General features: G+C 73.9%; 110 protein-coding genes and 1 riboswitch (2 of these 111 running past the window's edge). Of the genes, 59 read left to right on the forward strand and 51 right to left on the reverse strand.

Annotation, left to right across the window (positions count from 1 at the left end; genetic code table 11):
- Nucleotides 1-153: the end of an amidohydrolase family protein gene (locus IE245_RS22385; RefSeq protein ID WP_189950363.1), read on the forward strand. The gene continues 927 nt to the left of window position 1, outside the view; 153 of the gene's 1,080 nt are visible here — the last part of the coding sequence; the start codon falls outside the window, past its left edge; its stop codon occupies nt 151-153.
- 7 nt (nt 154-160) lie between these two features.
- On the opposite strand, the gene IE245_RS22390 is transcribed toward IE245_RS22385, so the two are convergent.
- The 3 genes from IE245_RS22390 to IE245_RS22400 all read right to left on the reverse strand — a co-directional run bounded on the left by IE245_RS22390 (nt 161) and on the right by IE245_RS22400 (nt 2,991).
- Nucleotides 161-1,129, reverse strand: coding sequence for a COX15/CtaA family protein (locus tag IE245_RS22390; RefSeq protein ID WP_229851446.1), 969 nt, complete (start codon nt 1,127-1,129; stop codon nt 161-163).
- 73 nt (nt 1,130-1,202) lie between these two features.
- Nucleotides 1,203-1,967: an ABC transporter permease gene (locus IE245_RS22395; RefSeq protein WP_189950368.1), complete on the reverse strand. Its 765-nt coding sequence runs from the start codon at nt 1,965-1,967 to the stop codon at nt 1,203-1,205.
- Nucleotides 1,968-2,055: 88 nt separating this feature from the next.
- A complete protein-coding gene (locus tag IE245_RS22400; RefSeq protein ID WP_189950370.1) occupies nt 2,056-2,991 on the reverse strand; it encodes an ABC transporter ATP-binding protein in 936 nt (311 codons plus the stop codon).
- Between the two features lie 463 nt (nt 2,992-3,454).
- On the opposite strand from IE245_RS22400, the gene IE245_RS22405 reads away from it, so the two are divergent.
- The 8 genes from IE245_RS22405 to IE245_RS22440 all read left to right on the forward strand — a co-directional run bounded on the left by IE245_RS22405 (nt 3,455) and on the right by IE245_RS22440 (nt 10,003).
- Nucleotides 3,455-4,180: a helix-turn-helix transcriptional regulator gene (locus tag IE245_RS22405; RefSeq protein ID WP_189950372.1), complete on the forward strand. Its 726-nt coding sequence runs from the start codon at nt 3,455-3,457 to the stop codon at nt 4,178-4,180.
- Nucleotides 4,177-5,592 (forward strand): Fe-S cluster assembly protein SufB, encoded by a 1,416-nt coding sequence (gene sufB, locus IE245_RS22410; RefSeq protein ID WP_189950374.1) that lies wholly within the window; start codon nt 4,177-4,179, stop codon nt 5,590-5,592. Before IE245_RS22405 ends, sufB begins: the two co-directional genes overlap by 4 nt.
- Before the next feature lie 68 nt (nt 5,593-5,660).
- On the forward strand, nt 5,661-6,842 hold the full coding sequence (gene sufD, locus IE245_RS22415) for a Fe-S cluster assembly protein SufD (RefSeq protein WP_189950376.1): 1,182 nt from the start codon (nt 5,661-5,663) through the stop codon (nt 6,840-6,842).
- Nucleotides 6,842-7,159: a bifunctional 3-phenylpropionate/cinnamic acid dioxygenase ferredoxin subunit gene (locus tag IE245_RS22420; protein WP_030322524.1), complete on the forward strand. Its 318-nt coding sequence runs from the start codon at nt 6,842-6,844 to the stop codon at nt 7,157-7,159. Before sufD ends, IE245_RS22420 begins: the two co-directional genes overlap by 1 nt.
- Before the next feature lie 7 nt (nt 7,160-7,166).
- Entirely contained in the window at nt 7,167-7,931 is a 765-nt protein-coding gene (sufC, locus tag IE245_RS22425) for a Fe-S cluster assembly ATPase SufC (protein ID WP_189950378.1), read from the forward strand.
- Nucleotides 7,928-9,196, forward strand: a complete 1,269-nt coding sequence (locus IE245_RS22430; RefSeq protein ID WP_189950380.1) for a cysteine desulfurase — start codon at nt 7,928-7,930, stop codon at nt 9,194-9,196. The genes sufC and IE245_RS22430 overlap by 4 nt, the downstream gene beginning before the upstream one ends.
- Before the next feature lie 10 nt (nt 9,197-9,206).
- Nucleotides 9,207-9,668: a Fe-S cluster assembly sulfur transfer protein SufU gene (gene sufU / locus IE245_RS22435; RefSeq protein WP_189950383.1), complete on the forward strand. Its 462-nt coding sequence runs from the start codon at nt 9,207-9,209 to the stop codon at nt 9,666-9,668.
- On the forward strand, nt 9,665-10,003 hold the full coding sequence (locus tag IE245_RS22440; RefSeq protein WP_189950384.1) for a metal-sulfur cluster assembly factor: 339 nt from the start codon (nt 9,665-9,667) through the stop codon (nt 10,001-10,003). The genes sufU and IE245_RS22440 overlap by 4 nt, the downstream gene beginning before the upstream one ends.
- A 63-nt stretch (nt 10,004-10,066) precedes the next feature.
- Here the strand turns inward: IE245_RS22440 and IE245_RS22445 are convergent, their stop codons facing one another.
- The gene (locus IE245_RS22445; RefSeq protein ID WP_189950386.1) at nt 10,067-11,131 is read right to left on the reverse strand and encodes a DUF7847 domain-containing protein; all 1,065 of its coding nucleotides are present in this window, start codon (nt 11,129-11,131) and stop codon (nt 10,067-10,069) included.
- 63 nt (nt 11,132-11,194) lie between these two features.
- Between IE245_RS22445 and IE245_RS22450 the strand changes: the two genes are divergently transcribed.
- The 4 genes from IE245_RS22450 (at nt 11,195) to IE245_RS22465 (ending at nt 13,430) form a co-directional block, all read left to right on the forward strand.
- Nucleotides 11,195-11,515 (forward strand): DMT family transporter, encoded by a 321-nt coding sequence (locus tag IE245_RS22450; RefSeq protein ID WP_189950388.1) that lies wholly within the window; start codon nt 11,195-11,197, stop codon nt 11,513-11,515.
- Complete coding sequence (locus tag IE245_RS22455; RefSeq protein ID WP_189950390.1) at nt 11,515-12,111, forward strand: TetR/AcrR family transcriptional regulator; 597 nt, start codon at nt 11,515-11,517, stop codon at nt 12,109-12,111. Before IE245_RS22450 ends, IE245_RS22455 begins: the two co-directional genes overlap by 1 nt.
- 44 nt (nt 12,112-12,155) lie before the next feature.
- Nucleotides 12,156-13,142 (forward strand): 2,3,4,5-tetrahydropyridine-2,6-dicarboxylate N-succinyltransferase, encoded by a 987-nt coding sequence (dapD, locus tag IE245_RS22460; protein ID WP_189950392.1) that lies wholly within the window; start codon nt 12,156-12,158, stop codon nt 13,140-13,142.
- 63 nt (nt 13,143-13,205) lie between these two features.
- Nucleotides 13,206-13,430 carry a hypothetical protein gene (locus tag IE245_RS22465; RefSeq protein WP_189950394.1) on the forward strand — a complete coding sequence of 75 codons (225 nt, stop codon included), beginning with the start codon at nt 13,206-13,208 and terminating at the stop codon, nt 13,428-13,430.
- Nucleotides 13,431-13,451: 21 nt separating this feature from the next.
- Here IE245_RS22465 and dapA read toward each other — a convergent pair whose 3' ends face one another.
- Nucleotides 13,452-14,324, reverse strand: a complete 873-nt coding sequence (gene dapA / locus IE245_RS22470) for a 4-hydroxy-tetrahydrodipicolinate synthase (RefSeq protein ID WP_189950395.1) — start codon at nt 14,322-14,324, stop codon at nt 13,452-13,454.
- A gap of 85 nt (nt 14,325-14,409) precedes the next feature.
- Nucleotides 14,410-14,853, reverse strand: coding sequence for a GNAT family N-acetyltransferase (locus tag IE245_RS22475; protein ID WP_189950397.1), 444 nt, complete (start codon nt 14,851-14,853; stop codon nt 14,410-14,412).
- Between the two features lie 91 nt (nt 14,854-14,944).
- Between IE245_RS22475 and IE245_RS22480 the strand changes: the two genes are divergently transcribed.
- The gene (locus IE245_RS22480) at nt 14,945-15,658 is read left to right on the forward strand and encodes an antibiotic biosynthesis monooxygenase (RefSeq protein WP_189950400.1); all 714 of its coding nucleotides are present in this window, start codon (nt 14,945-14,947) and stop codon (nt 15,656-15,658) included.
- Nucleotides 15,659-15,682: 24 nt separating this feature from the next.
- Here IE245_RS22480 and IE245_RS22485 read toward each other — a convergent pair whose 3' ends face one another.
- Entirely contained in the window at nt 15,683-17,521 is a 1,839-nt protein-coding gene (locus IE245_RS22485; protein ID WP_189950403.1) for a DUF8508 domain-containing protein, read from the reverse strand.
- A gap of 239 nt (nt 17,522-17,760) precedes the next feature.
- On the opposite strand from IE245_RS22485, the gene IE245_RS22490 reads away from it, so the two are divergent.
- The 4 genes from IE245_RS22490 to IE245_RS22505 all read left to right on the forward strand — a co-directional run bounded on the left by IE245_RS22490 (nt 17,761) and on the right by IE245_RS22505 (nt 22,782).
- Nucleotides 17,761-19,209, forward strand: coding sequence for a hypothetical protein (locus IE245_RS22490; RefSeq protein WP_189950405.1), 1,449 nt, complete (start codon nt 17,761-17,763; stop codon nt 19,207-19,209).
- A gap of 201 nt (nt 19,210-19,410) precedes the next feature.
- Complete coding sequence (locus IE245_RS22495; protein WP_189950407.1) at nt 19,411-20,847, forward strand: alkaline phosphatase PhoX; 1,437 nt, start codon at nt 19,411-19,413, stop codon at nt 20,845-20,847.
- A gap of 115 nt (nt 20,848-20,962) precedes the next feature.
- Nucleotides 20,963-21,652, forward strand: a complete 690-nt coding sequence (locus tag IE245_RS22500; protein WP_189950408.1) for a GntR family transcriptional regulator — start codon at nt 20,963-20,965, stop codon at nt 21,650-21,652.
- Nucleotides 21,653-21,765: 113 nt separating this feature from the next.
- Entirely contained in the window at nt 21,766-22,782 is a 1,017-nt protein-coding gene (locus tag IE245_RS22505) for a 1-aminocyclopropane-1-carboxylate deaminase (RefSeq protein ID WP_189950410.1), read from the forward strand.
- Between the two features lie 15 nt (nt 22,783-22,797).
- On the opposite strand, the gene IE245_RS22510 is transcribed toward IE245_RS22505, so the two are convergent.
- Nucleotides 22,798-24,042, reverse strand: a complete 1,245-nt coding sequence (locus IE245_RS22510) for a TerD family protein (protein ID WP_189950561.1) — start codon at nt 24,040-24,042, stop codon at nt 22,798-22,800.
- A 45-nt stretch (nt 24,043-24,087) separates the two neighbouring features.
- On the reverse strand, nt 24,088-24,327 hold the full coding sequence (locus IE245_RS22515; protein ID WP_189950412.1) for a hypothetical protein: 240 nt from the start codon (nt 24,325-24,327) through the stop codon (nt 24,088-24,090).
- A 64-nt stretch (nt 24,328-24,391) separates the two neighbouring features.
- On the opposite strand from IE245_RS22515, the gene IE245_RS22520 reads away from it, so the two are divergent.
- Together IE245_RS22520 and IE245_RS22525 are read left to right on the forward strand one after the other, a co-directional pair.
- On the forward strand, nt 24,392-25,357 hold the full coding sequence (locus tag IE245_RS22520) for an AraC family transcriptional regulator (protein WP_229851445.1): 966 nt from the start codon (nt 24,392-24,394) through the stop codon (nt 25,355-25,357).
- A gap of 269 nt (nt 25,358-25,626) precedes the next feature.
- Complete coding sequence (locus IE245_RS22525) at nt 25,627-26,007, forward strand: DUF3052 family protein (RefSeq protein ID WP_189950414.1); 381 nt, start codon at nt 25,627-25,629, stop codon at nt 26,005-26,007.
- 20 nt (nt 26,008-26,027) lie between these two features.
- On the opposite strand, the gene IE245_RS22530 is transcribed toward IE245_RS22525, so the two are convergent.
- Nucleotides 26,028-26,810 (reverse strand): NAD-dependent epimerase/dehydratase family protein, encoded by a 783-nt coding sequence (locus IE245_RS22530; RefSeq protein WP_189950416.1) that lies wholly within the window; start codon nt 26,808-26,810, stop codon nt 26,028-26,030.
- Nucleotides 26,811-27,005: 195 nt separating this feature from the next.
- Here IE245_RS22530 and IE245_RS22535 point away from each other — a divergent pair, with 195 nt between their 5' ends.
- Nucleotides 27,006-28,157, forward strand: coding sequence for a hypothetical protein (locus IE245_RS22535; protein ID WP_189950418.1), 1,152 nt, complete (start codon nt 27,006-27,008; stop codon nt 28,155-28,157).
- Here IE245_RS22535 and IE245_RS22540 read toward each other — a convergent pair.
- The 7 genes from IE245_RS22540 to IE245_RS22570 all read right to left on the reverse strand — a co-directional run bounded on the left by IE245_RS22540 (nt 28,154) and on the right by IE245_RS22570 (nt 38,822).
- A complete protein-coding gene (locus IE245_RS22540; protein WP_189950420.1) occupies nt 28,154-29,359 on the reverse strand; it encodes an amidohydrolase in 1,206 nt (401 codons plus the stop codon). The two genes, IE245_RS22535 and IE245_RS22540, sit on opposite strands and share 4 nt — an antisense overlap.
- Before the next feature lie 100 nt (nt 29,360-29,459).
- Complete coding sequence (locus tag IE245_RS22545; protein WP_189950422.1) at nt 29,460-32,246, reverse strand: SpoIIE family protein phosphatase; 2,787 nt, start codon at nt 32,244-32,246, stop codon at nt 29,460-29,462.
- Nucleotides 32,243-34,255: a SpoIIE family protein phosphatase gene (locus IE245_RS22550; RefSeq protein WP_373305381.1), complete on the reverse strand. Its 2,013-nt coding sequence runs from the start codon at nt 34,253-34,255 to the stop codon at nt 32,243-32,245. Before IE245_RS22550 ends, IE245_RS22545 begins: the two co-directional genes overlap by 4 nt.
- A 146-nt stretch (nt 34,256-34,401) precedes the next feature.
- Nucleotides 34,402-35,628: an MFS transporter gene (locus tag IE245_RS22555; RefSeq protein WP_189950425.1), complete on the reverse strand. Its 1,227-nt coding sequence runs from the start codon at nt 35,626-35,628 to the stop codon at nt 34,402-34,404.
- Between the two features lie 302 nt (nt 35,629-35,930).
- Nucleotides 35,931-36,335 (reverse strand): hypothetical protein, encoded by a 405-nt coding sequence (locus IE245_RS22560; RefSeq protein WP_189950564.1) that lies wholly within the window; start codon nt 36,333-36,335, stop codon nt 35,931-35,933.
- Nucleotides 36,336-36,489: 154 nt separating this feature from the next.
- Nucleotides 36,490-37,938, reverse strand: a complete 1,449-nt coding sequence (locus IE245_RS22565; protein ID WP_189950427.1) for a peptidoglycan D,D-transpeptidase FtsI family protein — start codon at nt 37,936-37,938, stop codon at nt 36,490-36,492.
- A 113-nt stretch (nt 37,939-38,051) separates the two neighbouring features.
- On the reverse strand, nt 38,052-38,822 hold the full coding sequence (locus IE245_RS22570; RefSeq protein ID WP_189950429.1) for an IclR family transcriptional regulator: 771 nt from the start codon (nt 38,820-38,822) through the stop codon (nt 38,052-38,054).
- Between the two features lie 142 nt (nt 38,823-38,964).
- On the opposite strand from IE245_RS22570, the gene IE245_RS22575 reads away from it, so the two are divergent.
- The 3 genes from IE245_RS22575 (at nt 38,965) to IE245_RS22585 (ending at nt 42,779) form a co-directional block, all read left to right on the forward strand.
- Entirely contained in the window at nt 38,965-40,458 is a 1,494-nt protein-coding gene (locus tag IE245_RS22575; protein ID WP_189950431.1) for an aldehyde dehydrogenase (NADP(+)), read from the forward strand.
- Between the two features lie 451 nt (nt 40,459-40,909).
- Nucleotides 40,910-41,620: a DsbA family oxidoreductase gene (locus tag IE245_RS22580; protein WP_189950433.1), complete on the forward strand. Its 711-nt coding sequence runs from the start codon at nt 40,910-40,912 to the stop codon at nt 41,618-41,620.
- 100 nt (nt 41,621-41,720) lie between these two features.
- Nucleotides 41,721-42,779: an aminotransferase class V-fold PLP-dependent enzyme gene (locus IE245_RS22585; RefSeq protein ID WP_189950435.1), complete on the forward strand. Its 1,059-nt coding sequence runs from the start codon at nt 41,721-41,723 to the stop codon at nt 42,777-42,779.
- A 55-nt stretch (nt 42,780-42,834) separates the two neighbouring features.
- Here IE245_RS22585 and IE245_RS22590 read toward each other — a convergent pair whose 3' ends face one another.
- Nucleotides 42,835-43,338: a MarR family winged helix-turn-helix transcriptional regulator gene (locus IE245_RS22590; RefSeq protein ID WP_189950436.1), complete on the reverse strand. Its 504-nt coding sequence runs from the start codon at nt 43,336-43,338 to the stop codon at nt 42,835-42,837.
- 132 nt (nt 43,339-43,470) lie between these two features.
- Here IE245_RS22590 and IE245_RS22595 point away from each other — a divergent pair, with 132 nt between their 5' ends.
- Nucleotides 43,471-44,541 carry an alkene reductase gene (locus IE245_RS22595; protein ID WP_189950438.1) on the forward strand — a complete coding sequence of 357 codons (1,071 nt, stop codon included), beginning with the start codon at nt 43,471-43,473 and terminating at the stop codon, nt 44,539-44,541.
- 67 nt (nt 44,542-44,608) lie between these two features.
- Here the strand turns inward: IE245_RS22595 and IE245_RS22600 are convergent, their stop codons facing one another.
- The gene (locus IE245_RS22600; protein WP_189950566.1) at nt 44,609-45,706 is read right to left on the reverse strand and encodes a pyridoxal-phosphate-dependent aminotransferase family protein; all 1,098 of its coding nucleotides are present in this window, start codon (nt 45,704-45,706) and stop codon (nt 44,609-44,611) included.
- 101 nt (nt 45,707-45,807) lie between these two features.
- Here IE245_RS22600 and IE245_RS22605 point away from each other — a divergent pair, with 101 nt between their 5' ends.
- A complete protein-coding gene (locus IE245_RS22605) occupies nt 45,808-46,893 on the forward strand; it encodes an amidohydrolase family protein (protein ID WP_189950440.1) in 1,086 nt (361 codons plus the stop codon).
- A gap of 63 nt (nt 46,894-46,956) precedes the next feature.
- Here the strand turns inward: IE245_RS22605 and IE245_RS22610 are convergent, their stop codons facing one another.
- A complete protein-coding gene (locus IE245_RS22610) occupies nt 46,957-47,526 on the reverse strand; it encodes a GNAT family N-acetyltransferase (RefSeq protein WP_189950442.1) in 570 nt (189 codons plus the stop codon).
- On the reverse strand, nt 47,523-49,628 hold the full coding sequence (locus IE245_RS22615) for a penicillin acylase family protein (RefSeq protein WP_189950444.1): 2,106 nt from the start codon (nt 49,626-49,628) through the stop codon (nt 47,523-47,525). The genes IE245_RS22610 and IE245_RS22615 overlap by 4 nt, the downstream gene beginning before the upstream one ends.
- A 102-nt stretch (nt 49,629-49,730) precedes the next feature.
- Between IE245_RS22615 and IE245_RS22620 the strand changes: the two genes are divergently transcribed.
- Nucleotides 49,731-50,450, forward strand: a complete 720-nt coding sequence (locus tag IE245_RS22620; RefSeq protein ID WP_189950446.1) for a siderophore-interacting protein — start codon at nt 49,731-49,733, stop codon at nt 50,448-50,450.
- Nucleotides 50,451-50,727: 277 nt separating this feature from the next.
- Nucleotides 50,728-51,756: an SCO1860 family LAETG-anchored protein gene (locus IE245_RS22625; protein ID WP_189950448.1), complete on the forward strand. Its 1,029-nt coding sequence runs from the start codon at nt 50,728-50,730 to the stop codon at nt 51,754-51,756.
- A gap of 170 nt (nt 51,757-51,926) precedes the next feature.
- Here the strand turns inward: IE245_RS22625 and cobC are convergent, their stop codons facing one another.
- Nucleotides 51,927-53,522 carry an Rv2231c family histidinol phosphate aminotransferase CobC gene (cobC, locus tag IE245_RS22630; RefSeq protein ID WP_189950568.1) on the reverse strand — a complete coding sequence of 532 codons (1,596 nt, stop codon included), beginning with the start codon at nt 53,520-53,522 and terminating at the stop codon, nt 51,927-51,929.
- Between the two features lie 36 nt (nt 53,523-53,558).
- Between cobC and IE245_RS22635 the strand changes: the two genes are divergently transcribed.
- A complete protein-coding gene (locus tag IE245_RS22635) occupies nt 53,559-54,323 on the forward strand; it encodes a ZIP family metal transporter (RefSeq protein WP_189950450.1) in 765 nt (254 codons plus the stop codon).
- A gap of 2 nt (nt 54,324-54,325) precedes the next feature.
- On the opposite strand, the gene IE245_RS22640 is transcribed toward IE245_RS22635, so the two are convergent.
- From IE245_RS22640 to IE245_RS22670, 7 genes are all read right to left on the reverse strand, one after another.
- Nucleotides 54,326-55,666: a cobyrinic acid a,c-diamide synthase CobB gene (locus tag IE245_RS22640; protein WP_189950453.1), complete on the reverse strand. Its 1,341-nt coding sequence runs from the start codon at nt 55,664-55,666 to the stop codon at nt 54,326-54,328.
- The gene (gene cobO, locus IE245_RS22645; protein ID WP_189950455.1) at nt 55,660-56,268 is read right to left on the reverse strand and encodes a cob(I)yrinic acid a,c-diamide adenosyltransferase; all 609 of its coding nucleotides are present in this window, start codon (nt 56,266-56,268) and stop codon (nt 55,660-55,662) included. Before cobO ends, IE245_RS22640 begins: the two co-directional genes overlap by 7 nt.
- Complete coding sequence (locus tag IE245_RS22650; RefSeq protein ID WP_189950457.1) at nt 56,268-58,307, reverse strand: putative cobaltochelatase; 2,040 nt, start codon at nt 58,305-58,307, stop codon at nt 56,268-56,270. Before IE245_RS22650 ends, cobO begins: the two co-directional genes overlap by 1 nt.
- Before the next feature lie 412 nt (nt 58,308-58,719).
- Nucleotides 58,720-60,228 carry a cobyric acid synthase gene (locus IE245_RS22655; protein ID WP_189950459.1) on the reverse strand — a complete coding sequence of 503 codons (1,509 nt, stop codon included), beginning with the start codon at nt 60,226-60,228 and terminating at the stop codon, nt 58,720-58,722.
- A complete protein-coding gene (locus IE245_RS22660) occupies nt 60,225-61,199 on the reverse strand; it encodes a cobalamin biosynthesis protein (protein ID WP_189950461.1) in 975 nt (324 codons plus the stop codon). Before IE245_RS22660 ends, IE245_RS22655 begins: the two co-directional genes overlap by 4 nt.
- A gap of 54 nt (nt 61,200-61,253) precedes the next feature.
- A riboswitch (cobalamin riboswitch) is annotated at nt 61,254-61,335 on the reverse strand.
- A 159-nt stretch (nt 61,336-61,494) separates the two neighbouring features.
- Nucleotides 61,495-61,716, reverse strand: coding sequence for a hypothetical protein (locus IE245_RS22665; RefSeq protein WP_189950463.1), 222 nt, complete (start codon nt 61,714-61,716; stop codon nt 61,495-61,497).
- A gap of 28 nt (nt 61,717-61,744) precedes the next feature.
- Entirely contained in the window at nt 61,745-63,025 is a 1,281-nt protein-coding gene (locus IE245_RS22670) for an inorganic phosphate transporter (RefSeq protein ID WP_189950465.1), read from the reverse strand.
- Between the two features lie 364 nt (nt 63,026-63,389).
- On the opposite strand from IE245_RS22670, the gene IE245_RS22675 reads away from it, so the two are divergent.
- Nucleotides 63,390-64,499 (forward strand): alpha/beta hydrolase, encoded by a 1,110-nt coding sequence (locus tag IE245_RS22675; protein WP_189950467.1) that lies wholly within the window; start codon nt 63,390-63,392, stop codon nt 64,497-64,499.
- Between the two features lie 97 nt (nt 64,500-64,596).
- A complete protein-coding gene (locus IE245_RS22680; RefSeq protein ID WP_373305379.1) occupies nt 64,597-66,048 on the forward strand; it encodes a hypothetical protein in 1,452 nt (483 codons plus the stop codon).
- A gap of 54 nt (nt 66,049-66,102) precedes the next feature.
- Here the strand turns inward: IE245_RS22680 and IE245_RS22685 are convergent, their stop codons facing one another.
- Both IE245_RS22685 and ypfJ read right to left on the reverse strand, forming a co-directional pair.
- Entirely contained in the window at nt 66,103-66,504 is a 402-nt protein-coding gene (locus IE245_RS22685; protein ID WP_189950469.1) for a VOC family protein, read from the reverse strand.
- Between the two features lie 76 nt (nt 66,505-66,580).
- Nucleotides 66,581-67,474, reverse strand: coding sequence for a KPN_02809 family neutral zinc metallopeptidase (gene ypfJ / locus IE245_RS22690; RefSeq protein WP_189950471.1), 894 nt, complete (start codon nt 67,472-67,474; stop codon nt 66,581-66,583).
- Between the two features lie 276 nt (nt 67,475-67,750).
- On the opposite strand from ypfJ, the gene IE245_RS22695 reads away from it, so the two are divergent.
- From IE245_RS22695 to IE245_RS22705, 3 genes are all read left to right on the forward strand, one after another.
- Nucleotides 67,751-69,349, forward strand: a complete 1,599-nt coding sequence (locus tag IE245_RS22695; protein WP_189950473.1) for an ABC-F family ATP-binding cassette domain-containing protein — start codon at nt 67,751-67,753, stop codon at nt 69,347-69,349.
- Between the two features lie 321 nt (nt 69,350-69,670).
- The gene (locus tag IE245_RS22700; RefSeq protein ID WP_006123601.1) at nt 69,671-69,892 is read left to right on the forward strand and encodes a helix-turn-helix domain-containing protein; all 222 of its coding nucleotides are present in this window, start codon (nt 69,671-69,673) and stop codon (nt 69,890-69,892) included.
- A 132-nt stretch (nt 69,893-70,024) separates the two neighbouring features.
- Nucleotides 70,025-70,825, forward strand: a complete 801-nt coding sequence (locus IE245_RS22705) for an enoyl-CoA hydratase/isomerase family protein (RefSeq protein WP_189950475.1) — start codon at nt 70,025-70,027, stop codon at nt 70,823-70,825.
- Nucleotides 70,826-70,837: 12 nt separating this feature from the next.
- Here the strand turns inward: IE245_RS22705 and IE245_RS22710 are convergent, their stop codons facing one another.
- Complete coding sequence (locus IE245_RS22710; protein WP_189950477.1) at nt 70,838-71,509, reverse strand: hypothetical protein; 672 nt, start codon at nt 71,507-71,509, stop codon at nt 70,838-70,840.
- A gap of 91 nt (nt 71,510-71,600) precedes the next feature.
- Between IE245_RS22710 and IE245_RS22715 the strand changes: the two genes are divergently transcribed.
- The 5 genes from IE245_RS22715 to amaP are packed head-to-tail and all read left to right on the forward strand — an operon-like array spanning nt 71,601 to nt 73,913.
- On the forward strand, nt 71,601-72,056 hold the full coding sequence (locus IE245_RS22715) for an Asp23/Gls24 family envelope stress response protein (protein WP_189950479.1): 456 nt from the start codon (nt 71,601-71,603) through the stop codon (nt 72,054-72,056).
- Nucleotides 72,057-72,104: 48 nt separating this feature from the next.
- Complete coding sequence (locus IE245_RS22720) at nt 72,105-72,296, forward strand: hypothetical protein (protein ID WP_169086037.1); 192 nt, start codon at nt 72,105-72,107, stop codon at nt 72,294-72,296.
- 5 nt (nt 72,297-72,301) lie between these two features.
- Entirely contained in the window at nt 72,302-72,661 is a 360-nt protein-coding gene (locus IE245_RS22725) for an Asp23/Gls24 family envelope stress response protein (protein ID WP_189950481.1), read from the forward strand.
- Nucleotides 72,658-73,308, forward strand: coding sequence for a DUF6286 domain-containing protein (locus tag IE245_RS22730; RefSeq protein ID WP_189950483.1), 651 nt, complete (start codon nt 72,658-72,660; stop codon nt 73,306-73,308). The genes IE245_RS22725 and IE245_RS22730 overlap by 4 nt, the downstream gene beginning before the upstream one ends.
- Before the next feature lie 5 nt (nt 73,309-73,313).
- Nucleotides 73,314-73,913, forward strand: a complete 600-nt coding sequence (amaP, locus tag IE245_RS22735) for an alkaline shock response membrane anchor protein AmaP (protein ID WP_189950485.1) — start codon at nt 73,314-73,316, stop codon at nt 73,911-73,913.
- A gap of 7 nt (nt 73,914-73,920) precedes the next feature.
- On the opposite strand, the gene IE245_RS22740 is transcribed toward amaP, so the two are convergent.
- The 5 genes from IE245_RS22740 to IE245_RS22760 all read right to left on the reverse strand — a co-directional run bounded on the left by IE245_RS22740 (nt 73,921) and on the right by IE245_RS22760 (nt 78,715).
- A complete protein-coding gene (locus tag IE245_RS22740; protein ID WP_189950487.1) occupies nt 73,921-74,676 on the reverse strand; it encodes an SDR family oxidoreductase in 756 nt (251 codons plus the stop codon).
- Nucleotides 74,677-74,680: 4 nt separating this feature from the next.
- The gene (locus tag IE245_RS22745) at nt 74,681-76,465 is read right to left on the reverse strand and encodes a glycoside hydrolase family 15 protein (RefSeq protein ID WP_189950489.1); all 1,785 of its coding nucleotides are present in this window, start codon (nt 76,463-76,465) and stop codon (nt 74,681-74,683) included.
- Nucleotides 76,466-76,498: 33 nt separating this feature from the next.
- Complete coding sequence (locus IE245_RS22750; RefSeq protein WP_189950490.1) at nt 76,499-77,344, reverse strand: SURF1 family cytochrome oxidase biogenesis protein; 846 nt, start codon at nt 77,342-77,344, stop codon at nt 76,499-76,501.
- Between the two features lie 98 nt (nt 77,345-77,442).
- Nucleotides 77,443-77,676, reverse strand: a complete 234-nt coding sequence (locus IE245_RS22755; RefSeq protein ID WP_169086049.1) for a metallothionein — start codon at nt 77,674-77,676, stop codon at nt 77,443-77,445.
- 64 nt (nt 77,677-77,740) lie between these two features.
- Entirely contained in the window at nt 77,741-78,715 is a 975-nt protein-coding gene (locus IE245_RS22760) for a DEDDh family exonuclease (RefSeq protein WP_189950492.1), read from the reverse strand.
- Nucleotides 78,716-79,058: 343 nt separating this feature from the next.
- Here IE245_RS22760 and IE245_RS22765 point away from each other — a divergent pair, with 343 nt between their 5' ends.
- A complete protein-coding gene (locus IE245_RS22765) occupies nt 79,059-80,102 on the forward strand; it encodes a zinc-dependent alcohol dehydrogenase family protein (protein WP_189950494.1) in 1,044 nt (347 codons plus the stop codon).
- Here the strand turns inward: IE245_RS22765 and IE245_RS22770 are convergent.
- Nucleotides 80,092-81,390, reverse strand: coding sequence for a CoA transferase (locus IE245_RS22770; protein ID WP_189950496.1), 1,299 nt, complete (start codon nt 81,388-81,390; stop codon nt 80,092-80,094). The genes IE245_RS22765 and IE245_RS22770 overlap by 11 nt on opposite strands.
- Before the next feature lie 89 nt (nt 81,391-81,479).
- Nucleotides 81,480-83,024 carry a S8 family peptidase gene (locus IE245_RS22775; protein ID WP_189950498.1) on the reverse strand — a complete coding sequence of 515 codons (1,545 nt, stop codon included), beginning with the start codon at nt 83,022-83,024 and terminating at the stop codon, nt 81,480-81,482.
- A gap of 274 nt (nt 83,025-83,298) precedes the next feature.
- Between IE245_RS22775 and IE245_RS22780 the strand changes: the two genes are divergently transcribed.
- From IE245_RS22780 to moaA, 3 genes are all read left to right on the forward strand, one after another.
- Entirely contained in the window at nt 83,299-83,673 is a 375-nt protein-coding gene (locus tag IE245_RS22780; protein WP_189950501.1) for a DUF485 domain-containing protein, read from the forward strand.
- Nucleotides 83,670-85,322 carry a monocarboxylic acid transporter gene (locus IE245_RS22785; protein WP_189950503.1) on the forward strand — a complete coding sequence of 551 codons (1,653 nt, stop codon included), beginning with the start codon at nt 83,670-83,672 and terminating at the stop codon, nt 85,320-85,322. Before IE245_RS22780 ends, IE245_RS22785 begins: the two co-directional genes overlap by 4 nt.
- 181 nt (nt 85,323-85,503) lie before the next feature.
- Complete coding sequence (gene moaA, locus IE245_RS22790; protein ID WP_189950506.1) at nt 85,504-86,493, forward strand: GTP 3',8-cyclase MoaA; 990 nt, start codon at nt 85,504-85,506, stop codon at nt 86,491-86,493.
- Here the strand turns inward: moaA and IE245_RS22795 are convergent.
- Both IE245_RS22795 and IE245_RS22800 read right to left on the reverse strand, forming a co-directional pair.
- Nucleotides 86,476-86,715, reverse strand: a complete 240-nt coding sequence (locus tag IE245_RS22795) for a hypothetical protein (RefSeq protein WP_189950508.1) — start codon at nt 86,713-86,715, stop codon at nt 86,476-86,478. The genes moaA and IE245_RS22795 overlap by 18 nt on opposite strands.
- Before the next feature lie 213 nt (nt 86,716-86,928).
- Nucleotides 86,929-87,273: a DUF3099 domain-containing protein gene (locus tag IE245_RS22800; RefSeq protein ID WP_189950510.1), complete on the reverse strand. Its 345-nt coding sequence runs from the start codon at nt 87,271-87,273 to the stop codon at nt 86,929-86,931.
- Nucleotides 87,274-87,442: 169 nt separating this feature from the next.
- On the opposite strand from IE245_RS22800, the gene IE245_RS22805 reads away from it, so the two are divergent.
- Entirely contained in the window at nt 87,443-87,718 is a 276-nt protein-coding gene (locus IE245_RS22805) for a GlsB/YeaQ/YmgE family stress response membrane protein (RefSeq protein ID WP_189950513.1), read from the forward strand.
- A 76-nt stretch (nt 87,719-87,794) separates the two neighbouring features.
- Here IE245_RS22805 and tyrS read toward each other — a convergent pair whose 3' ends face one another.
- The 3 genes from tyrS to IE245_RS22820 form a co-directional block, all read right to left on the reverse strand.
- Nucleotides 87,795-89,060: a tyrosine--tRNA ligase gene (gene tyrS, locus IE245_RS22810; protein ID WP_189950515.1), complete on the reverse strand. Its 1,266-nt coding sequence runs from the start codon at nt 89,058-89,060 to the stop codon at nt 87,795-87,797.
- Nucleotides 89,061-89,111: 51 nt separating this feature from the next.
- Nucleotides 89,112-90,503, reverse strand: coding sequence for a metallopeptidase TldD-related protein (locus IE245_RS22815; protein ID WP_189950517.1), 1,392 nt, complete (start codon nt 90,501-90,503; stop codon nt 89,112-89,114).
- Nucleotides 90,504-90,594: 91 nt separating this feature from the next.
- Entirely contained in the window at nt 90,595-92,118 is a 1,524-nt protein-coding gene (locus IE245_RS22820) for a TldD/PmbA family protein (RefSeq protein WP_189950519.1), read from the reverse strand.
- 253 nt (nt 92,119-92,371) lie between these two features.
- On the opposite strand from IE245_RS22820, the gene fabG reads away from it, so the two are divergent.
- The 3 genes from fabG (at nt 92,372) to IE245_RS22835 (ending at nt 94,451) form a co-directional block, all read left to right on the forward strand.
- On the forward strand, nt 92,372-93,091 hold the full coding sequence (gene fabG, locus IE245_RS22825; protein WP_169086091.1) for a 3-oxoacyl-[acyl-carrier-protein] reductase: 720 nt from the start codon (nt 92,372-92,374) through the stop codon (nt 93,089-93,091).
- 5 nt (nt 93,092-93,096) lie between these two features.
- On the forward strand, nt 93,097-93,873 hold the full coding sequence (fabI, locus tag IE245_RS22830) for an enoyl-ACP reductase FabI (protein ID WP_189950522.1): 777 nt from the start codon (nt 93,097-93,099) through the stop codon (nt 93,871-93,873).
- A gap of 155 nt (nt 93,874-94,028) precedes the next feature.
- A complete protein-coding gene (locus tag IE245_RS22835) occupies nt 94,029-94,451 on the forward strand; it encodes a hypothetical protein (protein WP_189950524.1) in 423 nt (140 codons plus the stop codon).
- Here the strand turns inward: IE245_RS22835 and IE245_RS22840 are convergent.
- Complete coding sequence (locus IE245_RS22840; RefSeq protein WP_189950571.1) at nt 94,384-95,100, reverse strand: FadR/GntR family transcriptional regulator; 717 nt, start codon at nt 95,098-95,100, stop codon at nt 94,384-94,386. The genes IE245_RS22835 and IE245_RS22840 overlap by 68 nt on opposite strands.
- 94 nt (nt 95,101-95,194) lie before the next feature.
- Here IE245_RS22840 and IE245_RS22845 point away from each other — a divergent pair, with 94 nt between their 5' ends.
- The 4 genes from IE245_RS22845 (at nt 95,195) to IE245_RS22855 (ending at nt 97,624) form a co-directional block, all read left to right on the forward strand.
- A complete protein-coding gene (locus IE245_RS22845) occupies nt 95,195-96,517 on the forward strand; it encodes a CynX/NimT family MFS transporter (RefSeq protein WP_189950526.1) in 1,323 nt (440 codons plus the stop codon).
- A 17-nt stretch (nt 96,518-96,534) separates the two neighbouring features.
- Nucleotides 96,535-96,651, forward strand: a complete 117-nt coding sequence (locus tag IE245_RS37765) for an SGM_5486 family transporter-associated protein (protein ID WP_268254990.1) — start codon at nt 96,535-96,537, stop codon at nt 96,649-96,651.
- A 215-nt stretch (nt 96,652-96,866) separates the two neighbouring features.
- Nucleotides 96,867-97,070 carry a hypothetical protein gene (locus tag IE245_RS22850; protein ID WP_189950527.1) on the forward strand — a complete coding sequence of 68 codons (204 nt, stop codon included), beginning with the start codon at nt 96,867-96,869 and terminating at the stop codon, nt 97,068-97,070.
- 35 nt (nt 97,071-97,105) lie between these two features.
- Entirely contained in the window at nt 97,106-97,624 is a 519-nt protein-coding gene (locus IE245_RS22855) for a SixA phosphatase family protein (RefSeq protein ID WP_189950529.1), read from the forward strand.
- Nucleotides 97,625-97,788: 164 nt separating this feature from the next.
- Here IE245_RS22855 and serB read toward each other — a convergent pair whose 3' ends face one another.
- Nucleotides 97,789-99,027, reverse strand: coding sequence for a phosphoserine phosphatase SerB (gene serB / locus IE245_RS22860; protein ID WP_189950531.1), 1,239 nt, complete (start codon nt 99,025-99,027; stop codon nt 97,789-97,791).
- A gap of 218 nt (nt 99,028-99,245) precedes the next feature.
- Here serB and IE245_RS22865 point away from each other — a divergent pair, with 218 nt between their 5' ends.
- Nucleotides 99,246-101,837: an ABC transporter ATP-binding protein/permease gene (locus tag IE245_RS22865; RefSeq protein WP_189950533.1), complete on the forward strand. Its 2,592-nt coding sequence runs from the start codon at nt 99,246-99,248 to the stop codon at nt 101,835-101,837.
- 91 nt (nt 101,838-101,928) lie between these two features.
- On the opposite strand, the gene IE245_RS22870 is transcribed toward IE245_RS22865, so the two are convergent.
- Nucleotides 101,929-102,711 carry a transglycosylase SLT domain-containing protein gene (locus tag IE245_RS22870; protein WP_189950535.1) on the reverse strand — a complete coding sequence of 261 codons (783 nt, stop codon included), beginning with the start codon at nt 102,709-102,711 and terminating at the stop codon, nt 101,929-101,931.
- A gap of 602 nt (nt 102,712-103,313) precedes the next feature.
- Here IE245_RS22870 and IE245_RS22875 point away from each other — a divergent pair.
- The 3 genes from IE245_RS22875 (at nt 103,314) to IE245_RS22885 (ending at nt 105,496) form a co-directional block, all read left to right on the forward strand.
- A complete protein-coding gene (locus tag IE245_RS22875) occupies nt 103,314-104,462 on the forward strand; it encodes a GAF domain-containing sensor histidine kinase (protein ID WP_189950537.1) in 1,149 nt (382 codons plus the stop codon).
- On the forward strand, nt 104,455-105,099 hold the full coding sequence (locus IE245_RS22880) for a response regulator (protein WP_189950539.1): 645 nt from the start codon (nt 104,455-104,457) through the stop codon (nt 105,097-105,099). The genes IE245_RS22875 and IE245_RS22880 overlap by 8 nt, the downstream gene beginning before the upstream one ends.
- Nucleotides 105,100-105,253: 154 nt before the next feature.
- Entirely contained in the window at nt 105,254-105,496 is a 243-nt protein-coding gene (locus IE245_RS22885; RefSeq protein ID WP_189950542.1) for a chaplin, read from the forward strand.
- A 189-nt stretch (nt 105,497-105,685) separates the two neighbouring features.
- On the opposite strand, the gene IE245_RS22890 is transcribed toward IE245_RS22885, so the two are convergent.
- Complete coding sequence (locus IE245_RS22890) at nt 105,686-106,471, reverse strand: Rv1486c family protein (protein ID WP_189950544.1); 786 nt, start codon at nt 106,469-106,471, stop codon at nt 105,686-105,688.
- A 144-nt stretch (nt 106,472-106,615) separates the two neighbouring features.
- On the opposite strand from IE245_RS22890, the gene IE245_RS22895 reads away from it, so the two are divergent.
- The 4 genes from IE245_RS22895 to IE245_RS22910 all read left to right on the forward strand — a co-directional run bounded on the left by IE245_RS22895 (nt 106,616) and on the right by IE245_RS22910 (nt 109,857).
- A complete protein-coding gene (locus tag IE245_RS22895) occupies nt 106,616-107,407 on the forward strand; it encodes an ABC transporter ATP-binding protein (protein WP_189950546.1) in 792 nt (263 codons plus the stop codon).
- A gap of 92 nt (nt 107,408-107,499) precedes the next feature.
- Nucleotides 107,500-107,928: an NfeD family protein gene (locus IE245_RS22900; protein ID WP_189950547.1), complete on the forward strand. Its 429-nt coding sequence runs from the start codon at nt 107,500-107,502 to the stop codon at nt 107,926-107,928.
- A gap of 97 nt (nt 107,929-108,025) precedes the next feature.
- Nucleotides 108,026-108,967 (forward strand): SPFH domain-containing protein, encoded by a 942-nt coding sequence (locus IE245_RS22905; protein ID WP_189950549.1) that lies wholly within the window; start codon nt 108,026-108,028, stop codon nt 108,965-108,967.
- A 122-nt stretch (nt 108,968-109,089) separates the two neighbouring features.
- Nucleotides 109,090-109,857 (forward strand): sulfite exporter TauE/SafE family protein, encoded by a 768-nt coding sequence (locus IE245_RS22910; RefSeq protein WP_189950551.1) that lies wholly within the window; start codon nt 109,090-109,092, stop codon nt 109,855-109,857.
- A gap of 52 nt (nt 109,858-109,909) precedes the next feature.
- On the opposite strand, the gene IE245_RS22915 is transcribed toward IE245_RS22910, so the two are convergent.
- From IE245_RS22915 to IE245_RS22925, 3 genes are all read right to left on the reverse strand, one after another.
- Nucleotides 109,910-110,416, reverse strand: coding sequence for an HNH endonuclease (locus IE245_RS22915; protein WP_031015619.1), 507 nt, complete (start codon nt 110,414-110,416; stop codon nt 109,910-109,912).
- Nucleotides 110,417-110,572: 156 nt separating this feature from the next.
- Nucleotides 110,573-111,112: a YbhB/YbcL family Raf kinase inhibitor-like protein gene (locus IE245_RS22920; protein ID WP_189950553.1), complete on the reverse strand. Its 540-nt coding sequence runs from the start codon at nt 111,110-111,112 to the stop codon at nt 110,573-110,575.
- 25 nt (nt 111,113-111,137) lie between these two features.
- Nucleotides 111,138-111,514, reverse strand: the 3' end of a protein-coding gene (locus tag IE245_RS22925; RefSeq protein WP_189950555.1) for a sporulation protein. Its footprint extends 406 nt past the window's final position; 377 of the gene's 783 nt are visible here — the last part of the coding sequence; its start codon lies off the right edge, out of view — the gene reads right to left on this strand; its stop codon occupies nt 111,138-111,140.

Raw genomic sequence — 111,514 nt, forward strand, 5'->3', positions numbered from 1 at the left:
CTGCACGTGGTCGCCGCCAGTGCCTTCCGCACCGCCCTCGGCCGGGTCCTCGGCGCCTGGGTCCAGGACGGCGCCTGGTCCCGCACCGACGCCCAGCGGGTCGCGGCGATGATCGCGGCGGAGAACGCGACGCGGGTCTACCGGCTGGCCTGAGCCGGGCTCACGCCTTCGCGAGCTCCGGGTCCGCCTGGGCCGGGATCTCCGGCGTGGCCGCCGGGCGCTCGCGCAGGCTCAGGGTCAGGCGCACCACCGCGATCCACATCAGCGAGGAGCCGAGCATGTGGGCGGCGACCAGGAGCTCGGGGACGCCGGTGAAGTACTGGACGTAGCCGATGCCGCCCTGGAGGAACAGCACGATCAGCAGGTCGCGGGCGCGGGCGCGGGTGTCGTCCGGGGCGTCGACCACGCGCAGCACCAGCCACATCGCGACGGCGAGGGCGCAGACGACCCAGGCGGCGATGGCGTGGACGTGGGCGGCGTTCGTCCAGTCCCACGGCATGCGGGGCACGTCGCTGCTGTCGCCCGCGTGCTTGCCGGCGCCGGTCACCGTGGTGCCGAGGGCGATCAGCAGGGCCGAGACGATCGCGATCGCCCAGGACAGCTTCCGTACCGGACCGGGCACGCGCGGGCGGGGGGCCGTGTCGCCCTCGCCGGCCCGGTGCCAGGTGATCACGGCGACGGTGAGCAGGGCGTTGGCGGCGAGGAAGTGGCCGGCCACCGTCCACGGGTTGAGGCCCATCCAGACGGTGATGCCGCCGAGCACGGCGTTGCTCATCACGATCCAGAACTGAGCCCAGCCCCAGCGGGTGAGGTTCCGCCGCCACGGCTTGGTCGAACGGGCGGCGATGATCGCCCAGCCGACGGCCGCCGACAGGACGTACGTCAGCATCCGGTTGCCGAACTCGATGGCTCCGTGGAGGCCCTGCTCGGGCGTGGCGAAGAGGCTGTCGTCCGTGCACTTCGGCCAGGTGTCGCAGCCGAGACCGGAACCGGTCAGCCGGACCGCGCCACCCGTGACGATGATGAGCACGCTCATCACGACGGCGGAGAGCGCGGCGCGCCGGAGGATCCGGGGGGACGGCGTCCAGCGCTGGGCGATGAAGGCGAGGGGGGTCTGCACGGGCCCTATCGTAGGCGGGGGCTTGTGCACGCTTTCACGAGGGGTGCCTTGTCGGGAAACGTCACCCTCTGAGTGCCCTTCGCTACTCCCAGCGGAAGAACCGGGCCGCCGCGCCGAGTCCCAGGACCGCCCAGGCGGCGAGGACCGCCGCGCCGGCCCACGGCATCCCCGCGCCGTCCCGGAGGACGTCCCTGAGGCCGTCGGAGAGGGCGGAGATGGGCAGCAGCGCCAGCACGTCGCCGGCCGCGCCGAACTTCTCCAGCGGGACGATCACCCCGCCGCCGACGAGCAGCAGCAGGAAGACCAGGTTGGCGGCGGCGAGGGTCGCCTCGGCCTTGAGCGTGCCGGCCATCAGCAGGCCGAGCCCGGAGAAGGCGGCGGTGCCGAGGACGAGGAGGAGCAGCACGGCGAGCGGGTTGCCGTGCGGGGACCAGCCGAGGCCGAACGCGATCGCGGTCAGGAGCACGATCTGCAGGACCTCGGTGACCAGGACGGCCAGCGTCTTGGCGGTCATCAGGGCCCAGCGGGGCAGCGGGGAGGCGCCGAGCCGCTTGAGGACGCCGTAGCGGCGCTCGAAGCCGGTGGCGATGGCCTGGCCCGTGAAGGCGGTGGACATCACGGCGAGCGCGAGGACGCCGGGGGCGAGGAAGTCCACGGCCTCGCCGTCGCCCGTGTCGACGACGTCGACGGTCGAGAAGAGCACGAGCAGCAGGGACGGGATGATCACCGTGAGGAGGAGCTGCTCGCCGTTGCGGAGCAGCATCCGGGTCTCCAGGGCCGTCTGGGCCGCGATCATCCGTACGACGGGGGCGGCCCCCGGCTTCGGCGCGTACGTACCGGCGCTCATGCGCGCAGCTCCTTGCCGGTCGGTTCCGGGCTGTGCTTTCCCGGGGGGCGGCCCCCGGGTCCCCGGCGGATCTCGGGCTTGCCCGCCTTCATGACCTCAGCTCCTTGCCGGTGAGCTCCAGGAAAACGTCTTCGAGGGTGTGGCGTTCGACCGAGATGCGGTCGGGCATCACGCCGTGCTGGGCGCACCAGGTGGTGACGGTGGCGAGCAGCTGGGGGTCGACGGTGCCGGTGATCCGGTAGGTGCCGGGGAGCGGCTCGGCGGCCTCGGTGCCGTCGGGGAGGGCCTTCAGCAGGGAGCCGAGGTCGAGGCCGGGGCGGCCGGTGAAGCGGAGGGTGTTCTCGGCGCCGCCGCGGCAGAGCTGCTCGGGGCTGCCCTGGGCGGCGACCCGGCCGGCGTCGACGATGGCGACGTCGTCGGCGAGCTCCTCGGCCTCCTGCATGAAGTGGGTGGTGAGGACCACGGTGACGCCGTCGGCGCGCAGCTCGCGGACGAGGTCCCAGGTGGCGCGGCGGGCCTGCGGGTCGAGGCCGGCGGTGGGCTCGTCGAGGAAGACGAGCTCGGGGCGGCCGACGACGGCCATGGCGAGGGCCAGCCGCTGCTGCTGGCCGCCGGAGAGCCGTCGGTAGGTCGTACGGCCGCAGGAGCCGAGGCCGAGGCGTTCGATCAGCGCGTCGACGTCGAGCGGGTGGGCGTGCAGCTTCGCCATGTGGCGGAGCATCTCGTCGGCGCGGGCGCCGGAGTAGACGCCGCCGGACTGGAGCATCACGCCGACGCGGGGGCGCAGGGCGGCGGCGTCGGCGAGCGGGTCGAGGCCGAGGACGCGGACGGTGCCGGCGTCCGGCCTGCGGTAGCCCTCGCAGGTCTCGATGGTGGTGGTCTTGCCGGCGCCGTTGGGGCCGAGGACGGCGGTGACGGTGCCGGTCCGCACGTCGAGGTCGAGGCCGTCGACGGCGGTCTTGGTGCCGTACCGCTTGACCAGGCCGCGGACGCGGACGGCGGTGCCGACGGACTCGTTCTGCATGCCGGGAAGTCTAAGGACCCGCCGGGGCGGGCCGGGCCGTGGCCCCGGTGGGGAGGGGCCGGGGCGCTCGGGGACCGGCTGGGGCCGGTGCTGTTCCGGTTCCCGCCGGCGCTGCGGGCCGGCCCGGGGCGCTCGACGCGGTCCTCGTCCGTTTCCCCGCCGGGGTGCGGGTGGGGCGGTTCGTCCAGGGCCGGCCGGAGGGGCGGACGCGCGCGTCTCCTTCGGCGACGACCCGGGGGTCGAGGCGCCCCGTGAGGCGGCCGTCCTCGGGACCCGGTGGGCGCGGCGGGGCGGCCGGCGGCGGCCCCCGACGAGGGGGGACCGGCCGGCGGGGACGGCCTCGATTCATCCCACCAATGATCGTTTCCGCAGGTCAGGTAAGCCTTACCTGAGTGATGCACGCCATCGCGGTGACTTTCGGTGTCGCTTGTCACTGCCCGATTAATTACGCAACAATGGCGTTGTGAAAAACCTTGGCGCGGCTCCTGTGGAGGAACTCGCGACCCGAGAGCGGTCGACCCGCAACCGGGTCGCGCGGTCCATCCTGGACCACGGCCCCTCGACGGTCGCCGACCTCGCGGAACGGCTCGGCCTCACCCAGGCCGCCGTCCGCCGGCACCTCGACGCGCTCGTCGCCGAGCGGGTCGTCGAGGCCCGCGAGAAGCGCGTCTACGGCGCCCGTACCCGCGGCCGCCCCGCGAAGGTCTTCGCCCTCACCGACGGCGGCCGGGACGCCTTCGACCAGTCGTACGACTCCCTCGCCGTCGAGGCGCTCCGCTGGATCGAGCGCAACGCCGGGGGAGAGGCCGCCGTGGCGGCCTTCGCCCGCGACCGGATCGAGGCCCAGGCCGAGAGCTACCGCGAGGCCGTCGAGTCGGTGGAGCCCGAGCACCGGGCCGAGGCTCTGGCCAAGGCCCTGACGGCGGACGGGTACGCTGCCACTGCGCGCAACGCGCCGGTCGGCGAGCAGCTCTGTCAGCACCACTGCCCGGTCGCCCACGTCGCCGAGCAGTACCCCCAGCTGTGCGAGGCGGAGACGGAGATCTTCTCCCGCCTCCTCGGAACGCACGTCCAACGCCTGGCCACCATTGCCCACGGCGACGGCGTCTGCACCACGTTCATCCCGCACAGCACCCCACAGACCACCGAATCAGCATCCGCAAGCACGGCCGGGAGGAACCCCGCATGACCACCGAGATCAGCCACCCCGAGCTCGAGGGCCTGGGTCGGTACGAATACGGCTGGGCCGACTCCGACACGGCCGGCGCCACGGCCAAGCGCGGTCTGAACGAGGACGTCGTCCGCGACATCTCCGCGAAGAAGAACGAGCCCGAGTGGATGCTGAAGCTGCGTCTCAAGGGTCTGCGCCTCTTCGACAAGAAGCCCATGCCCACCTGGGGTTCCGACCTCGGCGGCATCGACTTCGACAACATCAAGTACTTCGTGCGGTCCACCGAGAAGCAGGCTGCCTCCTGGGAGGAGCTGCCGGAGGACATCAAGAACACGTACGACAAGCTCGGCATCCCGGAGGCGGAGAAGCAGCGCCTCGTCGCCGGTGTCGCGGCCCAGTACGAGTCCGAGGTCGTCTACCACCAGATCCGCGAGGACCTGGAGGAGCAGGGCGTCATCTTCGTCGACACCGACACCGCGCTGAAGGAGCACGAGGAGCTCTTCAAGGAGTACTTCGGCACCGTCATCCCGGTCGGCGACAACAAGTTCGCCTCGCTGAACACGGCCGTCTGGTCCGGCGGCTCGTTCATCTACGTGCCGAAGGGCGTGCACGTCGAGATCCCGCTCCAGGCCTACTTCCGCATCAACACGGAGAACATGGGCCAGTTCGAGCGGACGCTGATCATCGTCGACGAGGACGCCTACGTCCACTACGTCGAGGGCTGCACCGCCCCGATCTACTCCTCCGACTCGCTGCACTCCGCGGTCGTCGAGATCATCGTGAAGAAGGGCGGCCGCTGCCGCTACACGACGATCCAGAACTGGTCGAACAACGTCTACAACCTGGTGACCAAGCGCGCCGTCGCCTACGAGGGCGCCACCATGGAGTGGGTCGACGGCAACATCGGCTCCAAGGTCACCATGAAGTACCCGGCCGTCTACCTCATGGGCGAGCACGCCAAGGGCGAGACGCTCTCCATCGCCTTCGCGGGCGAGGGCCAGCACCAGGACGCCGGCGCCAAGATGGTCCACCTGGCCCCGAACACCTCCTCGTCCATCGTCTCCAAGTCGGTGGCGCGCGGCGGCGGCCGCACCTCCTACCGCGGCCTCATCGAGATCGGCGAGGGCGCCCCCGGCGCCAAGTCCAACGTCCTCTGCGACGCCCTGCTCGTCGACACCATCTCCCGCTCCGACACGTACCCGTACGTGGACGTGCGCGAGGACGACGTCACCATGGGCCACGAGGCCACCGTCTCCAAGGTCTCCGAGGACCAGCTCTTCTACCTGATGCAGCGCGGCCTCACCGAGCAGGAGGCCATGGCGATGATCGTCCGCGGCTTCGTCGAGCCGATCGCCAAGGAGCTGCCGATGGAGTACGCGCTGGAGCTGAACCGGCTGATCGAGCTGCAGATGGAAGGCGCGGTCGGCTAGTACCGCCACCGCCCCGCCCGTACCGCAGCGACCGATTCTTTACGCAGGAAGAGAGCAACACGACAGCCATGGCTGACGCCCAGAACATCCCGGCGGGCTCCACGACCGCCGGCTCGATCGCGGTGGCCGCCGAGTCCACCGTCGCCACCCGCATGAGCGCCCCGCCGTCCTTCGACGTCGCGGACTTCCCCGTCCCGCACGGCCGCGAGGAGGAGTGGCGCTTCACCCCGCTCGCCCGCCTCCGCGGTCTGCACGACGGCACCGCCGTCGCCACCGGCGAGGGCGTCCGGGTCGAGATCGAGGCCCCCGAGGGCGTCACCGTGGAGACCGTCGGCCGCGACGACGAGCGCCTGCGCAAGGCCGGCAAGCCCGTCGACCGCGTCGCCGCCCAGGCGTACTCCTCCTTCGAGAAGGCGTCGGTCGTCACCGTCGCCAAGGAGGCCGTCCTCAGCGAGCCGATCCGCGTCGCCGTGCACGGCCAGGGCGGCGTCGCCTTCGGCCACCAGGTGATCGAGCTCGGCGCCTTCGCCGAGGCCGTCGTCGTCATCGACCACACCGGTGACGCGGTGCTCGCCGCCAACGTGGACTTCGTCCTCGGCGACGGCGCCAAGCTCACCGTCGTCTCCGTGCAGGACTGGGACAAGGACGCCGTCCACGTCGCCCAGCACAACGCGCTGCTCGGCCGGGACGCCTCCTTCAAGTCGGTCGTCGTCACCTTCGGCGGTGACGTCGTCCGCCTCCACCCGCGCGTCAGCTACTCGGCCCCCGGCGGCTCCGCCGAGCTCTTCGGCCTGTACTTCACCGACGCCGGCCAGCACCAGGAGCACCGCCTCCTCGTCGACCACAACACCCCGCACTGCACCTCGAACGTCGCCTACAAGGGCGCGCTCCAGGGCCAGGACGCGCACGCGGTCTGGATCGGCGACGTCCTCATCCAGGCCGCCGCCGAGGGCACCGACACCTACGAGCTCAACCGGAACCTCGTCCTCACCGACGGCGCCCGGGTGGACTCGGTGCCGAACCTGGAGATCGAGACCGGCGAGATCGCCGGCGCCGGCCACGCCTCCGCCACCGGCCGCTTCGACGACGAGCAGCTCTTCTACCTGATGGCCCGCGGCATCCCGGAGACCGAGGCCCGCCGCCTCGTCGTCCGCGGCTTCTTCGCCGAGCTGGTCCAGCAGATCGGTCTGCCGGACGTCGAGGAGCGCCTGATCGCCAAGGTCGAGGCCGAGCTGGAGGCCTCCGTCTGATGGCCTTCGTCCGCGTCTGCGCGCTCAGCGAGCTGGAGGCCGACACCCCGAAGCGGGTCGAGGTCGACGGCACGCCGGTGTCGGTCGTCCACACCGAGGGCGAGGTGTTCGCGATCAACGACATCTGCTCGCACGCCAACGTCTCCCTCTCGGAGGGCGAGGTCGAGGACTGCGCCATCGAGTGCTGGCTGCACGGTTCCAGCTTCGACCTCCGCACCGGCAAGCCGTCCGGTCTTCCCGCGACGCGCCCCGTCCCCGTGTACCCCGTAAAGATCGAAGGGGACGATGTGCTCGTCTCCGTCACCCAGGAGTCCTGAGTCACCCATGGCAACGCTCGAAATCCACGACCTGCACGTCTCCGTCGAGGCGGAGAACGGCCCCCGCGAGATCCTCAAGGGCGTCGACCTGACCATCAAGCAGGGTGAGACCCACGCGGTCATGGGCCCCAACGGCTCCGGCAAGTCGACCCTGGCGTACTCCCTGGCGGGTCACCCCAAGTACACGGTCACCGGCGGCACCGTCACCCTCGACGGCGAGGACGTCCTGGAGATGTCCGTCGACGAGCGCGCCCGCGCCGGCGTCTTCCTCGCCATGCAGTACCCGGTCGAGGTCCCCGGCGTCTCGGTCTCCAACTTCCTGCGCACCTCCGCCACCGCCATCCGCGGCGAGGCCCCCAAGCTGCGCACCTGGGTCAAGGAGGTCAAGGAGGCCATGGAGAAGCTCTCCATGGACCCGGCCTTCGCCGAGCGCAACGTCAACGAGGGCTTCTCCGGCGGTGAGAAGAAGCGCCACGAGATCCTCCAGCTGGAGCTCCTCAAGCCGAAGATCGCGATCCTCGACGAGACCGACTCCGGCCTCGACGTCGACGCCCTGCGCATCGTCTCCGAGGGCGTCAACCGCGTCCGCGAGACCGGTGAGGTCGGCACCCTGCTGATCACCCACTACACGCGCATCCTGCGCTACATCAAGCCCGACTTCGTGCACGTCTTCGCGAACGGCCGCATCGTCGAGTCCGGCGGCGCCGAGCTCGCCGACCAGCTGGAGAACGAGGGCTACGACAAGTACGTGAAGGGTGGCGCATCCGCGTGACTTCCGCCCATCAGGGGCTGACCGGCCTCCTCGACACCGAGGCGATCCGCAAGGACTTCCCGCTCCTGGATCGCACGGTCCACGACGGCAAGAAGATCGTGTACCTGGACTCCGCGGCCACCTCGCAGAAGCCGCGCCAGGTCCTCGACGCGCTCAACGCCTACTACGAGCGGCACAACGCCAACGTCCACCGGGGCGTCTACACGGTCGCCGAGGAGGCCACCGCGCTGTACGAGGGCGCCCGCGACAAGGTCGCCGCCTTCGTCAACGCGCCGAGCCGCAACGAGGTGATCTTCACCAAGAACGCCTCCGAGTCGCTCAACCTCGTGGCCAACATGCTGGGCTGGGCCGACGAGCCCTACCGCGTGGACCACGAGACCGAGATCGCCATCACGGAGATGGAGCACCACTCCAACATCGTCCCGTGGCAGCTGCTCTCGCAGCGCACCGGCGCGAAGCTGAAGTGGTTCGGCCTCACCGACGACGGCCGTCTCGACCTGTCGAACATCGAAGAGGTCATCACGGAGAAGACGAAGATCGTCTCCTTCACGCTGGTCTCCAACCTGCTCGGCACCCAGAACCCGGTCGAGACCATCGTCCGGCGCGCCCAGGAGGTCGGTGCGCTCGTCTGCATCGACGCCTCGCAGGCGGCCCCGCACCAGGTCCTGGACGTGCAGGCGCTCCAGGCCGACTTCGTGGCCTTCACCGGCCACAAGATGTGCGGCCCGACCGGCATCGGCGTGCTGTGGGGACGGCAGGAGCTCCTGGAGGACCTGCCGCCCTTCCTCGGCGGCGGCGAGATGATCGAGACCGTCTCGATGCACTCCTCCACCTACGCCCCGGCCCCGCACAAGTTCGAGGCGGGCACGCCCCCGATCGCCCAGGCCGTCGGCCTCGGCGCGGCCGTGGACTACCTGTCGGCGATCGGCATGGAGAACATCGCGCGCCACGAGCACGCGATCACCGAGTACGCCGTCCGCCGCCTCCAGGAGGTCCCGGACCTGCGGATCATCGGCCCCACCACGGCCGAGGACCGCGGCGCGGCGATCTCCTTCACGCTCGGGGACATCCACCCGCACGACGTGGGCCAGGTCCTCGACGAGCAGGGCATCGCGGTCCGGGTCGGCCACCACTGCGCGCGGCCGGTCTGCCTGCGGTACGGAATTCCTGCGACCACGCGGGCGTCGTTCTATCTGTACTCCACCCCGGCCGAGGTCGACGCCCTGGTCGAGGGGCTGGAGCACGTCCGGAACTTCTTCGGCTAGGGGACGCGCTGTGAAGCTGGATTCGATGTACCAGGACGTCATCCTGGACCACTACAAGCACCCGCACGGGCGGGGCTTGCGGGACGGTGACGCCGAGGTGCACCACGTCAACCCGACGTGCGGCGACGAGATCACGCTCCGCGTGAAGTACGACGGCGAGCGCGTCGCGGACGTCTCGTACGAGGGCCAGGGCTGCTCCATCAGCCAGGCCTCGGCCTCCGTCCTCAACGAGCTGCTCGTCGGCAAGGAGCTGACCGAGGCGCGGAAGATCCAGGAGACCTTCCTGGAGCTCATGCAGTCCAAGGGCCAGGTCGAGCCCGACGACGCCATGGAGGAGGTGCTGGAGGACGCCGTCGCGTTCGCCGGCGTCTCCAAGTACCCGGCCCGGGTCAAGTGCGCGCTGCTCAGCTGGATGGCGTGGAAGGACGCGACCGCCCAGGCCCTGGGCGACGCGGAGAGGAAGTCGGCATGACTGAGAACACCGAGGCCACGATCAAGCCGGCCTCCGAGGAAGAGATCCGCGAGGCGCTGTACGACGTCGTCGACCCCGAGCTGGGCATCGACGTGGTCAACCTCGGCCTGATCTACGGGATCCACATCGACGACTCCAACGTCGCGACGCTGGACATGACGCTGACCTCGGCGGCCTGTCCGCTGACCGACGTCATCGAGGACCAGGCCCGATCCGCCACCGACGGCATCGTCAGCGACCTGCGGATCAACTGGGTCTGGATGCCCCCGTGGGGCCCGGACAAGATCACCGACGACGGTCGCGAGCAGCTCCGCGCGCTCGGCTTCAACGTCTGAGACGCGACCTGACGGACGTGGGGAGGGGCCCCCGGCACTGCCGGGGGCCCCTCCCCACGTCCGTCAGGTCCGTGCCGTCGCGGCCAGGACCGGAGCCAGGTTCTCCTTGCGGATGCGCTGGTCGACGTAGAGGAGGCCGGAGGTCAGCGGCAGCAGGGGGCCGAGGACGAGCTGGGTCAGGAACTGGAGGAGTCCGCCCGTGATCGCCATGGTGGCGACGGACGCGAAGACGGTCCCGGGGGTGGCGTGCTGGGCGAGCGGGGCGCCGAAGACCGAGGCCTGCGTCGCCACGGAGATCACCATCTGCACGGCGAACGCGACGCCGCCGACGATCAGCAGCATCACCAGCGTGTAGCCGAAGACCCGCCACCAGGAGCCGCGGACCAGCTGCGCCGAGCGGCGCATGGCGGTCAGGGCGCCGGCCGACTCGACGACCGCGGCGGTCGGGGCGAGGCTGAACTTCACCCAGATCCAGAGGGCGACCGGCATCGTCGCCGTGCTCAGGAGCAGGACGAGCAGACCGGTGACCGCGAGCCCGGCGCCGTCATGGTCGCCCCCGCCGGAGTCGATGCTCGCGATCATCGCGCCCAGCATCAGGCAGAGTCCGAAGAGGAAGAGCAGCATCGGCACGAGGGCGGCCAGGGCCGGCAGGACGACCGTGCCGAGCACCGGGCCGAGCCGCGACCAGGCCCGGCGCCACACCGTCCCGAAGCCGACCCGGCGGCCGAGCACCGCCTCCTGGACCACGACCGCGACGGCCCCGTGCAGCAGGCCCGTCGCGACCAGCAGCCCCAGGGCGAAGACCAGCCAGAGCCCGGCGACGCCGACGAAGAGCGGCGTCAGGTTCGAGAGGTCGGAGTCCCCGGTGGAGGACGTGTCCCCCATGGCCTCCCACGGGCCGGAGAGGGCGGTCCAGCCGGCCGCGCCGAGGCCGACGACCACCACGGCGGCCAGCGCGTAGGAGGCCAGCGCCATGCCGAACAGCGCCTTCCAGTGCCGGCGGTAGGCGCCGAACGCCCCTGACAGCACGTGGTTCAGGTCGAGCGGCGCCAGGGGTATCACGCCGGGCTTCGGCGGCGGCGGGGCGAACGGGTGGCCGTACCCGTACGGCCCAGGGGCATAAGTCATGCGCCATACGGTAACGGCAGCCGTTGTGTACACCCGTACACAACGGTGGGTAGCCTCCCGCGCATGGGATACGGACTGCTCGCCGGGGCCATCGCGGCCGAGATCATCGCCACCACCTCCATGAAGTACAGCGAGGGCTTCAGCAGGCTCTGGCCCTCGCTGATCACCGCGGCCGGCTACCTCATCGCCTTCGCGCTCCTCGCCCAGGCCCTCAAGACCCTCCAGGTCGGCACCGCCTACGCGATCTGGTCCGGGGTCGGCACGGCGGCCGTCGCCGGCATCGGGATCCTCTTCCTCGGGGAGACCCTGAGCCTCGCCAAGGTCGCCGGCATCGTCCTCATCGTCGCCGGGGTCGCCGTGCTCAACCTCGGCGGGGCGCACTGATGCCGCGCCCCCGGCGGTACGACCCCGAGCGCCGGGAGCGGCTGGTGGCCGCCGCCCTGCGGGTGGTGCGGCGGGACGGCATCGCCGGGCTGAGCCACCGCGCGGTCGCCGCCGAGGCCGATGTGCCGCTCGGCTCCACCACGTACCACTTCTCCTCCCTCGACGAGCTCCTCGTCGCCGCCCTGCGCCGGGTCGACGCGGGCTTCGCCGAACGGCTGCGGAGCGGCGCCGTCCGCGCCGGGGACGACCTCGCCGGCGACCTCGCCCGGCTCCTGGGCGAGCGGCTCGGCGCCGGACGGAGCCAGGCGGAGCTGGAGTACGAGCTCTACCTCGCCGCCCTGCGCCGCCCCGCGCTGCGGCCCGTCGCCGCCGCATGGGCCGAGGAGGCCACCGCCGCCCTCGCCCCCCGCGCCGGACGGGCCGCCGCCCGCGACCTGGTCGCCCTCGCCGACGGCATCGTCCTCCGGGCCCTGCTCACCGGCGCGCCGTACGACGAGGCCCACGCCCGCGAGATGATCGCGCGGATCCTGCACGAAGGACCGAAGACGCAGGCCGGGGGCTCGTCGGATGCTCCGGCACGCCCGCCCGGCACCTGAGACCGGTTGGCCCGGGCGGGGGCCCGACCGTTAGGTTTTCCGTCATGACCACCACTGCTCCCCGTACCACCGGCGCCGTCGCCGCCGGCCTCGCCACCCTCGCCGGCGACGGCACCGTTCTCGACACCTGGTTCCCCGCCCCCGAGCTCACCGAAGAGCCCGGCGAGGCCGGCACCACGCGACTCTCCCCCGACGAGGCGGTGAACGCCCTCGGCGAGGGCGCCGCCAAGGCCCTCGGCGTGGACGCCCGTCGCGGCGTCGAGGTGGTCGCCGTCCGCACCGTCATCGCCTCCCTGGACGAGAAGCCGCTCGACGCCCACGACACGTACCTCCGCCTGCACCTGCTCAGCCACCGTCTGGTGAAGCCGCACGGCCAGAGCCTGGACGGCATCTTCGGCCTGCTCGCCAACGTCGCCTGGACCTCGCTCGGCCCGGTCGCCGTCGACGACGTGGAGAAGGTGCGGCTCAACGCCCGCGCCGAGGGCCTCCACCTCGCCGTCACGAGCGTCGACAAGTTCCCCCGCATGACCGACTACGTCGTGCCCGCCGGCGTCCGCATCGCCGACGCCGACCGGGTCCGCCTCGGCGCCCACCTGGCCGCCGGCACCACCGTCATGCACGAGGGCTTCGTCAACTTCAACGCCGGCACCCTCGGCACCTCCATGGTCGAGGGCCGCATCTCCGCCGGCGTCGTCGTCGGCGACGGCTCCGACATCGGCGGCGGCGCCTCCACCATGGGCACCCTCTCCGGCGGCGGCAACGTCGTCATCTCCATCGGCGAGCGCTGCCTGGTCGGCGCCGAGGCGGGCGTCGGCATCGCGCTCGGCGACGAGTGCGTCGTCGAGGCCGGCCTGTACGTCACCGCCGGCACCCGGGTCACCATGCCCGACGGCGAGATCGTCAAGGCCCGCGACCTCTCCGGCCGCTCGAACATCCTCTTCCGCCGCAACTCGGTCACCGGCGCCGTCGAGGCCCGCCCGAACAACGCGGTCTGGAGCGGCCTCAACGAGATCCTGCACAGCCACAACTGAACCCGGTGACTCCGCGTTGACCGGGTGCGGAGTCACCGCACCCGGTCAAGGCGAGGAGTCGGCATGAGGACGAGGACGAGGAACGTGGTCGCGGGAGTGCTCACGGTGGTGGCGGTCCTGCTGGCGGCCGGGACGGCCGCCGCGGACGAGACGCACACGCACAACGGCCCGACGGTGACCAACGGTCCCGCCCTCACCCTGCACACCGGGCAGATCGACGATCCGCTGGAGGACGTCCTGGAGCACGCGGCGATCCTCGGACGGACGAACACCACCGACTCCGCCTGAGCCGGCTCCGTCCGGGCCGCTTCAGGCCCGGAGCAGCTCTTCGAGGAGCACCCGCAGCCCGTCGGCCGTCTCCCGGCCGGCGGGCCGCAGCGGTTCCCGGACCGGGCCGCCGAGCAGCGCCTTCACGGTGACCGTCCCCGGCAGGCCGCCGGCCGTCATCCGCTCGACCAGCGGCAGCGTCCGGGCGTGCAGCCGGGCGGCCAGGGCGGTGTCGCCGGAGTCGTACGCGTCGAGGACGGCCGCGAACGGACGCGGCGCGACGTTGGCGACCGTGCCGACGTAGCCGGCGCCGCCGACCGCGTACAGCGGGAGGTTCAGCTCCTCGCTGCCGGAGTAGTACGCGAGCCCGGTCTCGGCGATCAGCCGGGCCGCGGCCAGCAGGTCGTACGAGCAGTCCTTCACGGCCGTGATGCGCGGGTGCGCGGCGAGCCGGCGCAGGGTGTCGGGCTCGACGCGGGTGCCGGTGCGGCCGGGGATGTCGTAGACCATCAGCGGCAGGCCGGTGGCGTCCGCGACCTTCAGGAAGTGGGCGGCGACCGCGTCCTGCGGCGGGCGGCTGTAGTACGGGGTGACGACGAGGAGCCCGTCGGCGCCGGCCGCCTCGGCCTGGCGCGCGAGCTCCACGGTGTGCCGGGTGTCCGCCGTGCCGACGCCCGCGACGAGCGGGGCCGCCGGGCCGACCGCCTCCCGCACGGCCCGGATCAGCGCCGCCTTCTCGGCGTCCGTGGTGGTCGGGGACTCCCCGGTGGTGCCGTTGAGGACCAGACCGTCGCAGCCGTTCCCGAGCAGCCGGGCGGCCAGCTTCCCGGCGGCGTCGAGATCGAGGGCGCCGGAGTCGGTGAACGGGGTGACCATCGCGCACAGGGCGCGGCCGAAGGGCCGGTGAGTGCTCATGCGAGAAGTCTGGGCGCCGACGACCGTGAAGGTCCACTTAGATCTGCTTGGCCGGAATCTTCAGTCAGCCTGAAGGGATGCCCGGTCAGAGGGCCAGCTTGAAGCCCTCGTGGCTGCGGGCGTAGCCGAGCGAGGCGTAGAAGCGGTGGGCGTCGGCGCGCGCCTTGCCGCTGGTCAGCTGGACGAGGGCGCAGCCGCGCCCGCGGGCCCGGTCCGCCGCCAGCTCCATCAGCCGGCGCCCCAGCCCGCCGCCGCGCCGGTCGGCCCGGATCCGGACCGCCTCGATCAGGGCCCGCTCGGCGCCGCCCTTGCCGAGCCCCGGGATGTACGTGGCCTGGAGGCAGCCGAGGACGAGGCCGTCCTCCACCAGGACCAGCATCTCGTTGCGCGCGTCGGCCTCGATGGCGGCGAAGGCCCGCTCGTACGCCTCGGTGACCCGGACCGTCGCCGGGTCGACGACCCGCTCCTCGTCGGCGAGGAGGGCGAGGACGGCGGGGAGTTCGGCGCGGGTGGCGGGGCGAAGGATCATGGCCGGAAGTCTCTCATCTCGGCCCCTTGACCTCGACCAAGGTTGAGGGAGGAGGGTCGAACCGTCCGCACCGAGCAGGAGGAGACACTCCATGAACGCCGTCGCACGCCCCGATGCCCGTCCCGACCTCGACCGTCCCGGGGTCGGCGCCGTCCTCGTCAGCACCTGGCGGGTCGGCACCCCCGAGCGTCAGCGCGCCGTCGTCGAGGCGATCCGGAAGGCCTGGGAGAGCCGTGCGTGGCCGGACCTGGGCCTGCTCTCGTACAGCGTCCTCGCCGGGACCGACGGGGAGACGCTGCTGCACTACTCGCAGTGGACGGAGCAGCGGGCGTACGACGACTTCGTCCGCACCCACCGCGACGACCGGAACGCCGAGATCGACGCCGCCGTGCCCGGCAGCGAGCGGGTGGAGCTCCGCCGCTACGGGGCGGTCCACCGCTCCACCCCCCGCCGCGCGACGGGCACGGGGGAGCTGCCCGGGGTCGTCGTCATCGTCGAGGCCGACTTCGAGCCGTCCGGCGCGGGCGTCCGGGAGGAGTGGGTGGACCGCGTGTTCGACGCCCTGGACGAGGACGCGGTGACGCGGCCCGTGTCCGGCGGGATCAGCGGCCGGTTCCACCTCTCCGCCGACGGCTGCCGGGTCCTCGACTACGCCGAGTGGGAGAGCGAGCGGGCCCATGAGAAGTGGCTGGCGGACGACGCCCCGCTGAGCGAGGCGTGGGCCAGGGTGCACCACCACCCGGCGCTCGTCGGCGGCCGGGTGCGCAGGTACGCGCCCGCGCTCAGCCTGAGCGCGGGCGCGTAGCGGGGGCCCGGAGGGCCCGGCGGGTCAGGGGCGGAAGCGCAGGACCTGCGGGTCGTGGTCGCTGTTCTGGTCCGCGAACTCGGCGTTGATGTGCACGCTGTCGTACTCGAAGCGGTGCACGCCGGGGCTGGTCAGGATCTGGTCGAGGACCTGGCTGTTGCCCTGGTAGACGTACGAGTAGCGCTCCGGGCGGGGCAGCGACTCCACGGCCGGGTAGAGGGCGCCGCCGTCGGTCAGCGCCTCGGTCGTGGCGGAGAACTCGAAGTCGTTGATGTCGCCGACGACGAGGACGTCCGCCTGCTTGTCGACCGCGACGATCTCCTTCACGAAGGCGTTGACTGACTGCGCCTGGAGGAGGCGCTGGGCCTCGGAGGAACGGTTCGGCGGCTGGTGGTGGGAGACGAGCGACTCGTCGCCGCCCTTCGAGCCGAAGTGGTTGGCGATGACGAAGACCGTCCGGCCGCGGAAGGCGAACTCGCCCGCGAGCGGCTTGCGGCTGGACTCCCAGGCGGTGTTCGCCGGGTCGATCCGGCCGGGGGAGAGGGTGAGGGCGGCGCGGCCCTTCGTCCCGGTGACGCCGGTCGCGGTGGTCGCGTCGCCGCCCGCGCGGTCCACGAAGGAGACCCGCTCGGGGTTGAAGAGGAAGACCTGACGGATGTTGCCGCCGGGCTGACCGCCGTCCTTGTTGTTCTCCGGGTCGATCGAGCGCCACTCGTACGCCGGGCCGCCGGCCGCCACGATCGCGTCCGTGAACTTCTTCAGGGTCTGGCCGGCCGAAACCGTGCCGTCGTTCTTGGCGCCGTTGTCGTCCTGGATCTCCTCCAGGGCCAGGACGTCCGGCGCGGCGAGGTTCTCGACGACCGCCTTCGCGAGCGCGTCGAACTTCTCCTGCGGGTCGCTCGGGTCGAGGTTCTCCACGTTGTACGTGGCCACGGCCAGCTCGTTCTTGTGCTGCTTCTCGGTGACCTCGCGCTCCAGGCCCATGTCCTGGAGGGTGCCGATCGTGCGGGCGGTCAGCGTGTAGCCGCCGAACTGGTTGAAGTCGAGCGGGCCCTCGGTCGAACCGGTCAGCCAGTCGCCGACGTTCGCCTTCGGGAAGGGCTGCTGCGCGAGCGGGATCAGCGACTGGATCTGGAGCCGGCCGGTGTTCTGGGACTCGTACGAGCCGTAGACCGTGCCGCCGCGCTCGTTGTCGTTCTCCCAGGGCTTCACCGTGACCCACAGCTCGGAGTACGGGTCGGTGGCGCCGACCACCCGGGAGGAGCCCACGCGGACGTTGGTGCCCTCCAGGGACTCGTAGTAGTCCAGGGCGTACGTCTCGGGGGCCAGCTCCAGGCCGTTGACGGAGCCGCCGTTCGCGGGGTCGCCCGCGGGCGCGTAGGCGTCCGGGACCGACCAGGGGGCGATGGTGACCGGGGCGGGCAGCGCGTTGCCCTTCGAGACCACGGTGACCTTCGGGCGGGAGAGCTGGGTCAGCGACTGGTTGCCGGAGTTCAGGCCGCCGGGGACGTACTCGGTGACCGTTCCGTCCACGCTCACCGCGTCGCCGACCGCCACCGTCGGGTTGGAGCCCGTGAAGACGAACAGGCCCTCGCTGGTGGCCGGGTTCCCGTCGCCCTGCGGGTCCTGCATCCAGAAGCCGCGCGAGGAGCCGTAGGTCCGGACGCCGGTGACGACGCCCGCCACCCCGGTGACCTGCTTGCCGACCAGCGGCGAGATCCGCGTCGTGCCCTGGACGTCGTGGATGCGGACCGCGGCGGCGTCCTCGGCCGCGGCGGTCTGCGAGCCGGCGAGCAGCCCGGCCGCGAGGGCGGCCGCGACCACCGCGGAGACGGCGGCGGTTCTCGGTATGGAGGAAGACATGAGGGTGCTCCGAGGGTGCTTGGAGGAACGGCAGGATCTACGCGCGTCAATCTCTTGTGAGAGCCCACCACTTGTCAAGGGTCGACGGGTGTACGAAGGCTGACGGGCCCGTGAACCGACGGGAGGCCCCCCGGATGCGTCTACGCTGAGGACGCCGGCCCCACCGGTACCGGACCGGTTCCCGCCGGTCCCCATCGCGTACCCCAACAAGTCCACGCACGCGTCGAGGAGTCCCCCACATGGCTGCGGAGCACCCCACCCTTCCCCCCGTCCGGCTGCCCTCGGACGCGGAGCTGGCTCGGGACGCCCTGGCCGCCCCCCTCCTCGCCCACGCCGTGCGCCTCGCCCGCTGGGCCGGGCCCGGCACCCGGGTCGGCGCGGGCGGCGAACTCGTCGACGAGCAGCTGCCGGACGCCGCCGGCGTCCTCGGCCTCGGCGACGACGAGGACGCGGAGTACTGGGCGGGCGACGCCTGGCGGCTCGCCGTCGACACCGGCCTCGTCGACGTCGAGGACGGCGCCGACGACGACACCCCCGGCACCGCCGCCCCCGGCGAGAACCTCGCCGTCGTCACCGGCGGCGCGCCCAAGGACGTGCTCGCGCTCTGGCTCGACGCCTTCGAGGCCGTCTTCGCCGACGCCGTCGCCCCCGTCCTCGACGACCTGGAGCCGCTGCTCGACGAGGACGGCGGCCTGGACCTCGACACCCTCGACTGGGACCCGGAGGCGGAGGCCGAGTTCCTGGAGGGCGTCCTCGGCAACCTCTACCTGCTGACCGTCAGCGAGGCCGGCCCCGGCGACGGGCCGGTGCCGCTGCCCGCGCTCGCCGCCTCCATGGTCGTCCCCGACGACATGGGCGAGCCCACCGACGACGTCCTGGAGCAGGTCTCCGACGCGATGATGCGGCTCGACGAGCAGTTCCGGCTCCTGGAGCCGATCGGCCTCGTCGAGTACCAGCCCGTCGACGAGGCCCTGATGGCCGAGGAGGGCGAGGAGCCCGCCCCGCCCGTCGACGACGAGGACGTCTCCCGCTACGGCATGGTCCGGCTCACCCCGCTCGGCCTCTACGGCGTCCGCGCCCGCATGGTCGAGGCCGGCGTCGAAGCCCCCGCCGTCGGCGACCTCGCGGAGCGGGACGCCGAGGCCCTCCTCGCCGGACTCACCGGCTACCCGGAGGCCGCCGTCCGCGCCGAGACCGAGGCCTGGCTCGCCGTCCGCGAGCCGGTGCCCGCCGCCGCCGAACTCCTCGCCGCCGCCCGCGGCTCCGACCCCGCCTCCCCGCTCCGCCGCCTCCACTGCCAGCAGGCCCTCGCCCTCGTCGGCCCCGAGGCGGAGCCGGTCGTCCGCGCGGTCCTCGACGACCCCGAGCTCGGCGGCCTCGCCCGCGTCTGGCTCGCCGAGCGCGGCGCGGCGGACGTGCCCGCCCCGCCGGAGTCCATGATCTTCTGGCTCGCCGTGGACACCATCGCCGCCCAGCTCGACGCCGGCGGCGACCTGGAGGAACTCCAGGAGCTCGTCGAGGGCCTGACGAGCCGCCACACGGGCTTCCTGGAGACCGCCTGGCGGGTGGAGCACCCGTACACGGCCGAGGTCCTCGACGCGATGGGCCGGCTCCACCCGGACAGGACGGCCGCCAAGGAGGCCCGCAAGGCCGCCTTCAAGGCCCGCTCCCGCACCGGCGCGGCCTGACCCTCCCCCGCTCCCGCACCGGTGCGGACCGGCCTCCGCCCGGACCGCCCGTCCGGCCCCGCGGCCGTGGCGGGCGGCGCCTTCTCCCGGGACGGGGAAGGCGCTCCGCGGGCGTTCCCGTGCCGTTCAGCCGTTGTTCCCGCGGGCGCGCGAGGGTGTGCGCGACATACCGGCCAGCAGCAGGGGAGAGAACCGCACACCATGGCCCTCAACCGCAGAGAGTTCACCCAGAGGTCCGCCGTCGCCGGCCTCGCGCTCACCGGCGCCGTCGGCGTCCTCGCCACCGCCCCCGAGGCCCTCGCGGGCGACGACCACGACGGCGACCACGGCCAGGGCGACGGCCGCGGCCGCGGCCACGGCCACGACCGTCTCGGCTACGGCCCGCTCGTCGCCGACCCCGGCGGCCTCCTCGCGCTGCCCGAGGGCTTCACCTACCGCGTGATCACCCGCACCGGCGTCACCCGGCTGGAGAGCGGCGAGTTCACCCCGGCCAAGCACGACGGCACCGCCGCCTTCGCCGGCCCGCGCGGCACCACGTACCTCGTGAACAACCACGAGATCAAGGGCGACCGGGCCAAGGTGGAGTTCCCCGTCCCGCTCGCCGAGGGCCTCGTCTACGACCCGAAGGCGGCCGGCGGCTGCACCGTCGTCGAGGTGCACCGCGACGGCACCGTCGCCGAGTGGGTCGGCATCGCCGGCACCTCCACCAACTGCGCCGGCGGCCGCACCGACTGGGGCACCTGGCTGACCTGCGAGGAGAACTCCGACCTCGCCGGCAAGAACGGCATGACCAAGGACCACGGGTACGTCTTCGAGGTCGACCCGCGCGACCGCCGGGCCAACCTCGACCCCAAGCCGCTCAAGTTCTTCGGCCGCTACGACCACGAGGCCGTCGTCATCGACCCCAAGCGCGGCCACGCCTACCTCACCGAGGACGCCTCGGGCCCCAACGGCCTCCTCTTCCGCTGGGTGCCGCCGCAGGGCTTCGAGCACGGCCGGGGCCGGCTGCGCGGCCTCGCGGACGACGCCGGCGTGCTCCAGGCGGCCCGGTGCATCGACTCCGCCGGGCGGTTCGTCGACGACCTCTCCCGCGCCACCCGGATCGGCACCGTCTACGGCGTCGACTGGGTCGACGTCCCCGACCGCGACGCCCGCACCACGCCCGTCCGCAAGCAGTTCACGGACGACCAGGTCACCCGGGGCCGGAAGCTGGAGGGCATGTGGTGGGCCGACGGCGGCGCGTACGTCGTCTCCTCGTACGCCCGTGAGGAGAGCCCCGGCGAGGACCACGACGGCCAGGTCTGGTTCTACGACCCCAAGCGCCGCACCCTCACCCTCAAGGTGCTGTTCGGCGTGAACCCCGCGCCCGAGCAGGACGGCGCGTACGACTCCCCGGACAACATCACCGTCTCCCCGTACGGCGGCCTCGTCATCGCCGAGGACGGCGAGGGCGTCCAGCACCTCGTCGGCGCCACCGACTCGGGCCGCACCTACCCGATCGCGCGCAACGACCTCAACGACAGCGAGTTCGCCGGCGTCGTCTTCTCGCCCGACGGCGACACCCTGTACGCCTCCATCCAGAACCCGGGCATCATGGTCGCGATCACCGGCCCCTGGCGCCGCCAGCCCCGCCGCTGACGTACCGTCGGACCGGTCGGCACCTGCGGGGAAGCCGTGAGGGTTCCCGTCGGGTTCCCGCCGGATTCCCCGAGCCCCTGTCGCCTCCGTGGACTGACATCTAACCTGTCAGTCCATGGACGACGCTCTGCGGCCCGTGGGCCGGACCCTGCTGCGCGACCGGGCCTACGAGTCGCTGCGCGAGGCGATCGTGCGCGGCGAACTCGCCCCCGGCGCCCTGCTCAAGGACTGCGACCTCGCCGACCGTCTCGGGCTCTCCCGCGCCCCCGTCCGCGACGCCCTCGCCCGGCTCACCGTCGAGGGCCTCGTGGAGACGAAGCCGCAGAGCTACACCCGGGTCACCCGGCCGGTGAGCCGGATCGTCCGGGACGCCGCCTCCGTGGTGCGGGTGATGCACGAACTCGCCGTCCGCACCGCCGTGCCGCTCCTCGGCCCCGGGGCCATCCGCGCCATGCGCGAGGCCAACGAGCGCTTCGCCGCCGCCGTCCGCGCCTCCGACGTCGAGGCCGCCCTCGCCGCCGACGACGAGCTGCACCAGGTCCTCGTCGGCGCCAGCGGCAACCACGCGGCCGCCGCCACCATCGACCGCTACACCCCCCTGATCCGCCGGGTCGAGCGCCGGCTCTTCGGGGACTCCGGCAGCTGTGGCTCCGTCGACCTCCACGCCCGTCTCATCGACGCCTGCGCCGCCGGTGACGCGGAGGCGGCCGTCCGCATCACCAGCGAGATCTGGGCCGCTCTCGAACAACTGGCCGACGACGCCATCGAGGTGGCCGAGGTCACCGGCATCCCCGCCCCGGTGTGACCCGGCCGCGCCCGCGGAGCCGTGCGCCCCGCGGCCGCGGAGCGGGGGCCGTGCCGCCCGCCGCGCCTCCGTCCCCCTCGTCGTTCCGTCCGCCACTCCAGGGAGAGCCCGCCGTGCCGATCACCGACTTCGACCGTTACCCGCTCCTCTTCGGGCCCTCGCCGGTGCATCCGCTGGAGCGGCTCGCGCACCACCTCGGCGGGGCCGCGCTGTGGGCCAAGCGCGAGGACTGCAACTCCGGCGTCGCGTACGGCGGGAACAAGACGCGCAAGCTGGAGTACCTGGTCGCCGACGCGCTCGCGCAGGGCTGCGACACCCTCGTCTCCATCGGCGGCGTGCAGTCCAACCACACCCGCCAGGTCGCCGCCGTCGCCGCCCGCGCCGGGCTCCGGTGCGTGCTGGTGCAGGAGAGCTGGGTCGAGTGGCCCGACGCCGTCTACGACAAGGTCGGCAACATCCTGATCAGCCGGCTCGCCGGCGCCGACGTGCGGCTGGTGCGGGCCGGCTTCGGGATCGGCTTCAAGGAGAGCTGGGAGCAGGCGCTGCGCGAGGTCGAGGAGGGTGGCGGGAAGCCGTACGCCATCCCGGCCGGCGCCTCCGACCACCCGCTCGGCGGCCTCGGCTTCGCCAACTGGGCCTACGAGGTGGCCGAGCAGGAGCGGGAGCTCGGCGTCTTCTTCGACACGGTCGTCGTCTGCTCGGTGACCGGCTCCACCCAGGCCGGCATGGTCGCCGGCTTCGCCGCGCTCGCCGAGGAGGGCGGCCGGCCGCGCCGGATCATCGGGATCGACGCGTCCGCGAAGCCCGCCGAGACCCACGGGCAGATCACCAGGATCGCCCGTTCCACCGCCGAGCTCATCGGCGTCGAGCGCGGACTCACCGGCGCCGACGTGGAGCTGGACGAGCGCTACCACGCCGGCGTCTACGGCGTCCCGGACGAGGCCACCCTCGACGCGATGCGGCTCGCCGCCCGCACCGAGGGCATGGTCACCGACCCCGTCTACGAGGGGAAGTCGATGGCCGGGCTGATCGACCTGGTGGACCGGGGCGAGATCGGCCGGGACTCGACCGTGCTCTACGCCCACCTCGGCGGCCAGCCCGCGCTCAACGCCTACAGCGCGCTGTTCTGAGGCCCTTCCGGCCGCTCAGAGCGCCTGGGCGGCCGGCTTCACCATGCCCCGGACCGTCCGGGACTTCACGAACTCGCCCATCGCGGTCATCTCCCACTCGCCGGTGAACTGCTTGATCAGCTTGGCCATCATCACGCCGGTCTGCGGCTCGGCGGTGGTCAGGTCGAAGCGGACCAGCTCCTCGCCGGTCGCCGCGTCCATCAGCCGGCAGTACGCCTTGGCGACCTCGGTGAACTTCTGCCCGGAGAAGGAGTTCACCGTGAAGACCAGTCCGGTGGCGTCGGCGGGCAGCCGGCCGAGGTCGACGGTGATGACCTCGTCGTCGCCCGCGCCCTCGCCCGTCAGGTTGTCCCCGGAGTGCCGGACCGCCCCGCCGAGGATGGTCAGCTTGCCGAAGTAGCAGCTGTCCAGGTGGTTGCGCTGGGGGCCGTACGCGATGACCGAGGCGTCCAGGTCGATGTCCTTGCCCCGGTAGGCGGGCTCCCAGCCGAGGCCCATCTTCACCTGGGAGAGCAGCGGACGGCCGCCCTTGACCAGCGAGACGGTCTGGTTCTTCTGGAGGCTGACCCGGCCCTTGTCGAGGTTGATCTTGCCGGTGGACGCGGGAGCGGGAGCGGGAGCGGCGGCGGCCGGGGCCGCGGCGGCGAGCCGCGGGTCCACCGGCGGGGCCGGCGGCATCGGCGGGGGCGTGAAGGACGGGACGGTCTGCGCGGGCGGGGCCGGCGGGGCCGCCTGCGCGGGCGGGGCGGCCGGGGCGGCGGCGGGCTCCTCGTCCACGCTCACGCCGAAGTCGGTGGCGATGCCGGCCAGGCCGTTCGCGTACCCCTGGCCGACGGCGCGGACCTTCCACGCGCCGTTGCGCCGGTAGATCTCGACGACCACCAGGGCCGTCTCGGTGGCGAGCTGCGGCGGGGTGAAGGTGGCGATGACCGCGCCGCTGTCGGCGTCGCGGACGGTCGCGGTGGGCTCGATGCCCTGGAAGGTCTGTCCTGCGGCGTCCGGACTGGCCGTGACCACGATCCTCTCGATGCCGGCGGGCAGGCCGCCGGTGTCCACCAGGATCGCGTCCGGCGCCGTGCCGCCGCCGGAGCGGTAGGTGACACCGGGGCCCGCGGGCTGGTTGTAGAAGATGAAGTCGTCGTCCGAGCGCACCTTGCCGTTGGCGCCGAGCAGCAGGCCCGAGACATCGAGCCGCACGGGGGCGGCGACGTCCACCGCCACGCGGGGGGCGGTGAGCGGGAGGTTCGAGCCGGGGGTCATTGCGGTCATGCCAGGCCTAACGCTCCGGGGCGCTTTGCCGTTCCCTTACCCGCGGCGGGTTCGGCCACCCTGGTGACGCGGGTGGTTCCGGGCCTGCCGCTCGTTGCCGAAACGGTACGCCCCCGTCCAGCGGGCCATGAGCAGCTGGACGTCGCCGGACTCCGCCCCGGCCAGGAACCTGGCCGCCCTGGCACCGCGCAGCACGCCCGCGGCACGGCCGTGGTGGGTGAGGACGACGGAACCGTCCTTGCGTTCTTCGTACGCGAATCCCTGTGGTCGTGGCATGCCGGGCATCCTGCCCGTCCCGGGCAGGTCCGTCATATGAATTATCTTTCGCATCGTGGGTGCTGTGGGTGGGAGCTCTTTCGAGACCGGGGACGTCGACGAGGCGCGTCATGAGCTCGACGCGCGCTACTACACGAGCCGGATGGACGTCGTCGACGAGCACCGGTCCTTCGCCGCCCGCTTCGACATCGTCGAGTTCGGGCCGCTCGTCATCGGCGACCTGAGCTGCGGCGCCGACGTCCGCATGAGCTTCGGCGAGCTCGGGGCGTACCACGTCAACGCGCCGCTCAGCGGCACCATGGAGATGCGCCAGGGCGGCGGCCCCGCCGTGTACGCCTCCGCCCGCGACGCGCTGCTCCTCGACCCCGCGGGCGACACCTTCCTCGACCGGTGGAGCGGCGACGGGCGGATCCTCTCCGTCAAGGTCGGCGCCGCCGAGCTCCGCGACCGCCTGGAGAGCCTCCTCGGCCGCCCGCCGCACGGCGCCCTCGCCTTCCGGCCCGGCCTCGACATCTCGCGCGGCCCGGGCCTCGACTGGGTGCGCTTCGCCCGCCGGGTCGCCGCGGAGGCGCTCGCGGGGGAGGGGCTCGCCCACCACGAACTCGTCGCCCGCCCGCTCCAGGAGGCACTGCTCAACGGCCTGCTGCTTGCCGCCGACCACCCCTGGCGGGACGAGCTCGCCCACCCCGCGGGGCCGCGCCGCCCGGCCCCCGTCAAACGGGCCATGGACGCGGTCCGCGAGCGCCCCGAGCACCCCTTCACCACCACCGAACTCGCCCGGCACGCGCGCGTGAGCGTCCGCCGGCTCCAGGAGTCCTTCCGGGAGTACGTCGGGATGTCGCCGATGGCGTACGTGCGCGAGGTCCGGCTCGAACGGGTCAGGGAGGAGCTGCGGGCGGCCGAGCCGGACGAGGTGAGCGTCAGCGAGGTCGCCTGGCGCTGGGGCTTCGCCCACCAGGGCCGCTTCGCCGCGCGCTACCGCGAGAGGTTCGGCGAGTCCCCGTCCCGGACGCTGCGGACGGCCCCCTGAGGCGGTCGGGCACGCCCGGGTGTCCCGCGCTTCCGCCGACCGCGCATTCCGGACAGAGGCCGCGTTACGCGGCTCGCGGTGATCTTGGTCGCGGCCTACCGTGGGGGGCGTCCGGCGCTGCCAGCGCGCGCCGTCGAACCGGGCCCGGCCGGCTCCCCCGTATCACCGGCCGGGCCCGTGGCGCGCCCGGGACGCGTCCCGCCCCTGGACATCCCCTCCGGCCCCTCCGTACGGTCGGTCCGCGCGCAGTCACGGGAGGGGGCGGGCCGATGGGTTACGCGGAGACGATGGGCCTCGCGGCGGGGCGGGCGGTGCGGGAGTTCGGCGCGGACGACGACACCGACGACGAGATCCGGGACGACGTCCGGCGGGTGACCGGCAGGGAACTGCTCGACGACGCCTCCGGGGAGGCGGCGGACGCCGTGCTGTGGTGGTGGCGGCAGGGGGACGGGGACCTGGCGTCCGAACTGAGGGACGAGACGGGGCCGTTGGCGGAGGACGGCGCGATCTGCGTCCTCACGCCGCGGCGGGGCAAGCCGGGCCACGTCCCCGTCGAGGAGATGGCGGAGATCGCCGGCGACGCGCGCCTCCGGGTGCGGGCCGTCACCCCCCTGGGCGGCTGGACCGGCCACCACCTGTACCGTCCCTGAGGCCGGGACGCCCGGCGGGGTCAGGGCGCGGTGAAGGCGCCGCCGATGTACTCGTCCCCGGGGGCGGGGAGGCCCTGGGCCGCCAGGAGGCGGGGGGCGTGGGGTTCCGAGTCGTCCTCGGGGGCGTAGCCGAGGGCCAGGGCGGGGGCCAGGTCCCACCAGCCGCGGGTGTTGGCCGAGGAGCCGTACACCACCGTGTGCCCGACCGACTCCGCCGTGAGCGCCGCGTGCAGCAGGCGCGCGCAGTCCGCGGGGCTCAGCCAGAGGGACAGCATGCGGACCGTCGTCGGCTCGGGGAAGCAGGAGCCGATGCGCACCGAGACCGTCTCGATGCCGTGCCGGTCCCAGTACAGCTGCGCCAGGTCCTCGCCGAAGCACTTGGAGAGGCCGTAGTAGGTGTCGGGCCGGTGCGGGGTGGTGACCGGGACGAGCGGTTCGCCGTCGCGCGGGCGGCGGGTGAAGCCGACGGCGTGGTTGCTGGAGGCGAAGACGACGCGGCGGACGCCCTCCTCGCGGGCCGCCTCGTAGAGCCGGTGGAGGCCGGTGACGTTCGCCGCGACGATCGCGTCGAAGTCGGCCTCCACGGAGATGCCCGCGAGGTGCACGATCGCGTCCACCCCCCGCACCGCCTCGCGCACCGCCTTCCGGTCGGCGAGGTCGGCGACGACCGCGTCCGGCGCGCCGGGCACGGGGGCGACGTCGAGGAGGCGGAGCTCGTAGCCGTACTCCGGGAGCAGTTCCCGCATGAGGGTGCCGACGCCGCCGGCGGCACCGGTGAGCAGGAGGGTGCGGGGTGCGGGCATCGGTGGTACTCCTCGGCCGGAAGGGTCGCGCATTCATGGACGTGGACACGCTAGGGAGGGGGTGAAGGGGCGTCAAGGTGCCTTCCAGTGGGGGATCTCCTCCTTGACCGGGGCCTCGTGCGCGGTTAGCGTTCGCGAGACGTTCATGGATGTGAACGTGTGAGCCGCCGTCTGACGCGTACCTTCGGAGCGCCCGTGACCAGCCCCGCCCGGCCCCGTACGGGAGCCTTCCTGTACCCCTGGGACGTCGACGGCGACCCCGCCGCCCCCGCGCTCCTCGCCGGGCTCGGCGTGCGGCAGGTGACGCTGGCCGCCGCGTACCACTCCACCCGGGCGCTCAGCCCCCGCCACCCGGCCCGGCGGGTCGTCACCGCCGAGCACGCCGCCGTGCTCTACCCGCCGGACGCGCGGCGCTGGGCCGGCCGCCGGCTCGCCCCGTACCCGGCGGGCGACTGGGCCCCGGGCGACGCCTGGGCGCGGGCCGCCGAGGCGCTCGGCGGCACCGGTCTCGACGTGCACAGCTGGGTCGTCCTCGCCCACAACTCCCGGCTGGGCGCCGACCATCCGGACACCTCCGTCGTCAACGCCCACGGCGACCGCTACCCGTGGGCCCCCTGCATCGCCCACCCCGAGGTCCGCGCGCTGCTCGTCGACCTCGCCGCCGAGGCCGCCGTCCGCCCCGGCGCGACCGGCACCGAGCTGGAGTCCTGCGGCTGGTACGGCTACGCCCATCTGCACGCCCACGACAAGACGGGCGGCGTCCCGCTCGACGACCGGGCCCAGCTGCTGCTGTCGCTCTGCTTCTGCCCGCACTGCCGGCGGGGGTACGCGGACGGCGGCGCCGACCCGGACGCGCTGGCCGCCGCCGTCCGCGCCGCCCTCGCGCCCGTGTGGACCGGCACCGGGCCCGCCGGGGAGCTCGGCGAGCTCTCCGGGCCCGCCCTCGCCTGGCGGGCCGCGACCGCCCGCTCCTTCCAGGAGGCCGCGGTCGCCGCGGTGCGGGCCGCCGCCCCGCCCGGCTTCCGGATCCTGCTGCACGCCGACCCGGACCCGTACCGCTGCGGCGCGGACGCCGGCACCGACCCGGCGCACGTCCTCGGCGTCGCCGACGGCGTGGTGGCCCGGCCCGGCCGGCTCACCGCCTTCGCCGCCCACCGGCCGCCCGGCGCCACCCTCGCGGCCAACCTCTCGGTCGTCGCCGGCATGGGCGGCGCCCCGGGCCGGCTCGCCGAGGACGCCCGGCGGGCCCTCGCCGACGGCGCCGGCGAACTCCGCCTGTACCACGCGGGCCTGGCCTCCGACGCCGACCTGGCGGCGGTCCGCACCGCCCTGGCCGCGCTCGGCTAGCCGACCAGGCGGCCGTCCCTGGCCACCACCCGGCCCGCCCGGACCACCAGGTCGCGGCGCGGCAGGTCCACCACGACCTGCGGCAGGCACTCGCCCTCGACCAGCATGAAGTCGGCCGGCGAGCCCGGGCGCAGATCGGCGGCCGGCAGCCCCATCAGCGCGGCGCCGCCGTGCGCGGCGACCGCGAAGCAGGCCTCCAGCTCCTCGTCGAGCCGGGCGTCCAGGGCCCAGCCGGCCAGCCAGGCGCGGTGCAGCATGTCGGCGTCGCCGTACGGGCTCCAGCTGTCGCGGACGCCGTCCGAGCCGAGGCCGACCGTCACCCCGCGCTCGGCGAGCCGCCGGAACGGCAGGACCGTCGTCTCGCCCAGGGCGACCGTGGTCAACGCGACCCCGGACCCGGCGAGCAGATCGGCCGTCTCGTCCAGTTCCCGGCCGGCGAGGCCCGCCACCGCGAAGGCGTGCGCCACCGCCACCTTGCCGCGCAGCCCCGCCGCTCGGGTGCGGGCGGCGATGTCCCGGATCACCGCGAGGCCCGGCTCGCCCCGGTCGTGGAGGTGGATGTCGAGGCCCAGGCCGTGCTTCTCGGCGAGGCCGAAGACCAGCCCCAGCTGATCGCCCTCCCCGCCGCCGGCGGCGTCGAAGCCGGTCGGGTCGATCCCGCCCACATGGCTGACCAGACCGCTCGCCGCCGCCTCGGCGAGCAGCTCCGCCGTGCCCGGTTCGCGGACCACCCCGTGCTGCGGGAAGGCGACCAGCTCGACGTCGACGATCCCGGCCAGCTTCGCGGCGGCGTCCGCGACGCCCTCGATCCCGGCCAGGCCGTAGGCGGGGGCCACGTCCGCGTGGGCCCGCAGGGCGCGGGTGCCCCGGGTCGCCGCGTGGGACATCAGGCGCAGTGCCCGCTCGCCCACCGGGGTGGGCAGCGAGCGGGCCAGCTCCACGTCCCCGGCGACGTGGTCGGCGATGCCGGAGGCGGGGCGGCGGCGGTGCCAGGGCTCGCCCCAGGAGGTCTTGTCCGGGTGGATGTGCGCGTCGACCAGGGTCGGCAGGGCGAGCCGGCCGCCGCCGTCGATCCGCTCGACGACCGCCCCTTCGGGCACCTCTGCGACGAGCACCCCGTCGACGGCGATCAGCTCGCCGGGCGGCCCGCCGAGGGGCCGGACGTCGTGGAAGAGGGTCGCGGCGGGGGGAGTGGGGCTCACGGGGTCTCCTTCGGGCTCGGACGCGGCCGTTTTGGTATACCACGTGGTGCCCGCGGTCCGGGAACGGTCACCGACGGGGCCGCCGCCCGCGGCCGCCCCCTCACCAGGCCAGCTTCTCCAGCGCGTCCAGGTCCAGGGGAGCCGTCGGGGCGGGGCCGGGGCCGGCGACCTCCGGACCGCCGTCCCCGCCGTTCGGGCCGACCCGGAGCTCCGCCCAGATCGTCTTGCCGCGCCGCCCGTACCGCGTGCCCCACCGTTCCGCGAACCGCGCCACCAGGTAAAGCCCGCGGCCGCCCTCGTCCGTCTCCGCCGCGTGCCGCAGATGCGGCGAGGTGCTGCTGCCGTCCGACACCTCGCACACCAGCGTCCGGTCGTACAGCAGGCGCACCCGCACCGGGTCCGCCCCGTACCGCACCGCGTTGGTGACCAGCTCGCTCAGGATCAGCTCCACCGCGAAGACCGTCTCGTCGAGGCCCCACTCCGCCAGCTTCGCCGCCGCCGCGTTCCGCACCGGCGACACCGCCGCCGGGTCCCGGGCGACCTCCCACTCCGCGATCCGGTCCGCCGGCAGCCGCCGGGTCCGGGCCACGAGCAGCGCGATGTCGTCCCGCGGCGCCGGCGACAGCAGGGTCGCGAGCACGTCCGCGCAGATCTGCTCGGGGCTCCGGGCCGGCCGCTCCAGGGTCCGGCGCAGCAGCCGCAGCCCCGTCCCCACGTCCCGGCCCTGGTCCTCCAGGAGCCCGTCCGTGAACAGCACCAGCTGGTCGCCCTCCGCGAGCCGCAGCTCCGTCGACTCGAACGGCACGTCCCCGAGCCCGAGGCCCAGCGGCAGCCCCGGTGCCAGCGGCGGGAACTCCACCCGCCCTTCCGCGTCCACCACCGCGGGCCCCGGATGGCCGGCGCTCGCCATCGTGCACACCCCGGACGCCGAGTCGTAGATCGCGTACAGGCAGGTCGCGCCGGTGATGGTCTCCTGCCCCCGCCCCCGGCCGCCGTCGCCGCCCGCGGCCGGCTCGCCCTCCTCGTCGATCCGCCCGGTCAGCTCGTCCAGATGGCCCAGGATCTCGTCCGGCGGCACGTCCAGCGTCGAGAAGTTGTGCACCGCCGTCCGCAGCCGGCCCATCGTCGCCGCCGCGTGCAGCCCGTGCCCCACCACGTCGCCCACCACGAGCGCCACCCGCGCCCCCGGCAGCGGGATCACGTCGAACCAGTCGCCGCCCACCCCCGCCTTCGCCGGCAGATAGCGGTACGCCACCTCCACCGCGTTCAGCTCGGGCAGCACCCTCGGCAGCAGGCTCCGCTGGAGCGTCACCGCCATCGCGTGCTCCCGGGTGAACCGCCGGGCGTTGTCGATCGCCACCGCCGCCCGCGCCGCCAGCTCCTCCGCGAACTCCAGGTCCTCCTCCCCGAACGGCTCCGCCGTCTCCGCCCGCCAGAAGTTCGCCATCCCCAGGGTCACGTCCCGGGCCAGGAGCGGCACCGTGAGCAGCGAGTGCATCCCGTACGCCAGCGCCCCGGCCGCCCCTTCCGGGTCCTGCGCCCGCCAGCCGTCCGCCGCCGCCAGCTCCGCCTGCACCACCGCGTGCCCCTCGGTGAGCGCCGTCGCCATCGGCGTGCTCGGCACGTGGAAGCGGATCACCTCGCCGACCGGCTGGAGCGGCTGCTCCCCCCGCACCCCGCTCAGCGCGGTCCTGCGCATCTCCGCCAGCGTCGCGTCCTGCGGCGGCTCCTCGCCCCGCAGCACCGGCTCGAGCAGCTCCACCGTCGCGAAGTCCGCGAAGCGCGGCACCGCGACCTCCGCCAGCTCCTCCGCCGTCCGCACCACCTCCAGGGTGGTCCCGATCCGCACCCCCGCCTCGTAGAGCAGCTGGAGCCGGCCCCGGGCCACCGCCGCCCGCCCGGAGAGCGCGGCCAGCTCGGTGGTGTCCCGCATCGTCATCACGCTGCCCGTGCCGGAGCCGTCCGGGACGGTGGGCCGCACGCTCACCGCGAGCAGCCGGTCGCCCGCCCGGTGCACCTCGTCCGTCGCGGTCCGCCCGGACTCCAGGAGCTCGACCGTACGGGGATCGAGCCCGAGCTCCGCGACCGGGCGCCGCTCGGCGTCCGCCGGCAGGTCGAGCAGCCGCCGCGCCTCGTCGTTGGCGAGCAGCAGCCGCCGGTCCGCCCCGACGATCAGCACGCCCTCCCGGACCGCGTGCAGCACCGCCTCGTGGTGCTCCTTCATCCGGGTCATCTCGCTCGGGCCCAGGCCGTGGGTCTGCCGCCGCAGCCGCCGCGACACCAGCGCCGCGCCGCCCACCGCGAGCAGCAGCGCGCCGCCGCCCGCCGCGAGGAGCACCACGAGGCGGCCCCGGACCGCCTCGCTGATCGACTGCACCTCGATGCCGCTCGTCACCATGCCGACGATCCGGCCGTCGTCGGCGACCACCGGCACCACGGCCCGTACGGCGTCGGTCGGCGAGCCGCGGAAGGTCTCCGTGAACGACTCGCCGTCCCGCACCGCCCGGGACAGGTCGCCGGTCGCCCGCTCGCCGATCAGCCCGGTCTCGGCGTCCGTGTACCGCACCCCGTCCCGGCCGAGGACCGCGACGAAGTCCACCCCGGTCGCCACCCGGGTCTGCTCCGCCCGCTCCTGGAGCGCCGCCGTCGGGTCGGGCGAGGTCAGCGCCGCGTCCACGCCGGGCGCCTTCGCGAAGGCCTCCGCCACCGCGAGCGACCGCGTCCGGGCGTCCCGCAGCACGTCCCCGCGGGCCTGCTGGAAGGTGACGAGGACGGCCGCCACGATCACCAGGAGGGCGATCAGCGCCTCCAGGGCGAGGACCTGTCCGGCGACGCTCCGCAGCCCGGAGCCGTGCCCCGGGCGCGCACCGTACCGGCGGGCCGTCATCCGGTGCTCCGGGCGATGAGCAGCGCCACGTCGTCCTGGGCGCCGGGGCGGCGCAGCTCCCGCAGCAGCCGGTCGCAGCTCTCCTCCAGGGACAGCTCCCGGGTCGCCTCGACGAGCCGGACGAGCAGCGCGAGCCGTTCGTCGATGGGCGTGTCCCGGGTCTCGATCAGTCCGTCGGTGTACAGCACGAACCGGTCGCCGGGGAGGAACGGCACCCGCGCGGTGCGGAAGGTGCCCCCGCCGACGCCCAGCGGGACCCCCGTGGAGACGGCGACCAGCTCGGCCGGGCCGTCGGCCGGGAGCCGCACCGGCGGCAGGTGGCCGGCGTTGGAGATCCGGCAGCGCCGCCGTGCCGGATCGTGCACGGCGAAGAGGCAGGTGGCGATGGACGGCTCCAGGCCGACCGCGATCCGGTCCAGGTGCCGCAGCACCTGCCCGGGGGAGAGGCCGAGGTCGGCGAAGGCGCGGACGGCGGTCCGCAGCCGGCCCATGGTGGCCGCCGCCTCGATGCCGCTGCCCATGACGTCCCCGACCACCAGGGCCGTCCGGTCGTCGGGCAGCGCGATCACGTCGTACCAGTCCCCGCCGACCTCGCTCGACGCCTGCGCCGGCTGGTAGCGGGCCGCCGCCGCCAGGCCGGGGCGGGCGGGCGGATCGCCCGGCAGGAGGCTGCGCTGGAGGGTGACGGCCGCGTTCCGCATGCTCTGGTACCAGCGGGCGTTGTCGATGCTGACGGCCGCGCGGGCCGCCAGCTCCACGGCGAGCAGCTCGTCGTCCGCGTCGAAGGGCAGCGGGTTGCCGCGGTCCCGCTTCAGGTCCAGAGCCCCCAGCACCTCCCCGCGGGCGATCAGCGGCACCGCCAGGTACGAGTGCACCCCGGCCCGCGCCAGCTGCCCGGCGGCCTCGGGGCCGCGCGCGATCCGCGGCAGGTCCTCGGGGCCGACCCGGGCCACCCGGACCGGCCGCCCGGTGTGCACGCAGCGGGTCACCAGCCGGTCGGCGCCGTACAGCGCGACGGAGCCCGGCGGGTCGGCGGCGGCCAGCGCCTCGGTGTCGTGCCCGGCCTTGACCGCGAGCGCCCGGAAGAGCGCCGGGCCCTGCTCGGGGGTGCCGGGCCGGCGCAGGGCGAGCACCGAGTCGAGGACGTCGACGGCGGCCACGTCGGCGAGGGCCGGCACCACCACCGACGCCAGCTCGTCCGCCGTCCGCTCCACCTCCAGGGTGGTGCCGACCCGGGCCGAGGCGTCCGCGATCAGGGCGAGGCGCCGCCGGGACCGGTCGGCCTCGGCGTCGGCCCGGTGCCGCTCGGTGACGTCGACCACCCAGGCCGCCACGCCGAGGACCCGGCCGCCGACCGTCTCCAGGCGGTAGAACGACACCGACCAGGTGTGCCGGCCGCCGCCCGGGTCCGCCGGGGTGGTGGCCGTCGTCTGGAAGCCGAGCAGCGGCTCCCCGGTCTCCAGGACCCGCCGGGCCGCCGCCTCCAGCGGCGCCGCGTCCACGCCCGGCAGCACCTCGGCGGGCCTGCGGCCCAGGTGCCGGTCGGCCGGCAGCCCGTTGAACCGTTCGAGGGCCGGATTGACCAGGACGTACCGCAGCTCGGTGTCGAGGACCGCGAGGCCCAGCGGTGACTGGTCGACCAGCCGGTCGGAGAGCGCCAGCTCCGTCTCCATCCGGGCGACGACGGTCCGGTCGGCGCAGATGCCGAGCGCGTACAGGTCTCCCAGGTCGTCGGTGAGCCGCATGTTGCGGAACTCCACCTGGCGGGTCGATCCGTCCTTGTGCCGTACGGGGAAGGTGCCCGCCCAGGTGGTGCCGCGCCCCAGGACCTCGCCGAAGAGCCGCATCGCCTCGGACCGGCGCTCCTCGCCGACGATCAGCCGGGCCACGTACTGCCCGAGTGCCTCGTCGGCCCGGTACCCGAAGAGGGTCTCCGCCTGCGGGCTCCACAGCACGATCCGCCCGGCCGCGTCCACCACCACGGCGGCCACCCCGAGCACGTCGAGCAGCCCCCGCGCGCCGAACGCGGTCCCGGACGCCGACCCGGGCGCGGTTCCGCCTTCGGGCGGGGGGCCGGTCCCGGGCGGGGGGCTTCCGGGCGCGGCGGCGCGTGCCTCCTCCGTCCCCGTGCCCGTCTCCGGGAAGGAACCGGCCGTCACCCTGCCCTCCTCCCGCCGAGCCCACGTCCCTTCCCATGCTCCCCGGCCCTCCCCGGGCACGCACCACGAGACGGTCCGACCCGGTCAGTGGCCGTGCGGAGCGCCCCGGCGAGACCCGCCACCGCCAGGGCCGGAAGCAGGAGGCGTACGTCCACGGCGGTGACCAGGACCGCGCCCAGGGCCAGGGCCAGGGCGTTCGGGACGAAGAGCGCGGTGTTCGCGGTCGCCGCGAGGCGGCCGGCCGCCTCGGCCGGCGCCTCCCGCTGGACCGCCGTCATCACCGCCACCAGGACCCACGGCATGCCGAGGCCGATCACCGCGCTCGCCGCGAGCGCCGCCGCCTCGTACGGCAGCGCCCGTGCCCCGGCCGCCGCCGCGAAGAGCGCGAGCCCGGCCGCGGCCAGCAGCCGCTCCGGCACCCGGCGCAGCAGCGGACCGGTGGTCAGGCCCGCCAGGACCGAGCCCGCGCCCTGCACCGCGTACAGCACCCCCGCGTACGCCGCCGGCCTTCCGAGCCCGTCCACGACCGCGTACACGGCCGCCCCGTTCACCCCGGCCAGCAGCATCGTGAAGGCCCCGGCGGCGACCAGCGGCCGCAGCGCCGGCGAGGCGGCGAGCAGCCGGACGCCCTCGGCGGTCTCCCGCCGCCACGCCCCCCGCTCGCGCGGGGCCGGCGCGGGCGGCTCCTCGCGGACCCGCATCGCGGCGAAGGCGCCCGCCGCGAGGGCGAAGCTCGCCGCGTCCAGGAGGGCCACGGGGCCGCCGCCGTACCGGGCGAAGAGCCCGGCGGCGGCGAGCGGCGCGATCAGCTTCATCGACTCGTTGGCCGTCATCCGCCACCCGTTGACGGAGCCGAGCCGCTCCTTGCCGAAGCCGGTCGACAGCAGCGCCTGCTCGGCGGCGTCGTGGACGGCGCCCTGCGCCCCGTACAGGACGAGGACGGCGAAGAGCAGCCACACCCGGTCGGCCGAGGTCACCCAGAGGAGCACGGGCAGCAGCGCCGCCATGGCGAGGTCGAGGGCGATCAGCAGCGGGCGGCGGCGCACCCGGTCCGTGAGCGTGCCGAGGAGCGGCCCGAGGAGGACGGGGGCCCAGAGGGCGAAGGCGGTGAGGGCCGCGAGCCCGTCCGAACCCGTCAGCGACTTGACCCAGATCCCGGAGACCAGCCACATCGCCGTCGTCCCGAACCCGGACACGACCACACCCGTCAGATACCAGCGCATGGACGGAGGGTCGCGTCTGAGGCGTCCCGCCGGGATCGGGCAACCGCCCTATTCCGGCGGCCTCCCGGCCCCCGTTCCGGCGGGCCCCCCGCCCTATTCCGGCGGCCTCCCGGCCCCCGTTCCGGCGGGCCCCCCGCCCTATTCCGGCGGTCTCCCGGCCCCCGTTCCGGCGGGCTCCCCGCCCTATTCCGGCGGTCTCCCCGCCCTGTTCCGGCGGGCTCCCGGCCCCTGCTCCGACGGCCCCCCGCCCTGTTCCGGCGGGCTCCCGGACTCGCGGCCCTGTCCCCGGGAGCATCCGGTGCCTATCGCCGGGAGCTCCCGGCGGCCGCGGCCTCCTCGGCCCGGTCCTCGCGCCAGAGCGCCGCGCCCGTGACCACGGCCCCGAGCCCCTCCCACAGCCCCACGCCGAGGAAGCCGGACGGGGCCCGCTCCGCGATCACCGCCGCGGTGAAGACCGCGCAGGTCAGCAGCCGGAAGGGGACCGTCCAGCGGAAGAAGGCCCGCCAGTCGGCGAGCGCGGCGAGCACGTAGTAGACGCCCATGTTGAGCGCCGCCATCGAGGAGGCGGTGAGGAAGACCAGCGTGTGGTCGCCCTCCGCGCGCCCGCCGGCCGGCACCGGCTCGAAGCCCATCACCGTGAGGAGGACGTCCGGGGCGACCAGGCCCACCACCCCGAGGGCGGCGGCGAGGACCCCGAAGACCGCCATGGTCCAGCCGGAGAGCGAACGGGGCAGGCGGTGCAGGCGACGCACGACGGTCCTCCGCGGAACGGGATCGACAGTTCGGGAACGCATGTTCTGTTCGAACGGACCCTGCCTATCGCACCGGAGGCCGCGGGGGCCAATCCGGCCCCCGCGAACGTCACTTCAGGGCCGCCGCCATCATCTTCTGCGCCACCGGCGCCGCCAGGCCGTTGCCGCTGACCTCGGAGCGGGCCGCGCCCGAGTCCTCGATCATCACGGCCACCGCCACCTGCTTCCCGGTCGACGGGTCCTCGGCGTAGGAGGTGAACCAGGCGTACGGCGTCTTGCTGTTGTTCTCGCCGTGCTGCGCCGTGCCCGTCTTGCCGCCGACCTCCGCCCCGGCGATCGCCGCGTTGCTCCCGGTGCCCCGCTCCACCACCGTCACCATCGCGCTGCGCAGCTGCTCGGCGGTGGCGGAGGAGACGATCCGGGTGGCGTCGCCGTCGTCGAAGGCCCGGAGCGCGTCGCCGTCGGAGTCGACGACCTCGGAGACCATGTGCGGAGCGGCGAGCAGCCCGTCGTTGGCGATCACCGCCGAGACCATCGCCATCTGCAGCGGGGTGGCGGTCACGTCGAACTGGCCGATGCCGGTGAGCGCGGTCTGCGCCCGGTCCATCCCGGACGGGTAGACGCTCGCGTAGGCGCGGACCGGCACGTCCAGCTCGTCGTCGTCGAAGCCGAACTTCTCCGCCATCGCCCGCACCTTGTCCTGGCCCAGGTCGGCGGCCATCTTGCCGAAGACGTTGTTGCAGGAGTAGCGGAGCGCGGTGCGGATCGTGGCGTCCTCGCAGGGCGCGGAGGCGTTCTCGTTCTCGAGGACGGTCCGGGTGCCCGGCAGGGTGTACGGCTGCGGGCTCGTGGTCGGCACGTCGACGGAGGAGTACAGGCCGTCCTCCAGGGCGGCGGCCGCGACGACCAGCTTGAAGGTCGAGCCGGGCGGCAGCGGCTGCCGCAGCGCCCGGTTGACCAGCGGCTTGTCGGGGTCCTCGGTCAGTTCCTTCCAGGCGGCGCCGTCGGTCGTGCCGGCGATGTCCGACGGGTCGTAGGAGGGCGTGGAGACCATGGCGAGGATCCGGCCGCTCACCGGGTCGATCGCGACGGCCGCGCCCTTCTTCCTCCCGAGCGCCTCGTAGCCGGCCTTCTGCACCGCCGGGTCGATCGTGGTGACGACGGTGCCCGGCTCCTGCTGCTTGCGGGTGACCGCGTCCACCGGGTTCTTCAGCCGGTCGTCGGTGCCGTCCAGGATCCCGGAGTAGATGCCCTCCAGCTGGGTGGCGCCGTACGCCTGCGAGCTGTAGCCCGTGACCGCCGCGTACAGCTCGCCGTCGGTGTAGCTGCGCTCGTACGCGAGATCACCGCTCTCGGTCCGCTTCGAACCGGTGACCGGCGAGCCGGCCACCACGATGTTCCCGAGCGGCTGCGCGTACTGCGCGATGGTCTTCCGCCGGTTCTTGCTGTCGTTCGCGAGCGCCTTGCCCTCGTACGCCTGCACCCAGGTGGCCCGGCCCAGGAGGGCGAGCACGAGGAGCAGGGCGAAGACCGAGGTGCGCCTGATCGTCTTGTTCATGGCACCTGGAGGGACGAACGGGGCGGTGGCAGACGTTCCGGTCGCGGCCCGATTCTCAGGAAACGTTCATCCGGGAGAAACCGGGCGTCACGCCGCCGCGGCGGGGGCCGTCGTCACAGCCGCCGCGTCGCCAGCGTCAGCCGGTCGCGCGCGTCGAAGAGGGCGTCCTTGATCAGCTGCTCGTGCGCCGGGGTCAGCCGGGCGGCCGGCACCGAGCAGCTCAGCGCGTCCCGGGCCGGGGACCGGTAGGGGATCGCCACCGCGAAGCAGCGCAGTCCCAGGGTGTTCTCCTCGCGGTCCACCGCGTACCCGAGCTCCCGCACCCGCGCCAGCTCCTCGATCAGCCGCTCCCGGTCGGTGATCGTGTGCTCGGTCACCGACGGCAGCTCCTTCGGGAGCAGCTCCCGCACCTCCGCGTCGTCGTGGCCGGCGAGCAGCGCCTTGCCGAGCGCCGTCGAGTGCGCGGGGAGCCGCCTGCCGACCCGGGTGAAGGGGCGCAGGTGGTGCTGGGACTGGCGGGTGGCCAGGTAGACCACGCTGGTGCCGTCGAGCCGGGCGAGGTGGACGGTCTCGGTGGTGTCGTCGGAGAGCCGGTCGAGGGTGACGCGGGAGGCCGCCACGACCTCGTCGCCGTCGATGTACGAGGTCCCCACGAGCAGCGCCCGGACCCCGATGCCGTACCGCGTGCCGGTGGCGTCGGTCTCCACCCAGCCCAGGTCGACCAGGGTGCGCAGCAGCATGTACAGGCTGGACTTGGGATAACCCATGGCCTCCTGCACGGCGGCCAGGGTGTGCATCCCGGGCCGTCCGGCGAAGAACTCCAGGAGCTCCACCGTCCGCACCGCGGACTTCACCTGCGCACCGTTCGCGTCGGCACCCGCCATGTCCCCGCCCTTCTCGCCGGACTTCCGGACGACCCGCTGTCTCCCGGACGACCTTGTGGGAACGCCGGTGGCGTCCCTAGAGTCCACCCTGAAGCGTTCATGCACAAGAACGGCGTTCATCATAGTGAACAGGGGTGTGGTCGTGTCGGCAGCAGCAGTGTGGAGTGTGGACCCCCGGACGGGGAAGCCTCGCGAGCAGGTCGGCACGGAGGCCACGGCCGCCGACGTCGACCGCGCGGTCCGCGCCGCGCACGCCACCCGGGAGGCGCTCGCCGACCGCGCGGTCCGCGCCGCCTTCCTCCGGACCGCCGCCGACCTCCTCGACGCCTCCGCCGACGAGGTCGTCGCCACCGCCGACGCCGAGACCGCCCTCGGCGCCCCCCGGCTCACCGGCGAGCTCGCCCGCACCAGCGGCCAGCTCCGGACCTTCGCCGCGGTCGTCGAGGACGGCGCCTACCTCGACGTGCGCATCGACCTGCCCGACCCGGCGGCCGTGCCGCCCCGCCCCGACCTGCGCCGCTGGAAGATCCCGCTCGGCGTCGTCGCCGTCTACGCGGCCAGCAACTTCCCGCTCGCCTTCTCCGTCCCGGGCGGCGACACCGCCAGCGCCCTCGCCGCCGGCTGCCCCGTCGTCGTCAAGGCCCACCCCGACCACCCGGCCACCTCCGAGCTGGCGGCCGCGCTGCTGCGCCGCGCCGCCGCCAAGACCGGACTGCCCGAGGACGTCGTCGTCCTGGTGCACGGCTTCGACGCGGGCGTCGAGCTGGTCCGCCACCCGCTGGTCGCGGCCGTCGGCTTCACCGGTTCGGTGCGCGGCGGCCGGGCGCTCTTCGACGCCGCCGTCAGCCGCCCCGTGCCGATCCCCTTCCACGGCGAGCTCGGCTCCCTCAACCCGGTCGTCGTCACCCCCGGCGCGGTCGCCGAGCGGGCCGAGGAGACCGGCGCGGGCCTGGCCGGTTCCATGACCCTGGGAGCGGGCCAGTTCTGCACCAAGCCCGGCTTCGTCCTCGCCCCGGCGGGGCCCGACGGCGACCGCTTCCTCGCCGCGCTCACCGAGGGCGTCGCCCGGGCCGGCGCCGCCGTCCTGCTCGACCACCGGATGCGGGACGCCTTCGTCGACGGCGTCACCGAGCGGGCCGCCCTCGACGGAGTCGAGGCCCCCGTCGTCCCCGGAGCCGCCGACGAGCACGCGGTCACCCCCGGCGTCCTCACCGTCGACGCGGCCCGGCTCGCCGCCGGCGAGCACGCCCTCCTCCTGGAGGAGTGCTTCGGCCCGGTCACCGTCGTCGCCCGCTACGCCGACGAGACGGAGATCGCCGCCGTCCTCGGCCGGCTGCCCGGCAACCTCACGGCCACCCTGCACTGCGCCGACGAGGACCCGGCGGCCCCCGGCCTGCTCGCCGCCCTCACCCCGCTCGCCGGCCGGGTCCTCGTCGGCGGCTGGCCCACCGGCGTCGCCGTCGCCGCCGCCCAGCACCACGGCGGGCCCTACCCGGCGACCACCTCCACCGCCACCTCGGTCGGCGCCACCGCGATCGAGCGCTGGCTGCGCCCGATCGCCTACCAGTCCACCCCGCAGCACCTGCTCCCGCCGGAGCTGCGCGACGACAACCCGCTGAACGTGCCCCGCGCCTGACTTCCCGTCAGCGCTCCACCCGCACCATGATCTCGCCGGTGCGGGCGTTCGACTCCATCGGCCGGTGGCGTCGGCGATCCGCTCCGGACCGTCGAAGGTCCCGGCGATCACCGGCGCCAGGGAGCCGTCCCGCGGCCCGGACCCGATGAGCCCGGCGGCGAGCCGCCGCCCCTCCTCGGTCCGGACCGGCGCCCCGTTCGCGTACGGGTGCGTGGTCCGCGGCCGGTTCCGCGACAGCTCCACCGTCCGCGGGTCCGGCCGGCCGTACAGGGCCGCCGGGCCGCAGCGCGTCCCCGAGCGCCGGTGCCGCAAGGGCGCCGAGGGCCCGGCCGTCCGGGACGGGGCCGTGGCCCCCGTGCTCCGCCTCACATCGGGGGCGAAAAAGGAATGAAATCCGCCGGAGCGGCGTTGCGGAGGACGGACCCCAGCCCGCCCCCGGAGAAGGAAACCCATGCGCGTCGAGATCTGGTCGGACATCGCCTGCCCCTGGTGCTACATCGGCAAGGCCCGCTTCGAGAAGGGACTCGCGGCCTTCGCCCACCGCGAGGACGTCGAGGTCGTGCACCGGTCCTTCGAGCTCGACCCGCACCGCGCCAAGGGCGACACCGGGCCCGTCCTGGAGATGCTGGCGAAGAAGTACGGCCGGACGCTCGACGAGGCCCGCGCCATGGAGGCCCACGTCGCCTCCAACGCCCACTCCGAGGGCCTGGAGTACCTCGCCGACGGCCGCGACCACGGCAACACCTTCGACATCCACCGGCTGCTCCACCTCGCCAAGGAGCGCGGCCGGCAGAACGAGCTGCTCGACCTCGCCTACCGGGCCAACTTCGCCGAGGAGCGCTCCGTCTTCGACGACGGGACCCTGGTGGCCCTCGCCGTCGAGGCCGGGCTCGACGAGGCCGAGGCGCGCGCCGTCCTCGCCGACGGGACCGCCTACGCCGACGCCGTCCGCGCCGACGAGCGCGAGGCCGCCGAACTCGGCGCCAACGGCGTGCCGTTCTTCGTCCTCGACCGCCGCTACGGCGTCTCCGGCGGCCAGCCCGCCGAGGTCTTCACCCAGGCCCTGGAGCAGGCCTGGCAGGGGCGTGCCCTCCAGCCGGTCGGCGCCGCCGACGCGGAGGCCTGCGGCCCGGACGGCTGCGAGGTCCCGCCGCGGGACTGACCGTTCCCGCGGCTCTGACCTGCGAAAATAAGCGAGACTTGGGGTTTCCCCGTGATCGAACGGCATTGACGGGGGGTCACGGGGAGCCCAGGGTAGGGGCATGGACTCCCTCGATCAGCCGCTCGGCGGCGCCGAGTTCGCCCCCAAGCGGACCTACCTGAACACCTCCGCCTGCGCCCTGCTGCCCCGCCGCACCGTCGAGGCGGTCACCGCCCTCGCCCGGGAGACCGCCGACGGGCGGGCGGGCGGAGCGGGCGACTTCGACCTCGTCGACGGGGCCCGCGCCTCCTTCGCCCGGCTCGTCTCGGTCGCCCCCGAGCGGGTCGCGGTCGGCAGCTCGGTCGGCGTCCACGCCGGGATGATCGCCCAGTCGATGCCCGCCGGTGCCGAGATCCTCTTCCCCGAGGGCGACTTCTCCTCGCTCATCACGCCCTTCACCGTCCGCGGCGACCTGAAGGTCCGCTTCGTGCCGCTGGAGCGGCTCGCCGAGTCCGTCCGCCCGGAGACCACGCTGGTCGCCTTCTCCGCCGTCCAGTCGGCGGACGGGCGGACCGTGGACTTCGCCGCCGTCCGCGCCGCCGCGGCGGCCCACGGGGCCCGCACCCTGCTCGACGCCACCCAGTCCGCGGGCTGGCTGCCGCTGCGGGCGGGGGAGTGGGACTACACGGTCGCCGGCGCCTACAAGTTCCTGCTCTGCCCGCGCGGCGCCTCCTTCCTCACCGTCACCGAGGAGGCCCAGGACAGCCTGCTGCCGGTCCACGCGAACTGGGTCACCGGCGAGGAGCGGTGGGTCAACAGCTACGGCCCGGTGCGCGAACTGGCCCGCTCCGCACGCCGCTTCGACGAGCCCGCGGCCTTCCTCTCGTACCACGGCGCGGCCGCCTCGCTCGCGCTCCTGGAGGAGGTCGGCGTCGAGCGGATCGAGGCCCACGACAAGGGGCTCGCCGCCCGCTTCCGCGCCGGGCTGCTCTCCCTCGGGCACGAGCCGGTCATGGACGACTCCACGGTCGTCGCCGTCCCCGGCCTCGGCCACCGCGCGGACGCCCTGGAGGCCGCCGGCGTCGTGCTCTCGGACCGCGCCGGCAATCTGCGGGCCTCGTTCCACCTGTACAACACGGCGGCGGACGTCGACCGCGCCCTGGACGTCCTCGCGGGCTGAGGGCCCTGGAACCCCCGGGGCCTCCGCGGGCCGGAAGCCCCCGCGGCCCGGGGGTTCAGCAGTTCAACGGCGGGCAGTCGCCCGCGTCGCCCGCCTCCGCGCGCAGGTTCTCCGCGAGGATCCCGAGGAGGCGGGCCAGCTCGGTCCGCTCGGCCGGGTCGAGCCCGGCCAGTGAGCTCGCCTCCAGGTCGGACCAGGCGTTCTCGACGCCGGCCTTGAGCGCCTGCCCCTCCTCCGTCGCCTCGACGAGCACCGCCCGCCGGTCGGCGGGGTCGGGGGAGCGGCGCACGTAACCGCACTGCTCCAGGCGCTGGAGCATCTTGGTCACGGTCGAGGGGTCCAGGCCGAGCGACTGGATCAGCTCCGACTGGCGGGCCGGCCCGCGGTCCCACAGCCGCATCATCATCAGCTCCTGGCCCGGGTAGAGGCCGAGCTCGCGCAGCCGCCGCCCCATGGCTATCCGGTGCGTCCGGGAGACCCGGGCGAGGGTCATGCCGACCGGACCGCCGCGCGCGGCGGACGGCGGCTGCTCGGTGCAGGCGGACTCGACTGCGGTCATCAGGGGCTCCTCGGGGCGGCTCTACCTCCCTCAGGGTACCGCGCGCCGACATTTGCTTGGCTGGCCAACTAATGCGTACAGTGGCGTCGGGCCAAATGATTGGCCGACCACATATTAATCCGGGAGACCGCCATGCCCACCGCCTTCGACCCCGTCGACCTCGCCGGCACCCGCCTCGCCAACCGGATCGCCATGGCTCCGATGACCCGCAGCCGCGCGAACGGCCGGGACCGCACCCCGCCGGCGATCGTCGCCGAGTACTACGCCCAGCGCGCCTCCGCCGGCCTGATCATCACCGAAGGCATCCAGCCGGTCGCCGAAGGCCAGGGCTACCCCAACACCCCCGGCCTGCACAGCCGCGAGCAGATCGCCGCCTGGCGCGAGGTCACCGACGCCGTCCACGGGCGCGGCGGCCGGATCTTCGCCCAGCTCATGCACGCCGGCCGGATCGGCCACCCCGACCTCCTCGACGGAGACCTCCACCCCGTCGGCCCCTCGCCCGTCGCCGCCGCGGGCCAGGTCTACACCCACGAGGGCCCCAAGGACTTCGTCACCCCCCGCGAGCTCACCGGCGACCAGGTCCGCGAGGCGGTCGCCGGCTTCGCCGCCGCCGCCCGCAACGCCGTCGAGGCCGGCTTCGACGGCGTCGAGATCCACGGCGCCAACGGCTACCTGATCCAGCAGTTCCTCGCCTCCGGCTCCAACCACCGCACCGACGAGTGGGGCGGCCCCGTCGCCCACCGCGTCCGCTTCGCCGTCGAGGTCGTCAAGGCCGTCGCCGCCGAGATCGGCCCCGAGCGCACCGGCCTGCGCATCTCCCCGGCCAACACCCTCAACGACATCGCCGAGACCGACACCGAGGAGATCTACCCGGCGCTGATCGACGCGATCGAGCCCGTCGGCATCGCCTACCTCCACGTCCTGGAGACCGCCCCGGAGCGCCGCCCGCTCGTCCTCGACCTGCGCAAGCGCTTCGCCGGCACCTTCATCCTCAATCCGGCCACCGGCGCCGACCCGACCGGCGCCGAGTCCCTCGCCCTGGTCGAGGACGGCACCGCCGACCTCGTCGCCTACGGCCGGCTCTTCATCGCCAACCCCGACCTGCCCGCCCGCCTGAAGGCCGACGGCCCCTACGCCACCCCGGACCCCGCCACCATGTACGCCGGCGGTCCCCAGGGCTACATCGACTACCCCGCCCTCTGAGCGCACACGCCGGAGGGGCGGGACCCGGACACCCCGGACCCCGCCCCTCCGCACGCGGGGCGCCGCACTACCAGGCCGCGGTGACCGCCCGGCGCGCGCCCTCCAGGTCCACCGTCAGGCCCGCCTCGCCGAGCACCGCGCCGAGCGCCGCCAGCGAGGACTGCACCGCGTTCGGCGTCGCGTCGGGCCCGTAGTGGTTCACCCGCACCATCTCCTTCGCCAGCGCCCCGCCGCCCGCGATGACGGGCAGCGACGGGTCGGCGGACAACGCCTTCGCCACCAGCTCGGAGGCGTCGAGCCCGGCCGGGACCCGCAGCGTCGTCGCCACCGGTGCCGCGTCCTTCGCCTCGTACACGTACGGCTCCAGGCCGCCGCCCAGCGCCAGGGCGCCCGCGCGGGTCGCCGCGGCGGCCGAGGCGTGCCGGGCCATCAGGGCGTCCAGGCCCTCCGCCTCGATCCGCTCCACGCACGCCTCCAGGGCCAGCATCTCCAGCTGCGCCGGGGCGTGGAGCAGCGCCTTGCGGCCGCCGTCGATCCAGCGCTCCTTCCAGTCCAGGAGGGAGAGGTACGAGCGGCGCGGGGCGGCCGGGTTGGCGGCGAAGCGCTCCCAGGCCCGCTCGCTCACCGACACCGCCGAGACGCCCGCCGGGCCGCCCATCGCCTTCTGCGCGCCGATGATGCACATGTCGACGCCCCAGGCGTCCGGCAGCACCGGCTCGGCGCCGATCGACGCCACCGCGTCCAGGTAGAACAGCGCGCCGTGGGCGCGCACGACCTCGCCGATCTCCGCGACCGGGTTGGTGTTGCCGGTGGCGGCCTCCGCGTGCACCAGCGAGACGAAGTCGATCTCCGGGTGCTCGGCGAGCGCCCGCTCCACCTGCTCGGCGGTGACCGCCGTGTGGAAGGGCACGGCCAGGTCGACCACGGTCGCCCCGCAGTCGCGCAGCCAGTTCCCGAAGGTCTGGCCGTACGGACCGGTGACCACGTTCAGCGCGGTCGAACCGGCCCGCGCCCCGCTGCGGATGCACCCCTCCAGGGGCAGCAGCGCCTCGCCCTGGGCGATCACCACGTCCTGCTCGGTGGAGAGCAGCGCGGCGACCCGCCGCTCGATCGACGCGAAGTGCGCGGCGGTCATCGGGGCCAGGTCGAGCAGCGGATGTGTCACGGTCACGGTGGTGCCTTCTCGGGGTCGGTGGTACGGCCGGTGGCCAGCGTACGCCCACCGTTCCCCGGTGCCCCCGCACCCCGCGGCCGTACAGTGCAGCCATGAGCGATCACGAGGTGGTGCACGTGAAGGGGCGGGTGCTCGTCGGCCCGCAGGACGTGCGGGACGAACTCTGGTGCGTGGACGGGCGGATCACCTTCGAGCGGCCCGCCGGCGAGGCCGTCGTCGTCCGGGGGTGGGCGCTGCCCGGGCTCGTCGACGCGCACTGCCACGTCGGGCTCGACCGGCACGGCCCCGTCGACGAGGCCACCGCCGAGAAGCAGGCGCTCGCAGACCGGGACGCCGGCACCCTGCTCATCCGGGACGCCGGCTCCCCCTCCGACACCCGCTGGATCGACGAGCGGGAGGACCTGCCGAAGATCATCCGGGCGGGCCGGCACATCGCCCGCAGCCGCCGCTACATCCGCAACTACGCCCATGAGATCGAGCCCGCCGACCTGGTGGAGTACGTGGGCCGGGAGGCCCGGCGCGGCGACGGCTGGGTCAAGCTGGTCGGCGACTGGATCGACCGAGAGGTCGGCGACCTCGCCCCGTCCTGGCCGCGCGCCGAGGTCGAGGCGGCCATCGCCGAGGCGCACCGGCTCGGCGCCCGGGTCACCGCGCACTGCTTCGCCGAGGACTCGCTGCGCGACCTCGTCGAGGCGGGCATCGACTGCGTCGAGCACGCCACGGGCCTGACCGAGGAGACGATCCCGCTCTTCGCCGAGCGCGGGGTGGCCATCGTGCCGACCCTGATCAACATCGCGACCTTCCCGCACCTCGCCGACGGCGGCGAGGCCAAGTTCCCCCGCTGGTCGGCCCACATGCGCCGGCTGCACGAGCGCCGGTACGACACCGTCCGCGCCGCCTTCGACGCCGGGATCCCGGTCTTCGTCGGCACCGACGCGGGCGGCTCCCTCGCCCACGGCCTGGTGGCCGAGGAGGTCGAGGAGCTGACGAAGGCCGGCATCCCGGCCCTCGACGCGCTCTCCGCCACCACCTGGGGGGCCAGGGCCTGGCTGGGCCGCCCAGCCCTGGAGGAGGGCGCCCCCGCCGACCTCGTCGTCTACGACCAGGACCCGCGCGCGGACGTCCGCGTCCTCGCGGCACCGCGCCGGGTCGTGATCGACGGCCGGATCATCGCCTAGGGCCCGGCCCCGGTCCGCCGGACAGGGGCCGTGTCCGCCCGATCGGGCAGGCCCGGCCCCGGCTCAGGCCGCGGGGCGGCGGAGGAAGGCCAGCCGGGCCCTCTTCTCCGGGATGAAGACCTCCGGCAGGTCGACCTCGGGGAGGACCACCTCCGGGCCGAGCTCGAAGCCGGCCCGCGCCATGCGGGCGACGGCCTTCTCGTTCGCCGCGTCCGGCTCCACCACGATCCGGGTGTGGTCGCGGTGGCAGAAGGCGACGAGCGCGGAGAGCAGTCCGGCGGTGAAGCCGGGGGACGGGGCGGTGCTCGGGGCGAGGAAGAGGTGGCAGCCGATGTCGCCCTCCTCGACCTCGTAGCACTCGCCGACCCGGTCGGCCGCGGGCTCGTACGTCTGGAAGATCGAGACGGGCTCGCCGTCGAGCTCCACGAGGAACCCGTGGTGGGTGGTGAGCGAGTCCAGATGGGCGTAGACGTCCCTGACCTGCTCGACGGTGGTGCCGTTCATGCCCCAGAAGGAGGCCCGCTCCTCGTTGACCCAGGCGTGGATGAGCGGGGCGTCCGCGTCCGGGACGATCGGTCGGACGGCGACGGTGCCGAGGCCCTCGACGGTGTGGACGTAGACGGGGGTGGTCATCCCTGCTCCTTGGTGAGGCGGTTCCAGTCGGTGGTGACGGGGGCGAGCTCGCCCCGCAGCCACAGGGGGAGTTGGTCTTCGTGGTGCGGGTCGCCCGCGACGCCGGAGGCGCCGAACGGCACGATCCAGCCGCTGCGTTCGCGGTCGGCGAGGTCCCACACGTAGCGGGCGGCCGACGCCCGGGCGCTGCGGTCGGTGTAGCCGGGGACGCTGGAGGTGGAGAGCACGCAGTCGTGGTCGCCGCCGAGCTCCGGCCACCGGTCGTCGTCCGGGTGGGGCAGCGCCTGCCAGGGCGCGAGCCGGTGCGTGGCCCCCCAGGCGGCCGGCGGCTCGCCCGCGGCGACCTCCTCCAGCGCCTCCCGCACGATCCGCGCCACGTCCGCGGCCGGGACGGGACCGGCCACCAGCAGGGTCTCCAGGGCGAGGCCGACCCGCGGACCGAGGTACAGCCACGGCCGGAACACCTCCGGGTACGGGGCGGGTTCACGCAGGCCCGCGAAGACCCCGTGCGCGGCGAGCCGCCGCACGACCGCGCCCCGCACGGCCGCGAAGAGCCCCGCGTCGGCACTGCCGGCGTCCATCCGCCGGTCCCAGGCGAGCAGCCGCTCCCGCACCCGCCGGGCGGCGGGGGAGAGTCCGCCGGGGGCGTCGCCGCCGGCGGGTCCGTCGCCCGCCGCCCCGACCGCGGCGAGCAGGCGGGCCGCCGCGCGGTTGTCGGTGTCGCGGTGGACGGCGGTCGTGGCCTCCGGAGTCCAGGCGGCGGACGCGGCGAGGAGTCCGGCGATGCGGTCGGCTCGGTGCGCGGGCGCGAACTCGACGCCGAGCGGCGCGGCGAGGCCGCGGGCGTTGGCCATCACCGCGTACCCGTCGGTCACGTCGGCGCGGGGCAACGGCGCGGGCTCCGGCTCCCAGGCGTGCGCCGGCTCCCAGGCGGGCACGGGCCGCAGGGAGTTGGCCCGGTCGCGGACGGGGACGTGCCCGGCGACCCGGTGCAGCAGCCCGCCGTCGGTGTCGGCCGCGAGCACCACGTTCACCGGCTCCACCCAGGCGTCGAGCGCCGCGTCGACGTCGGCGACGGTACGGGCGGCGAGCAGGCGCGGCAGGGCCTCGAAGCCCAGCCGGCCGGTGACCCGGGGCACGTACCGCAGGCTCAGCCCCTCCCACTCGGCGCCGGTCCCGTCCGGCTCCTCGCCGGTGATCACCGGGCCGCGCGCGGTCTCGACCACCTCGACGAGCACCGGCTCGCCGCCGGCGACCTCGACCGTCTCGGTGTGCGCGGCGGCCGGGCGCCAGCCCTCGGGGCCGTACGCCTCCACGCCGCCGTCCCCGGTGCGCCGCAGCCGCTCCCGGTAGAGGTCCTGGTAGTCGGCCATCGCGTTGGTGATGGCCCAGGCGACCGGGCCGGCGTGCCCGAAGTGGGCGAGTCCGGGGACGCCGGGCACGGCGAGGCCGACGACGTCGTACGCGGGGCAGGCGAGCCGGATCTGCTGGTAGACGCCGGGCGCCTCGATGAAGCGGTGCGGGTCGCCGGCCACCAGGGCGGCGCCGCTCGCGGTCCGCTCCCCGGCCACCAGCCAGCCGTTGGACCCGGCCGTGGCCGGTCCGTCGGCGGCGAACAGCTCGGTCCACTCCTCGCCGAGGCCGGTCGCGACCTGCTCGCGCCACAGCTTCGTCGGGAAGCCCGCGAAGAGGATGTGGGTGGAGAGCCAGACGGCCAGCGGCGTCCACGCCTCCCAGCGGCCGGGGAGGAGCCCGGTGGCGGCGAACTCGGGGGCGCGGCGGGCCCCTTCGGCGAGGCCGTCGTCGACCCCCTCCGCGTACGCCCGCACCCAGTCCGCGGTCTCCGGGTCGTTCTCCTCCAGGCGCGCCAGGCAGTGGCGCGCGGTGTCGGCGAGCCGGGCCCGGCGGACGAAGGCGTCCCAGCCGGCCTCGGCGGCGCCGAGGAAGGCGGCGCTGGTGCCCCGGGCCCGGTGGCGCTCGACCTCCAGCTGCCAGGCCCGGTCCAGGGCGGTCACCCGGCCCTGCGCGAAGGCCAGTTCCTCCGGGTCCGCCGCGCGCAGATGGGGGACGCCGTACGCGTCCCGGTAGACCTCGATGCTCACCCTTGTCGATCCCGTCCGTGTGCTTCCAGGCGCCTTAGGTTAGGCTGGCCTAAATTGATCGTCGACCCAAGGTAACCCATGGGTCCGGGGGAGGAGTGCGCGGTGGGTCACGGGTGGCAGGGCGCCGTCCTGAAGCTGATGGGCGCCAAGGACTTCACGTTCACCGTCACGGGGGCCGAGCAGGTCACCGAGGACTACCGGCGGGTCCACTTCTCGGACGGGGGGCTGCTCGCCGCCGCCGGGACGCACCCCACGATGTGGGTCCGGATCTGGTTCGCGAACGCCGGCAAACCGCACCAGCGCGCCTACACCCTGGTCGACCCCGACCCGGAGGCCGGCACCTTCAGCCTGGAGTTCGCCCTCCACGACGGCCCCGCCAGCCACTGGGCCCGCGACTGCGCCCCCGGCGACACCGTCGACGCCACCCTCCAGGGCACCGGCTTCGAGACCCCCGAGCCCCGCCCCGGGCGGTTCCTCGTCATCGGCGACCCGGCCTCGCTGCCGGCCGTCAACTCGCTGCTCGACGCCCACCCGGACGTCCCGGCCACCATCTGGTTCGAGACCCGGCACGCCTCCGACGAGGAGCTGCCCTTCCGCGTCGACCCGGCCCGCCACGAGCTGCGCCGGATCCCCCGGCAGCGCTCCGGCGCCGCCCTCGTCGAGCGGGTCAGGGCCGAACTGCCCGCGCTGGCGGGGCCGGAGGCGTACGTGTGGATCGCCTGCGACACCGCCACCACCCGCGCCCTCTCCGGGTACGTCCGCAAGGAGCTCGCCCTGCCCAAGGAGCGCGTCCACGCGCTCGGCTACTGGCGCCCCAGCTGAACCGTCCCGCTCCGGCGCGACGTTGACGTTCCGTGACCCCGCCGGGGCGCGGATCGTTTTCTTGCGCGACGCAGGGGGCTCCTGGGAATGGTTGTGTCGAAAAAATTCGAAAATGAACACGGAAACCCCCCTTTGGAGTGAACTCACGTCAGGCGACTGTGGGTTCACTCTCCGTGCGTAAAGATTCCGGTGTCCCAGTCGCCGCAGCCGCGCGAAGCCACCGTCCCCGTGGCGAGCGGCCGGCGACGCCATGCCTTTTCGTGGGGGTTCCACCACCTTGAACAGCAACACCTTCCGTGCGCCCGTCCGCCGCACCGCGGCCGCCGCGACCGTCGCCGCCCTGGCCGCGGGACCCGTCCTCCTCGCGGCCCCCGTCGCACAGGCGACGGACGGAGAGCGCCGCGAGGGCCGCGCCACCGCCGCCGTGCTCCGCACCGGGCTCGACGTCTCCCTCCTCGGCGAGACCGTGAAGGTCCCGGTCCGCGCCTCGCTCAACGAGGTCAAGGCACCCGAGAGCGAGAACGAGACCGCGCTCAGCGTGAAGGTGCGGGGTGCGGAGGGCGGCGAGCCCGTCGACATCCTCACCGCCGACGTCGCCACCGCCACCGCCACCGTGGACGAGCGCAAGGCCGAGGGGTACGTCAACCTCGCCAAGGCCCGCGTCCACGTGCCCGGCCTGCCCTCCCTCGCGATCGTCGAGGTCGAGAAGGTCACCTCCAAGGCGGTCTGCGAGACCGGGAAGAAGCCGGTCGCCGAGTCCAACGTCCTCGGACACGTCCGCGCCCTCGGAAAGAAGATCACGCTCACCGCCGGCGGCCGCACCGAGCTCGACGTGCCCGCCGTCGGCCGGATCACCCTCGACCTCTCCCGCACCAGCACCACCTCGCGCACCGCGGCCGCCACCGCCCTGGAGCTCGACGTGGAGGTCAACCCGCTCAACCTCGGCGTCGCCAAGGTCAAGGGCACGGTCACCCTCGCCGAAGCCACCTGCGAGACCCCCGACGCCCCGGCCCCGACCGGGAAGCCCACCGAGAAGCCGACCCCGGAGCCCACGGAGGAGCCGACGGCCGAGCCCACCCGGGAGCCGACCGGACAGCCGTCCGAGGAGCCCTCGCCGCAGCCCACCGAGTCGAAGGACGACGGCGGGACCAAGACGAACAGCGGCGGCTCCGTCCCGACGCAGAACCTCGCCGAGACCGGCGGCAGCTCCGCCACCCCGTACATCGCGGGCGGCGCCCTCGCCCTCGTCCTCGCCGGCGGCGGCGCCCTCGCCCTGACCCGCTTCCGCGCCCGCGCCCGGAGCTGACCGCCCGAGGGGGGAGACGCGTCGGGGGACGCAGGGGGAACCGGCCCGGGGCGGGCGGACGGCACGACGCCACCGCCCGCCCCGGGCCGCCTCACACGGCCGTACGGCTCCGGGCGCGCCGACGGTGCCACGGCTCCGGGCGCGCCACCGGCCGGCAGGGCTCCGGGGGCTCAGCCCGCCAGCAGGAGGGCCTGGTCCAGAGCCTGGAGGAAACGATTCGTCGTCGCCCGGTCCCGGACCGCGAGCCGCAGCCAGTTCCGGTCGAGCCCCGGGAACGTGTCCCCGCGCCGCGCCGCGAACCCGAGCAGCCGCAGCCGCTCCCGCACCGCGTCCGCGCCCTCGATCCGGATCAGCACGAACGGCCCCTCGGCCGCCGCCACCGTCCGCACCTCGTCGAACTCCGCGAGCCCCGCGAGCAGGTGCGCCCGCTCCGTCCCGATCCGGTGCGCCGCGTGCTCCGCCTCCGCCAGCGCCGCCCGCGACATGCAGGCCTCCGCCGCCACGAGCGCCGGCGTCGACACCGGCCACAGCGGCTGCGCCCGCTCCAGGAGCGCCACCGTCTCCGGCTCCGCGAGCGCGTACCCGATCCGCAGCCCGGCGAGGCCCCAGGTCTTCGTCAGGCTCCGCAGCACCACCAGGCCCGGCAGGTCCGTCCGCCCGGCCAGTGCCTCCCGCTCGCCCGGCACCGCGTCCATGAAGGCCTCGTCCACGACCAGGTACCGCCCCGGCCGGGCCAGCGCCGCGATCGTCTCCGCCGGATGCAGCACCGACGTCGGGTTGGTGGGATTGCCGATCACCACCAGGTCCGCGTCCTCCGGCACCGCCGCCGGGTCCAGCCGGAAGCCGTCCTCCTCGCGCAGCAGCACCCGGCGCACCTCGTGCCCGGCGTCCCGCAGCGCCGCCTCCGGCTCGGTGAACTGGGGATGCACCACCACCGGCCGGCGCACCGGCAGCGCCCGCGCGAGCAGCACGAAGGCCTCCGCCGCGCCCGCCGTCAGCAGCACTCGCGCCGGCGGCAGGTCGTGCCGCTCGGCCACCGCCGCTCGGGCCGACCGCCCGTCGGGGTACTGCGCCAGGCCCGTCAGGGAATGCGCGATCCGCTTCCGCAGCCACTCCGGCGGGGTCGCCGTGCGGACATTGACCGCGAGGTCGACGAGTTTCTCGTCGCGTACCTCGGCGTCGCCGTGATGGCGCAGGTCGTGGGCGTGGGTGCCCGTGTGGGGGCCGTCCGTGTGGGTGTCCATGTCCGCCGTCGTGTGGGGGGTGGGGATGTGGGGTGTGCCAGGCTCGCCAGCGATGTACCCGCACGTCAAGGGCAACAACCGTGCGACGGACGTCACTTCGTTCGGCCAAAAGCGGACATTCGTCGCGATTGCGCAGGTCACACGGCGTGATTTCCGCTTCGGTACCAGCAGTTCCGCCCCCGGTCCCGCCGCCCGCAGCGCCGCCGCCTCCGCCACCGAAGCCGTCCCCGTCGCCGCCAGCGGCACCTCCGAGGGATGCGGCACGGCCACCCCCGCCAGCTCTTCCGCCGGGTAGCCCGTCACCGGCACCCCGAGCCGCGCGGCCGCCCCCACGATCCCCGGCGCCCCCACCCGGACCTCCACGGTCGCGAACCCGGCCACGCGCGCGTACGCCCCCGCCTCCGGGTCCGCGACCACGCGCGCGTACGCCCCCGCCTCCCCGAGCCCCGCCTCCGCGAGCGCCTCCCGGACCAGCGCCAGGACCTCCGCCTCCGTCGCGCCCGAGCGGACGCCGACGCCGATGTGCAGAACGGGCCCCCCATCCGCTACCAAGGGGCCATGGCTGTGCTCGTCGCGCTCGGCGCGTTCCTGATGACGCTCTTCGGCGGCTGGGTCGCGCAGCGCGTCACCGACCGCCGGCACCTCGTCCTCGGCCTCGCGGGCGGACTCATGCTCGGCGTCGTCGGGCTCGACCTGCTGCCCGAGGCCCTGGAGGCCGCCGGGGAGGAGGTCTTCGGCGTCCCCCAGGCCCTGCTGCTCTTCGTCGGCGGCTTCCTCTTCGCCCACGTGGTGGAGCGCCTCCTCGCCACCCGCCGGGCCTCCCACGGCGCCGACACGGGCGAGAAACCGGGGCGGGGGCCCGGCGAGAAGGCGGGGGAACGGACCCCGCAGGTCGGGCTCGTGGCGGCCGGCGCCATGGTGCTGCACAGCCTCATGGACGGCATCGCGCTCGGCGCCGCCTTCCAGGTCGGCGGCGGCATGGGAGCCACCGTCGCGCTGGCCGTCGTCACCCACGACTTCGCCGACGGCTTCAACACCTACACGCTCACCAGCGTGTACGGGAACGAGCGCCGGAAGGCCCTCGCGATGCTCTTCGCCGACGCGCTCGCCCCGATCGCGGGCGCCGCCCTCGCCACGCTCCTCACTCTTCCGGAGGAACTCCTCGGCAGCTATCTCGGCTTCTTCGGCGGCGCCCTGCTCTACCTCGCCGCCGCCGAGATCCTGCCCGAGGCCCACCACGCGCACCCCGCCCGCACCACCCTGCTCTGCACGGTCGCGGGCGTCGGCTTCATCTGGCTCGTGGTGGGCCTCTCCGGCGGCTGAACTCACGCGCAGTGCCCGACGAACCGCGCGGCGATCCCGGGGGCCCCGGCCCAGTGGGTGTGCACGTAGCTCGCGTGCACCCCGCCCCGCACGAAGCCCTCCACGCGGGGCTCCGGCTGCCGCAGCCCCCAGGCCGCGGACGCGCCCGCGCCCGGCTCGATGACGGTCCGGTGGAACTCGTGCCCCCGCACCCGGGTCCCGGCGGCCGCGAGCACGCTGTCGCCGACGGCCACCGCGTCCCGGTACCCGAGCGTCAGCCGCTCCGACATCCGCGCGTCCGCGTCGAGGACCCCGCACATCGGCGTCCCGTCGAGCGACCGCGCCAGGTACAGCAGCCCCGCGCACTCGGCGGCGACCGGCGCCCCCGACGCGGCGAGCTCCGCCACGGCCTTCCGCAGCGGCTCGTTGGCGGCCAGTTCCGCCGCGTACATCTCGGGGAACCCGCCGCCGACGACGAGCCCGCGGGTGCCCTCCGGGAGGACCTCGTCCCGCAGCGGGTCGAAGGTCACGACCTCGGCGCCGGCGGCGGTGAGCAGCTCCGCGTTCTCCGCGTACGAGAACGTGAACGCGGCGCCGCCGGCGACCGCGACGACCGGCCGGCCCCCCGCCGGGGGAGCCACCGCGGACGGGCTCCACTCCGCCGCGGTCAGCGGCGGCGCCGACCGGGCGAGCGCGAGCAGCCCCTCCAGGTCGCAGCCGGCGAGCACCTGCTCCGCCTGCGCGGCCACCGCCTCCACCGCCTGTGCCTGCCGCTCGGCGACCGGGATCAGGCCGAGGTGCCGCGAGGGCGTGGCGACGGCGGGGGCCCGCCGCAGCACGCCGAGGACCGGCACGCCCGACTCCTCCAGGGCCTCCCGGAGCAGCGTCTCGTGCCGGTCGCTGGCGACCTTGTTGAGGATCACTCCGCCGAGCCGCACCTCCGGGTCCCAGGACGCGAAGCCGTGCACGAGAGCCGCCACCGACCGCGACTGCGAGGAGGCGTCCACGACGAGCACCACCGGTGCCCGCAGCAGCTTGGCGACCTGCGCGGTGGAGGCGAGCTCGCCCTGGCCGGCGGCACCGTCGTACAGCCCCATCACGCCCTCGACCACGGCCAGGTCGCAGCCGCGCGAGCCGTGCGCGAAGAGCGGCGCGATCAGCTCCGTCCCGCACATGTACGCGTCGAGGTTGCGGCCCGGACGGCCGGTGGCGAGCGCGTGGTAGCCCGGGTCGATGTAGTCGGGCCCCACCTTGTGCGGGGAGACGGCGAGCCCACGGGAGGCGAACGCGGCCATCAGACCGGTCGCCACCGTGGTCTTGCCGGCGCCCGACGAGGGGGCCGCGATGACGAGACGCGCTACCACTCGATGCCCCGCTGGCCCTTCTGGCCGGCGTCCATCGGGTGCTTCACCTTGGACATGTCGGTGACGAGGTCGGCGAAGTCCACCAGCTCCTGCGGCGCGTTGCGCCCGGTGATGACGACGTGCTGCTGCCCGGGGCGGTCCCGCAGCACCTCCACGACCTCCTTCACGTCGATCCAGCCCCAGTGGAGCAGGTACGCGAACTCGTCGAGGACGTAGAACTTGTACCGCTCCTCCGCCAGATCCCGCTTGACCTGCTCCCAGCCCTCGCGCGCCTTGTCCTCGTGGGACTGCTCGCCCTCGGCGACCTCGCGCTGGATCCAGGACCAGCCCTCGCCCATCTTGTTCCAGGTGACCGTCCCGCCCTTGCCGGTCTCGCCGAGCGCCTTGAGGGCGTTCTCCTCGCCGACCTTCCACTTGGCGGACTTCACGAACTGGAACACCCCGATCGGCCAGCCCTGGTTCCAGGCGCGCAGCGCCATCCCGAAGGCGGCCGTCGACTTCCCCTTGCCGACGCCGGTGTGCACCATCACCAGTGCCCGGTTGCGGCGCTGACGGGTCGTGAGGCCGTCGTCGGGCACGACGGTCGGCTGTCCCTGCGGCATTAAGCGGCCCTCCTGACAGAGCGGTTGACTTGTGCTTCCCGTACGAGCCCGGCGATCGCGTCGGCGCGCAGCTCGTCGAGGGTGACGGCGGTGCCGCCCAGATCACGGGCGAGGTTCCCGGCGAGGCCGAGCCGCACCGGGCCCGCCTCGCAGTCCACGACCACGGCGGCGGTGCCGTCGGCGGCGTGCAGCCGCGCGGCCCGCGCGGCGAGGCCCACCGGGTCGGGCCCGCCGCCGGTCGCCCGCCCGTCGGTGACGACGACGAGCAGCGGCCGGCGCGAGGGGTCCCGCAGCCGCTCGACCCGCAGCACGTCATGGGCCCTCAGCAGCCCGGCGGAGAGCGGCGTACGGCCTCCGGTCGGCAGCTCCTCCAGGCGGGCGGCGGCCGCGTCCACGGAGGACGTCGGGGGCAGCGCGAGCTCGGCGCCGCGCCCCCGGAAGGTCACCAGGCCCACCTTGTCGCGCCGCTGGTACGCGTCGAGCAGCAGCGACAGCACGGCGCCCTTGACGGCGCCCATGCGCGTGCGCGCCGCCATCGACCCGGAGGCGTCCACGACGAACAGCACGAGGTTCCCCTCGCGCCCCTCCCGCACCGCCTGCCGCAGGTCGTCCCGGCGCAGCACGAGCCCCGCGCCGGACCGCCCGCGCGCCCGCTGGTGCGGGGCGGCGGCCCGGACGGTCGCGGCCAGGTGCAGCTTGGTCAGCGCGCCCCGGGGCCGGGTGGCGCCTGTGGTCCGCCCGTGCTCGGTCCGCGCCCGGGACCGCCGGCCGGCGGCCCCGTCGCCGACGCCGGGCACGGAGAGCATCCGCGTGCGGAACGGCTCGGCGGCCTTCACGGCGGCCCGCTCGCCGCCGCTCCCCTGTGGAGCGGGCGCCCGCGAGGGGGAGGGGGCCTCCTCCGGGACGTCGCCGGCCTCGGGCGCGCCCCCGTCACCGGCCTGGGGCGGCACCCCGCCGCCTCCGTCGGGCCCGCCGTCCCCCGGCCCGTCCGGGCCCGGGTCCGGGTCGGGCTCGTCGTCGTTCTCGTCCCCCTTGAACTGCTCCAGGGTCTCGTCGAGCCGGTCCTCGTCGAGCCCGGGCGCGTCGAAGGGGTTGCGCCGCCGCCGGTGGGGCAGGGCGAGCAGCGCGGCCTGCCGCACGTCCTCGCTCGTCACCTCGTCCCGTCCCGCCCACGCGGCGAGCGCGGTCGCGGTCCGGGCCATCACGATGTCGGCGCGCATGCCGTCGACCTCGAACGCGGCGCAGGTGGCGGCGATCTGGAGCAGCGCGGCGTCCCCGAGCACGACCTTCGGCAGCAGCTCGCGCGCGGCGACGATCCGCTCCCGCAGCGCGGCCTCCTCGCCGGCCCACCGGGCGGCGAACCCCACGGGGTCGTCCTCGAACGCGAGCCGTCGCCGCACCACCTCGACCCGCTCCTGCGGATCGCGCGAGGCGGCCACCTCCACGGTCAGCCCGAACCGGTCGAGCAGCTGCGGCCGCAGCTCGCCCTCCTCGGGGTTCATGGTCCCGACGAGCAGGAACCGCGCGGCGTGCCGCACGGAGACGCCCTCCCGCTCGACGTGCGAGGCGCCCATGGCGGCGGCGTCGAGGAGATGGTCGATCAGGTGGTCGGACAGGAGGTTGACCTCGTCGACGTAGAGGATGCCCCGGTGCGCGGCGGCGAGCAGCCCCGGCTCGAACGCCTTCACGCCCTCGGCGAGCGCCTTCTCGATGTCGAGCGCCCCGACGAGCCGGTCCTCGGACGCCCCGACGGGCAGCTCCACCATCCGCGCGGGACGCGCGTCCGAGCCCCCGTCCGGGTGCGGCCCGTCCGGGCACCCCGGATCGGGCGAGCCGGGGTCGCAGCTGAACCGGCACCCGGCGACGACGGCCACCTCGGGCAGCAGCGTGGCGAGCGCCCGCACGGCGGTCGACTTGGCGGTCCCCTTCTCCCCCCGCACGAGCACACCGCCCACCGCCGGCGACACGGCGTTGAGCAGCAGCGCGAGCCGCAGGTCGTCCATGCCGACGACGGCGGTGAAAGGAAAGCGGGTGCTCATCGAGCGATCACTCCTCGGAAAGACATGGATGCGACTTCGTCGTGCTCAACCCCCGCGCCGAGGCACGCCGGCCCTGGTGCCCCGGGCACCCGGGCCGGCCCCACCGAACGCCGCCCGGAGGCCCGGTGCGGCCGAGCCGGAGGCCGCCCGGTGGCGCGGCGCGCCGGGGCGGCCACCCGTGCGGCGCCCGCGGCGCGCGGCCCGGTCGCCGTGCACCCGGCAGCCGCCGACGGCGGGCGGCCGCCCACCAGGGCCACCCGGGGCCGACCGTCCCGGCCGCACGGGCGAGCGGAGCGAGGCGGGGGTCCCCCCGGGCGAAGCTCCGGGGGAGGGTGGGAGCCCCAGCCCGGCCGGAGACCGGGCACGGTCCCCGCGCGGCGAGCCCGCGCGGCAGCTCCGGCCCCCGCCCCCCTCACGGCGCGCCCGGCGGCACGAACGGCAGGTCCTTCGGAGCGCCCTCCTCGATGAGCCGCAGCAGCGCGTCCGTGTCGGCGTGCTCCTCGATCAGGTCGCCGAGCCGGTCGAGCTGCTCCTCCCGCAGCGCGCCGAACGACGTGTCGGGCGCGGGCACGAAGGCCCGGCCGGCCGCCGCCGCGACCTCGCGGAGGAACGCCCGGCGGAAGCCGTCGCTCTCCAGGGAGCCGTGCCAGTGGGTGCCCCAGACGGCGCCGACCCGGCAGCCGTCGAGGAACGGTTCGCCGCCGAGCACCTCCGCGACGCCGTGGTGGATCTCGTACCCCTCGACCCGCTCGCCGAGCGCCTCGCCGACCGGCCGCGCGAGGGTCTTCTCGCGCGCGAACCGGACGCGCACGGGCAGCAGCCCCAGGCCCTCGACGGCGCCCGCCCGCGACTCGACCTCGTCCTCGATGTGCTCGCCGAGCGCCTGGAAGCCGCCGCAGACGCCGAGCACCGGCCGGCCCTCGGCGGCCCGCCGGGCGAGCGCGTCGGCGAGGCCCCGCTCGCGCAGCCACGCCAGCGCCTTGACCGTCCCCCGGGTGCCCGGCACGACCACGAGGTCCGCGTCGGCCAGCTCCTCCGGCCGGTCCACGAACCGCACGATCACGCCCGGCTCGGCGGCGAGCGCGTCCACGTCGGTGAAGTTCGACATCAGCGGGACGGCGCAGACCGCGACCCGCAGCACGTCGGCGCCGACCGGCGGCGCGACCACGGACTCGCGGACGGTGCCGCGCAGCGAGACCCGGAGCCCGTCCTCCTCGTCGATCCCGAGGCCGTGCGCGTACGGCAGCACGCCGAAGGTCCGGCGCCCGGTGAGCCCGTGCAGCATGTCCAGGCCCGGCTCCAGGAGCGTCACGTCGCCGCGGAACTTGTTCACCAGGTATCCGGCGATCAGCTCCTGGTCCTCGGGCGCGAGCAGCGCCGTCGTGCCGAAGAACTGGGCGAAGACCCCGCCCCGGTCGATGTCGCCGACGACGACGACGGGCAACCGCGCGGCCCGTGCGATGCCCATGTTGACGATGTCGGTCCGCCGCAGGTTGATCTCGGCCGGACTGCCGGCCCCCTCGCAGATCACCGCGTCGTGCGTGGCCCGCAGCTCCTCCAGGCAGGCGAGGACCGGCTCGAAGAGGGTCCGCTGCCGTCCGCCGTGGTAGCCGCGGGCGCTCATCTCGCCGACCGGCTTGCCCATGAGCACGACCTGGCTGGACCGGTCGCCGCCCGGCTTGAGCAGCACCGGGTTCATCAGCGCGGTCGGCTCGACGCGGGCGGCCTGCGCCTGCATGGCCTGCGCGCGGCCGATCTCGGCGCCCTCCCGGGTCACGAAGGAGTTGAGGGACATGTTCTGCCCCTTGAACGGCGCGACCTTGACGCCCTGCCGGACCAGCCACCGGCAGATGCCGGCCGTGACGACGCTCTTGCCCGCGTCGGAGGTCGTCCCGGCGACGAGCAGCCCCCCACCCCTCACTTCGTCCTCCGCTTCACCGTGTCGGTCAGGATCCGGCCGCCCACGCAGGCGGCCAGGGTCAGCCAGGTCACCCGGCGGGAGAGCCGGACGGCCCGGTCGACGTCGGCGACCTCCACGGGCCGCCCCTCCCCGTTGAGCACGGGCCGGTGCTCGACCCGCCCGCCGTACGAGAGCGTCCCCCCGAGCCGTACCCCGAGGGCGCCCGCGAACGCCGCCTCGACGGGTCCGGCGTTGGGGCTCGGGTGCTTTCCGGCGTCCGCCCGCCAGGCCCGTACGGCTCCGTGCCGGTCGCCGCCCGCGAGGACCGCGAGCGCGGCGGTGAGCCGGGCGCCGGGCCAGCCGGCCAGGTCGTCGAGGCGGGCGGAGGCCCAGCCGTAGCGGCGGTACCGGGGCGACCGGTGGCCGACCATGGCGTCCAGCGTGTTCACGGCCCGGAAGCCGAGCAGCCCGGGCACGCCCGCGACCGCGCCCCAGACGAGGGCGCCGACGACGGCGTCGGAGGTGTTCTCGGCGACGGACTCGACGACCGCGCGGGCCATCGCCGGCCCGTCCAGGGCCTGCGGGTCGCGTCCGACGAGGTGCGGCATCCGCTCCCGGGCGACCTCCAGGTCGCCGGCGGCGAGCGCGCCGCCGATGGCCCGGGCCTCCCGGCCGAGGGTCGTGCCGCCGACGACGGCCCACACGGCGGCGGCGGTCAGCGCGGCGGAGCCGGTCCGGCTGCCCCGGACCGCCCGGGCGGCCAGCGCCCCGGCGGCGACGGCACCGCCCGCGCAGACGGCGGTGTGCAGGGCGCCCCGGCCCCGGTGGTCGCGCCAGAGGCGCTTCTCGACGGCGGCGGCGGCCCGCCCGAAGGCGGCCACGGGGTGGCCGCGGCGGGGATCGCCGAGGACCAGGTCGACGGCGAGGCCGGCGGCCGCTCCGTACGCGAAGACTGCGGTGGTCCGGGAGACCACGGGGGTGCGGCCGGGCATGGCGGCGTGTCCTCACTCAGGGTCCGCGCCCTGGGTCGACGTGACGGGCGGCGAGAGTTCCTGACTCCCGGCCCGGGCTGTTCACCGGGGCCGGTCACAGTGGCGGGACCGCGCCGGAATCGCACCGGGCTTCCTCTCCATTGCCGCCGTACTGGCCCCGGCAGTCCACCACGCCCCGCGAACGGCCGTCAACTCACCCTTGACCTGCGACGGGTCACTGTGCGGAGCGCCACAGACACGAGGGCCGGGCCCGCCCCCGTGAGAGGTGCGGGCCCGGCCCTCCGGGTGCCGTGGGTCAGACGACGATCAGGTAGATGCCGTACGCGACGGCGGCCGCGCAGAGCGCGAAGCAGGCGTAGGCGCCGGTGCGGGCGAGGGTCGCGGACCCTCCCCGGGCCGCGGCCTCCTCCTGCTTGGTGAGGCCGACGATGCCGAGGGTGAAGAGGCCCACGAGGGCGACGGTCGCCACGAGGCTGACTCCGAAGACGGAGCCGAGAGCTGCCCAGTCGATCTTCATGGCTTGGTTTCCCGTTTCCTTGGAGGTCTCAGACCGCGGCGGCGGGGGCCGGGGGAGCGGCGGGGTCGTTCGGACCCGGCGCGTGGATGGTGGTCTTCAGGCCGTCGTCCGCGACGGCGGCGACGGTGCCGGCCGGCGGCGGGGTGACGGCGGCGATGGCCGTGGTCACGACGCCGGGGGTGCCGGAGTCGGAGTCGTTCCCGTCCAGGTCGTCGGCGGTGACGTTGGTGTGGTCGACCGGCTGGCGGCGGGAGAGCGTCCAGATCACGGCCGAGCCGCCGACCAGGACGACCGCCGTGGCGGCGATGCCCCAGGGGCCCTGCTTGGTGAGGAACTCGGCGGCGGCGCCCACGAGGCCGGCGGCCGGGAGGGTCAGGCCCCAGGCGACGAACATCCGGGTGGCGGTCGACCAGCGGACGACGCCGCCCTTGCGGCCGAGGCCGGCGCCCATCACGGCACCCGAGCAGGACTGGGTGGTGGAGAGGGAGAAGCCGAGGTGCGAGGAGGCCAGGATGACCGTGGCGGCGCTGGTCTGGGCGGCGAAGCCCTGCTGCGGCTGGAGGTCGGTGAGGCCCTTGCCCATGGTGCGGATGATGCGCCAGCCGCCGAGGTAGGTGCCGAGCGCGATGGCGACGCCGGCGGAGACGATGACCCACAGGGGCGGGTTCGAGCCGGGGGCGACGACACCCTGGGTGACCAGGGCGAGGGTGATGATGCCCATCGTCTTCTGGGCGTCGTTGGTGCCGTGGGCGAGCGAGACGAGACCGGCGGAGGCGATCTGGCCGGCGCGGTAGCCCTTGGCGGTCGCCTTGGCCTCCGGGTTCGCCTTGATCTTGTACGTCAGCCTGGTCGCGGCCATCGCGGCGAGACCGGCGACGAGCGGGGCCGCCACGGCCGGGATGAGGACCTTGGTGACGATGGTGGAGCCGTTCACGGCCGACCAGCCGGCCGACATGACCGCGGCGCCGATGAGGCCGCCGAAGAGCGCGTGGGAGGAGCTGGACGGCAGGCCCAGGAGCCAGGTCAGCAGATTCCACAGGATGGCGCCGACGAGGGCCGCGAAGATCACTTCTGTGCGGATGCCCTCCTCGTTGATGATCCCGCCGGAGATCGTCTTGGCGACCTCCACGGACAGGAACGCGCCGACCAGGTTCAGCACGGCGGACATGGCCACCGCCGTCTTGGGCTTGAGGGCACCGGTCGAGATGGTCGTGGCCATCGCGTTGGCGGTGTCGTGGAAACCGTTCGTGAAATCGAACACGAGAGCTGTCACGACCACAATGGCGAGCAGCAGCGTGATGTGTTCCATTTACCCAGGCAATCGTTTGACGTCAGTGGCTCGTCGAACGTAGGCAACCTGAGTGAACGGAAGGTGAACTGGACGGGGCATCGCAGTGTCTCGATCCGGCTCCGTGAGATTCCGCTTCCGCTCCGGGACGCCCCTCTGTCCACCATCCGGTCACCCCGGAACCACGGGTGATCCCGCCCTTCCCGGCCCCCGTCGGCCCCGCCCTCCTCCCCGCGCCCGTCCGCCCGTCCCACCCCCTGGACATCTTCACCCCCACGGACGACCCCCCGAGGAGACCCTCGTCACCCTCGGGAGCGAAGGAAGCGCGACACCCGCCCGGCCCCGCCCGGTGGCAGCCTCCCCGCTTCCTCCCGAGACTGGGAAGGTGCGCCCGGCTACAGCGACGGCAGCGGCCGTCACCACCCTGATCGGTCTCGGTGCGGCCGCCGTGGCGGCCGGCCGACACGCCAGCGACGTCGTCCTCGGGGCGGCCTCGGGCCGAGCCCTCCCCGGAGACCCCAAGCTCACCGTGCACGCCACGGGTCCCGAGCGGGTCACCCTCACCCGCAGCCTCGCCTCGCTGCGCCCCGGTACGTACGGGATGACGGCGCCCGGCCTGCACGCGGTCACCGGACCGGTCCTCGACCGCGTCCCGCACACCGCCGACACGGTCGTCCGCCGGCTCGAACGCGTCGAGCGCGGCGCACTCGGCCCCGGCAGCCGGGTCCGCCTCACCCCCCAGCTGCACACCGGCACCCCGGAGACCGCCCTCGGCCTGCCGCACGAGGACGTCGAGATCCCCGGCGAGCTCGGCCCGCTCCCCGCCTGGCTGGTCACGGGTCCGCGCGCCACCTGGGTCGTGGCCCTGCACGGCATCGGCGCGGGCCGCGAGCACACGCTGAACCTCGTCCCCTTCTACGCCCGCCGCCGGGTCCCCGTCCTCGTCCCCGCCTACCGCGGCGACCGGGGCGCCCCCGCCCCGGCGGACGGCCTCGCCCGGCTCGGCGACACCGAGTGGCGCGACGTCGACGCGGTCCTGCGGTACGCGGTCCGCCGCGGCGCCTCCAAGATCGTCCTGCACGGCTGGGGCACCGGCGCCACGATGGCGCTGCGGGCCGCCGCCGAGTCGGGCGTGCGCGACCGCATCGCCGGCCTGGTCCTGGACTCCCCGGTCCTCGACTGGGAGGCCACCGTCCGCAACCTCGCCACCGCCCGGGGCGTCCCGGGCCCGCTGGTGCCGCTCGCCGTCCGCGCCGCCCTCGGCCGCACCGGCCCGCACCCCGACCACACGGTGGGCCTCGGCGTCCCCGTCCTCCTGGCGCACGGTCCCGACGACACCATCTCCCCCTGGGAGCGGTCCGTCGAACTCGCCGCGAGCCGCCCCGACCTGGTGACCCTGCTGACCGTCCGCCACGCCCCCCACGCCGCTATGTGGAACGCGAACCCCCTCCGCTACGAAGAGGCCCTGCGCCGCTATCTGACCCCCCTCGTGTAGCGCCCCCACCGCCCGCCGCGCGCGGGCGGAGGCCCGTTCGTGACGGCGTGGCGGATTCCGATTGGGCTTTCGGGCCGTCAGCGGGAAGACTGCCCCCGTGACGTCTCGAAAGCCCGATGAACCATTGGCGCGCAACTCCAGACTCCGCCTCGTCCGTCCGCGCTCGCTGGCCACCGCACGGCGGGCCGCGACGACGCGCCGCACCCGGCCTGCCCCGAGGCCGCCCGAGGGCACGCCGCCCCGCGCGGAACTGGCCCGCCAGGCCAGACTCGTCCTCGCCGACGCCGTGCGGATCGCCCGCTGGGCCGCCGCCCCCCGCGGCCCCCGGCCGGGCCCGCGCGCGGCGACGGCCCCGCCGTCCTCCGCTTCCGTCGCCGGCGCCGCCCCCGCCCCGAGCGCGACGACCGCCGAACAGGCCGCCGCCGAACTCGACCTGACGCCGGATCGGGTCCGGGCCGGCTGGGACCGGGCCCGGCTCGCCGGCCTCGTCGAGCTGCACGGCGCCACCGTCCGTCCCGGCTGGCGGCTCCAGGCCTGGGACCGGGACGACTCCGCCGTGCTCCGCGGCTGGGTCGCGCTCCTCGACGCCTGGTCGCTCGTCCACCCCGCCCCCGAGGGCGTCGCGCCCGGCGCGGTCGCCGAGGTCGTGGAGGCCGTGCCGCAGGTCCTGTCACTGCTCCAGCTCTCCCAGGGCCCCGTCCTCGTCCCCGTCCTCCTCGACCTCCTCGGCCAGCGCGTCGACGAACTCCGCGAGGAGCGCTGCGAGGTGCCCGGCGACGGTGCGCCCGCGCACCCCGCGCCGCCCGCCGAGCGGCTGCCCGCCCTGCTCGACTGGGCCCTCGAGGGCCTCGCCGAGGTCGGCGCGCTCACCCTGGACGGGGAGGACGGCCCGGAGGGACGCCACGCGACCCTGACCCCGCTCGGCAACTGGGCGGTGTGGGTCAAGCTGGAGCAGATCTGCGTGGCCGCGCAGAGCCCCGCCGGCAACATCGAGCAGTCCGCCGCCGACATGCTCCGCGGCTGCGCCCGGCTCACCCCGGGACCGGCCCGCGACGAGTACCGCGCGTGGCTCGCCGCCCGCCCGCTGGCCGGCGCGGTCGCCGAGCTCCTCGCCGCCGCGCGCGGCGAGGACGCCCTGCTGCGCGGCCTCGCCTTCGAGGCGCTGCGGGTCGTCGGCGCCCCCGCCGAGGCGGAGGTCCGCGCCGCGGTCGCCGAGCCCTCACTGCGCCCGTACGCGCTGCTGTGGCTCGCCGAGTACGAGGGCACCGACCCCGACGACGCGCAGGAGGTCCTCACCCGCGAGGAGGCGACCTGGCTCTGGGTGGACACCGCGGCCGCCGTCGCCGACCACGGGGAGAGCGAGCTGCTGGTGCGGCACCTGGACTCGGCCGTGCAGGGCACCGTGCCCGCCCTCCTGGAGGAGGTCAGGGCGGTGGGCCACCCGAGGACCGTCCAGGTGCTCGTGGCCCTCGCCGCCGCCCACCCCGACCCGGCCCTGGCCAAGGCGGTCCGCCGCGCCGCCTTCCAGGTCCACACCGGCACGGTCTGACGCCGCCCGGCCCGGCGGGCGCCGCTTCCGGCGCCCGCCCGCCGTGCTCCCGGGTCAGCCGGCCCCGCCGGGCGCGTACGTCCCGAAGCTCCAGACGTTGCCCTCGCCGTCGCGGGCCATGTAGTCGCGGGAGCCGTAGTCCTGGTCCGTGGGCGGCATCAGGATCTCCACGCCGTGGGCGACGGCGCGGGCGTGGTGCTCGTCGACGTCGCGGACCCGGACGTGGACGCCCACCGGACCGGATCCGGCCATCAGCTTGTCGAACGCGCTGCCGGTGCCCGAGCTGCCGAGCATCACCGTCCCGTTCCCGTACGACAGCTCGGCGTGGGCCACCAGGCCGTCCTCGCCCTCGTACACCGCGGTGGCGGTGAACCCGAAGGCCTCCGTGAGCAGCGTGATCGCGGCTTTGGCGTCCCGGTACGTCAGCGCCGGACAGATGTCGGGTGCCTCGGACATCCCGCTCACTCCCTCTCGTTCGACGCCGCTCGGCCAGATGTGACCTGTGACACAGTCTCGCAGTCGGTGCCGACCGTCAGCGGAAGGTGTTGCACCGGGCCATGTCGCCGGTCCGGTAGCCCGTGTGGAACCACTGCCGGCGCTGCTCCGCCGAGCCGTGCGTCCAGGTCTCCGGGGTCACCCGGCCCTGGAAGCGCTCCTGGATGCGGTCGTCGCCGACGGCCGCCGCCGCGTCCAGGCCGTCCCGGATGTCGGCGTCGTCGAGCCGGGTGAGCAGCGGTCGCCCGGTGGACTCGTCGGGGGTGGTCGTCGCGTGCCGGGCCCACACGCCCGCGTAGCAGTCCGCCTGGAGCTCGACGCGGACCGCGTGGGAGTCCGCCCCGGTCCGCCCGTCCTGGGCGCGGCCGAGCGTCCCCATCAGGTTCTGGACGTGGTGGCCGTACTCGTGGGCCACCACGTACGCCTGGGCGAAGGGGCCGCCGCCGGCGCCGAACTTCGTCCGCAGCTCCTCGAAGAAGCCCAGGTCCAGATAGACCTTCCGGTCGCCGGGGCAGTAGAACGGCCCGACCGCCGAGCTCGCCGCGCCGCACGCCGTGCTCACCTGCCGGCTGAAGAGGACGGTGGAGGCGGGGACGTAGGTGCCGCCCCGGCGCGCGTACTCGCCGCGCCAGTAGTCCTGGAGGCTGTTGACCACGGCCACGGTCCGGCAGTCCTGCCGGCTGTTGGCGTCCGCTCCGGTCCGGCAGTCCCGGCTCACCTGCGCCGCGGAGGAGGAGCTGGCCGCGGGCGCGTCCTCGTCGCCGCCGGAGAGCCCGAGCTGGTCGGGGCCGACGCCGAAGAACACGCCGAGGACCAGGGCGATGAAGCCGATGATCCCGCCGCCGACGGTGGCCCTCCCGCCCGGGATGCGGCTGCCGCGCACGTCCTTCACCTCGGAGGTGTCCAGACGGGCGTCGTCGTCGAACTGCACGGTCCACCTCCGCGTCGCCGCGGCGGCCGGACCGCCGCCCTCCGCCGAGTATCGACCGATCTCGACAGATCCGCTCTTTTTGGAGAGGAATCGGGCGATCAGATGGGTAAGGAGAGAAAGGTCCCTTCCGTCCTCCGTCGCCCGTGTGGCCGAAAACCAGTTGCATCAGCCCGTTAGACTGGCCGCATGGCCGTTCTCCTCTGGGTGCATTAGCGGCGCCGACGCCCGCCACCAGCCGTCTCTTCCGCCGTCTTCCCACCGCCCTGGAGTCTGTCCGTGATCACCGCTTCCGGCATCGAGCTGCGCGCCGGCGCCCGCATCCTCATCGAGAACGCTTCCTTCCGCGTCGCCAAGGGCGACCGCATCGGGCTGGTCGGCCGCAACGGCGCCGGCAAGACCACCCTCACCAAGTGCCTGGCCGGCGAGGGCCAGCCCGCGGGCGGCACCATCACCCGCTCCGGCGAGGTCGGCTACCTCCCCCAGGACCCGCGCACCGGCGACCTCGACGTGCTCGCCCGCGACCGCGTCCTCTCCGCCCGCGGCCTCGACGTGCTCCTCCGCAAGATGCGGCAGAACGAGGAGCGGATCGCGAACGGCTCCGGCGCCACCCGCGAGAAGGCCCTCAAGCAGTACGAGCGCCAGGAGACCGAGTTCCTCACCAAGGGCGGGTACGCCGCCGAGGCCGAGGCCGCCACCATCGCGGCCGCCCTCGGACTGCCCGACCGGGTCCTCGGCCAGCCGCTGCACACCCTCTCCGGCGGTCAGCGCCGCCGCATCGAGCTCGCCCGGATCCTCTTCTCGGACGCCGACACGCTCCTCCTCGACGAGCCGACGAACCACCTCGACGCCGACTCGATCGTCTGGCTGCGGGACTACCTGAAGAGCTACCGCGGCGGCTTCATCGTCATCTCCCACGACGTCGACCTGGTCGAGACCGTCGTCAACAAGGTCTTCTACCTGGACGCCAACCGCTCCACGATCGACGTCTACAACATGGGCTGGAAGCTCTACCAGCAGCAGCGCGAGGCCGACGAGAAGCGCCGCAAGCGCGAGCGCCAGAACGCCGAGAAGAAGGCCGCCGCCCTCAACTCGCAGGCCGACAAGATGCGCGCCAAGGCCACCAAGACGGTCGCCGCGCAGAACATGGCCAAGCGCGCCGAGCGCCTGCTCTCCGGCCTGGAGGCGGTCCGTGCCTCCGACAAGGTCGCCAAGCTGCGCTTCCCCGAGCCCGCGCCCTGCGGCAAGACCCCCCTCACCGCCGAGGGCCTGTCCAAGTCGTACGGCTCCCTGGAGATCTTCACCGACGTCGACCTGGCCATCGACAAGGGCTCCCGGGTCGTCATCCTCGGCCTCAACGGCGCCGGCAAGACCACCCTGCTCCGCCTCCTCGGCGGGGTGGAGCAGCCCGACACCGGCGAGGTCACCCCCGGCCACGGCCTCAAGCTCGGCTACTACGCCCAGGAGCACGAGACCCTGGACCCGGAACGCTCGGTCCTGGAGAACATGCGCTCCGCCGCGCCCGACCTCGACCTGGTCGAGGTCCGCAAGGTGCTCGGCTCCTTCCTCTTCTCCGGCGACGACGTCGACAAGCCCGCCGGGGTGCTCTCCGGCGGCGAGAAGACCCGGCTCGCCCTCGCGACCCTGGTCGTCTCCTCGGCCAACGTGCTGCTGCTCGACGAGCCCACCAACAACCTCGACCCCGCGAGCCGCGAGGAGATCCTCGGCGCGCTGCGCACCTACAAGGGCGCGGTCGTCCTGGTCACCCACGACGAGGGCGCCGTCGAGGCGCTCGACCCGGAGCGGATCATCCTGCTCCCGGACGGCGTCGAGGACCTCTGGGGCCCGGACTACGCGGATCTGGTCGCGCTCGCCTGAGCTCCGACTGGATCATTCGGCTCATCGCCGGATCCGTCATCTGAGTGAGAAGGTCTCGTACCCACGGCGCGGGCCTCTGCCGAATCCTTCCGGCAGGGCCCGCGTCGTACATTTGTTCCCTCGATGCGGCTGACCTGGCAATCCCTTGATCCACTCCTTTGAGGGATGCGATCCAGCCGCGCGGAATGTCGGCTTCCGATCGTGCGGGCGTCGTGCCCGGCGGCAAACCCGGCGGGACGGACCTTGTCGAATGGGTGGCCAGGATGCCGGGGAGGGGTGATCATGAGAAGTCCAGAGCGCACTTCCCATGAGGAGGCACGGGTGGCCGAGACTCTGAAGAAGGGCAGCCGGGTGACCGGCGCCGCGCGCGACAAGCTCGCGGCAGACCTGAAGAAGAAGTACGACTCCGGAGCGAGCATCCGGGCGCTGGCCGAGGAAACGGGCCGCTCCTACGGATTCGTCCACCGGATGCTCAGCGAATCCGGAGTGACGCTGCGTGGTCGCGGCGGCGCGACCCGGGGCAAGAAGGCGGCCTCGGCCTGACGCCGGGGGCGGCTCGACCCGTCCACCGGGATCCTCCCGGTGGGCACCCGGTCGGTCCTGCGACCGGTCAGGTGGTTACTGTGCAGTCACTTAGCATCGGATGCAGTGCTGCATTGGAACCGGAGGCGCCCCATGACCACGCCCGACGACTCCCAGCTCGTCTTCGACAAGGACGGTGTACGGCTCACCGTCGAGGACGCCGTTGCCACGGTGACCCTGACCAACCCGGCGAAGCGCAACGCCCAGTCTCCCGCTCTGTGGCGGGCGTTGACGGAAGCCGGCCGGTCGCTTCCGGGCAGCGTGCGGATCGTCGTCCTGCGCGGTGAGGGCAAGTCCTTCTCCGCCGGACTCGACCGACAGGCCTTCACGCCCGAGGGCTTCGACGGAGAGCCGTCCTTCCTCGACATGGCGCGCGGGTCCGACGCGGACCTCGACGCGGTCATCGCCGAGTACCAGGAGGCGTTCACCTGGTGGCGCCGCAGCGACCTCGTGTCCATCGCGGCCGTCCAGGGCCACGCCATCGGTGCCGGCTTCCAGCTCGCCCTCGCCTGCGACCTGCGGGTCGTCGCCGAGGACGTGCAGTTCGCGATGCGCGAGACCAGCCTGGGCCTCGTCCCCGACCTCACCGGCACGCACCCGCTCGTCTCCCTCGTCGGCTACGCCCGCGCGCTGGAGATCTGCGCCACCGGACGCTTCGTCCACGCCGAGGAGGCCGAGCGCATCGGCCTGGCCAACATCGCCGTGCCCGCCGACGAACTCGACGCGGCCGTACGGGGCCTGAGCGCCGCCCTCCTCGCCGCGCCGCGCGACGCGGTCGTCGAGACCAAGGCGCTGCTCCAGGGCGCCGCCGGCCGCTCCTACGAGGACCAGCGCACGGCCGAGCGCGCCGCCCAGGCCCGCCGCCTCCGCGACCTCGCCGGCCTCGGCGACTGACGCCCGGCCGCCCTACCGCAGCTCCGTCACCACCACCGTGACCGCGGCGCCCTCCGGGGCCGCCGCGGCCGCCGCCGCGCGCGCGGCCCGGGCCGTCTCCACGACCGGGCGGTCCGCCGTCACCGCGCACTCCACCCGGACCGCCTCCGGGGTCCGGTGCACCGGCGGGCCCAGCGCGTCCGTCACCGCCGCCACGCCCGGCACCCGCAGCACCGCCCGCGCCACCGGATCGTCCGTCGCCGGCGGGGTCCGGTCCGGCGGCGGGGGAGCGGGCTCCGGCGCGGGCGCCTCCTCCAGGAGGTCCGTCACCCGCAGGTCGGCCTCCGCGACCGCCAGCCCGAGCTCCCGGGCCGCCGCGAGCAGCAGCGTCCGTACCTCCTCCGCCGTCTCCGGCAGCGAGCGCCCGCCCGCCACCGCGGCGAACTCCGCCTCGATCCGCAGCGGCCCGGGCGGCAGCCCGCCCGGCGGCACCGGGAACGGACCCGCCTCCCCGGCCGGTCCCGCCGCGCCGATCCGCAGCCGGCCCGGCACCGCGCCCCGCACCCCCGCCACCGTTCGGCCCCATGCCTGCCGGGCCGCGCGCTCCGCGAGCCACACCCCGTCCGCCGCCGTGCCGAGCGGCAGCAGCCTGCCCGGCGCGAGGCGGTCGCGCACCGCCGTCGTCCAACCGTCACTCGTGGTCATTGCCCCAGCCTGCCGTATCCCTGGAGCGGTATCGGGTAACCGCCCTTAATGTGAGCGAAGAACCCCGAAATATCCTGAAAGGGGCTGAATCATGACAGACAGCGAACGCGGCGGGGAATCCACCGCCGTCACCAAGAGGGGCGGCGGCTCGGCCGCCACCCGGGGCCGCACCACCATCGCCGACGGCGTGGTCGAGAAGATCGCCGGAATGGCCGCCCGTGACGTCGTCGGCGTCCACGCCATGGGCAGCGGGCTCTCCCGCACCTTCGGCGCCGTCCGCGACCGCGTCCCCGGCGGCGGCGGCGCCAAGGCGAGCGTCACCCGGGGCGTGAAGGCGGAGGTCGGCGAGGTGCAGACCGCCCTCGACCTGGAGATCGTCGTCGACTACGGCGTCTCCATCTCCGACGTCGCCGGAGCGGTCCGCGAGAACGTGATCGCGGCCGTGGAGCGGATGACCGGCCTGGAGGTCGTCGAGGTCAACATCGCGGTCAGCGACGTGAAGCTGCCCGACGAAGAGGAAGACGAGCCGGAATCCCGGCTGCAGTAACCGCCCGGCACGGGCACACGGACCGCAGGGCTCGGAAAGGGGTTCAGCATGAGCATGGCGGTGGTCGGTCTGCTGGCCGGCATGGGTCTCGGATTCGCCGGATACTTCGGCGGCTTCGGGGCGTTTCTCCTGGTCGCGGCCTTGGGCGCGGTCGGCTTCGTGGTCGGCCGCCTCCTCGACGGCGACCTCGAACCCGGCGATCTGCTCCGCAGCCGCGACCGCGGCGACCGGCGGCGGTGACGGCGGTGCCCACCGACGTCACGGAACGCCCGGCGGTCCGCGAGCGCGGCGCCACCACGATCGCCGACCGGGTGGTCGCGAAGATCTCCGCCCAGGCCGCCAAGGAGGCCCTGGGCGGAGTGCCGGAGGGCGGTCACCGGCCGCACGCCTCGGTGGTCGTGCACCGGGACGCCGCCCGCATCTCCATCAGCCTCGAACTGGACTACCCCACGGACGTCGGCCGTCGCTGCGGGGCCGTCCGGGCCCGGGTCCGCGGCCGGGTCGAGGAACTCGTCGGCATGGAGGTCCACGAGGTCGCCGTGCACGTCGAGCGCCTCCACTCGCCGCGCACCGCGCCCACCGCCCGGAAGGGCCGCCTGGCATGACCTCACCCGAACAGCCCATCGACCCCGCGCCCGGCTCCCCGCCCGGCCCCGTGCCCGTCCTCGGCGCCCACGACAGCGACGAGCACCGCGGGACGGAAGGCGAGCGGGTCCGGCGCTTCTGGTCCGTGCGGCGGGTCCCCGCCGCGCTGCTCGCCGCCGTCGTCCTCGGCGGCGCCGGACTGCTGCTCTACGACGTGGCCGCCGTCCGGGCCGACCGGACCGCCATGAGCTGGCGGCGCGAGCTCGCCGACGACCTCGCGACCCGGACCCTCGACGACGCCGTGACCCTCGCCGCCGCGGCCCTCGTGGTGCTCCTCGGCCTGTGGCTCCTCGTCCTGGCGTGCACCCCCGGCCTGCGGAAGGTGCTGCCGATGCGCCGCGCCCACCCCGACGTGCGGGCCGGACTCGACCGGGAGGCCGCCGCGCTCGCCCTGCGCGACCGGGCCATGGAGGTCTCCGGCGTCCAGTCCGTGAAGGTCAGGGTCGGCCGCGCCAAGGTCGGCGTCCGGGCCGTCTCCCACTTCCGCCCGCTCGACGACGTCCGCGCCGACGTCGAGTCCGTCCTCGCCGGCGGCGTGGAGGAACTCGGACTCGCCCGCAGACCCGCGCTGACCGTACGGGTGGACCGCCCGTCCAAGAAGGGGTGAGGCCCGTGCACGCACCGGTCACCGCCGTCCTCCGGCGCGTCAACCGCGTCCTGCTCGGCCTCGCCGGGCTGCTCCTCGTCCTCGCCGGCGGCGCCGTCCTCGCGGCCGGCCTCGACCTGCCCGTACCGTCCTGGTGGCCCTGGTCGGGCCCCGGCGACGTGCTCCTGACCGCCGCCCGCCGGCAGCGCTGGCGCGCGGAGGGCTGGTGGTGGCCGACGGTCATCGCCGTCCTCGGCGTCCTCGTCCTGCTCGCCCTGTGGTGGCTCATCGCCCAGTTCCGCCGGGCCCGGCTCGCCGAGGTCCTGGTCGACACCGGCGACGGCGACGCCGCCGTGGTGCGCGGCCGGGCCCTGGAGAGCGTCCTGGAGGCCGACGCCGCCGCGCAGGAGGGCGTCGCCCGGGCCCGGGTCGCGCTCACCGGCCGCCGCACCGCCCCCCGGACCCGCATCGCGCTCCTCCTGGAGCCGCACGCGTCCCCGGGCGAGGCGCTGGCCGGGCTCGGCGGCGAGGCGCTGACCCGCGCGCGGACGTCCGCGGGGCTGACCGCCCTGCCCACCGAGGCCCGGTTCCGCGCGGTCAGGCACCACGCCCGCCGGGTGACCTGACCCGGCCTCAGAAGCCGTGCCGGGCGCCGCCGTCCACCGGCAGCATCACGCCCGTCAGATAGGACGCGGCGGGGGAGAGGAGGAAGGCGGCCGTCCGGCCGAACTCCTCCGGGGTGCCGTAGCGGCGCAGCGGGATCTTCGCCTCGTTCGCCGCGCGGGCCGCCTCCGCGTCCCCGGAGAGCGCGTCGAGCTGCCGCACCCGGTCGGTGTCGATCCGGCTCGGCAGCAGGCCGACGACCCGGATGCCGCGCGGGCCCAGGTCGTCGGAGAGGGACTTGGCGAAGCCGGCGAGCCCGGGACGCAGCCCGTTGGAGATGCTCAGGCCCGCGATCGGCTCGTGCACCGAGCCGGACAGGACGAAGCCGATCACGCCGCCCTCGCCCAGCGTCTCGGCCGCCGCCCGGGCGAGCCGCACCGCGCCGAGGAAGACGGTGCCGAAGGCCGCCGTCCACTGCTCGTCGGTGTTGTCCGCGGCGAAGCCCGGCGGCGGGCCGCCGACGCTGATCAGGAGGCCGTCGAAGCCGCCGAACCGGGCACGGGCCTCCGCGATCAGCCGGGCCGGGGTCTCCGGGTCGTCGTTGTCGGCGGCGAGTCCCGCCGCCCCCTCGCCCAGCTCGGCGGCGGCCGTCGCGACCGCCTCCTCCCCGCGGCCGGTGATCAGCACCCGGGCGCCCTCGGCGAGCAGCGCCTCCGCGGTGGCCCGGCCGAGCCCCCGGGTCGCGCCGGTGACGACGTACACGCGGTCCTTCAGTCCAAGATCCATGGGTCTATCCTGCCGCCTCGTCCCAGGGCAGCGCGAGTGCCGTACCGACCAGTCCGATGTGGCTGAACGCCTGCGGGAAGTTGCCGAGCTGCCGGCCCGTCACCGGGTCGTACTCCTCCGCGAGGAGCCCCACGTCGTTGGTGAGCCGCACCAGTCGTTCGAAGAGTTCCCGCGCCTCCTCGCGGCGCCCGGTCATCCGCAGCGCGTCGGCGAGCCAGAAGGAGCAGACGAGGAAGGTGCCCTCCTGTCCGGGCAGCCCGTCGACCGCGCCCGAGTCGGGGGTGTAGCGCCGCACGAAGCCCTGGTGGGTGAGTTCGGCCCGGACCGCGTCGACCGTGCCGACCACCCGGGGGTCGTCCGGCGGCAGGAAGCCGACGCGGGGGATGAGCAGGGTCGCCGCGTCGAGCTCGGCGGAGCCGTACGACTGGGTGAAGGTGTTCCGCTCCGCGTCGTACGCCTTCGCGCACACCTCCGCGTGGATCTCGTCCCGCAGCGCCCGCCACCGGTCCGGCTCGCCGGGCAGCGAGGGGTCCTCCTCCAGGGTGCGCACCGCCCGGTCGGCCGCCACCCAGGCCATCACCTTGGAGTGGGTGAAGTGGCGGCGCGGGCCGCGCACCTCCCACAGTCCCTCGTCGGGTTCGCGCCAGTGCGACTCCAGGAAGCCGAGCAGGCTCAGCTGGAGGTTCCAGGCGTGCCGCTCGGGCGGGATGCCGGCCTCCCGCGCGAGGTTCATGGTGTCCATGACCTCGCCGTACACGTCGAGCTGGAACTGGTCGACGGCCGCGTTCCCGGTCCGCACCGGGGCCGAGTCCGCGTAGCCGCGCAGCCAGGGCAGCTCGGTCTCGGGGAGTCGCCGCTCGCCGGCGGGCCCGTACATGATCTGGAGGTCGGCGGGGTCGCCGGCGGCCGAGCGGAGCAGCCAGTCGCGCCAGGCGGCGGCCTCGTCGGCGTACCCGGCGGCGAGCAGGGCGCCGAGGGTGAGGGAGGAGTCGCGCAGCCAGCAGGCCCGGTAGTCCCAGTTCCGCACCCCGCCGAGCTCCTCCGGCAGGGAGGTGGTGGGCGCGGCGACGATCCCGCCGGTGGGGGCGTAGGTGAGCGCCTTGAGGGTGATGAGGGAGCGGACCACGGTGTCGCGGTACGGCCCCCGGTAGGCGCAGCGGCCGACCCATTCCCGCCAGTCGGCGAGCGAGTGCTCCAGGGACTCGAAGGGGTCGACGAGGGCGGGCCGCCGCTCGTGGGAGGGGTGCCAGGTGAGGACGAAGGCGACCCGCTCCCCGGCGGTGACGGTGAAGGAGGAGCAGGTGGCGTACTGCTGGCCCCAGGTCTTCACGGGCGGCTCGCTGCGCAGCCAGACGGCGTCGGGGCCGGCGACGGCGACCCGGTGGCCCTCGGAGCGCCGTATCCACGGCACGATCGAGCCGTAGTCGAAGCGGAGGCGGAGCACGGCGCTCATCTCGACGCGGCCGCTGACGCCCTCGACGATCCGGACGACGTCCGGGGCGCGGTCCCGCTGGGGCATGAAGTCGGTGACCTTGACGGTGCCGGTGCGGGTCTCCCACAGCGTCTCCAGGACCAGGGAGTCGTCGAGGTAGCGGCGGGAGGTGCAGGTGCCGGAGCCCTGCGGGGCGATCCGCCAGTGGCCGTTGTCCTCGTCGCCGAGGAGGGCGGCGAAGCAGGCGGCGGAGTCGAAGCGGGGCAGGCACAGCCAGTCGATCGAACCGTCGCGTCCGACGAGGGCGGCGGTCTGGAGATCGCCGATCAGGGCGTAGTCGTCGATGCGTCGGGTCACGCTCTGGGCGTTCCCGGAAGCGACGGCGGTCAATCAGCGGGGCGAGGTGGCCTGGATCGCGTCGTCGCCCCCTTGCGGGACGCCGTCCCCGGCCCCGGCGCCCTCGGTCCCGCCGTCGCCGCCCCCGGTGGTCCCGGTCTCGCGGTCGCGCTTCTCGCGGCGTACGAGGACGAGCCAGCCGACCGGCACGCCGGCGGCGAAGAGCCACCACTGGACCGCGTACGCCATGTGCGCGCCGATCGAGTCGTGGTCGGGCTCGGGGATCTGTTCGGGAGAGCCGCCGGCCGCCGCGGGCTCGGTCTGCTCGATGTAGCCGCCGAGCACCTCGCGGCCGATGAGCTCGGCCTGCTGGCGGCTGCTGATGAGCATCACCTGACGGTCCGGCAGGCCCTTGAGGTCCTTGATGCCGCTGGCGCCGGTGGTCTCGTCGGCCTTGAGACGGCCGGTGACGGTGACCCGGCCCCGGGGGGCGGGCGGGACCTCGGGGTAGTCGCGCTGGTTGGCGGCGCCGGGCACCCAGCCCCGGTTGACCAGGACGATCCGGCCGTCCTCCAGGACCAGCGGGGTGAGGACGTGCGCGCCGACCCGGTCGTCGGAGGAGGTGCGGCGGCGTACGACGACCTCGTGCGCGGTGTCGAAGGTGCCGGTGGCGGTCACCTGGCGCCAGTAGTCGGCGCGGGGCACGACGTGGCCGGGGGAGGTGAGCTCCTCGACCGGGACCGGCGCGGCCTTCAGGTTGTCCGCGATCAGGGTGTTCTGGGCGACCCGGCGTTCGTGCCGGTGGAACTGCCAGAAGCCCAGCTCGATCATCACGGGGATGAGGGCGAGGGCGACGAGGGTGAGGATCACCCACTGCCGGGACAACAGGAAGCGGTACACCCCACGACCGTACAGCGCGCTTCGCGGGGTGCCCGCACAGGGGTCGGGTGACCGGCGCCACCCGTCCAGGATCGTTTCTTCGTCACGGGACCGGCGGCTCACACCCGGTCGACGATGCCCGCCTTCCCCTCGGCGCGGGCGCAGTGGGCGCCGCAGTACCACTTCCCGTCGGCCTCGACGCCCTGTCCGATGATCTGGACCCGGCAGTGCTCGCAGATGGGCGCCATGCGGTGGATGGCGCAGGAGAAGCAGTCGAAGACGTGCACCGCGCCCTGCGCGTGCACCTCGAAGGACATGCCGTAATCGTTTCCGCAGACCTCACAACGTGCCATGCGCCACAGGGTGGTGCCCCGCGGGCCGCGCGCGCCGCACGGCACGCCCGTCGGGGGCGGGGTGTCACCCGTCTGCCGGGGCCACGTCCCGCAGCAGATGGGCGTAGGCGGCCTCGTCGACGATCGGGGTCCCGAAGGCCTTCGCCTTGACCGTCTTGGAGGTGGCGGAGTCCGGGTCGTTGGTGACCAGGAGGCTGGTGAGCCGGGAGACGGAGCCGGCGACGTGCAGCCCGGCCTCCACCGTGCGGTCCTCCAGGAGCTCGCGGTCGACGGAGGTGTCGCCGGAGAAGGCCACCCGCATGCCCTGCTTGAGCGGCTTGTCGCTCTCGTACCGGCCGGGGTTGGGGTAGGGGCAGGCGGGCCGCTTCCGGGAGGGGCGCCAGCTCCCCGCCCCGTACGAGGACTGGCGGCCGACCACCGGTCGGGCCGGCGAGGCCGCCCACTCGGTGAGCGGCCGGCATTCGAGGAGCGGCAGCCGCACGCCCCGCTCCGCCGCCGCGTGGAGGCTGGGGCGGAAGGCCTCGGCGAGCACGCGCGCGTCGTCCAGGGCGTCGTGCGCGCGCTGCTGCACCACGCCGAAGTGGGCGGCGAGCGTGGCCAGCTTGTGGTTGGGCAGCGGCAGCGCCAGCTCCTTGGCGAGGGCGATGGTGCAGAGCCGCTGCCTGACGGGCGCGGTCCGCTCGGCGCGCGCGTACTCCCTGGCGATCATCTGCCAGTCGAACATGGCGTTGTGCGCGACGAGGACGCGGCCGTCGAGGCGGGCCGAGAACTCCTCGGCGATCTGCGCGAAGAGCGGCGCCCCTTCGAGGACCTTGCTGGTGAGGCCGTGGATCCAGACCGGTCCCGGGTCCCGCTCCGGGTTCACCAGGGTGTACCAGTGGTCCTCCACGTCGCCCTGCGCGTCGAGGCGGTAGACGGCGGCGGACACGATCCGGTCGTCGCGGGCGAGACCGGTGGTCTCCACGTCGACGACCGCGTACCCCTGCGGGTAGGCGGCCGGCCACGTCGCTGCTGTCGTGCGGTCGTCGAGCATGGTCATTGAGAATACGGCCCGCGACCGACAGTGCCGCCCTCGGTATCCCGAATGTCCGTGATGTCCCTCACGGGAAGCGCCTCCGCGCCCTGCCGGAGGTCCCTCCGGCAGGGCGCGCGCCGAGGCGGGGGCGCCACCGCCCGGGCCGCCGCGGCGGGGCCCCGCCCCTGGTCCACCGGCACCGCCACCCCCTCCGGTCCGGCCTCCCCGACAGCCCGCGGACCCCGGGCGCCGCCCGCTCCGGCCGCCGGCCCCGGACTTCCGGGCCATGCCGCCCCGCATCGCCGCGGGCACCCTCCAGGCGATGTACGGTGAACGTCGTACAAGTAGCTGACCCGGACGAGGAACCATGCGCGCCACCACCATTCACGCACCCTTCGACATGCGCGTGGAGGAGGTGCCCGACCCCGTCGTGAAGGACCCCACGGACGTCGTCGTACGCGTCCTGCGCGCCTGCATCTGCGGCAGCGACCTCTGGGCCTACCGCGGCGAGTCGGCCCGGCAGCCCGGCCAGCGCATCGGCCACGAGTTCCTCGGCACCGTCGAGGCGACCGGCTCCGAGGTCCGCGGCTTCAAGCCCGGCGACCTCGTCGTCGCCCCCTTCGTCTGGTCCGACGGCACCTGCGACCACTGCGCCGAGGGCCTCCAGACCTCCTGCCCCAACGGCGGATTCTGGGGCTCGGCCGGCTCCGACGGCGGTCAGGGCGAGGCCGTCCGCGTCCCCTTCGGCGACGGCACCCTCGTCAAGCTGCCGGCCGACGCCGCCTCCGACGACCACCTGCTGACCGCGCTGCTCGCCCTCTCGGACGTCATGGGCACCGGACACCACGCCGCCCTCGGCGCCGGCGTCCGCCCCGGTTCCACCGTCGCCGTCGTCGGCGACGGCGCCGTCGGCCTCTGCGGCGTCCTCGCCGCCAAGCGCCTCGGCGCCGAGCGGATCATCGCCCTCGGCCGCCACACCGCCCGCACCGACATCGCCCGCGCCTTCGGCGCCACCGACGTCGTCGCCGAGCGCGGCGAGGCCGCCGAGGCCGCCGTCCGCGAGCTCACCGGCGGCCAGGGCGCCCACGGCGTCATCGAGGCCGTCGGCACCGAGCAGTCCATGCGCACCGCCGTGAACATCACCCGCGACGGCGGCTCCATCGGCTACGTCGGCGTCCCGCACGGCTCCGGCACCGGCCTCGACCTCTCCGTCATGTTCGACCGGAACATCGCCCTGCGCGGCGGCGTCGCCCCCGTCCGCGCCTACATCCCCGAACTGCTCGCCGACGTCCTCGACGGCCGCATCGACCCGTCCCCGGTCTTCGACCTCACCGTGGACCTCGACGGCGTCCCCGGCGGCTACCGGGCCATGGACGAGCGCACCGCCCTCAAGGTCCTCGTCAAGCCGTAGCCCACGCCGGGGCGTCCGCCCCCGCGACGCCCGGCGGGCGCGACCAGCCCGCCGGGCCGCCCTCGTACGCCACCGGCGACACCGCGTGCCGCAGCCGCCCGAGCGGGCCCTCCGACTCCGTCAGGTACCGCTCCGGGTCGTACCGCGGCAGGCCGTGCGTCAGCCAGTGAGCGGTCTGCGCCAGCGACAGCCGGACCAGGCGGCCGCCGCCGTCCCGCTCCCGCTCCGTCAGCGACCGCAGCACCGCCGCCGCGAGCAGGTACCCCGTCCCGTGGTCCAGGGCCTGCGCCGGCAGCGCCCCCGGCTCCTCCCCGGACCCCTCCGTGACCGCGATGCCCGTCGCCACCTGCACCAGGCTGTCGAAGCCGCGCCGCCCGCCCCACGGTCCGTAGTCGCCCCACGCCGACAGCCGGGCCGTCACCAGACCCGGCCGCTCCAGGCCGTACCGCTCCAGGGCCCCCGGCCGGTAACCGGTCACCAGGACGTCCGCCGCGTCCAGGAGCTCGTCGAAGGTCCGCCGGTCCGCGCGCCGGTCCAGATCGAGGGCCGCCGTCCGCTTCCCGACGTCCGTGTCCGCGTGCTGGTCCGGCAGCTCGGGACGGCCCGGCGGGTCGATCCGCAGCACGTCCGCGCCGAGCAGCGCCAGCGTCCGCGTCGCCACCGGGCCCGCGATCACCCGGGTCAGGTCCAGGACCCGCGGCGGACCAGGACGGCGCCGCGGCGGGGCCTCGTCGAGCCGCTCCCGGCTCAGCACCGGCCGCGCCGCCACCTGGCGGCCCTGCGCGTGCCCGGCCCACTCCCCGGGCGTCCGCAGCGCCACCGCGAGGCCCCCGGAGCCGTACACCGCCGTCTCCACGTCGACGGCCCGCCGCCCGCCGATCGCCTCCGCCACCGCCTCCACCGAGTCGGCCGCGCCCAGCGCCGCGAGCAGCGCGGCCCTGTGGTGCGGGTAGTTGGCGTGGGTGCGGACCCAGCCGTCGGCCGCCCGCCAGAACCGCGACAGCGGCGCGAAGGCCACCGGCGTCCGCCCGTCGACCCGCAGGTGACGCTCGCTCACGAAGGCGGTGGCCACCGCCCCGTCGTCCACCCGCACCGGCCCCGCCACGCGCGCGTGCTCCACGGCCGCGAGCCCGCAGACCGCGACCGCCGCCCGCGCCAGGTCCATCACCGGCAGCCGCGCCGGGAGCAGCCCCGACACCCCGCCGAACTCCACCCGTCCGACCAGGGCGGGATCGCCGCCCAGGACCGACCACAGTGCTTCCGTACCGCTCCGAACCGTGCTGTCCATACCCGCACTATGGCACTCCGTGCCATCCCCGCGGGACGCGAAGGGGCCCCGGCGCGGACGACCGCACCGGGGCCCGTCACCTCAGGGCGTCACCGCTTGCGGACGGCGTCCAGCGCGTCGACGACACCGGCTCCGTAGAAGCCGTTCTTCTCCTTGCCCCCCTCGCAGACGGCGTCGACCGTGCCGTCGCCGTTGATGTCGTAGGGGTTGGTGCAGGCCCGCTCGTCGGCCTGCTCGTACAGCAGCGCCTTCAGCGCGGCCGGGCTCGCCTTCGGGTGCGTCGACTTCAGCAGCGCGAGCACACCGGCGGCGTGCGGCGCCGCCATCGACGTGCCGCCCTTGTAGTCGTAGCCGCCCTTGAACACGGTCGACAGGATCAGGCCGTTGGTGGCCGGGGCCCCCGGGGCCTGGTACTCGGTGCGGTCACCGCCGGGGGCGGCGACGTCGATGACGTCGAGACCGTAGTTCGAGTACGACGCCTTCAGGTCCTTCGCGCCGGTCGCCGAGACCGTCACGACGCCCGGCAGCTGGGCCGGGTAGTCGACGCAGACGCTCGGGTCGATGACCCGCTCGACCGGCACGGAGTCGTTCGGGCTGGACTTGTCCAGGATCTCGTCCGCGGCGAGGTCGAACCGGGAGTTGCCGGCCGCGGCCACGTTGACCGTGCCCTTCTTCTCCGCGTACCGGCTCGCCCGGGTGACCGCCTCGACGAGGGCCTTCTGGTCCTCGTCCGTCTTGCAGGCGAACATCCACGGGTCGGTGTAGTAGCTGTTGTTCGTGATGTCGACGCCGTTCTCGGCCGCCCACACGAAACCGCAGACCACGGCCTCGGTGTAGAAGAAGCCGTCCGGGGTGGACACCTTGATGCCGGAGAGCTTCACGCCCGGGGCGACACCGGTGATGCCGATGCCGTTCTTCGCGGCGGCGATCGTACCGGCCACGTGGGTGCCGTGGTTGGACTCGCCCGCCTGGGGGCGCCACGCGCCGGGGGTCGTGTCCGGCTTGCCGGAGACGCAGTTGGCGGAGGACTTCGGGTCGAAGTTCGGCGCCAGGTCCGGGTGGGTGTCGTCCACCCCGGTGTCGATGACGCCGACCGTCACCTTGCTGCTGCCCAGGGTCTTCTGGTGCGCCTTGTCGGCCTTGATGGCCGGGATGTCCCACTGCAGCGGCTCCAGCGGCTCCTGGTCGCCGGTGGCGGTCGCCGCGGCGGCCAGGGCCTCGGCCGCGGTCAGCTCCGCGGTGTCGCCGCCGACCGAGTCGTCGCGCTGCACGGAGAGCGGAGCGGTACGGGTCGCACCCGCCGACACCACGCCGCGGGCCTGGCGGATCGTCCGCGCGAACGCCGGGTTCTGCGAGTGGACGACTATCACGCCTATCTGGTCGTAGGCGATGACGACCTCGCCGCCGGCGGCGGCTATCGCCTTCTTCACCGAGGAGGCCGTCCAGCGGCCCCCCTCGACGTTGACGACGTACGAGAGCTTCTCGCCCGTCGCCGCGACGGTGGCGGCCGCCGGAGCGTCACTCGTTTCCGCGGCGGAGGCGGCGCCGGAAGGAAGGAAACCGAGCGAAGCGGTGAGCGCGAGACCAGCAGGCAGAGCGAGTGCTCGGCCGCGCCTCGATCCCAGATGAGCCATGGGTTCTCCACATCATCCGTATGTACTGCCCACCCGCGGGGTTGCACGTGGGCAGGTGCATGACGAGTGAAGCTATCGCTGAACTTCCCCCCTCATCAATGAGTTGAGAAGACGGGATGGAGATTCCGGGGAAGAAATCCACTCCCCTGAACCACTTCGCTTCCGGCTCCGTGCCGTTGAGCAGGGGAGGGGCGTCGGCAGGCGCCCCGTCCCGCACCCCCCAGGTGAGGCCCCCTTGACCATGTCGTCCACCCCCGCGTCACGAGGAGAGTCCGTGGCTACCGAAGCACCGCCGCCGCCGAGAGAGGGCGCCGGGACCGATTCCGGTCCCGCCCGGCCCACCACGGAGGAGTTCGTCGAGGTCCAGCGCAGCGAGGAGTTCGGCGAACTCCGCCGCACCTACCGCTCCTTCGCCTTCCCCCTGACGGTCGCCTTCATCACCTGGTACCTGCTCTACGTCCTGCTCTCCAACTACGCGGGCGGCTTCATGGGCACCCGCCTCTTCGGCAACATCAACGTCGCCCTCGTCCTCGGCCTCGGCCAGTTCGCCACCACCTTCCTCATCGCCTGGCTGTACTCCCGCCACGCCGCGCTCCGTCTCGACCCCAAGGGCGAGGCCATCAAGGCCCGTATGGAGGGCGACGCATGAGCTCCCTCGCCACCGCCCCCGCGCTGCTCGCCGCCGGCAACGCCACCGCCGAGCACCGGCCGCTGATCATCGGCCTCTTCGGCGCCTTCGTGGTCGCCACCCTCGCCATCACCGTCTGGGCCGGCCGGCAGACCCGCAGCGCCGCCGACTTCTACGCCGGCGGCGGCCAGTTCACCGGCTTCCAGAACGGCCTCGCGATCTCCGGCGACTACATGTCCGCCGCGTCCTTCCTCGGCATCTCCGGCGCCATCGCCCTCTACGGCTACGACGGCTTCCTCTACTCCATCGGCTTCCTCGTCGCCTGGCTCGTCGCCCTGCTCCTGGTCGCCGAACCGCTGCGCAACTCCGGCCGCTTCACCATGGGCGACGTCCTCGCCTACCGGATGCGCCAGCGCCCGGTCCGCACCGCCGCCGGCACCTCCACCATCGTCGTCTCGATCTTCTACCTGCTCGCCCAGATGGCCGGCGCCGGCGTCCTCGTCTCGCTGCTCCTCGGCATCACCAGCGACGGCGGCAAGGTCGCGATCGTCGCCCTGGTCGGCGTCCTGATGATCGTCTACGTCACCATCGGCGGCATGAAGGGCACCACCTGGGTGCAGATGGTGAAGGCGGTGCTGCTCATCGCCGGCACCCTCCTCATCACCTTCCTCATCCTGCTGAAGTTCGACTTCAACCTCTCCGACCTGCTCGGCGCCGCCGCCACTCACAGCGGCAAGGGCGACGCCTTCCTGGAGCCCGGCCTCAAGTACGGCCTCACCGAGACCTCGAAGCTCGACTTCCTCTCCCTCGGCATCGCCCTCGTCCTCGGCACCGCCGGCCTGCCGCACATCCTGATCCGCTTCTACACGGTGCCGACCGCGAAGGCCGCCCGGAAGTCGGTCAACTGGGCCATCGGCATCATCGGCGCCTTCTACCTGATGACGATCGTCCTCGGCTTCGGCGCCGCCGCCCTGCTGAGCCCCGAGACCATCACCTCCTCCAACAAGGCCGGCAACACGGCGGCCCCGCTCACCGCCCTGGAGGTCGGCGGCGGCGCGGACTCCACCGCCGGCGCCATCCTCCTCGCCGTCATCTCCGCCGTCGCCTTCGCCACCATCCTGGCCGTCGTCGCCGGACTGACCCTCGCCTCCTCCTCGTCCTTCGCGCACGACATCTACGCCAACGTGATCAAGCGCGGGAAGGCCACCGAGAAGCAGGAGATGCGGGCCGCCCGCTGGTCCACCGTCTTCATCGGCATCGTCTCGATCGCCCTCGGCGCCCTCGCCCGCGACCTCAACGTCGCCGGCCTGGTCGCCCTCGCCTTCGCGGTCGCCGCCTCGGCCAACCTGCCGACGATCCTCTACTCGCTCTTCTGGAAGAGGTTCACCACCCAGGGGGCGCTCTGGTCGATCTACGGCGGCCTGGTCTCCTCCGTCGTCCTCGTCCTCTTCTCCCCGGTCGTCTCCGGCGGCCCGGCCTCCATGTTCAAGGGCGTCGACTTCCACTGGTTCCCGCTGGAGAACCCGGGCCTGGTCTCCATTCCGCTCGGCTTCCTCCTCGGCTGGCTCGGCTCGATCCTCTCCAAGGAGGAGCCGGACGCGGGCAAGTACGCCGAGCTGGAGGTCAAGTCCCTCACCGGCATCGGCACCGCCGCCGCCGTGAAGCACTGACCGCTCCGCGGGCGACCGCACCGCATCCGGTCGTATACGGTCCGCAACAAGCCACCGGCCGCGTCGTAGAGTTCTACGACGCGGCCGGCGCCGTCCTCGTGACAATCGGCCCGTGCCCGATGTCCGAGCGGTCGCGTAGGCTCGAAAAAAGAAGCGAACCTGGAGAAGGGGAGGGGAACCGGTGCTCCTCGACACGTACGGCCGGGTCGCCACTGACCTGCGCGTTTCCCTCACCGATCGGTGCAATCTGCGCTGCACCTACTGCATGCCCGAAGAGGGACTGCAGTGGCTGGCCAAGCCGGACCTGCTCACCGACGACGAGATCGTCCGGCTGATCCGGATCGCCGTCACCGACCTCGGCGTCACCGAGGTCCGCTTCACCGGCGGCGAGCCGCTGCTCCGCCCCGGCCTCGTCGGGATCGTCGAGCGCTGCGCCGCCCTGGAGCCCCGCCCGAGGATGTCCCTGACGACCAACGGCATCGGGCTGAAGCGCACCGCCACCGCCCTCGAGGCCGCGGGGCTCGACCGGGTCAACGTCTCCCTCGACACCCTGCGCCCCGAGGTCTTCAAGACCCTCACCCGCCGCGACCGCCACCGGGACGTCCTCGACGGCATGGCCGCCGCCCGCGAGGCCGGCCTCACCCCGGTGAAGGTCAACGCCGTCCTGATGCCGGGGCTCAACGAGGACGAGGCCCCCGACCTGCTCGCCTGGGCGATCGCCGAGGGGTACGAGCTCCGCTTCATCGAGCAGATGCCCCTCGACGCCCAGCACGGCTGGAAGCGCGAGGGCATGATCACCGCCGGGGACATCCTGGAGTCCCTCCGCACCCGCTTCACCCTCACCCCCGAGGGCTCCGAGGAGCGCGGTTCCGCCCCCGCCGAGCGCTGGGTCGTCGACGGCGGACCGCACACGGTCGGCGTCATCGCCTCCGTGACCCGCCCGTTCTGCCGGGCCTGCGACCGCACCCGGCTCACCGCCGACGGCCAGATCCGCACCTGCCTCTTCGCCACCGAGGAGACCGACCTGCGGGCCGCGCTCCGCTCGGACGCCCCGGACGCGGACGTCGCCGAGCTGTGGAAGAAGGCGATGTGGGGGAAGAAGGCGGGCTCGGGCCTGGACGACCCGAGCTTCCTGCAGCCCGACCGTCCGATGTCAGCGATCGGCGGCTGAGCCGGGCCCGTCCGCCGCGGACTCCCAGTCGGCGAAGGGCACCACGTCCTTCAGGAAACCCCGCACGCCCAGGAACTGCGACAGGTGCTCGCGGTGTTCCTCGCAGGCGAGCCAGGTCTTGCGCCGCTCCGGCGTGTGCAGCTTGGGGTTGTTCCACGCGAGGACCCAGACGGCGTCGGCGCGGCAGCCCTTGGCGGAACAGATCGGCTTCTCTTCGCTCACCGGATCATTGTCCAGCAAGGGCGATGCCGAGCAGCCACGGGGGGAGCTGCCCGGCATCGGTCCGTCGCTCCGACGGGGGATGCGGAGCGCGTACGCAGTATGTCACGGCACCCTGGGTGCGGTGCACCGGAACCTCGTGATTGATCTGAGCTTTTCTTGAGGTTCCCGACGGCGTCGCCGTGACGTACCGTCACCGTGGTCGGCGCGCCCCGATCAGCCCTGCCCGTACGGGCGTTCCGCTCCGGATTCCGCTCCGCCGTCGCCCGCGCCGAGGGCGGGACGCGCCGGCGAGGGCAGGAAGGTCGACGGGAGCCCGGGCGCGGACTCGCGGCCCGCGTTCGCGATCACCACCGCGACGTACGGCAGCAGCACCCCGAGCACGAGCGCCACGACCGCCACGTGCCGTTCCACGTTCCACAGGGCCGCGGCCGCGATCACGGAGAGCGTCCGGACCGACATCGAGATGACGTACCGCCGCTGCCTGCCCCGGACGTCGTCCGCGAGCCCCTGCCGGGCCCCGGTGATCCGGAAGACCTCGGGTTCCCCTCGCTTCCGCATCGCGTTCCACCACCCGCCGCTCGTGCCGGAACCTCCCCGGTCCGGACCTTCTCCCAGCGTACGTCCACCGTCCCGGGCCGACGAGGCCGGGGCACGGACGGCCGCGCCCGACATGCGTCGTACGGCCACCGGGACGAGACTGGGGCCACATTGTCACGAGGAGGCGGATATGAGTTGGTTGTGGGCGATCGTCGTCGGTCTGGTCCTGGGTCTGCTCGCGAAGGCGATCCTCCCGGGGAAGCAGCAGATCCCACTCTGGCTGACGGTGATCTTCGGCATTCTGGGCAGCGTCCTGGGCAACGCGGTCGCCACCTGGATCGGCGTCAACGACACCAAGGGCATCGACTGGATCCGGCACCTGCTCCAGCTCCTCGGCGCCGTGGTCGTGGTTGGTGTCGGCGACATGCTCTGGGCCTCGATGAAGGGCAGTCGGCGACGCGCCTGACCCGGGCGGGACGCACCGGAGGCCCGGTACGGCGGTCGGTCGCCGTACCGGGCCTCCGGTGCGTCCCGCCCGGCGGTCAGCCGGTGTACTCGATCGCCGCCAGGTTCTTCTTGCCGCGCCGCAGCACCAGCCACCGCCCGTGCAGCAGCTCGCCGGCCTCGACGACGGCGTCCTCGGCGGTCACCTTCGCGTTGTTCACGTAGGCACCGCCCTCCTTCACCGTGCGCCGCGCGGCCGACTTGCTCGCCACCAGACCGACCTCGGCGAACAGGTCCACGACCTGGCCCAGCTCGGTCACGCGCGCGTGCGGCAGCTCGGAGAGCGCGGCGGCCAGCGTCGGCTCGTCCAGCTCGGCCAGGTCGCCCTGCCCGAACAGCGCCCTGGAGGCGTTGATGACGGCCGCGCACTGCTCGGCGCCGTGCACCAGCGTGGTGAGCTCCTCGGCGAGCGCCCGCTGCGCGGCCCGCGCCTGCGGCCGCTCGGCGGTCTGCGCCTCCAGCTCCTCCAGCTCCTCGCGGGACTTGAAGGAGAGGATCCGCATGTACGCCGAGACGTCGCGGTCGTCCACGTTCAGCCAGAACTGGTAGAACGCGTACGGCGTGGTCATCTCCGGGTCCAGCCAGACGGCGCCGCCCTCGGTCTTGCCGAACTTGGTGCCGTCCGCCTTGACCATCAGCGGCGTGGCGAGCGCGTGGACCTCGGCGCCCGGCTCCAGGCGGTGGATCAGGTCGAGCCCGGCCACCAGGTTGCCCCACTGGTCGGAGCCGCCCTGCTGGAGCGTGCAGCCGTAGCGCCGGTACAGCTCCAGGAAGTCCATGCCCTGGAGCAGCTGGTAGCTGAACTCGGTGTAGCTGATGCCCTGCTCGGACTCCAGGCGGCGGGCCACGGAGTCCTTGGTCAGCATCTTGTTGACCCGGAAGTGCTTGCCGATGTCCCGCAGGAACTCGATCGCCGAGAGCCCGGCGGTCCAGTCCAGGTTGTTCACCATGAGCGCCGCGTTCTCCCCCTCGAAGGAGAGGAAGGGCTCGATCTGGGAACGCAGCCGGTTCACCCAGTTCGCGACCGTCTCCGGGTCGTTCAGGGTGCGCTCGGCGGTCGGGCGGGGGTCGCCGATCTGACCGGTGGCCCCGCCGACCAGCGCCAGCGGCCGGTGCCCGGCCCGCTGGAGCCGGCGGACGGTGAGCACCTGGACCAGGTGGCCGACGTGGAGGCTGGCCGCGGTCGGGTCGAAACCGCAATAGAACGTCACGGGACCGTCCGCGAGCGCCTTGCGCAGGGCGTCCTCGTCGGTGGACTGGGCGAAGAGCCCACGCCACTTCAGCTCGTCGACGATGTCCGTCACGGTCGTCAGTCTCCTCGGATCGTTGCTTGCAGACAGCCCAGTCTAGGCGGGTCAGACGCCCTTGCTGACCGAGCTCATGTTGAAGTCGGGCACCCGCAGCGCGGGCATCGCGGCCCGGGTGAACCAGTCGCTCCACTCGCGCGGCAGGGTCCGCTCCGTCCGGCCCGCCTCGGTGGCCCGCGACAGCAGGTCCACCGGGGACTCGTTGAACCGGAAGTTGTTGACCTCGCCGACCACCTCGCCGTCCTCCACGAGGTAGACGCCGTCCCGGGTCAGGCCGGTGAGCAGCAGCGTCGCCGGGTCGACCTCGCGGATGTACCAGAGGCAGGTGAGCAGCAGCCCGCGCTCGGTGGCGGCCACCATCTCCTCCAGGGAGCGCTCGCCGCCGCCGTCCAGGATGAGGTTCCCCGCGCCCGGCGCCACCGGCATACCGGTGAGGGCGGCCGTGTGCCGGGTGGTGATCAGCCGGTCGAGCGCGCCGGCCCGCACCCACTCCACCGGGCCGACGGGCAGGCCGTTGTCGAAGACCGACTCGTCGTCGCCGGAGGCGTGCGCGATCACGAAGGGCGCGGACTCCAGGCCGGGCTCGTTCGGGTCGCTGCGCAGGGTCAGCGGCAGCGGGGAGAGGGTCTCGCCGAGCCGGGTGCCGCCGCCGGGCCGGGAGAAGACCGTGCGGCCCTCCACCGCGTCCCGGGCCATCGACGACCACAGCTGGTAGATCAGCAGGTCGGCGACGGCGGTCGGCGGCAGCAGCGTCTCGTACCGGCCGGCCGGCAGCTCGATCCGCCGCTCGGCCCAGCCCAGCCGCACCGCGAGCTCGGCGTCGAGCGCGGCCGGGTCGACGTCCTTGAAGTCGCGGGTGGAGCGCCCGGCCCAGGCGGAGCGGGCCCTGTCGGGCGACTTGGCGTTGAGCTCCAGGGTGCCGTTGGGCTGGTCGTGCCGCAGCCGCAGGCCGGTCGACGTCCCCAGGTAGGTGGAGGTCAGCTCGTGGTGCGCGAAGCCGTACAGCTCCCGGCCGCCGGCCCGCGCGCGTGCGAAGGCCTCGCCGAGCGCCGGCGCGAAGTCGGCGAAGACGGCGGAGGAGGTCTCGGCGGGGGCGTCGGTGAAGTCGGGGGAGGAGGGCACGCCCTCGACCAGCGGCTGCGCGTCCTCGGCGGGACCGGCCGCCCGGGCCGCCTCCTCGGCGGCCCGGACCAGCGGCTCCAGGTCCTCGGCGGTCACGGCCGAGCGGGACACGACACCGGAGGCGGTGCCCTCGGAGCCGTCCACGGTGGCGATCACCGTGAGGGTGCGGCCCCGGGTCACGCCGTTGGTGGTGAGCGCGTTGCCCGCCCAGCGCAGGTTGGCGGAGGACTCCTCGTCCGCGATGACGACACACCCGTCCGCGCGGGACAGTTCGAGCGCCCGCTCGACGATCTCGTACGGCTTGCTGACGCGGCTCATCGACCGGCCTCCTGCGTGGTGTTCAGACTGTGCTTGCCCGGGGGACGCCCCCCGGACCCCCAGCAGAGGGACCCGTGCGTGGTGGACCTGCTCATCGACCGGCCTCCTGCGTGGTGTTCAGGATGTTGACGCCCCGGAAGAGGGCGGAGGGGCAGCCGTGGGAGACGGCCGCGACCTGGCCCGGCTGGGCCTTGCCGCAGTTGAAGGCGCCGCCGAGGACGTACGTCTGCGGGCCGCCGACCTGCTCCATCGAGCCCCAGAAGTCGGTGGTGGTGGCCTGGTACGCCACGTCCCGCAGCTGCCCGGCCAGCCGGCCGTTCTCGATGCGGAAGAAGCGCTGGCCGGTGAACTGGAAGTTGTACCGCTGCATGTCGATCGACCAGGACCGGTCGCCGACCACGTAGATGCCCCGCTCGACGCCGCCGATCAGGTCCTCCGTCGACAGGCCGCCGGGATCGGGCCGGAGCGAGACGTTCGCCATCCGCTGCACCGGCACGTGCCCGGGGGAGTCGGCGAACGCGCAGCCGTTGGACCGGCCGAGGCCGGTGAGCTTCGCGATCCGCCGGTCCAGCTGGTAGCCGACGAGCGTGCCGTCCTTCACCAGGTCCCAGGACTGCGCCTCGACGCCCTCGTCGTCGTACCCGATCGTCGCGAGGCCGTGCTCGGCCGTGCGGTCACCGGTCACGTTCATCACCGAGGAGCCGTACGCCAGCTTGCCCAGCTGGTCGAAGGTGGCGAAGGAGGTGCCCGCGTACGCCGCCTCGTAGCCGAGGGCCCGGTCCAGCTCGGTGGCGTGGCCGATGGACTCGTGGATCGTCAGCCACAGGTTCGACGGGTCGACGACCAGGTCGTAGCGGCCGGCCTCGACGCTCGGCGCCCGCATCTTCTCGGCGAGCAGCTCCGGGATCTCCTCCAGCTCCTTGTCCCAGTCCCAGCCGGTCCCCGTGAGGTACTCCCAGCCCCGGCCGGCCGGCGGCGCGATCGTCCGCATCGAGTCGAACTCGCCGGTCGTGTCGTCCACGGCGATCGCCGTGAGCTCCGGGTGGAGCCGCACCCGCTGCTGGGTGGTGACGGTGCCCGCCGTGTCCGCGTAGAACTTGTTCTCGAAGACGGTGAGCAGCGAGGCGTCCACGTGCGCCACCCCGTCGGCCCGCAGCAGCCGTGCCGACCAGTCGGCGAGCAGCGCGCTCTTCTCCTCGGCCGGCACGGAGAACGGGTCGATCTCGTACGAGGAGATCCACACCTTGTCCGCGTGGACGGGCTCCGCCGCCAGCTCCACGCGCTCGTCGGAACCGGCCGCCGCGATGACCTGCGCCGACAGCTTGGCCATGGCGACGGCCTGGGAGGCGACCTTCGCCGCGCCGTCCATCGTCAGGTCGACACCGGAGGCGAAGCCCCAGGCGCCGCCGTGCACGACCCGCACCGCATAGCCGAGGTCGGTGGTGTCCGACGAACCCGCCGACCTGGCGTCCCGCAGTCGCCAGGAGGCGGAGCGGACCCTTTCGAGGCGGAAGTCGGCGTGCTCGGCGCCGAGCGCCCGCGCCCGCGCGAGCGCCGCGTCGGCGAGCGCCCTCAACGGCAGGGCACGGAAGGTTGGGTCGATCTGATGGACCACGAGCGGCCTCGCTCTCTGCGTGACGGGAACCTGCTGCGGTTGACGGGCAACCGGAAGTGAATCACGCCGCGCCGTGCCCATCGGCCCATTTTCCCCGTCCGGCGGGCGGCGGCCCCGGTGGTTTTCCGGCGCGCGGATCTGTAGGGATCCGACAGTGCCGCCCGTACGCCACTGTCGGAGGCCGATTCTCCATGAGGTGGGAGGTACCGATAGGTTTTCGGGGTACCAGACCGCTGATCGAAAGGGTGATCCGTTGAGCCGCTCGGTTCTCGTCACCGGAGGAAACCGGGGCATCGGCCTCGCCATCGCCCGCGCGTTCGCCGAGGCCGGCGACAAGGTCGCGTACACGTACCGCTCGGGCGAGCCCCCGGCCGCGTTGACCGAGCTGGGCTGCCTGGCCGTCAGGTGCGACATCACCGACGGCGAGCAGGTGGAGCAGGCGTACAAGGAGATCGAGGAGAAGCACGGCCCGGTCGAGGTCCTCGTGGCCAACGCCGGCGTCACCCGCGACACCCTCCTGATGCGCATGTCCGACGAGGACTTCACCTCCGTCGTCGACACCAACCTCACCGGCACCTTCCGGGTCGTCAAGCGCGCCAACCGCGGCATGCTGCGCGCCAAGAAGGGCCGCGTCGTCCTGATCTCCTCGGTCGTCGGTCTGCTGGGCTCCGCGGGCCAGGCCAACTACGCCGCCTCCAAGGCCGGCCTGGTCGGCTTCGCCCGCTCGCTCGCCCGTGAGCTCGGCTCGCGGAACATCACGTTCAACGTCGTCGCGCCCGGCTTCGTCGACACCGACATGACCGCCGTGCTCACCGACGAGCAGCGCGCGGGCATCGTGTCCCAGGTGCCGCTGGGCCGCTACGCGAAGCCGGAGGAGATCGCCGCCACGGTGCGCTTCCTCGCCTCCGACGACGCCTCGTACATCACTGGAGCCGTCATTCCGGTTGACGGCGGATTGGGCATGGGTCACTGATCACCATGAGCGGAATTCTCGAGGGCAAGCGCATCCTCATCACCGGTGTGCTGATGGAGTCCTCCATCGCCTTCCACGCCGCCAAGCTGGCCCAGGAGCAGGGCGCGGAGATCATCCTCACCGCCTGGCCCCGGCCGACGCTGACCGAGCGCATCGCCAAGAAGCTGCCCCACCCCGACAAGGTCAAGGTGCTGGAGCTCGACGTCTCCAACGACGAGCACCTCGCCCGCCTGGAGGGCCAGGTCCGCGAGCACCTCGGCGACCGCCTCGACGGCGTCGTGCACTCCATCGGCTTCGCCCCGCAGGACGCCCTCGGCGGCAACTTCCTCAACACGCCGTTCGAGTCCGTCGCCACCGCCATGCACGTCTCGGCCTTCTCCCTGAAGTCCCTGACGATGGCGCTGCTGCCGCTGATGAGCGAGGGCGGTTCGGTCGTCGGCCTCACCTTCGACGCCAAGTTCGCCTGGCCGCAGTACGACTGGATGGGCCCGGCCAAGGCCGCCCTGGAGGCCACCAGCCGCTACATGGCCCGTGACCTGGGCAAGCAGAACATCCGCTGCAACCTGGTCTCCGCCGGCCCGCTCGGCTCCATGGCCGCGAAGTCCATCCCGGGCTTCGGCGAGCTGGCGAAGGTCTGGGACAGCCGCTCCCCGCTGGAGTGGGACCTGTCCGACCCGGAGCCGGCCGGCCGCGCGATCGTCGCGCTGCTCTCCGACTGGTTCCCGAAGACCACCGGCGAGATCGTCCACGTCGACGGCGGTCTGCACGCGATCGGCGCCTGACCGCGCCCGTACCGCACCGGCCGGGGCCGGGCGCCGGGTCCCTTCCGGGACCGGGCGCCCGGCCCCGTTCCGTTCCCGACTCGAAAAGTCCGGCGGATCACCGCAGACTGGTCGGAGCGTGTCGTTCCGGCTACTCACGGGGAGGAGGTACGGGCATGCGCGCGCTCCACCGCGGCTTCGCCGCCCATGCCTCGGTCGCCGCCCTGCTCCTCGGCACCGCCGTCGCCGCGGAGGTCCACGCGGCCCCCGCCCCCGCCGAGGAACCCGCCGTCGCCGCCCCGGCGGCCGAGCTCCCCGAGGACTTCGGCGCCTCCTGCCACACGGTCGTCGAGGGCGCCCGGGTCACCGCCCACTGCCGCAACCCCTATCCGCGGACCGACCGGATACGGCTCCACGTCGAGTGCGACCCCTGGTGGGACCTCGACACCGACAGCGCCCCCGTGGACGTCGCTCCCGCCGACCACGCGACGCTCACCGCCCGCTGCTGGAAGGCGGTCCGCTCCGCCTGGGTCACCCACGAACCGGCGGCGGAGCCTGCTCCTCCGTCGCCGCCCGCCGCTTCCCGCCCAGGCACATGAACGGGTAGCCCGCGGCCTCCTCGGCCGCCCGCTCCGCGTCCCCGGCCCGGATCGCCTCCACGAGCCGCGCGTGGTCCATGTGGTTCTCCGGCCGCAGGTCCGGCCCCACGTCGTCGCGCAGCCACTCCCGCAGGAGATCGCCCAGGTCCGCGTAGAGCTCCGTCAGCACCTCGTTGCCCGACGCCGCCACCACCGCGTGGTGGAAGGCCGCGTCGGCCGTCACGAACCGCTCCGCGTCCCCCGACTCCCACGCCTCCTCGCGCCGGACGAGCAGCGCGTCCAGTTGCGCCAGGTCCCGCTCGGAGCGCCGGCGCGCCGCGAACCGCGCGGCCGCCGACTCCAGCGTGGAGCGCAGCTCGGCCACGTGCGTCGGGTCGGAGCCCGCGAACCGCCGGTGCATCACCCCGGCGAGCTCGCTCGTCGCCGCCACGTAGGTGCCGGAGCCCTGCCGGATGTCGAGCAGCCCGTTGTGGGCGAGGGCCCGGACCGCCTCGCGGACGGTGTTGCGGGCCACGCCCAGCTGCTCGACCAGCTCGGGCTCGGTCGGGATGCGGGAGCCGACCTGCCACTCGCCGGAGGTGATCTGGTTCCGCAGCTCGGCGATCACCTGGTCGGTGAGACCGGTGCGCCGGGGGTGCCCGAGGGCCATGGGGGACTCGCCTTCACGCGCGTTGTGGAGGGTGACCGTGCACAGATCGTCCAAGAGTGGACAATCAATCATCCCATGATTCTATGATGGTTCCATGCCAGACGAGCCGAAGACCCTCGAACCCGCCGCCGCACGGCGGACCCCCGCCCCCGAGCAGTCCCTGCCCGCCCCGGCGAACGGCCGTCCCGCCCGCTGGACGCTCGGCCTCGTCTCCGTCGGCCTCGTCCTCGCCGCGCTCAACCTGCGCCCCGCGATCACCAGCCTCGGCGCCCTCCTCGAAGAGGTCAGCGCCACCCTCCACATGAGCGGCACCGTCGCCGGCGTCCTCACCTCGGTGCCGCCGCTCTGCTTCGCGGTCTTCGGCATCACGGCCCCCCGCCTGGCCCGCCGCTTCGGCCCCGCCGCCGTCGTCTGCGCCGGCATGGCCGCCATCCTCGCGGGCCTGCTGCTGCGCCCCTTCGCGACCGGCACCGCGGGCTTCCTGGCCGCCAGCGCCCTCGCCCTCATGGGCATCGCCGTCAGCAACATCCTCATGCCGGTGATCGTGAAGCGGTACTTCCCCGACCGCGTCGGCAGCATGACCGGCCTGTACTCCATGGCCCTGGCCCTCGGCACCTCGCTCGCCGCCGCCCTCACGGTCCCCATGACCGACGCCCTCGGCGGCGACTGGCGGCTCGGCCTCGGCGTCTGGGCGGTCCTCGCCGCCCTCGCCGTCCTGTCCTGGCTCCCGCTCGTCAAGGACCGCAACGGCCCGGCCCTCACGGAGCAGGGCGTTCCGGCCCAGGCCCCGGCCCCGGGCGCGACGGCCCCGGCCGCCGCCCCGACCGGCACCGCGCCCCGCCCCGTGTACCGCAGCCGCACCGCCTGGGCGCTGGCCTGCTTCTTCGGCCTCCAGGCCACCGGCGCGTACATCACCATGGGCTGGATGCCACAGATCTTCCGCGACGCCGGCGTCCCCGCCTCCACCGCGGGCGTCCTGCTCGCGGTCACCATGGTCATGGGCGTCCCGCTCGCCTTCGTCATCCCGCGCCTCGCGACCCGGATGCGCCACCAGGGCCCGATCGTCGTCGCCCTCGGCACCTGCGGCCTCGCCGGCTACACCGGCCTGCTGCTCGCCCCGGCCGGCGGCGCCTGGGTCTGGGCGGTGCTCCTCGGCGTCTCCAACTGCGCCTTCCCGCTCGCCCTCACCATGATCGGCATGCGCTCGCGCACCGGCGCCGGCGTCGTCCGCCTGTCCGCCTTCGCCCAGAGCGTCGGCTACCTCATCTCCATCCCCGGCCCGCTCCTCGTCGGCGTCCTCTACCAGCACAGCGGCGGCTGGGGCGTGCCGATCGCCCTCATGGCCGGGCTGATGATCCCGCAGATGATCGTGGGCACCCTCGCCGGACGGGACCGGACGATCGAAGACGAATCCTGAGATGCGAGACTGGGGCCATGCCCGTTCTCGAACCCAACCCCCAGGGCGGCCAGAAGAAGCTGCTCCTCGTGCTCGGCGCGATGCTCGGCATCACGGTCGTCATCGCCGTCATCGCCTCGATCGCCTCCCCATGACCTGACCCCCCGCCCCCTCCGGGCGGGGCGGCGGAGAACCCGGGGGTAGGGAGAACCCCCGCATCCCCTAGGGGAAAGACTCAGGGGCGACTGGGTGGATCACCGGATGGGCCACGGCCCCCGTGCTCCCTACGGTGGAACCACACCGCGGCACCCGCGGCTCCCACCCTTCCCCGGGGCTCCGCCCACGGGGCGTCCCCACCACGGAGGCGGTCATGACGGCCCTCACCCGCACCGGCGACCGCACCCCGCCCGCCGGCGTCGACACCCGGCTGCCCTGGTGGGCCCTCGCCCTCCCGGTGGCCGCCTTCACCGTCCTGCTCCTGCTGGTCACCGGTCCCGGTGAGGCCGCCGCGACCGGAGGGGACGGCGGGATGGGACACCTCCTCCAGCGGATCGGGCAAACCCTCGCTCTCTGAGTCAGGACGGGCCGATCCGTGCCAAGCTGAGGACCATGAGCGTCGACACAACCCGCAGGATCGTGCTGCTCCGGCACGCGAAGGCAGACTGGGGCCAGGAGACCGACCACGAGCGCCCGCTCGCCGAGCGCGGCCGCAAGGACGCCCCCGTGGCGGGCCGCCGGCTCGCCCGGACCGGGATCCACTTCGACCTTGCCCTCTGTTCGACCGCGGCGCGCACCCGCGAGACCTGGAAGCTCGCCGTCCACGAACTGGCCGAGCGCCCCCGCACGGTCTACGAGGAGCGGATCTACGAGGCGTCCCCCGGCGAGCTCATCGCCCTGCTCAACGAGGTCCCGGAGGACGTGCGGGACCTCCTGGTCATCGGCCACAACCCCGGCATGCACGGCCTCACCGAGGTGCTGGCAGGCGACTCCGAGGGCGACGCCCTCGCGCGGATGAACCGCACCGGCTACCCCACCTCCGCCTTCGCCGTGCTCACCTTCACCGGCACCTGGAAGTCCGTCGAGCCCGGGAGCACCCGCCTCGTCGACTTCTGGACCCCCCACGACTGATCCCACACGGCCCCCCGGCGCGGGAGCCGCGCACGACATCCGCGCACGGGCCCGCCGGCGCCCCGCAGGCACCTCCGGGCGTCCGGGGCCGGTACGCGCAAGGGGCCCGGCCACCACGACGGCGGCCGGGCCCCTTCCCGTACGAGAGGACCCGAGGACCCGGCTCAGTGCAGCAGCTCCTCGCCGCCGTCCGCCGCCTCGACCTCCTCGCGGGTGATCCCGAGCAGGTACAGCACCGTGTCGAGGAACGGCACGTTCACCGCCGTGTGCGCCGCCTCGCGCACCACCGGCTTGGCGTTGAAGGCCACCCCGAGCCCCGCCGCGTTCAGCATGTCCAGGTCGTTGGCGCCGTCGCCGATCGCCACCGTCTGCGCCAGCGGCACCCCGGCCTCCGCCGCGAACCGGCGCAGCAGCCGCGCCTTGCCCGCCCGGTCCACGATCTCGCCCGTCACCCGGCCGGTGAGCTTCCCGTCGACGATCTCCAGTGTGTTGGCCTGGGCGAAGTCGAGCCCGAGCCGCTCCTTCAGATCGTCCGTGACCTGAGTGAAGCCGCCCGAGACCACGCCCACCTGGTAGCCGAGCCGCTTCAGGGTGCGGATCAGGGTCCGGGCACCCGGCGTGAGCCGCACCTCGGCCCGCACCTTGTCCACGACCGAAGCGTCCAGGCCCTCCAGGAGCGCCACGCGCGCGTGCAGCGACTGCTCGAAGTCCAGCTCGCCGCGCATCGCCGCCGCCGTCACCTCGGCGACCTTCTCCTCGCACCCGGCGTGCGCCGCGAAGAGCTCGATCACCTCGTCCTGGATCAGCGTCGAGTCCACGTCCATGACGACCAGCCGCTGCGCCCTCCGGTGCAGCCCCGCCGAGACCACGGCCACGTCCACGCCGATGGTGTGCGCCTCGGTGGCCAGCGCCGTCCGCAGCGCCTCGGTCGCGCAGCCCGAGACCGCGAACTCGACCGCCGTCACCGGGTACTTCGCCAGCCGGAAGATGCGGTCGATGTTGCCGCCCGTCCCGGCGATCCTGGCCGCTATGGCCGCCGTCTGCTCGGCCGTCAGCGGGTGTCCGAGGACCGTCACGTGCGAGCGGCCCTCGCCGCGCGGCCGGTTGTCGCCGAGACCCGAGATGATCTCGGCCTGGAGCTTCAGCGACTCGGCCCAGCTGTGCACGGTGGCGCGCAGCTCGCCCTGGGAGGCGACGGTCGGCTCGGTGACCAGCGCGCACAGCACGAGCCGTCCGCGCGACACGACCTGCTCGATGTCGACGACGTCCACGGAGAAGGCGGCCAGGGTGTCGAAGAGGCCGGCCGTGATTCCGGGCCGGTCCTTCCCGAAGATCTTGACGAGAAGCGTGGGCACGTCCGCGGGGTGAACGGCGGGGACGTCCGGTGTCTGCGATGCGCTCATGGTGCTCCCACCGTATCGGGCACCCGGTGCCACCCGACGTCCCGTCCCGCGTTCCGGACACCCGCGCGGCCGAACGCCGCCCCGGAGCGGCCCGGCGGCCCTCCCCGGGGTCTTCACGCCGCCCGACTTTCGGATCGGGGACCCGGCCTGAAATAGTTCCCCAGGATGATTCGCCATCCCTAGGGCCCCCGTGTCGGGGGTGCATCGGGGGACACACAGTGGGGCATGGAGTGCCAGAACTCGTACTCGAACTCAACGGCAGGACCTGGACGCTGGAGCCGTCCCGGTCGTACACCCTGGGGCGCGACCCCCAGGGGGACCTGGTCATCGACGATGCCAGGGTCTCGTGGCGGCACGCCACCATCGGCTGGAACGGCCGGAGCTGGGCCATCGAGGACCACGGCTCCACCAACGGCACCTTCGTCGCCGGACAGCGCCTCCAGCAGCTGGAGATCGGCCCCGGGACCACCGTCCACCTCGGCAACCCGACGGACGGCCCGCGCCTGAACCTGTCCGCCGCGCCCGCCGGACAGGCCGCGCCCGCCGGTCACCAGGCCCAGGTCCACCAGGCCCAGGTCCACCAGGGCGCCGACCCGGCCCGCGCCGCGGGGCCGCAGGCCGACTGGCCCGCCCACGACGCCCCGCCGCAGCAGGCCGGCTGGCAGCAGCCCGTACCGCAGCAGCAGGCACAGCCGTACGGCAACCAGGTCCCGCCGCAGGTGCCCCACCAGGGACCCGGCCCGGTGGAGCAGCCGGCCCAGAAGACCAGCGGCGCCGCGGGGGCGTCGTCGGCCTACTCCGACCGCAGCCCCACCACCTTCCACCAGCTGGCCCTCGGCCACGTGATGCGCATCGGCCGCGCCCTCGAGAACGAACTGGTCGTCTCCGACCTCCAGGTCTCGCGCCACCACGCCGAGTTCCACGCCACGCCCGACGGCCGCATGGAGATCCGCGACCTCGGCTCGCACAACGGCACCTACGTCAACGGCCAGCCGATCCCCAAGGGCGGCACCGCCCTCCTCGGCCCCCAGGACATCGTCGGCGTCGGCCACTCCACCTTCCGGATCGTCGGCGGCCAGCTGGAAGAGTTCGTCGACACCGGCTCGGTCTCCTTCTCGGCCCGTCACCTCACCGTCACCGTCGACGGCGGCAAGCAGATCCTCAAGGACGTCTCCTTCGGCGTCCCCGAGAAGTCGCTCATCGGCGTCATCGGCCCCTCCGGCTCCGGCAAGTCCACCCTCCTCAAGGCGCTCACCGGCTACCGGCCCGCCGACCAGGGCGACGTCCTCTACGACAACCGCAGCCTCTACAAGCAGTTCGCCGAACTGCGCCAGCGCATCGGCCTGGTCCCGCAGGACGACATCCTGCACAAGGAGCTGACCGTCCAGAAGGCGCTCCGGTACGCCGCCAAGCTCCGCTTCCCCGGCGACACCGCGACCGCCGAGCGCGAGGCCCGCATCGACGAGGTGCTGCGCGAGCTCAAGCTGGACATCCACAAGGAGAAGAAGGTCACCTCCCTCTCCGGCGGCCAGCGCAAGCGCGTCTCCGTCGCCCTGGAGCTGCTGACCAAGCCCTCGCTGATCTTCCTGGACGAGCCGACCTCCGGCCTCGACCCGGGCATGGACCGCGACGTCATGCAGCTGCTCCGCGGCCTCGCCGACGACGGCCGCACGGTCCTCGTCGTCACCCACTCCGTCGCCGAGCTGGCCCTCTGCGACAAGCTCCTGGTGATGGCCCCCGGCGGCTCCGTGGCGTACTTCGGCCCGCCGGACGAGGCGCTGAACTTCTTCGGCTACACCTCCTGGGCCGACGTCTTCTCCGCCTTCGAGAACTACCGCGACTACGACTGGGCCGGCCGCTGGAAGGGCTCGCAGCACTACCAGCTGTACGCCGCCGACATCGACGCCGTCGCCGCCCAGCCCGTCCACATGCCGCAGCAGGCGATGTCCCGCCCGCCGAAGCCGCAGGGCTGGGGCTCCCAGCTGTGGACCCTGATCCGCCGCTACACCTCGGTGATCGTCTCCGACAAGGGCTTCCTCGCCCTCATGGTGATCCTCCCCGCGGTCATCGGCTCGGTCTCCGTCGTCATCCCCGCCGACTTCGGCCTCGCCCCGCCCACCCCGCCGTCCCGGTTCAACGGCGACGCCGGCATCATCATGCTGATCCTCACGGTCGGCATGTGCTTCTCCGGCGCGGCGAACTCCGTCCGAGAACTGATCAAGGAACGGGTCATCTACGAGCGCGAGCGCGCCACCGGCCTCTCCCGCTCGGCCTACCTGATGTCCAAGGTGATCGTCCTCGGCGTCATCACGGCCTTCCAGGGCGTCATCCTCTGCGCCATCGGCTTCGCCATCCGCGACCTGCCCGCCGAGGGCCTGCTCATGCCGCCGGCCGTCGAGCTCTGCCTCACCGTCATCGCGCTCGGCCTCACCTCGATGATGGTCGGCCTGGTCATCTCCGCGCTGGTGAAGACCGCCGAGAAGACCATGCCGCTGCTCGTCATGTTCGCGATCGTCCAGGTCGTCTTCACCGGCATCCTCTTCAAGGTCTTCGGTTCGCCCGGCCTGGAGCAGTTCGCCTGGCTGATGCCGTCCCGCTGGGCCATCGCCGGCGCCGGCACGACCCTCGACCTCGCGCACCTCATGGCGCCGTGGGACCCGAAGAACCCCACCGACCTGGACCCGCTGTGGGAGCACAGCGCCGGCCAGTGGGGCTTCAACGTCGGCGTGCTGCTCGTCATGACCGTCGTCCTCGGCGTCGCCGTCGCCCGGCTGCTGCGCCGCCACGAGCCCGAGGTCATGCGCAAGTAGCGGCCCCGGAGCACCACGCCAGGAGGGCGGCACCCCGCACGGGGTGCCGCCCTCCTGGCGTGGTCGGGACGACTCAGTACGCGCTGACGACTCAGTACGCGCTGTTGACGTTGTCGATCGAGCCGTAGCGGTCGGCCGCGTAGTTGGCGGCGGCGACGAGGTTGGCGACCGGGTCGTACTGGTCGAACTTGGTGCCCTTCACGTGGTACGCCTTGAAGGTCGGGTAGATCACCTGGAGCAGGCCCTTGGACGGGACGCCGTTGCGGGCGTTGATGTCCCAGTTGTTGATCGCGTACGGGTTGCCGCTGGACTCGCGCATGATGTTCTTGTGCAGGCCGTGGTACGTGCCCGGGATGTTGTGCTTGTCCATGATGTACAGCGCCTCGCGGATCCAGCCGTCGAGGTTGTTCGCGAAGACCGGCGTCCGGGTGACGGAGCGGCTCGCGGCCGTCTTCGTCGCGGCGCGCTTCTTGGCGGCGGCCTTGGCCTTCGCGGCGGCCTTCGCCTCGGCGGCCCGCTTCTTCGCGGCGGCGTCGGCCTTCGCCTTCGCGGCGGCCTTGGCCTTGGCGGCCTTCGCCTTGGCGGCGGCAGCGGCCTTGGCCTTGGCGGCGGCCTCCTGCTTGGCCTTCAGGCCGATGGTGGACTGCTGGTCGGTGACGCTCGCGGCCAGCGCCTTCGCCTGGGGGCTGCCGGCGTCGTACGACCAGGCGACCTTCTGGCTGGTGTGCAGTGCCTGCGGCTCGGTCTCCGTGGAGCCGTTGCCCGGCACGAGGGACAGGGTGAGCGCGGCAGCGCCCAGAGCGGCGACGCCGGCGATCGTGGCCTTGTGGGTCTTCTTCAGACCACGACTGTGGCCAGGGGTGTTCTGAGACATGCAGGACTACCTCTTCGAATCGCTGGGGGTCGCTGGGCCGGGGCGGCGCTGCGCCTGCTCGGCGGCGACGGGGGCAATTCTTAGCGGCAGCAAAATCGCGTGGCAAAGGTGTGACGTACGATCCCGGGTAGTGGATCAGGGGCCGGTGTACGCGCCCGAGAAACGGCTTCGAGCCCGATTCGCCCCGCCCTGTACGGGCCCCGAATCCTCCACTAGGCAGCTTCGTAAGTGACCTGGGTCCTATGCGCGGGCTCACACGGGGCCCTGGGCAGCCTCACTCGAAGTTGCGTGAGCAATGCACACGGTAACCCTCCTCCGCCCTGCGGAGGAGAGCCAGCGCCGCCGGCTCCCGCCCAGTGAGTGCGGACTCCGCCCCGGCCCGCCCCCGCCACGCGTACGCGCGTGCGCGGACCCTCTTTCGCCGGTCAGGCCCCTCGTGCGCGCGGCCCCTCCTTCGTCGGCCCCGCGCCCCGTGCGCGCGGACGCCCCCTCGTCGGCCCCGGCCCTCGTCCGCCCGGGCCCTTCGACCTAGGTCCCGCGACCCGCGCCCCGCCGTCCCCGGCCCCATACGGGCCGCCGCGCCCCGCCGGTACCGTGAGGCCATGAGTCACCGAACCGGCTCCGGCCTCGCCGCCGTGAGCACCGCGCTCCTGGCGATGAGCCGGCAGATGGAGGTCCGCGACGTCCTCAAGACGATCGTGGCCTCCGCCCGCGAGCTGCTCGACGCCGAGTACGCGGCCCTGGGCGTCCCCGACGACCACGGGGGCTTCGCCCAGTTCGTCGTCGACGGCGTCAGCGACGCCCAGTGGAAGGCCATCGGCCCGCTGCCCCGCCAGCACGGCGTCCTGGCGGCGATGCTCCACAAGGCCGAGCCCGAGCGGCTCGCCGACGTCCGCGAGGACCCCCGCTTCGGCGGCTGGCCCGACGCCCACCCCGAGCTCTCCGACTTCCTCGGCCTCCCGGTCCGCGACGGCGACGAGACCCTGGGCGCCCTCTTCCTCGCCAACAAGCGCTGCGCCCGGCCCGAGGGCGGCGGCTGCGGCTTCACCGCCGAGGACGAGGAGCTGCTCGGCATCCTCGCCCAGCACGCCGCCATCGCCCTCACCAACGCCCGGCTGTACGAGCGCAGCCGCGAGCTGACCATCGCCGAGGAGCGCTCCCGCCTCGCCCACGAGCTGCACGACGCCGTCAGCCAGAAGCTCTTCTCCCTCCGGCTCACCGCCCAGGCCGCCGCCGCCCTCGTCGACCGCGACCCGGCCCGCGCCAAGGGAGAGCTCCAGCAGGTCGCCGCGCTCGCCGCCGAGGCCGCCGACGAACTGCGCGCCGCCGTCGTCGAGCTCCGCCCCGCCGCCCTCGACGAGGACGGCCTCGTCCACACCCTGCGCACCCAGATCCAGGTCCTCGACCGCGCCCACTCCGCCGCGGTCGTCTTCGACAGCCCCGGCATCCGCGCCCTGCCCGCCGCCCAGGAGGAAGCCGTCCTCAGGGTCGCCCAGGAGGCCCTGCACAACGCCCTGCGGCACGCGGAGGCCGCCCGGGTCGCCGTCACCCTGGCCCGGCACGGCCAGGGCGCCCGGCTCACCGTCGCCGACGACGGCCGCGGCTTCGACCCCGCGACCGTCCGCAGCGCCGGACGCCACCTCGGCCTGGTGTCCATGCGCGACCGCGCCGCCGGAGTCGGCGGCGCCCTCACCGTGACCTCCGCCCCCGGCGAGGGCACCACGATCGAGATGGAGGTCCCCGGTGGCTGACAAGCCCATCCGCGTGCTCCTGGTCGACGACCACCAGGTCGTCCGCCGCGGCCTGCGCACCTTCCTGGAGGTCCAGGACGACATAGAGGTCGTCGGCGAGGCCGCCGACGGCGCCGAGGGCGTCGCCCGCGCGGAGGAGCTCCGCCCCGACGTCGTCCTCATGGACATCAAGATGCCGGGCACCGACGGCATCGAGGCCCTCAAGCGGCTCCGCGCCCTGGACAACCCGGCCAGGGTCCTCATCGTGACCAGCTTCACCGAGCAGCGCACGGTCGTCCCCGCCCTGCGCGCGGGCGCCTCGGGATACGTCTACAAGGACATCGACCCCGACGCCCTCGCCGGCGCGATCCGCTCCGTCCACGCCGGCCACGTCCTGCTCCAGCCCGAGGTGGCGGGCGCGCTCCTCGCCCAGGACGACCCCCAGGGCGGCACGGGGAGGGGAACCACCCTCACGGAGCGCGAGCGCGAGGTCCTGGGCCTGATCGCAGACGGCCGCTCCAACCGGGAGATCGCCAAGGCCCTGGTCCTCTCCGAGAAGACGGTGAAGACCCACGTATCGAACATCCTCATGAAGCTCGACCTGGCGGACCGCACCCAGGCGGCGCTCTGGGCGGTCCGCCACGGGCTCACCACCTGAAACGCCCCGTTCACGCGCCGGGGCGCACGCCCGTTCACTTAGTCATACGGTCGGGTGCACATCCCCCATTCGGCGCAACCACGGGAGCCGGCCGGCGTTCTCCAGGGCGTGCTGCGGCGGACCGGCCGCAGCGATGACCAGGAGGAAGTACCAAGTGAAGAACCTCAAGAAGGCCGCTGCCCTCACCATGGTCGCCGGTGGCATCGTCGCCGCCGGTGCCGGCGTGGCCTCCGCCCACGGCGCCGACGCCCACGGCCAGGCCCTCAACTCCCCGGGCGTCGCCTCCGGCAACCTGGTGCAGGTCCCCGTCCACGTCCCCGTGAACGTCTCCGGCAACACGGTCAACGTGATCGGCCTCCTCAACCCCGCCTTCGGCAACCACGCCCTCAACGGCTGAGCGCCCCCCCCGCACCACCGGCCCCCGGGATCCTCCCCCCGGGGGCCGCAGCCGTCGTGGGCATACGTTCCGCCCGGGAGTTCCCCCGGACGAAGCCCTCGGGGGAGGAACGGACGGGCACGACGTCCCGGGGGCGGCGCCCCTCCCGGAAGCCCGCGCCCCCTGGACCCGCACCATCGGGCGCGCCGTTCAGGTGCCCCGCTCCCGCTCCTCGACCCAGGAGTTGTACGCGGCGACCCGCGCCCGCCGGGCCACCCGCTCCACCGGCGCCAGCGCGGCGCCCCGCGCCGCCATCTCGGACGCGCTGACCGCACCGCCGTGCCCGTTCCCGTACGCGAGGTCGACCAGCAGGCCGATCCGCCGGGCCAGCTCCAGGACCCGTACCGCCCGGGCCGGGTATCCCGGCGCGAGGACCTCACGGCTCGTCTCCGTCCGCGCCCGGTACGCCTCCCGCGCCGCCTCCGCCGCGGACCCCGACGCCGCCACGTCGAGCCGCGTCAGCGCCGCCGTCGCGTCCCGCAGCGCCTCCGCCAGCTCCCGCTCCGCCTCGCCCAGCGAGGGCACGTCGGCCGGCGGCGCCTCCCGCACCGGCATGCAGTGCCACACCACCTCCACGTGCACGTCCCCGCGCGGCCCCGCCTTTACGACCTCGGGCACCAGCCCGTACGGCGCCCCGTACCCCACCACCGCCTCCTCCGCCTCCAACGCGCGCGCGTTGAAGTCCGGCGGCCCGCTCAGCCCCAGCGGATGCCCCGGCGCGGGCAGCGCGACCCGCCACCCGGTCACCCCGAGCCGCCGCAGCCGGCCGAGCGCCAGCGTCAGCCCCACGGGAGCCGCCTCGCCCGGTACCCCCGCCACGCGGTGCACCGCGTCCTCCCCGACGATCGCCAGCGCCGCGTCGTCCGGCGACACCGCCCCGGCGAGGAGGGCATTGCCCCAGGCGGCCAGACGTCCTGAACGTGGTTCCGAAAGCATCCCCCCAGAGTAGGGACCCGAACGACGCCCTAGGGACCGGCCCGTCCCGCCGATGACGTAGGTTTTCCCGTGGACGCCGCGCCCGCGGCCCAAGGCGACGACACGAGCCGACACGACTCGACGGCAAGGGGAGACAACGCGCTCATGAGCGATGTACTGGAGCTGGTGGACGTATCCGTGGTCCGCGACGGACGCGCTCTGGTGGACGAGGTCTCCTGGTCGGTCAAGGAAGGGGAGCGCTGGGTCATCCTCGGCCCGAACGGCGCCGGCAAGACCACCCTCCTCAACCTCGCCTCCAGCTACCTCTACCCCACCGCCGGAAGCGCCACCATCCTCGGCGAGCGCCTCGGCGCCGTCGACGTCTTCGAGCTGCGCCCCCGCATCGGCATGGCCGGCATCGCCATGGCGGAGAAGCTCCCCAAGCGCCAGACCGTCCTCCAGACCGTCCTCACCGCCGCGTACGGCATGACCGCCACCTGGCACGAGGACTACGACCCGGTCGACGAGGCCCGCGCCCGCGCCTTCCTCGACCGCCTCGGCATGAACGACTACCTGGACCGCCGCTTCGGCACCCTCTCCGAGGGCGAGCGCAAGCGCACCCTGATCGCCCGCGCGATGATGACCGACCCCGAGCTCCTCCTCCTCGACGAGCCCGCCGCCGGCCTCGACCTCGGCGGCCGCGAGGACCTCGTCCGCCGTCTCGGCCGCCTGGCCCGGGACCCGTACGCCCCCTCCATGATCATGGTCACCCACCACGTCGAGGAGATCGCGCCCGGCTTCACCCACGTCCTGATGATCCGACAGGGCAAGGTGCTCGCCGCCGGCCCCATGGAGACCGAGCTCAACTCCCGCAACCTCTCCCACTGCTTCGGCCTCCCGCTCGTCGTCGAGCGCGTCGGCGACCGCTGGACCGCCCAGGGCCTGCCCCTCAAGTAGCCCCGCCCGACAGGCCCCTGGACCGCCGTGACCCGCACAGCCACGGCACCGCACCCTGTCCCACGAGGCCCCACCCGCCCTACCATGACCGTGTGGACATCGACGCATGGATCTGGTGGCTGATCGGCGCGGTGGGGCTCGGCATTCCCCTGGTCCTCACCGCCATGCCGGAGTTCGGCATGTTCGCCGTCGGGGCCGTCGCCGGCGCGGTCACCGCCGCCCTCGGCTTCGGCATCGTCGCGCAGGTGATCGTCTTCGTGGTCGTCTCCGTCGCGCTCCTCGCCGTCGTACGCCCCCTCGCGGCCCGGCACCGCGCCGGCACCCCCGCCCACGCCACCGGCATCGACGCCCTGAAGGGCCGTCAGGCCCGCGTCCTGGAACGGGTCGACGCCGAAGGCGGCCGCATCAAGCTCGCCGGCGAGATCTGGTCCGCCCGCTCCCTCGACGCCACCCGCGTCTTCGAACCGGGCGAGGAGGTCGACGTGGTCGAGATCGAGGGCGCCACCGCCGTCGTCATCTGACCGAAGCCCGCCCCCGACGTCACCACGTCATGGGAAACTCGATCATCGGAAGAGCAACCCGGCAGACAAACCGGCAGCGAAGGGCACGGGGAACACGATGTCAGCAGTCATCATCGTCCTGATCATTCTGGTGGTGCTCGTCTTCATCGCCCTGATCAAGACGATCCAGGTCATCCCGCAGGCCAGCGCCGCGATCGTGGAGCGCTTCGGCCGCTACACCCGCACCCTCAACGCCGGCCTCAACATCGTCGTCCCGTTCATCGACACGATCCGCAACCGCATCGACCTCCGCGAACAGGTCGTCCCGTTCCCGCCCCAGCCGGTGATCACCCAGGACAACCTGGTCGTCAACATCGACACCGTCATCTACTACCAGGTGACCGACGCCCGCGCCGCCACCTACGAGGTGGCCAGCTACATCCAGGCCATCGAGCAGCTCACCGTCACCACCCTGCGCAACATCATCGGCGGCATGGACCTGGAGCGGACCCTCACCTCCCGCGAGGACATCAACGCCGCCCTCCGCGGCGTCCTCGACGAGGCCACCGGCAAGTGGGGCATCCGCGTCAACCGCGTCGAGCTCAAGGCCATCGAGCCGCCGACCTCCATCCAGGACTCGATGGAGAAGCAGATGCGCGCCGACCGCGACAAGCGCGCCGCCATCCTCCAGGCCGAGGGCGTCCGCCAGTCCGAGATCCTCCGCGCCGAGGGCGAGAAGCAGTCCGCCATCCTCCGCGCCGAGGGCGAGGCCAAGGCCGCCGCGCTCAAGGCGGAGGGCGAGGCCCAGGCCGTCCGCACCGTCTTCGAGGCCATCCACGCCGGCGACCCGGACCAGAAGCTCCTCTCGTACCAGTACCTCCAGATGCTCCCGAAGATCGCCGAGGGCGACGCCAACAAGCTCTGGATCGTGCCCAGCGAGATCGGCGACGCCCTCAAGGGCCTCTCCGGCGCCCTCGGCAACATGGGCCCCGGCGCCCCGTCCCCGTCCTTCACCAAGGACGTCCCGGCCGCCCGGCGCGAAGAGCCCACCGTCGACTGAACCGTCGACCGAACCGATGGCTGACACGTACACGTAACTCCGGGCATGATCAGTGCGAGCCCCTCGACTCCTGCCGCACGCGGAGCGGGGAGGCGAACCACTGACCATGTGAGGAAACGGCTTTGTCCATCTGGGAAGCCCTGGCGGTCTTCGCCGCCGGCATCGGCGCCGGCGCCATCAACACCATCGTCGGATCGGGGACGCTCATCACGTTCCCGGTCCTCCTCGCGACCGGACTGCCACCGATCACCGCGAACGTCTCCAACGCCCTCGGCCTCGTCCCCGGCTCCATCAGCGGAGCCATCGGCTACCGCCGCGAACTCAAGGGCCAGACCCGCCGGGTGCTCCGCCTCGGCGCCGCCGCCCTCGTCGGCGGCCTCATCGGCGCGATCCTGCTCCTCGCCCTGCCCTCCGAGGCCTTCGACGCCATCGTCCCGATCCTCATCGGACTGGCCCTGATCCTCGTCCTCTTCCAGCCCCGCATCGCCGCCGCCGTCCAGCGCCGCCGCGAAGCGACCGGCAACGAGGCCCACCCCGACGGCGGCCCCGCCCTCCTCGTGGGCCTCACCCTCGCCAGCATGTACGGCGGCTACTTCGGCGCCGCCCAGGGAGTCCTCTACCTCTCCCTCATGGGCCTGCTCCTCCACGACGACCTCCAGCGGATCAACGCGGTCAAGAACATCCTCGGCGCCCTCGTCAACGGCGTCGCCGCCGTCTTCTTCCTCTTCGTCGCCGAGTTCGACTGGACCGCCGTCCTCCTCATCGCCGTCGGCTCCACCCTCGGCGGCCAGATCGGCGCCAAGGTCGGCCGCCGCCTCAAGCCCGCCGTCCTGCGCGGCGTCATCATCGCCGTCGGCGTCGTCGCCATCCTCCAGCTCACCCTGAAATGACCGGAGGGCCCGCCCCCTCACAGGGGACGGGCCCTCACCGCCTCAGGGCCGCTCAGGCCGCGGTACGCGCCAGCCACTCCGGCAGCTCCGACCGCTCACCGGCCCGCATCGCCAGCAGCATCGCGTCCGCCGGCGTCGGCACGAACGGCTCGAAGAGCAGCGGCATCCCCGCCTGCTCCGGCGTCCGGTCCGCCTTGCGGTGGTTGTCCTCCGCACAGGAAGCGACCGTATTCAGCCAACTGTCCCCACCACCCTGCGCCCGCGGCACCACGTGGTCCACGGTCGTCGCGCGCCTCCCGCAGTACGCGCACCGGTGTTGGTCCCTGACCAGCACGCCCCTCCTCGACCACGGAGCCTGTCTTCGGAACGGCACCCGGACGAACCGGCAGAGCCTGATCACCCGGGGCACCGGAAGGTCGACGGCGGCGGCACGCACCCGCAGATCCGGATGGGACTGCTCCACGACGGCCTTGTCCTGCAGGACGAGCACCACCGCACGGTTGAGCGTGACCGTCGAAAGCGGCTCGAAGCTCGCGTTCAGAACCAGCGTGTCCCGCATGGTGCCCACCTCCCGTGTGCCGGCCCACCCCCCTGGCGGGCTTGGATCAACGATGGCCGGGCCGGCCGGGGTCGGACAACGCAATTTCGTGCGCAACAAAAGATGCCCGCTTCTGATCTCTCCAAGACCAGAAGCGGGCAAACAACAAACGAACGATCAGCCTGCCGCGGGAGCCGCGTACTCACCGATCAACTGGGCCCGGCCCAGCGTGTGGAAGCGCAGGTTGAATCCGACGACGGCCGGCGAGGCGTCGGCGTCCGGCCCCAGCTTCTCCGTGTCCACCGCGTACACCGTGAACACATAGCGGTGCGCCGGGTCCCCGGCCGGCGGGGCGGCCCCGCCGAAGTCCTTCGACCCGTAGTCGTTCCGTGCGTGCACGGCCCCGGCCGGCAGCCCCTCGAAGGAGCCCGAACCGGCCCCCGCGGGCAGTTCGGTGACCGACGCCGGGATGTCGAACAGCACCCAGTGCCAGAAGCCGCTGCCCGTCGGCGCGTCCGGGTCGAAACAGGTCACGGCGAAGCTCTTGGTCTCCGCCGGGAAGCCCTCCCAGCGCAGGTGCGGGGAGACGTTCCCCTCCGCGTACACCTGAGCGTCCTTCAGCACCGCGCCGGGCGCCACGTCATCGCTCGTCACGCCGAACTCCGCCACCGGCGGGTGGAACGCGTGGGGGAGCGGGGCCCGCTGTCCCTGGTCCATCTCGAACCCTCCGTCCCGTTCCGTGCTAGAGCCAGTTGCGACGGCCGCCGACCTCGGCGAGCCACTGGTTGAGGTACGCGTTCCAGTCGGTGCCCCGGTAGTCGTCCAGCCCCACCTTGAACGCCCGGAAGGAGTCGCTGCCCTCGGTGAACAGCCCCGGCTTCTTGTCCATCTCCAGGACGACGTCCATCTCGCGGTCGTCGGCGACGAAGCTGACCTCGACCTGGTTCAGGCCGTGGTACTGCTGCGGCGCGAAGAACTCGATCTCCTGGTAGAAGGGCAGCCGCTGGCGGGTGCCGCGGATGTGACCGCGCTCCATGTCCGCGCTCTTGAAGCGGAAGCCCAGCTGGACGAAGGCGTCGAGGATCGCCTGCTGCGCCGGCAGCGGGTGCACGTTGATCG

The organism is Streptomyces roseolus (assembly GCF_014649855.1).
In the GTDB taxonomy this organism is placed as follows: domain Bacteria; phylum Actinomycetota; class Actinomycetes; order Streptomycetales; family Streptomycetaceae; genus Streptomyces; species Streptomyces roseolus.

Bases quoted from the DNA above. Each gene is read 5' to 3' on its own strand.
- IE245_RS22710 (WP_189950477.1), bottom strand. From the start codon at position 71,509: ATGACCACGAGTGACGGTTGGACGACGGCGGTGCGCGACCGCCTCGCG.
- IE245_RS22740 (WP_189950487.1), bottom strand. From the start codon at position 74,676: ATGGATCTTGGACTGAAGGACCGCGTGTACGTCGTCACCGGCGCGACC.
- IE245_RS22490 (WP_189950405.1), top strand. From the start codon at position 17,761: ATGGCTGCGGAGCACCCCACCCTTCCCCCCGTCCGGCTGCCCTCGGAC.
- IE245_RS22765 (WP_189950494.1), top strand. From the start codon at position 79,059: ATGCGCGCCACCACCATTCACGCACCCTTCGACATGCGCGTGGAGGAG.
- IE245_RS22895 (WP_189950546.1), top strand. From the start codon at position 106,616: ATGAGCGATGTACTGGAGCTGGTGGACGTATCCGTGGTCCGCGACGGA.
- IE245_RS22665 (WP_189950463.1), bottom strand. From the start codon at position 61,716: ATGAAGATCGACTGGGCAGCTCTCGGCTCCGTCTTCGGAGTCAGCCTC.
- IE245_RS22890 (WP_189950544.1), bottom strand. From the start codon at position 106,471: ATGCTTTCGGAACCACGTTCAGGACGTCTGGCCGCCTGGGGCAATGCC.
- sufC (WP_189950378.1), top strand. From the start codon at position 7,167: ATGGCAACGCTCGAAATCCACGACCTGCACGTCTCCGTCGAGGCGGAG.
- IE245_RS22570 (WP_189950429.1), bottom strand. From the start codon at position 38,822: ATGGCGGGTGCCGACGCGAACGGTGCGCAGGTGAAGTCCGCGGTGCGG.
- IE245_RS22445 (WP_189950386.1), bottom strand. From the start codon at position 11,131: ATGACTTATGCCCCTGGGCCGTACGGGTACGGCCACCCGTTCGCCCCG.
- IE245_RS22755 (WP_169086049.1), bottom strand. From the start codon at position 77,676: ATGGCACGTTGTGAGGTCTGCGGAAACGATTACGGCATGTCCTTCGAG.
- IE245_RS22525 (WP_189950414.1), top strand. From the start codon at position 25,627: ATGGGTTACGCGGAGACGATGGGCCTCGCGGCGGGGCGGGCGGTGCGG.
- IE245_RS22565 (WP_189950427.1), bottom strand. From the start codon at position 37,938: ATGAACAAGACGATCAGGCGCACCTCGGTCTTCGCCCTGCTCCTCGTG.
- IE245_RS22855 (WP_189950529.1), top strand. From the start codon at position 97,106: ATGAGCGTCGACACAACCCGCAGGATCGTGCTGCTCCGGCACGCGAAG.
- IE245_RS22455 (WP_189950390.1), top strand. From the start codon at position 11,515: ATGCCGCGCCCCCGGCGGTACGACCCCGAGCGCCGGGAGCGGCTGGTG.
- IE245_RS22595 (WP_189950438.1), top strand. From the start codon at position 43,471: ATGCCCACCGCCTTCGACCCCGTCGACCTCGCCGGCACCCGCCTCGCC.
- IE245_RS22685 (WP_189950469.1), bottom strand. From the start codon at position 66,504: ATGTCCGAGGCACCCGACATCTGTCCGGCGCTGACGTACCGGGACGCC.
- IE245_RS22840 (WP_189950571.1), bottom strand. From the start codon at position 95,100: ATGGCCCTCGGGCACCCCCGGCGCACCGGTCTCACCGACCAGGTGATC.
- IE245_RS22650 (WP_189950457.1), bottom strand. From the start codon at position 58,307: ATGAGCACCCGCTTTCCTTTCACCGCCGTCGTCGGCATGGACGACCTG.
- serB (WP_189950531.1), bottom strand. From the start codon at position 99,027: ATGAGCGCATCGCAGACACCGGACGTCCCCGCCGTTCACCCCGCGGAC.
- IE245_RS22760 (WP_189950492.1), bottom strand. From the start codon at position 78,715: ATGACCATGCTCGACGACCGCACGACAGCAGCGACGTGGCCGGCCGCC.
- IE245_RS22845 (WP_189950526.1), top strand. From the start codon at position 95,195: ATGCCAGACGAGCCGAAGACCCTCGAACCCGCCGCCGCACGGCGGACC.
- IE245_RS22545 (WP_189950422.1), bottom strand. From the start codon at position 32,246: ATGACGGCCCGCCGGTACGGTGCGCGCCCGGGGCACGGCTCCGGGCTG.
- IE245_RS22400 (WP_189950370.1), bottom strand. From the start codon at position 2,991: ATGCAGAACGAGTCCGTCGGCACCGCCGTCCGCGTCCGCGGCCTGGTC.
- dapA (WP_189950395.1), bottom strand. From the start codon at position 14,324: ATGAGCACTCACCGGCCCTTCGGCCGCGCCCTGTGCGCGATGGTCACC.
- IE245_RS22715 (WP_189950479.1), top strand. From the start codon at position 71,601: ATGACAGACAGCGAACGCGGCGGGGAATCCACCGCCGTCACCAAGAGG.
- IE245_RS22485 (WP_189950403.1), bottom strand. From the start codon at position 17,521: ATGTCTTCCTCCATACCGAGAACCGCCGCCGTCTCCGCGGTGGTCGCG.
- IE245_RS22730 (WP_189950483.1), top strand. From the start codon at position 72,658: ATGACCTCACCCGAACAGCCCATCGACCCCGCGCCCGGCTCCCCGCCC.
- IE245_RS22515 (WP_189950412.1), bottom strand. From the start codon at position 24,327: ATGCCACGACCACAGGGATTCGCGTACGAAGAACGCAAGGACGGTTCC.
- IE245_RS22480 (WP_189950400.1), top strand. From the start codon at position 14,945: ATGAACGCCGTCGCACGCCCCGATGCCCGTCCCGACCTCGACCGTCCC.
- dapD (WP_189950392.1), top strand. From the start codon at position 12,156: ATGACCACCACTGCTCCCCGTACCACCGGCGCCGTCGCCGCCGGCCTC.
- IE245_RS22835 (WP_189950524.1), top strand. From the start codon at position 94,029: ATGCGCGCGCTCCACCGCGGCTTCGCCGCCCATGCCTCGGTCGCCGCC.
- IE245_RS22450 (WP_189950388.1), top strand. From the start codon at position 11,195: ATGGGATACGGACTGCTCGCCGGGGCCATCGCGGCCGAGATCATCGCC.
- IE245_RS22440 (WP_189950384.1), top strand. From the start codon at position 9,665: ATGACTGAGAACACCGAGGCCACGATCAAGCCGGCCTCCGAGGAAGAG.
- sufD (WP_189950376.1), top strand. From the start codon at position 5,661: ATGGCTGACGCCCAGAACATCCCGGCGGGCTCCACGACCGCCGGCTCG.
- IE245_RS22800 (WP_189950510.1), bottom strand. From the start codon at position 87,273: ATGCGGAAGCGAGGGGAACCCGAGGTCTTCCGGATCACCGGGGCCCGG.
- IE245_RS22555 (WP_189950425.1), bottom strand. From the start codon at position 35,628: ATGCGCTGGTATCTGACGGGTGTGGTCGTGTCCGGGTTCGGGACGACG.
- IE245_RS22920 (WP_189950553.1), bottom strand. From the start codon at position 111,112: ATGGACCAGGGACAGCGGGCCCCGCTCCCCCACGCGTTCCACCCGCCG.
- IE245_RS22660 (WP_189950461.1), bottom strand. From the start codon at position 61,199: ATGCCCGGCCGCACCCCCGTGGTCTCCCGGACCACCGCAGTCTTCGCG.
- sufB (WP_189950374.1), top strand. From the start codon at position 4,177: ATGACCACCGAGATCAGCCACCCCGAGCTCGAGGGCCTGGGTCGGTAC.
- IE245_RS22510 (WP_189950561.1), bottom strand. From the start codon at position 24,042: ATGACCCCCGGCTCGAACCTCCCGCTCACCGCCCCCCGCGTGGCGGTG.
- IE245_RS37765 (WP_268254990.1), top strand. From the start codon at position 96,535: ATGCCCGTTCTCGAACCCAACCCCCAGGGCGGCCAGAAGAAGCTGCTC.
- IE245_RS22775 (WP_189950498.1), bottom strand. From the start codon at position 83,024: ATGGCTCATCTGGGATCGAGGCGCGGCCGAGCACTCGCTCTGCCTGCT.
- IE245_RS22905 (WP_189950549.1), top strand. From the start codon at position 108,026: ATGTCAGCAGTCATCATCGTCCTGATCATTCTGGTGGTGCTCGTCTTC.
- IE245_RS22585 (WP_189950435.1), top strand. From the start codon at position 41,721: ATGGACTCCCTCGATCAGCCGCTCGGCGGCGCCGAGTTCGCCCCCAAG.
- IE245_RS22590 (WP_189950436.1), bottom strand. From the start codon at position 43,338: ATGACCGCAGTCGAGTCCGCCTGCACCGAGCAGCCGCCGTCCGCCGCG.
- IE245_RS22770 (WP_189950496.1), bottom strand. From the start codon at position 81,390: ATGGACAGCACGGTTCGGAGCGGTACGGAAGCACTGTGGTCGGTCCTG.
- IE245_RS22720 (WP_169086037.1), top strand. From the start codon at position 72,105: ATGAGCATGGCGGTGGTCGGTCTGCTGGCCGGCATGGGTCTCGGATTC.
- IE245_RS22420 (WP_030322524.1), top strand. From the start codon at position 6,842: ATGGCCTTCGTCCGCGTCTGCGCGCTCAGCGAGCTGGAGGCCGACACC.
- IE245_RS22500 (WP_189950408.1), top strand. From the start codon at position 20,963: ATGGACGACGCTCTGCGGCCCGTGGGCCGGACCCTGCTGCGCGACCGG.
- IE245_RS22395 (WP_189950368.1), bottom strand. From the start codon at position 1,967: ATGAGCGCCGGTACGTACGCGCCGAAGCCGGGGGCCGCCCCCGTCGTA.
- IE245_RS22670 (WP_189950465.1), bottom strand. From the start codon at position 63,025: ATGGAACACATCACGCTGCTGCTCGCCATTGTGGTCGTGACAGCTCTC.
- IE245_RS22580 (WP_189950433.1), top strand. From the start codon at position 40,910: ATGCGCGTCGAGATCTGGTCGGACATCGCCTGCCCCTGGTGCTACATC.
- IE245_RS22850 (WP_189950527.1), top strand. From the start codon at position 96,867: ATGACGGCCCTCACCCGCACCGGCGACCGCACCCCGCCCGCCGGCGTC.
- IE245_RS22815 (WP_189950517.1), bottom strand. From the start codon at position 90,503: ATGAGCCGCGTCAGCAAGCCGTACGAGATCGTCGAGCGGGCGCTCGAA.
- fabI (WP_189950522.1), top strand. From the start codon at position 93,097: ATGAGCGGAATTCTCGAGGGCAAGCGCATCCTCATCACCGGTGTGCTG.
- IE245_RS22805 (WP_189950513.1), top strand. From the start codon at position 87,443: ATGAGTTGGTTGTGGGCGATCGTCGTCGGTCTGGTCCTGGGTCTGCTC.
- IE245_RS22475 (WP_189950397.1), bottom strand. From the start codon at position 14,853: ATGATCCTTCGCCCCGCCACCCGCGCCGAACTCCCCGCCGTCCTCGCC.
- IE245_RS22635 (WP_189950450.1), top strand. From the start codon at position 53,559: ATGGCTGTGCTCGTCGCGCTCGGCGCGTTCCTGATGACGCTCTTCGGC.
- IE245_RS22875 (WP_189950537.1), top strand. From the start codon at position 103,314: ATGAGTCACCGAACCGGCTCCGGCCTCGCCGCCGTGAGCACCGCGCTC.
- IE245_RS22610 (WP_189950442.1), bottom strand. From the start codon at position 47,526: ATGACCACCCCCGTCTACGTCCACACCGTCGAGGGCCTCGGCACCGTC.
- cobO (WP_189950455.1), bottom strand. From the start codon at position 56,268: ATGCCGCAGGGACAGCCGACCGTCGTGCCCGACGACGGCCTCACGACC.
- IE245_RS22605 (WP_189950440.1), top strand. From the start codon at position 45,808: ATGAGCGATCACGAGGTGGTGCACGTGAAGGGGCGGGTGCTCGTCGGC.
- IE245_RS22705 (WP_189950475.1), top strand. From the start codon at position 70,025: ATGACCACGCCCGACGACTCCCAGCTCGTCTTCGACAAGGACGGTGTA.
- IE245_RS22495 (WP_189950407.1), top strand. From the start codon at position 19,411: ATGGCCCTCAACCGCAGAGAGTTCACCCAGAGGTCCGCCGTCGCCGGC.
- IE245_RS22915 (WP_031015619.1), bottom strand. From the start codon at position 110,416: ATGCGGGACACGCTGGTTCTGAACGCGAGCTTCGAGCCGCTTTCGACG.
- IE245_RS22465 (WP_189950394.1), top strand. From the start codon at position 13,206: ATGAGGACGAGGACGAGGAACGTGGTCGCGGGAGTGCTCACGGTGGTG.
- IE245_RS22530 (WP_189950416.1), bottom strand. From the start codon at position 26,810: ATGCCCGCACCCCGCACCCTCCTGCTCACCGGTGCCGCCGGCGGCGTC.
- IE245_RS22785 (WP_189950503.1), top strand. From the start codon at position 83,670: ATGAGCTCCCTCGCCACCGCCCCCGCGCTGCTCGCCGCCGGCAACGCC.
- IE245_RS22560 (WP_189950564.1), bottom strand. From the start codon at position 36,335: ATGGCGGTCTTCGGGGTCCTCGCCGCCGCCCTCGGGGTGGTGGGCCTG.
- IE245_RS22870 (WP_189950535.1), bottom strand. From the start codon at position 102,711: ATGTCTCAGAACACCCCTGGCCACAGTCGTGGTCTGAAGAAGACCCAC.